Source organism: Nocardioides sp. cx-173, from assembly GCF_021117365.1.
In the GTDB taxonomy this organism is placed as follows: Bacteria; Actinomycetota; Actinomycetes; order Propionibacteriales; family Nocardioidaceae; genus Nocardioides.
Genome location: NZ_CP088262.1, coordinates 1,461,793 through 1,574,339 on the forward strand (window position 1 = coordinate 1,461,793; position 112,547 = coordinate 1,574,339).

The 112,547-nt window shown below is 72.3% G+C and carries 113 protein-coding genes (2 of these 113 only partly in view); 68 read left to right on the forward strand and 45 right to left on the reverse strand.

What is annotated here, in order from left to right:
* A protein-coding gene (ffh, locus tag LQ940_RS07055) for a signal recognition particle protein (RefSeq protein WP_231242286.1) crosses the window boundary here: on the forward strand, positions 1–717 show its 3' portion. Its footprint begins 876 nt before the window's first position; the window shows 717 of its 1,593 coding nt (coding positions 877–1,593); the start codon falls outside the window, past its left edge; it ends in the stop codon at positions 715–717.
* A 255-nt stretch (positions 718–972) separates the two neighbouring features.
* A complete protein-coding gene (locus tag LQ940_RS07060; RefSeq protein WP_231242287.1) occupies positions 973–1,341 on the forward strand; it encodes an NYN domain-containing protein in 369 nt (122 codons plus the stop codon).
* 8 nt (positions 1,342–1,349) lie between these two features.
* Here LQ940_RS07060 and LQ940_RS07065 read toward each other — a convergent pair whose 3' ends face one another.
* Positions 1,350–2,519 carry an ROK family transcriptional regulator gene (locus LQ940_RS07065; protein ID WP_231242288.1) on the reverse strand — a complete coding sequence of 390 codons (1,170 nt, stop codon included), beginning with the start codon at positions 2,517–2,519 and terminating at the stop codon, positions 1,350–1,352.
* A gap of 134 nt (positions 2,520–2,653) precedes the next feature.
* Between LQ940_RS07065 and LQ940_RS07070 the strand changes: the two genes are divergently transcribed.
* Positions 2,654–3,724, forward strand: coding sequence for an amidohydrolase family protein (locus tag LQ940_RS07070; protein WP_231242289.1), 1,071 nt, complete (start codon positions 2,654–2,656; stop codon positions 3,722–3,724).
* A gap of 34 nt (positions 3,725–3,758) precedes the next feature.
* Here LQ940_RS07070 and LQ940_RS07075 read toward each other — a convergent pair whose 3' ends face one another.
* Complete coding sequence (locus LQ940_RS07075) at positions 3,759–4,367, reverse strand: hypothetical protein (RefSeq protein ID WP_231242290.1); 609 nt, start codon at positions 4,365–4,367, stop codon at positions 3,759–3,761.
* A gap of 180 nt (positions 4,368–4,547) precedes the next feature.
* Between LQ940_RS07075 and rpsP the strand changes: the two genes are divergently transcribed.
* The 7 genes from rpsP (at position 4,548) to LQ940_RS07110 (ending at position 9,252) form a co-directional block, all read left to right on the forward strand.
* A complete protein-coding gene (gene rpsP / locus LQ940_RS07080; protein ID WP_231242291.1) occupies positions 4,548–5,051 on the forward strand; it encodes a 30S ribosomal protein S16 in 504 nt (167 codons plus the stop codon).
* A gap of 5 nt (positions 5,052–5,056) precedes the next feature.
* Positions 5,057–5,299, forward strand: a complete 243-nt coding sequence (locus tag LQ940_RS07085) for an RNA-binding protein (RefSeq protein ID WP_134738606.1) — start codon at positions 5,057–5,059, stop codon at positions 5,297–5,299.
* Positions 5,300–5,369: 70 nt separating this feature from the next.
* Positions 5,370–5,918, forward strand: a complete 549-nt coding sequence (gene rimM / locus LQ940_RS07090) for a ribosome maturation factor RimM (RefSeq protein WP_231242292.1) — start codon at positions 5,370–5,372, stop codon at positions 5,916–5,918.
* Entirely contained in the window at positions 5,915–7,075 is a 1,161-nt protein-coding gene (gene trmD, locus LQ940_RS07095) for a tRNA (guanosine(37)-N1)-methyltransferase TrmD (RefSeq protein WP_231242293.1), read from the forward strand. The genes rimM and trmD overlap by 4 nt, the downstream gene beginning before the upstream one ends.
* A gap of 218 nt (positions 7,076–7,293) precedes the next feature.
* Positions 7,294–7,644, forward strand: a complete 351-nt coding sequence (gene rplS, locus LQ940_RS07100; protein WP_231242294.1) for a 50S ribosomal protein L19 — start codon at positions 7,294–7,296, stop codon at positions 7,642–7,644.
* 38 nt (positions 7,645–7,682) lie between these two features.
* On the forward strand, positions 7,683–8,519 hold the full coding sequence (lepB, locus tag LQ940_RS07105) for a signal peptidase I (RefSeq protein WP_231242295.1): 837 nt from the start codon (positions 7,683–7,685) through the stop codon (positions 8,517–8,519).
* Positions 8,520–8,523: 4 nt separating this feature from the next.
* Positions 8,524–9,252 (forward strand): ribonuclease HII, encoded by a 729-nt coding sequence (locus LQ940_RS07110; protein ID WP_231242296.1) that lies wholly within the window; start codon positions 8,524–8,526, stop codon positions 9,250–9,252.
* On the opposite strand, the gene LQ940_RS07115 is transcribed toward LQ940_RS07110, so the two are convergent.
* A complete protein-coding gene (locus LQ940_RS07115; RefSeq protein ID WP_231242297.1) occupies positions 9,184–9,963 on the reverse strand; it encodes a YqjF family protein in 780 nt (259 codons plus the stop codon). The genes LQ940_RS07110 and LQ940_RS07115 overlap by 69 nt on opposite strands.
* A 69-nt stretch (positions 9,964–10,032) precedes the next feature.
* On the opposite strand from LQ940_RS07115, the gene LQ940_RS07120 reads away from it, so the two are divergent.
* The 4 genes from LQ940_RS07120 (at position 10,033) to dprA (ending at position 13,588) form a co-directional block, all read left to right on the forward strand.
* On the forward strand, positions 10,033–10,341 hold the full coding sequence (locus LQ940_RS07120; RefSeq protein ID WP_134738610.1) for a DUF2469 domain-containing protein: 309 nt from the start codon (positions 10,033–10,035) through the stop codon (positions 10,339–10,341).
* 147 nt (positions 10,342–10,488) lie between these two features.
* Positions 10,489–10,857: a YraN family protein gene (locus tag LQ940_RS07125; protein WP_231242298.1), complete on the forward strand. Its 369-nt coding sequence runs from the start codon at positions 10,489–10,491 to the stop codon at positions 10,855–10,857.
* The gene (locus tag LQ940_RS07130) at positions 10,857–12,461 is read left to right on the forward strand and encodes a YifB family Mg chelatase-like AAA ATPase (RefSeq protein WP_231242299.1); all 1,605 of its coding nucleotides are present in this window, start codon (positions 10,857–10,859) and stop codon (positions 12,459–12,461) included. The genes LQ940_RS07125 and LQ940_RS07130 overlap by 1 nt, the downstream gene beginning before the upstream one ends.
* A complete protein-coding gene (gene dprA / locus LQ940_RS07135; protein ID WP_231242300.1) occupies positions 12,458–13,588 on the forward strand; it encodes a DNA-processing protein DprA in 1,131 nt (376 codons plus the stop codon). Before LQ940_RS07130 ends, dprA begins: the two co-directional genes overlap by 4 nt.
* A 24-nt stretch (positions 13,589–13,612) precedes the next feature.
* Here dprA and LQ940_RS07140 read toward each other — a convergent pair whose 3' ends face one another.
* Entirely contained in the window at positions 13,613–14,851 is a 1,239-nt protein-coding gene (locus LQ940_RS07140) for a D-arabinono-1,4-lactone oxidase (protein WP_231242301.1), read from the reverse strand.
* A gap of 173 nt (positions 14,852–15,024) precedes the next feature.
* Between LQ940_RS07140 and LQ940_RS07145 the strand changes: the two genes are divergently transcribed.
* Positions 15,025–15,924 (forward strand): tyrosine recombinase XerC, encoded by a 900-nt coding sequence (locus tag LQ940_RS07145; RefSeq protein ID WP_231242349.1) that lies wholly within the window; start codon positions 15,025–15,027, stop codon positions 15,922–15,924.
* A 2-nt stretch (positions 15,925–15,926) separates the two neighbouring features.
* Here LQ940_RS07145 and LQ940_RS07150 read toward each other — a convergent pair whose 3' ends face one another.
* The 7 genes from LQ940_RS07150 to LQ940_RS07180 form a co-directional block, all read right to left on the reverse strand.
* On the reverse strand, positions 15,927–16,559 hold the full coding sequence (locus LQ940_RS07150) for a M23 family metallopeptidase (protein WP_231242302.1): 633 nt from the start codon (positions 16,557–16,559) through the stop codon (positions 15,927–15,929).
* 110 nt (positions 16,560–16,669) lie between these two features.
* Positions 16,670–17,035, reverse strand: coding sequence for a monovalent cation/H(+) antiporter subunit G (gene mnhG / locus LQ940_RS07155; RefSeq protein ID WP_231242303.1), 366 nt, complete (start codon positions 17,033–17,035; stop codon positions 16,670–16,672).
* Positions 17,032–17,322, reverse strand: coding sequence for a monovalent cation/H+ antiporter complex subunit F (locus LQ940_RS07160; RefSeq protein WP_231242304.1), 291 nt, complete (start codon positions 17,320–17,322; stop codon positions 17,032–17,034). The genes mnhG and LQ940_RS07160 overlap by 4 nt, the downstream gene beginning before the upstream one ends.
* Positions 17,319–17,879 (reverse strand): Na+/H+ antiporter subunit E, encoded by a 561-nt coding sequence (locus LQ940_RS07165; protein ID WP_231242305.1) that lies wholly within the window; start codon positions 17,877–17,879, stop codon positions 17,319–17,321. Before LQ940_RS07165 ends, LQ940_RS07160 begins: the two co-directional genes overlap by 4 nt.
* Positions 17,876–19,567 (reverse strand): Na+/H+ antiporter subunit D, encoded by a 1,692-nt coding sequence (locus LQ940_RS07170; protein ID WP_231242306.1) that lies wholly within the window; start codon positions 19,565–19,567, stop codon positions 17,876–17,878. The genes LQ940_RS07165 and LQ940_RS07170 overlap by 4 nt, the downstream gene beginning before the upstream one ends.
* Positions 19,564–20,058 carry a Na(+)/H(+) antiporter subunit C gene (locus tag LQ940_RS07175; protein WP_231242307.1) on the reverse strand — a complete coding sequence of 165 codons (495 nt, stop codon included), beginning with the start codon at positions 20,056–20,058 and terminating at the stop codon, positions 19,564–19,566. Before LQ940_RS07175 ends, LQ940_RS07170 begins: the two co-directional genes overlap by 4 nt.
* On the reverse strand, positions 20,055–22,943 hold the full coding sequence (locus LQ940_RS07180) for a Na+/H+ antiporter subunit A (RefSeq protein WP_231242308.1): 2,889 nt from the start codon (positions 22,941–22,943) through the stop codon (positions 20,055–20,057). The genes LQ940_RS07175 and LQ940_RS07180 overlap by 4 nt, the downstream gene beginning before the upstream one ends.
* Before the next feature lie 147 nt (positions 22,944–23,090).
* Here LQ940_RS07180 and LQ940_RS07185 point away from each other — a divergent pair, with 147 nt between their 5' ends.
* From LQ940_RS07185 to LQ940_RS07255, 15 genes are all read left to right on the forward strand, one after another.
* Positions 23,091–23,261 (forward strand): hypothetical protein, encoded by a 171-nt coding sequence (locus LQ940_RS07185; RefSeq protein ID WP_231242309.1) that lies wholly within the window; start codon positions 23,091–23,093, stop codon positions 23,259–23,261.
* A gap of 272 nt (positions 23,262–23,533) precedes the next feature.
* The gene (gene rpsB / locus LQ940_RS07190; RefSeq protein ID WP_231242310.1) at positions 23,534–24,580 is read left to right on the forward strand and encodes a 30S ribosomal protein S2; all 1,047 of its coding nucleotides are present in this window, start codon (positions 23,534–23,536) and stop codon (positions 24,578–24,580) included.
* 99 nt (positions 24,581–24,679) lie between these two features.
* The gene (gene tsf / locus LQ940_RS07195) at positions 24,680–25,492 is read left to right on the forward strand and encodes a translation elongation factor Ts (RefSeq protein WP_231242311.1); all 813 of its coding nucleotides are present in this window, start codon (positions 24,680–24,682) and stop codon (positions 25,490–25,492) included.
* Positions 25,493–25,612: 120 nt separating this feature from the next.
* Positions 25,613–26,326 (forward strand): UMP kinase, encoded by a 714-nt coding sequence (gene pyrH / locus LQ940_RS07200; protein ID WP_231242312.1) that lies wholly within the window; start codon positions 25,613–25,615, stop codon positions 26,324–26,326.
* A gap of 49 nt (positions 26,327–26,375) precedes the next feature.
* Positions 26,376–26,930, forward strand: coding sequence for a ribosome recycling factor (gene frr, locus LQ940_RS07205; RefSeq protein WP_231242350.1), 555 nt, complete (start codon positions 26,376–26,378; stop codon positions 26,928–26,930).
* Positions 26,931–26,968: 38 nt separating this feature from the next.
* Positions 26,969–27,826: a phosphatidate cytidylyltransferase gene (locus LQ940_RS07210; RefSeq protein WP_231242313.1), complete on the forward strand. Its 858-nt coding sequence runs from the start codon at positions 26,969–26,971 to the stop codon at positions 27,824–27,826.
* On the forward strand, positions 27,823–28,341 hold the full coding sequence (locus tag LQ940_RS07215) for a histidine phosphatase family protein (protein WP_231242314.1): 519 nt from the start codon (positions 27,823–27,825) through the stop codon (positions 28,339–28,341). Before LQ940_RS07210 ends, LQ940_RS07215 begins: the two co-directional genes overlap by 4 nt.
* A 116-nt stretch (positions 28,342–28,457) precedes the next feature.
* A complete protein-coding gene (locus LQ940_RS07220; RefSeq protein WP_231242315.1) occupies positions 28,458–28,766 on the forward strand; it encodes a hypothetical protein in 309 nt (102 codons plus the stop codon).
* A gap of 2 nt (positions 28,767–28,768) precedes the next feature.
* A complete protein-coding gene (locus tag LQ940_RS07225; protein ID WP_231242316.1) occupies positions 28,769–29,554 on the forward strand; it encodes a prolipoprotein diacylglyceryl transferase in 786 nt (261 codons plus the stop codon).
* Complete coding sequence (locus tag LQ940_RS07230; RefSeq protein WP_231242317.1) at positions 29,551–31,128, forward strand: radical SAM protein; 1,578 nt, start codon at positions 29,551–29,553, stop codon at positions 31,126–31,128. The genes LQ940_RS07225 and LQ940_RS07230 overlap by 4 nt, the downstream gene beginning before the upstream one ends.
* A complete protein-coding gene (locus tag LQ940_RS07235) occupies positions 31,125–31,433 on the forward strand; it encodes a hypothetical protein (protein WP_231242318.1) in 309 nt (102 codons plus the stop codon). Before LQ940_RS07230 ends, LQ940_RS07235 begins: the two co-directional genes overlap by 4 nt.
* Positions 31,434–31,469: 36 nt before the next feature.
* Positions 31,470–31,871, forward strand: a complete 402-nt coding sequence (locus LQ940_RS07240) for a hypothetical protein (RefSeq protein WP_231242319.1) — start codon at positions 31,470–31,472, stop codon at positions 31,869–31,871.
* Positions 31,868–32,269 carry a hypothetical protein gene (locus tag LQ940_RS07245; RefSeq protein ID WP_231242320.1) on the forward strand — a complete coding sequence of 134 codons (402 nt, stop codon included), beginning with the start codon at positions 31,868–31,870 and terminating at the stop codon, positions 32,267–32,269. Before LQ940_RS07240 ends, LQ940_RS07245 begins: the two co-directional genes overlap by 4 nt.
* A gap of 40 nt (positions 32,270–32,309) precedes the next feature.
* Positions 32,310–33,437: a 23S rRNA (adenine(2503)-C(2))-methyltransferase RlmN gene (gene rlmN / locus LQ940_RS07250; RefSeq protein ID WP_231242321.1), complete on the forward strand. Its 1,128-nt coding sequence runs from the start codon at positions 32,310–32,312 to the stop codon at positions 33,435–33,437.
* Position 33,438: 1 nt separating this feature from the next.
* Entirely contained in the window at positions 33,439–34,218 is a 780-nt protein-coding gene (locus LQ940_RS07255; RefSeq protein WP_231242322.1) for a GNAT family N-acetyltransferase, read from the forward strand.
* Here the strand turns inward: LQ940_RS07255 and LQ940_RS07260 are convergent.
* On the reverse strand, positions 34,200–34,616 hold the full coding sequence (locus LQ940_RS07260) for a MarR family winged helix-turn-helix transcriptional regulator (protein WP_231242323.1): 417 nt from the start codon (positions 34,614–34,616) through the stop codon (positions 34,200–34,202). The genes LQ940_RS07255 and LQ940_RS07260 overlap by 19 nt on opposite strands.
* 169 nt (positions 34,617–34,785) lie before the next feature.
* Between LQ940_RS07260 and LQ940_RS07265 the strand changes: the two genes are divergently transcribed.
* Positions 34,786–35,859, forward strand: a complete 1,074-nt coding sequence (locus LQ940_RS07265; RefSeq protein ID WP_231242324.1) for a substrate-binding domain-containing protein — start codon at positions 34,786–34,788, stop codon at positions 35,857–35,859.
* A gap of 29 nt (positions 35,860–35,888) precedes the next feature.
* On the opposite strand, the gene LQ940_RS07270 is transcribed toward LQ940_RS07265, so the two are convergent.
* The 15 genes from LQ940_RS07270 to LQ940_RS07340 all read right to left on the reverse strand — a co-directional run bounded on the left by LQ940_RS07270 (position 35,889) and on the right by LQ940_RS07340 (position 49,662).
* Positions 35,889–36,641: an urease accessory protein UreD gene (locus LQ940_RS07270; RefSeq protein ID WP_231242325.1), complete on the reverse strand. Its 753-nt coding sequence runs from the start codon at positions 36,639–36,641 to the stop codon at positions 35,889–35,891.
* Positions 36,625–37,314: an urease accessory protein UreG gene (ureG, locus tag LQ940_RS07275; RefSeq protein ID WP_231242326.1), complete on the reverse strand. Its 690-nt coding sequence runs from the start codon at positions 37,312–37,314 to the stop codon at positions 36,625–36,627. The genes LQ940_RS07270 and ureG overlap by 17 nt, the downstream gene beginning before the upstream one ends.
* Positions 37,307–37,969, reverse strand: coding sequence for an urease accessory protein UreF (locus LQ940_RS07280; protein ID WP_231242327.1), 663 nt, complete (start codon positions 37,967–37,969; stop codon positions 37,307–37,309). Before LQ940_RS07280 ends, ureG begins: the two co-directional genes overlap by 8 nt.
* 5 nt (positions 37,970–37,974) lie before the next feature.
* Positions 37,975–39,681 carry an urease subunit alpha gene (locus LQ940_RS07285; RefSeq protein ID WP_231242328.1) on the reverse strand — a complete coding sequence of 569 codons (1,707 nt, stop codon included), beginning with the start codon at positions 39,679–39,681 and terminating at the stop codon, positions 37,975–37,977.
* Positions 39,674–40,000, reverse strand: coding sequence for an urease subunit beta (ureB, locus tag LQ940_RS07290; protein ID WP_231242329.1), 327 nt, complete (start codon positions 39,998–40,000; stop codon positions 39,674–39,676). The genes LQ940_RS07285 and ureB overlap by 8 nt, the downstream gene beginning before the upstream one ends.
* A 25-nt stretch (positions 40,001–40,025) precedes the next feature.
* Entirely contained in the window at positions 40,026–40,328 is a 303-nt protein-coding gene (locus LQ940_RS07295; RefSeq protein WP_231242330.1) for an urease subunit gamma, read from the reverse strand.
* A gap of 1 nt (position 40,329) precedes the next feature.
* Positions 40,330–41,010 carry an ATP-binding cassette domain-containing protein gene (locus tag LQ940_RS07300; RefSeq protein WP_231242331.1) on the reverse strand — a complete coding sequence of 227 codons (681 nt, stop codon included), beginning with the start codon at positions 41,008–41,010 and terminating at the stop codon, positions 40,330–40,332.
* Positions 41,003–41,785 (reverse strand): urea ABC transporter ATP-binding protein UrtD, encoded by a 783-nt coding sequence (gene urtD, locus LQ940_RS07305; RefSeq protein WP_231242332.1) that lies wholly within the window; start codon positions 41,783–41,785, stop codon positions 41,003–41,005. The genes LQ940_RS07300 and urtD overlap by 8 nt, the downstream gene beginning before the upstream one ends.
* The gene (urtC, locus tag LQ940_RS07310) at positions 41,782–42,843 is read right to left on the reverse strand and encodes an urea ABC transporter permease subunit UrtC (protein WP_231242333.1); all 1,062 of its coding nucleotides are present in this window, start codon (positions 42,841–42,843) and stop codon (positions 41,782–41,784) included. The genes urtD and urtC overlap by 4 nt, the downstream gene beginning before the upstream one ends.
* The gene (gene urtB, locus LQ940_RS07315) at positions 42,840–43,724 is read right to left on the reverse strand and encodes an urea ABC transporter permease subunit UrtB (RefSeq protein ID WP_231242334.1); all 885 of its coding nucleotides are present in this window, start codon (positions 43,722–43,724) and stop codon (positions 42,840–42,842) included. Before urtB ends, urtC begins: the two co-directional genes overlap by 4 nt.
* A gap of 84 nt (positions 43,725–43,808) precedes the next feature.
* Positions 43,809–45,068 (reverse strand): urea ABC transporter substrate-binding protein, encoded by a 1,260-nt coding sequence (gene urtA / locus LQ940_RS07320; protein ID WP_231242335.1) that lies wholly within the window; start codon positions 45,066–45,068, stop codon positions 43,809–43,811.
* Between the two features lie 125 nt (positions 45,069–45,193).
* On the reverse strand, positions 45,194–46,798 hold the full coding sequence (locus LQ940_RS07325) for a TIGR03767 family metallophosphoesterase (RefSeq protein ID WP_231242336.1): 1,605 nt from the start codon (positions 46,796–46,798) through the stop codon (positions 45,194–45,196).
* A 27-nt stretch (positions 46,799–46,825) separates the two neighbouring features.
* Positions 46,826–47,470 (reverse strand): fasciclin domain-containing protein, encoded by a 645-nt coding sequence (locus tag LQ940_RS07330; protein ID WP_231242337.1) that lies wholly within the window; start codon positions 47,468–47,470, stop codon positions 46,826–46,828.
* 202 nt (positions 47,471–47,672) lie between these two features.
* Entirely contained in the window at positions 47,673–48,755 is a 1,083-nt protein-coding gene (locus LQ940_RS07335; RefSeq protein WP_231242338.1) for an LOG family protein, read from the reverse strand.
* 28 nt (positions 48,756–48,783) lie between these two features.
* Positions 48,784–49,662, reverse strand: a complete 879-nt coding sequence (locus LQ940_RS07340) for a serine protein kinase RIO (protein ID WP_231242339.1) — start codon at positions 49,660–49,662, stop codon at positions 48,784–48,786.
* A gap of 174 nt (positions 49,663–49,836) precedes the next feature.
* Here LQ940_RS07340 and LQ940_RS07345 point away from each other — a divergent pair, with 174 nt between their 5' ends.
* Positions 49,837–51,273 (forward strand): M1 family metallopeptidase, encoded by a 1,437-nt coding sequence (locus LQ940_RS07345; protein ID WP_231242340.1) that lies wholly within the window; start codon positions 49,837–49,839, stop codon positions 51,271–51,273.
* Between the two features lie 78 nt (positions 51,274–51,351).
* On the opposite strand, the gene LQ940_RS07350 is transcribed toward LQ940_RS07345, so the two are convergent.
* Positions 51,352–51,825, reverse strand: coding sequence for an Lrp/AsnC family transcriptional regulator (locus LQ940_RS07350; RefSeq protein ID WP_231242341.1), 474 nt, complete (start codon positions 51,823–51,825; stop codon positions 51,352–51,354).
* 246 nt (positions 51,826–52,071) lie between these two features.
* Between LQ940_RS07350 and LQ940_RS07355 the strand changes: the two genes are divergently transcribed.
* The 6 genes from LQ940_RS07355 to LQ940_RS07380 are packed head-to-tail and all read left to right on the forward strand — an operon-like array spanning position 52,072 to position 58,902.
* Positions 52,072–53,181: a polyamine ABC transporter substrate-binding protein gene (locus LQ940_RS07355; RefSeq protein WP_231242342.1), complete on the forward strand. Its 1,110-nt coding sequence runs from the start codon at positions 52,072–52,074 to the stop codon at positions 53,179–53,181.
* The gene (locus LQ940_RS07360) at positions 53,165–54,352 is read left to right on the forward strand and encodes an ABC transporter ATP-binding protein (RefSeq protein ID WP_231242343.1); all 1,188 of its coding nucleotides are present in this window, start codon (positions 53,165–53,167) and stop codon (positions 54,350–54,352) included. The genes LQ940_RS07355 and LQ940_RS07360 overlap by 17 nt, the downstream gene beginning before the upstream one ends.
* Entirely contained in the window at positions 54,349–55,209 is an 861-nt protein-coding gene (locus tag LQ940_RS07365) for an ABC transporter permease (protein WP_231242344.1), read from the forward strand. The genes LQ940_RS07360 and LQ940_RS07365 overlap by 4 nt, the downstream gene beginning before the upstream one ends.
* Complete coding sequence (locus LQ940_RS07370) at positions 55,209–56,000, forward strand: ABC transporter permease (protein ID WP_231242345.1); 792 nt, start codon at positions 55,209–55,211, stop codon at positions 55,998–56,000. Before LQ940_RS07365 ends, LQ940_RS07370 begins: the two co-directional genes overlap by 1 nt.
* On the forward strand, positions 55,997–57,394 hold the full coding sequence (locus LQ940_RS07375) for an NAD(P)/FAD-dependent oxidoreductase (RefSeq protein ID WP_231242346.1): 1,398 nt from the start codon (positions 55,997–55,999) through the stop codon (positions 57,392–57,394). Before LQ940_RS07370 ends, LQ940_RS07375 begins: the two co-directional genes overlap by 4 nt.
* A complete protein-coding gene (locus LQ940_RS07380) occupies positions 57,391–58,902 on the forward strand; it encodes a CoA-acylating methylmalonate-semialdehyde dehydrogenase (RefSeq protein ID WP_269214523.1) in 1,512 nt (503 codons plus the stop codon). The genes LQ940_RS07375 and LQ940_RS07380 overlap by 4 nt, the downstream gene beginning before the upstream one ends.
* 132 nt (positions 58,903–59,034) lie before the next feature.
* On the opposite strand, the gene LQ940_RS07385 is transcribed toward LQ940_RS07380, so the two are convergent.
* A complete protein-coding gene (locus LQ940_RS07385) occupies positions 59,035–60,423 on the reverse strand; it encodes an aspartate aminotransferase family protein (RefSeq protein ID WP_231242352.1) in 1,389 nt (462 codons plus the stop codon).
* A 121-nt stretch (positions 60,424–60,544) separates the two neighbouring features.
* On the opposite strand from LQ940_RS07385, the gene LQ940_RS07390 reads away from it, so the two are divergent.
* Both LQ940_RS07390 and LQ940_RS07395 read left to right on the forward strand, forming a co-directional pair.
* The gene (locus LQ940_RS07390) at positions 60,545–61,981 is read left to right on the forward strand and encodes a gamma-aminobutyraldehyde dehydrogenase (RefSeq protein WP_231242353.1); all 1,437 of its coding nucleotides are present in this window, start codon (positions 60,545–60,547) and stop codon (positions 61,979–61,981) included.
* Position 61,982: 1 nt separating this feature from the next.
* A complete protein-coding gene (locus LQ940_RS07395; RefSeq protein ID WP_231242354.1) occupies positions 61,983–63,203 on the forward strand; it encodes a saccharopine dehydrogenase family protein in 1,221 nt (406 codons plus the stop codon).
* Between the two features lies 1 nt (position 63,204).
* Here LQ940_RS07395 and LQ940_RS07400 read toward each other — a convergent pair whose 3' ends face one another.
* Positions 63,205–63,936 (reverse strand): GH25 family lysozyme, encoded by a 732-nt coding sequence (locus tag LQ940_RS07400; RefSeq protein WP_231242355.1) that lies wholly within the window; start codon positions 63,934–63,936, stop codon positions 63,205–63,207.
* 103 nt (positions 63,937–64,039) lie between these two features.
* Here LQ940_RS07400 and LQ940_RS07405 point away from each other — a divergent pair, with 103 nt between their 5' ends.
* The 3 genes from LQ940_RS07405 (at position 64,040) to LQ940_RS07415 (ending at position 69,913) form a co-directional block, all read left to right on the forward strand.
* Entirely contained in the window at positions 64,040–65,509 is a 1,470-nt protein-coding gene (locus LQ940_RS07405; RefSeq protein ID WP_231242356.1) for an amidohydrolase family protein, read from the forward strand.
* Positions 65,510–65,572: 63 nt separating this feature from the next.
* Positions 65,573–69,073, forward strand: coding sequence for an ATP-binding cassette domain-containing protein (locus tag LQ940_RS07410; protein ID WP_231242357.1), 3,501 nt, complete (start codon positions 65,573–65,575; stop codon positions 69,071–69,073).
* 36 nt (positions 69,074–69,109) lie between these two features.
* Positions 69,110–69,913, forward strand: a complete 804-nt coding sequence (locus tag LQ940_RS07415) for a CPBP family glutamic-type intramembrane protease (RefSeq protein ID WP_231242358.1) — start codon at positions 69,110–69,112, stop codon at positions 69,911–69,913.
* 4 nt (positions 69,914–69,917) lie between these two features.
* On the opposite strand, the gene LQ940_RS07420 is transcribed toward LQ940_RS07415, so the two are convergent.
* From LQ940_RS07420 to LQ940_RS07430, 3 genes are all read right to left on the reverse strand, one after another.
* Complete coding sequence (locus LQ940_RS07420) at positions 69,918–72,140, reverse strand: amidase (RefSeq protein WP_231242359.1); 2,223 nt, start codon at positions 72,138–72,140, stop codon at positions 69,918–69,920.
* A 137-nt stretch (positions 72,141–72,277) separates the two neighbouring features.
* Positions 72,278–73,063 (reverse strand): SDR family NAD(P)-dependent oxidoreductase, encoded by a 786-nt coding sequence (locus tag LQ940_RS07425; protein WP_231242360.1) that lies wholly within the window; start codon positions 73,061–73,063, stop codon positions 72,278–72,280.
* 4 nt (positions 73,064–73,067) lie between these two features.
* Positions 73,068–73,865, reverse strand: coding sequence for an alpha/beta hydrolase (locus tag LQ940_RS07430; protein WP_231242361.1), 798 nt, complete (start codon positions 73,863–73,865; stop codon positions 73,068–73,070).
* Positions 73,866–73,982: 117 nt separating this feature from the next.
* On the opposite strand from LQ940_RS07430, the gene LQ940_RS07435 reads away from it, so the two are divergent.
* From LQ940_RS07435 to LQ940_RS07450, 4 genes are all read left to right on the forward strand, one after another.
* The gene (locus LQ940_RS07435; protein WP_231242362.1) at positions 73,983–74,639 is read left to right on the forward strand and encodes a TetR/AcrR family transcriptional regulator; all 657 of its coding nucleotides are present in this window, start codon (positions 73,983–73,985) and stop codon (positions 74,637–74,639) included.
* Positions 74,640–74,660: 21 nt separating this feature from the next.
* Positions 74,661–75,251 carry a DUF6518 family protein gene (locus tag LQ940_RS07440; protein ID WP_231242363.1) on the forward strand — a complete coding sequence of 197 codons (591 nt, stop codon included), beginning with the start codon at positions 74,661–74,663 and terminating at the stop codon, positions 75,249–75,251.
* Between the two features lie 259 nt (positions 75,252–75,510).
* Positions 75,511–76,812, forward strand: coding sequence for an HNH endonuclease (locus LQ940_RS07445; RefSeq protein WP_231242364.1), 1,302 nt, complete (start codon positions 75,511–75,513; stop codon positions 76,810–76,812).
* Positions 76,813–76,935: 123 nt separating this feature from the next.
* Positions 76,936–77,838, forward strand: a complete 903-nt coding sequence (locus LQ940_RS07450; protein ID WP_269214563.1) for a class II glutamine amidotransferase — start codon at positions 76,936–76,938, stop codon at positions 77,836–77,838.
* A 637-nt stretch (positions 77,839–78,475) separates the two neighbouring features.
* On the opposite strand, the gene LQ940_RS07455 is transcribed toward LQ940_RS07450, so the two are convergent.
* A complete protein-coding gene (locus tag LQ940_RS07455; protein WP_231242365.1) occupies positions 78,476–79,192 on the reverse strand; it encodes a hypothetical protein in 717 nt (238 codons plus the stop codon).
* A gap of 116 nt (positions 79,193–79,308) precedes the next feature.
* Between LQ940_RS07455 and LQ940_RS07460 the strand changes: the two genes are divergently transcribed.
* The 4 genes from LQ940_RS07460 (at position 79,309) to LQ940_RS07475 (ending at position 83,313) form a co-directional block, all read left to right on the forward strand.
* Positions 79,309–79,830, forward strand: a complete 522-nt coding sequence (locus tag LQ940_RS07460) for a Dps family protein (protein WP_231242366.1) — start codon at positions 79,309–79,311, stop codon at positions 79,828–79,830.
* A gap of 73 nt (positions 79,831–79,903) precedes the next feature.
* Complete coding sequence (locus tag LQ940_RS07465; protein WP_231242367.1) at positions 79,904–80,464, forward strand: cyclodeaminase/cyclohydrolase family protein; 561 nt, start codon at positions 79,904–79,906, stop codon at positions 80,462–80,464.
* Complete coding sequence (locus LQ940_RS07470) at positions 80,465–82,144, forward strand: formate--tetrahydrofolate ligase (protein ID WP_231242368.1); 1,680 nt, start codon at positions 80,465–80,467, stop codon at positions 82,142–82,144.
* Positions 82,145–82,149: 5 nt separating this feature from the next.
* A complete protein-coding gene (locus LQ940_RS07475) occupies positions 82,150–83,313 on the forward strand; it encodes a hypothetical protein (protein WP_231242369.1) in 1,164 nt (387 codons plus the stop codon).
* Between the two features lie 10 nt (positions 83,314–83,323).
* Here LQ940_RS07475 and LQ940_RS07480 read toward each other — a convergent pair whose 3' ends face one another.
* From LQ940_RS07480 to LQ940_RS07490, 3 genes are all read right to left on the reverse strand, one after another.
* The gene (locus tag LQ940_RS07480; protein ID WP_231242370.1) at positions 83,324–84,967 is read right to left on the reverse strand and encodes a family 16 glycosylhydrolase; all 1,644 of its coding nucleotides are present in this window, start codon (positions 84,965–84,967) and stop codon (positions 83,324–83,326) included.
* Positions 84,968–85,065: 98 nt separating this feature from the next.
* Positions 85,066–85,644 (reverse strand): M15 family metallopeptidase, encoded by a 579-nt coding sequence (locus LQ940_RS07485; RefSeq protein ID WP_231242371.1) that lies wholly within the window; start codon positions 85,642–85,644, stop codon positions 85,066–85,068.
* Positions 85,645–85,747: 103 nt separating this feature from the next.
* Complete coding sequence (locus LQ940_RS07490; RefSeq protein WP_231242372.1) at positions 85,748–87,145, reverse strand: serine hydrolase domain-containing protein; 1,398 nt, start codon at positions 87,143–87,145, stop codon at positions 85,748–85,750.
* An 86-nt stretch (positions 87,146–87,231) separates the two neighbouring features.
* Between LQ940_RS07490 and LQ940_RS07495 the strand changes: the two genes are divergently transcribed.
* Positions 87,232–87,846 (forward strand): TetR/AcrR family transcriptional regulator C-terminal domain-containing protein, encoded by a 615-nt coding sequence (locus tag LQ940_RS07495; protein ID WP_231242373.1) that lies wholly within the window; start codon positions 87,232–87,234, stop codon positions 87,844–87,846.
* A 22-nt stretch (positions 87,847–87,868) separates the two neighbouring features.
* Here the strand turns inward: LQ940_RS07495 and LQ940_RS07500 are convergent, their stop codons facing one another.
* Complete coding sequence (locus tag LQ940_RS07500; protein ID WP_231242374.1) at positions 87,869–88,828, reverse strand: helix-turn-helix domain-containing protein; 960 nt, start codon at positions 88,826–88,828, stop codon at positions 87,869–87,871.
* 217 nt (positions 88,829–89,045) lie between these two features.
* Between LQ940_RS07500 and LQ940_RS07505 the strand changes: the two genes are divergently transcribed.
* On the forward strand, positions 89,046–89,903 hold the full coding sequence (locus tag LQ940_RS07505; protein WP_231242375.1) for an alpha/beta hydrolase: 858 nt from the start codon (positions 89,046–89,048) through the stop codon (positions 89,901–89,903).
* 31 nt (positions 89,904–89,934) lie between these two features.
* On the opposite strand, the gene LQ940_RS07510 is transcribed toward LQ940_RS07505, so the two are convergent.
* From LQ940_RS07510 to LQ940_RS07520, 3 genes are read right to left on the reverse strand one after another with little or no spacing between them, the layout of a single operon-like run.
* Entirely contained in the window at positions 89,935–90,714 is a 780-nt protein-coding gene (locus LQ940_RS07510; RefSeq protein ID WP_231242376.1) for an SRPBCC family protein, read from the reverse strand.
* The gene (locus LQ940_RS07515; protein WP_231242377.1) at positions 90,711–91,289 is read right to left on the reverse strand and encodes a winged helix-turn-helix domain-containing protein; all 579 of its coding nucleotides are present in this window, start codon (positions 91,287–91,289) and stop codon (positions 90,711–90,713) included. Before LQ940_RS07515 ends, LQ940_RS07510 begins: the two co-directional genes overlap by 4 nt.
* A 38-nt stretch (positions 91,290–91,327) precedes the next feature.
* Positions 91,328–93,133: an N-acyl-D-amino-acid deacylase family protein gene (locus tag LQ940_RS07520; protein WP_231242378.1), complete on the reverse strand. Its 1,806-nt coding sequence runs from the start codon at positions 93,131–93,133 to the stop codon at positions 91,328–91,330.
* 69 nt (positions 93,134–93,202) lie between these two features.
* Between LQ940_RS07520 and LQ940_RS07525 the strand changes: the two genes are divergently transcribed.
* Complete coding sequence (locus LQ940_RS07525; RefSeq protein ID WP_231242379.1) at positions 93,203–93,475, forward strand: DUF3311 domain-containing protein; 273 nt, start codon at positions 93,203–93,205, stop codon at positions 93,473–93,475.
* The gene (mctP, locus tag LQ940_RS07530) at positions 93,472–95,160 is read left to right on the forward strand and encodes a monocarboxylate uptake permease MctP (protein ID WP_269217236.1); all 1,689 of its coding nucleotides are present in this window, start codon (positions 93,472–93,474) and stop codon (positions 95,158–95,160) included. Before LQ940_RS07525 ends, mctP begins: the two co-directional genes overlap by 4 nt.
* Before the next feature lie 10 nt (positions 95,161–95,170).
* On the opposite strand, the gene gabT is transcribed toward mctP, so the two are convergent.
* Complete coding sequence (gabT, locus tag LQ940_RS07535) at positions 95,171–96,490, reverse strand: 4-aminobutyrate--2-oxoglutarate transaminase (RefSeq protein WP_231242380.1); 1,320 nt, start codon at positions 96,488–96,490, stop codon at positions 95,171–95,173.
* 12 nt (positions 96,491–96,502) lie between these two features.
* On the opposite strand from gabT, the gene LQ940_RS07540 reads away from it, so the two are divergent.
* From LQ940_RS07540 to LQ940_RS07560, 5 genes are all read left to right on the forward strand, one after another.
* Positions 96,503–97,612, forward strand: coding sequence for a 1-deoxy-D-xylulose-5-phosphate reductoisomerase (locus LQ940_RS07540; protein ID WP_231242381.1), 1,110 nt, complete (start codon positions 96,503–96,505; stop codon positions 97,610–97,612).
* The gene (locus LQ940_RS07545) at positions 97,609–98,958 is read left to right on the forward strand and encodes a M50 family metallopeptidase (RefSeq protein WP_231242382.1); all 1,350 of its coding nucleotides are present in this window, start codon (positions 97,609–97,611) and stop codon (positions 98,956–98,958) included. Before LQ940_RS07540 ends, LQ940_RS07545 begins: the two co-directional genes overlap by 4 nt.
* An 85-nt stretch (positions 98,959–99,043) precedes the next feature.
* Positions 99,044–100,195 carry a flavodoxin-dependent (E)-4-hydroxy-3-methylbut-2-enyl-diphosphate synthase gene (gene ispG, locus LQ940_RS07550; protein ID WP_231242383.1) on the forward strand — a complete coding sequence of 384 codons (1,152 nt, stop codon included), beginning with the start codon at positions 99,044–99,046 and terminating at the stop codon, positions 100,193–100,195.
* A 44-nt stretch (positions 100,196–100,239) separates the two neighbouring features.
* On the forward strand, positions 100,240–101,088 hold the full coding sequence (locus tag LQ940_RS07555) for a GNAT family N-acetyltransferase (protein WP_231242384.1): 849 nt from the start codon (positions 100,240–100,242) through the stop codon (positions 101,086–101,088).
* A 63-nt stretch (positions 101,089–101,151) separates the two neighbouring features.
* The gene (locus LQ940_RS07560) at positions 101,152–102,924 is read left to right on the forward strand and encodes a proline--tRNA ligase (RefSeq protein WP_231242385.1); all 1,773 of its coding nucleotides are present in this window, start codon (positions 101,152–101,154) and stop codon (positions 102,922–102,924) included.
* Positions 102,925–103,020: 96 nt separating this feature from the next.
* On the opposite strand, the gene LQ940_RS07565 is transcribed toward LQ940_RS07560, so the two are convergent.
* Positions 103,021–103,707: a hypothetical protein gene (locus LQ940_RS07565; protein WP_231242386.1), complete on the reverse strand. Its 687-nt coding sequence runs from the start codon at positions 103,705–103,707 to the stop codon at positions 103,021–103,023.
* A gap of 43 nt (positions 103,708–103,750) precedes the next feature.
* On the opposite strand from LQ940_RS07565, the gene LQ940_RS07570 reads away from it, so the two are divergent.
* Positions 103,751–104,461, forward strand: coding sequence for an HAD family hydrolase (locus LQ940_RS07570; protein WP_231242387.1), 711 nt, complete (start codon positions 103,751–103,753; stop codon positions 104,459–104,461).
* Positions 104,462–104,727: 266 nt separating this feature from the next.
* On the opposite strand, the gene LQ940_RS07575 is transcribed toward LQ940_RS07570, so the two are convergent.
* Together LQ940_RS07575 and LQ940_RS07580 are read right to left on the reverse strand one after the other, a co-directional pair.
* On the reverse strand, positions 104,728–105,153 hold the full coding sequence (locus LQ940_RS07575) for a ferritin-like domain-containing protein (protein ID WP_231242388.1): 426 nt from the start codon (positions 105,151–105,153) through the stop codon (positions 104,728–104,730).
* On the reverse strand, positions 105,150–105,644 hold the full coding sequence (locus LQ940_RS07580; protein WP_231242389.1) for a hypothetical protein: 495 nt from the start codon (positions 105,642–105,644) through the stop codon (positions 105,150–105,152). Before LQ940_RS07580 ends, LQ940_RS07575 begins: the two co-directional genes overlap by 4 nt.
* 94 nt (positions 105,645–105,738) lie before the next feature.
* Between LQ940_RS07580 and rimP the strand changes: the two genes are divergently transcribed.
* From rimP to LQ940_RS07615, 7 genes are all read left to right on the forward strand, one after another.
* Complete coding sequence (gene rimP / locus LQ940_RS07585; protein ID WP_231242390.1) at positions 105,739–106,245, forward strand: ribosome maturation factor RimP; 507 nt, start codon at positions 105,739–105,741, stop codon at positions 106,243–106,245.
* Entirely contained in the window at positions 106,245–107,225 is a 981-nt protein-coding gene (nusA, locus tag LQ940_RS07590) for a transcription termination factor NusA (RefSeq protein WP_231242391.1), read from the forward strand. The genes rimP and nusA overlap by 1 nt, the downstream gene beginning before the upstream one ends.
* A 111-nt stretch (positions 107,226–107,336) precedes the next feature.
* Positions 107,337–107,591, forward strand: a complete 255-nt coding sequence (locus tag LQ940_RS07595; RefSeq protein ID WP_269217246.1) for a YlxR family protein — start codon at positions 107,337–107,339, stop codon at positions 107,589–107,591.
* 124 nt (positions 107,592–107,715) lie between these two features.
* Entirely contained in the window at positions 107,716–110,535 is a 2,820-nt protein-coding gene (gene infB, locus LQ940_RS07600) for a translation initiation factor IF-2 (RefSeq protein WP_231242393.1), read from the forward strand.
* 84 nt (positions 110,536–110,619) lie between these two features.
* Positions 110,620–111,111, forward strand: coding sequence for a 30S ribosome-binding factor RbfA (gene rbfA / locus LQ940_RS07605; RefSeq protein WP_231242396.1), 492 nt, complete (start codon positions 110,620–110,622; stop codon positions 111,109–111,111).
* Positions 111,108–111,974 (forward strand): tRNA pseudouridine(55) synthase TruB, encoded by an 867-nt coding sequence (gene truB, locus LQ940_RS07610; protein ID WP_231242397.1) that lies wholly within the window; start codon positions 111,108–111,110, stop codon positions 111,972–111,974. Before rbfA ends, truB begins: the two co-directional genes overlap by 4 nt.
* A 30-nt stretch (positions 111,975–112,004) precedes the next feature.
* Positions 112,005–112,547 carry the 5' portion of a bifunctional riboflavin kinase/FAD synthetase gene (locus LQ940_RS07615; RefSeq protein WP_231242398.1) on the forward strand. Its footprint extends 393 nt past the window's final position, so the window shows 543 of its 936 coding nt (coding positions 1–543); it begins with the start codon at positions 112,005–112,007; the stop codon falls past the right edge of the window.

The following is a 112,547-nucleotide window of genomic DNA, read 5'->3' on the forward strand; positions in this document are numbered from 1 at the left end:
CACCCCGACCGCATGGCCTCGCGCATCCTCGACATGGGCGACATGCTCACCCTGATCGAGCAGGCCGAGAAGAGCTTCGACTCCGAGCAGGCCATGAAGGCCGCCGCCAAGCTGAGCGGTCAGGGCGGCGAGTTCACCCTCGACGACTTCCTCGAGCAGATGCAGCAGGTCCGCAAGCTGGGCTCGATGTCGAAGATCATGGGGATGCTGCCCGGCATGGGGCAGTTCCGCGAGCAGCTCGAGAACTTCGACGAGCGCGAGATCGACCGGATCCAGGCCATCATCCAGTCGATGACGCCGGCCGAGCGGGCCAACCCGAAGATCATCGACGGGTCGCGCCGCGCCCGGATCGCCAAGGGCTCGGGCCGCATGGTCTCCGACGTCAACCAGCTCGTCGACCGCTTCTTCGAGGCGCGCAAGATGATGATGCAGATGGCCAAGGGCGGCGGGATGCCCGGCATGCCCGGGATGCCTGGCATGCCCGGCCTGCCCGGGGCCGGCAAGCGCGGCAAGCAGAAGGCGCAGCCCAAGAAGGGCAAGGGCGCCAAGCGCTCCGGCAACCCGGCCAAGGCGGCTCAGGAGGCCGCCGCCGCCAAGGAGCGTGCGGCCGCCGCAGCCGCCAACCCGTTCGGCAACCCCGACGCCGAGCCGGTCGACTACGAAGCCGCCGCCGCCAACCTGAACCTGCCCAAGGACTTCTCCAAGTTCCTGAAGTGACCGGGCGCCCCGAGATTCACCGGGTGCCCGGTGAAACTCTCGCCTCCCGCATGAAGCTTCATACCGGATGCGCGAGTTTCCGATGGGCCGTGATGCTGACGCGACTAGGAGACTCGTGATGGCCGGTGCTGACAGGGGAGATTGGCGCCGCCGTGCCCGGGGCCGCAAGATTCACCGGGCACCCGGTGAAACTCACGCCTCCCGCACGAAGCTTCATACCGGACGCGTGAGTTTCCGACGCCCTGTGGTGCGGAAGTGACCACGACTCTCGTCGTCGACGGCGCCAACGTGGTGGGGGCGCGACCCGACGGCTGGTGGAAGGACCGGGCGGGTGCGGCGGCCCGGCTGCATGCCCAGCTGATGGTGGCCGACGTACCGCAGGAGCGGGTGGTGCTGGTGCTGGAGGGCGCGGCCAAGGGCGGCGTCCGCGCCGGGCGCGACGCCCACGTCACGACCGTGCACGCGAAGGGCAACGGCGACGACACGATCGTGGCCGAGGCCAAGAAGGCCGCCGAGCGCGGCGAGCGGGTCAGCGTGGTCACCGCCGACCGGATCCTCATGGGCCGCGTCGAGCACCACGGGGCCCTGGTCCTCAGTCCGACCTGGCTGCTCGACCACCTCTGAGCCCCCGCTCAGCCCGAGGCGACCCGGGCGATCGCGAGCGAGACGGCGCCCACGATCTCGGCGCGGTCGCCGAGGCGGCCGGGGGCGACCCGGACGGCGGCGGCGGTGTCGGGCTGCGCGTAGCGGTCGACCGAGGCGCGGATGCCGACGGCGAGCGCCGACGACGTGCCGAGCGAGCCCCCCAGGAGCACCAGCTCGGGGTTGAGGGCGTTGCAGAGGTCGGCGAGCGCGCGCCCGATCGTGCGGCCGGCGTCGCTGAGCACCCGGCGCACCCCGGCGTCGCCGTCCGCGTCGAGCTCCAGGACGCGCTTCACGTCGAGGGGCTCGTCGTACGCCGGCTGCAGCACGTCCAGCAGCCGAGGGGCGGACACCATGGTCTCCAGGCAGCCGCGGTTGCCGCAGCGGCACACGGGCCCGTCCTCCCCGACCTGGACGTGCCCGAGCTCGCCCGCGATGCCGGACGTCCCCCGATGCAGCCGGCCGCCGAGGACGATCCCGGCGCCGACGCCGCTGGCCACCTTGACGTACAGCACGTCGCTCACGCCGCGGGCCGCCCCCCGCTCGACCTCGGCCAGCGCCCCGAGGTTGGCGTCGTTGTCGACGAACACCGGTATCCCGAGGCGACGTTGCAGCTCCTCGCCGGGGGAGAGCTCGCGCCAACCGGGCATGATGCCGGTGCTGACCCGGGCCGAGCGGCGGTCCAGCGGGGCCGGCACGCACATCGCGGCGGCGTGCACCTCGTCGCGCTCGAGACCGGCGGCATGCAGCGTTGTGCGCACCATGACCGCCGTGCGGTCCAGGGTGTCGGCGCCGTGGGTGTCGACGTCCACGGCGGCGCAGTCCTCCGCGAGGACCTGGCCGGTGCGGTCGGCGACCGCCACCCGGACGTGCCGGTGGCCCACGTCGACCCCGACGACGCCGCCCGAGGGTGCGCTGAGCGTGACCAGGACGGGCGGGCGGCCGCTGCCGCCCTTGTGCGGACGGCCGCGATCGGTGGTCTCGCTGACCAGGCCCCCGTCGATGAGCTCGGCGATCAGGCTGGACACGGTGGTGCGGGACAACCCGGTGCCGCGCGCCAGGTCGGCCCGGCTCATCGGGCCGCCGGACAGCAGCGAGGTGACCGCGCGGCGGTTGGCGACGCGGAGCCGTTCGAGGGACCCGGAGCTGAGTGCGGCCATGATCCGAGCCTAAGGAAGATTCGTCCGGGAGGCGCACTAAAAAGTCGTCGTTGCCCGATCTTTATGCATTGACGCGTCCAATTGGGGCTTCCTGCGCCGCGAGGTCTGAGCACGCGGCGGTAGCGTCCGGGGGCATGACGGTCATCAGGTTCCGAGGTCCGGTGCTGCCCGACGGCGAGGCCCGCGACGTGTACGTCGTGGACGGCCGCGTCACCTACGAGGCGACGTCCGGCGCGGACCTCGTCGCCGAGGGCTGGATCGTCCCGGGCCTGGTCGACGCCCACTGCCACCTGGGCCTCGACGACCACGGCGCGGTCGACGAGGCCACCATCGAGGAGCAGGCGGTGGCCGATCGCGACGCAGGTGCGCTGCTCATCCGCGACTGCGGCTCCGCGGCCGACACCGCGTGGATCCACGAGCGCGAGGACCTGCCGCGGCTGATCCGGGCGGGCCGGCACATCGGACGCACCAAGCGCTACATCCGCAACTACGCCCACGAGGTCGAGCCCGAGGACCTGACGGCGTACGTCGTGCAGGAGGCGCAGCGCGGCGACGGGTGGGTCAAGCTGGTCGGTGACTGGATCTCGCGGGAGGAGGGCGACCTCGCGCCGTCGTTCCCCGCCGAGGCGTTCGCCGCCGCGATCGCCGCCGCCCACGAGCACGGCGCCAAGGTGACGGCGCACTGCTTCGGCGAGGGCGTGCTGCCCGGTCTCATCGAGGCCGGCATCGACTGCATCGAGCACGGCACCGGCCTCACCACGGACCTGGTGGAGGCGATGGCCGGCCGCCGCATCGCGCTGGTGCCGACGGTGATGCAGCTCGACAAGTTCCCGAGCTACGCCGAGGCCGGCGCCGAGAAGTTCCCCGCCTACGCCGCGACGATGACCGACCTGTACACCCGTCGCCGCGACACGATCATGGCCGCCTACGAGGCCGGTGTCGCCCTGTACGCCGGCTCCGACGGCGGCGGGGTCAGCCGTCACGGCAACCTGGCCGGCGAGGTCGTTGCGATGGGCGAGCTGGGTCTCCCGGCCGACTACGCGCTGGGCGCCGCGTCCTGGCGCGGGCGCGAGTGGCTCGGCTTCGACTGCCTCGAGGAGGGCTCCTCCGCCGACTTCGTGGTCTACGACCGCGACCCCCTCGCCGACCTCACCGCGCTCTTCGAGCCCCGCTGCGTCGTCCTCCGCGGCCGCGTCGTCGCCTGACTCCCCGCTGACCCGTCAGAAAGTTTCTGACGGGTCAGCGGGAAATGCGCTCAGTTGGTGACGGGTCGGCGGGGGTGGGGGTGCGCGGGCGGCCGATGGCGAAGAGGACGCCGGTGACGATGAGGACCACCAGGCCGGCGCCGCCGAGGAGCAGGGGGACGAAGACGGTGGCGAGGAGACCGAAGACGAAGCTGTCGACGGCGGGGGCCGGGCCGATCTCGACGACGGCGCCCTCGTGTGCTCCCTGGCAGGTGACCTCGAGGTCGCCGCTGCCCGGATCGACGAGGTGGACGCCGAGCCAGTCCGCGGAGCCGACCTCGCGGCGGAAGTCGCCGGACACCGACCGGAGCGGGATCTCCTCCTCGGTGCGGGCGTCGACCACCCGGCAGTCGGGGTAGGTGACGGTGTCGTCGAACCACAGCATCCGGTCCTGGTCGGTCGGCACCGAGATCCGGTGCGGCTGCCCGTCGGCGCGGACCGTGGCGTCGGTCTCGAGGAAGCCGCTGAGCGTCCACACGAACAAGGCGGTCCCGGCGCCGACGGCCGCGAGCACGAGCGCGCCGCCGACCGCGAACCACCACGCGCTCGGACGCGTCCGCGGCGCGGCCGGGGGAGCGCCGTACGGCGTGAGATGCTGGGTCATCGCCTCAGCCTGCCCGATTTCATCTGTCCCGCGCATCTCTGGCAGAATCACCCGCTGAGTCCTGTGCGCCCGGTCCCTCTCACCCGGACGCGACGAGGCCCATCGAAGGACCGGCGCCGTGTGTTCCCCACCCGGCTTCGCGACTTCACCCACCACGAACCTCAAGGAGACACCACAACCGTGGCCGTCAAGATCCGTTTGAAGCGCCTGGGCAAGGTCCGGGTGCCGCAGTACCGCATCGTCGTCGTCGACTCGCGCAAGAAGCGCGACGGCAAGGTGATCGAGGAGATCGGCAAGTACCACCCCAAGGAGGACCCGAGCTACATCAGCGTCGTGTCCGACCGGGCGGCGTACTGGCTCGGTGTCGGCGCGCAGCCGACCGAGGCCGTGGCCAAGATCCTCAAGATCACCGGCGACTGGCAGTCCTTCAAGGGCATCTCCGGCACCGAGGGCACCCTCAAGGTCGCCGAGCCCAAGCGGGACAAGCAGGAGATCTTCAACGAGGCGCTGAAGGAGTCGGCGAACGAGCCCAAGGGCGACGCCGTCACCAAGAAGAAGGCCGAGAAGAAGACCGAGAAGAAGGCCGAGGAGGCGCCCGCCGCCGAGGCCGCTCCCGCCGACGAGACCCCGGAGGGCGCGGCCGCTGAGGCCGAGGCCACCGAGGCGACCGAGCCGAAGGCCTGATCGCCATGCTCGCCGACGCGCTCGAGCACCTCGTCCGGGGTGTCGTCGACAACCCCGACGACGTGTCCGTGAGCGACAAGCAGCTGCGTCGTGGCTCGATCCTGGAGGTCCGGGTCCACCCCGACGACCTCGGGAAGGTCATCGGTCGTGGCGGCCGTACGGCGTCCGCGTTCCGCACCGTCGTGTCCGCCCTGGCGGGCAAGGCCGGCGCGCGGATCGACTTCGTGGACGTCGACCGCCGCCGCTGACGTACAAGAACCGCTTGAATGGGTGCCGTCCTCCCGGGACGGCACCCGTTCTGCGTCTAGAAGGAGAACCGTGAGCACCATCGAGGTCGTCGTCGCCCGCATCGGCAAGCCGCACGGCATCCGCGGCGAGGTGACCCTCGAGCTGCGCACCGACGAGCCGGACCGGCGCTTCGCAGCCGGCACCACGCTGGCCCTCCAGAAGCCGGCCGGGTCGGCGTTCGGCCACCGCACGCTCACCGTCGCCCGTACCCGCTGGCACCAGACCACGCTGCTCGCGACCTTCGAGGAGCTGGCCAGCCGCAACGACGCCGAGGCCGCCCGCGGCGTCCTGCTGGTCGCCACCGTCGACCCGCACGAGACCCCGGAGGACCCCGACGAGTTCTACGACCACCAGCTCGTCGGCCTGGCGGCGTACGACGTCGACGGGCGCGCGCTCGGCACCGTCACCGCCATCGCCCACGGCGGCGCGCAGGACCTGCTGACGGTCACGACGCCCGAGGGTCGCGAAGGGCTGGTGCCGTTCGTGAAGGAGCTCGTGCCGGAGGTCGACGTGCCCGGTGGGCGGCTGGTCGTCGCCGACCGCCCGGGCCTGGTGACGCCGCTGGAGGACGACGCGTGAGGCTGGACTACCTCACCATCTTCCCCGACTACCTGGCGCCGCTGTCGCTGTCGCTGCCCGGCAAGGCGCGCGACCGCGGGCTGATCGAGGTCCACGTCCACGACCTGCGCCGGTGGGCCCACGACCGGCACCACACCGTCGACGACACCCCCTACGGCGGGGGCGCGGGCATGGTGATGAAGCCGGAGCCGTGGGGTGAGGCCTTCGACGAGCTGGGCCTCGACGGCTCGCCCGGGGCGACGCTCGTCGTCCCCACCCCGTCGGGGGTGCCGTTCACGCAGGCGCTCGCCCGCGACCTCGCCACCCGCGAGCGGCTGGTGTTCGCCTGCGGTCGCTACGAGGGCATCGACCAGCGGGTCCTCGACCACGCCGCGACCCGGGCCGAGGTGGTCGAGGTGTCTCTCGGCGACTACGTGCTCAACGGGGGAGAGGTGGCCGCGCTCGCGGTCACCGAGGCCGTCGTCCGGCTGCTGCCGGGCTTCATGGGCAACGCCGAGTCGCTCACGGAGGAGTCCCACGAGGACGGGCTGCTGGAGTACCCCGTCTACACCAAGCCCGCCTCCTGGCGCGGCCTGGACGTGCCCGACGTCCTGCTGTCGGGCGACCACGCGCGCATCGCCCGGTGGCGCCGCGACCAGGCCGAGCGCCGTACGGCGGCGCGGCGCCCGGACCTGCTCAGCCCCAGCACCGTCGTCGGCGAGTGGGAGATCGTCCCGGCGACCCGCGGCGACGCCGGGGAGCTGCTGACGCTCCAGCGCGCCTGCTGGCTCCAGGAGGCCGTGGCCAACGACAGCGTGAGCGGCATCCCCGCGCTGCAGGAGTCCTACGACGACGTCGTGGCCTGGCTGCCGGAGTGGGCGACGTACGTGGTGCGGGCCGACGGGCGCCTCGTCGGCGCCGTCCGCGGCCGGCTGGAGGGCACGGCGTGGGACATCGGCCGGGTCATGGTCGCCCCGGACCTCCAGGGACGCGGACTGGGCCGGGTGCTGCTGGAGCACATCCAGGCGGTGGCGCCGGCCGAGGCGACGTCGTACGTGCTCTTCACCGGCGCGCAGAGCGCGGACAACCTGAGGATGTACCGCAAGGCCGGTTTCCGGCTGCGCCGCGACCTCCCGGCGCCGCCGCTCGCGGTGGTCCTGACCAAGGCCCGTCGCTAGCCCGGCGCCGGCCCGGCCGATTTCTGGCGGCGGCGCCGACTGTGGCAGACTCGTAGGTCGGTCCAGTCGGCCGAAGGTCCGCTCCGAAGCACGCCCGGAGGGTCCGCGCCGGGCTCCTGCCACAGGGGGAGCCTTGCGCCGCCGGCCAGCACGGTTGGACCGACCCAGCTGAACACATCCGATACCGCGGCTGACCTGTGGCACTCGCGAGGAGAACCATGACCAACGTCATTACCGAGCTGACCAACGCCAACAAGCGCGCGGACGTCCCCGCCTTCCGCGCCGGCGACACGATCAAGGTCCACGTCAAGGTCGTCGAGGGCAGCCGCTCGCGTGTCCAGGTGTTCCAGGGCGTCGTGATCCGCGTCCAGGGCTCGGGCATCGGCCGCACCTTCACCGTCCGCAAGGTCTCCTTCGGCGTCGGCGTCGAGCGCACCTTCCCGCTGCACTCCCCGATCTTCGAGGAGATCGAGATCGTCACCCGCGGTGACGTCCGCCGCGCGAAGCTCTACTACCTGCGCAACCTGCGCGGCAAGGCCGCCAAGATCAAGGAGCGCCGCGAGCTCTGAGAAGCCTCCCTCTCGGGACGCCTCTCTAGACTTTGCGCGTGAGCCACCACCCCGACGAGCCCCTCGACGACGTCGACGGGCCCGCCCACCGGGTCGACGCCGTGGCGGTGCGCGAGGACGACCCCTCCGGGTCCGGCCTCGCGCCCGCCGACGAGCCGGCCCGGCGCCGTCGCCTGCCCATCTGGCAGGAGAGCGCGCTGCTGCTGGCCGTCGCGGTGGTGCTCGCCGTCGTCATCAAGGCGCTGTTCGTCCAGGCCTTCTACATCCCCTCGGAGTCCATGGAGCCCGGGCTCGTGGAGAACGACCGGATCCTGGTCCAGAAGGTCTCCTACTGGTTCGACGGCTCCCCCTCGCGTGGCGACGTCGTGGTCTTCGAGGACCCCGGCGGCTGGCTCGACCCGGCCGAGAGCGCAGGCCCCACCAACGGGGTCGGCAAGTTGATGGCCAAGGTCGGTCTCTACCCGTCGGGCGGGCACCTGGTGAAGCGGGTGATCGGCGTCGAGGGAGACGTCATCGAGTGCTGCGACGACCAGGGCCGGCTGCTTCTCAACGGCGAGCCGCTCGACGAGGACGACTACGTCCAGGCCGAGGCCGGCGTCGAGTGCCGTGGCCCGATGCCGGGCTGTGACTGGAAGGTCGGGCCCATCCCCGAGGGTCAGCTCTTCGTGATGGGCGACAACCGCAACCACTCCAGCGACTCCTCGGCCCACCTGTGCACCGCCGACGAGACCGAGTGTCATCGCAACCCGTACGTCGACACCGAGCTCGTGGTGGGCAAGGTGTTCCTGCTGGCCTGGCCGCGGGACCGCTTCGACTGGCTCGACCGGCCCGACTCGTTCGCCGACGTAGCCGAAGCTCCAGCCGCGGGGGAGTGACGCGGTGAGCCAGCTGCCCCGCGGTCTCACCGTCCGGCGCGACGCCGGGCTCTACGGCTACGAGCGCGCCCTGCGCCGCCACGGCATCGAGCCGATCGCCGGCGTGGACGAGGCCGGCCGGGGCGCCTGCGCCGGGCCGCTGGTCGCCGGGGCCGCCATCCTGCCCGCCGGCAAGGCCGGCATCGTCCCGGGCCTGGCCGACTCCAAGCTCCTCACCGAGAGGGCGCGCGAACGCTGCTACGACCAGGTCGTACGCCGCGCGCTGGCCTGGTCGGTGGTCGTGGTCAGCCACGAGGAGTGCGACCGGCTCGGCATGCACGTCGCCAACGTCGAGGCCCTGCGCCGCGCGGTGGCGCTGCTCGACCTGCCGCCGGCGTACGTGCTCACCGACGGCTTCCCGGTCGACGGCCTGGGGGTGCCGGGGCTCGCCGTCTGGAAGGGCGACCGGGTCGCCGCGTGCATCGCGGCCGCCTCCGTGCTGGCCAAGGTGACCCGCGACCGCCTGATGACCGACCTCGACCGCGACTGGCCGGCCTACGACTTCAAGACCCACAAGGGCTACATCACCGAGGCCCACTCCGCGGCGCTCGACGAGCACGGCCCCTCGCCGATCCACCGCATGCGCTTCGTCAACGTCCGCCGCGCCGCCGGGCTGGAGCCCGTCTCAGACCCGCTCGGGGCGCCCGAAGAGGACGTGCACGCCGGAGGAGAAGAGCACCGAGTCGGGGGCTGAGCCGCTCAGCCCAGGGAGCCCGGCGGCCGCCACCAGCTCGTCGTCGACGACTCGGGCCCGGGCCCGCCGCAGCGGCCAGGGCGCGTGCGTGACCGGCACCCACCAGGTGCGGCCCCACGCGTGCGTGTGGGCGCCGAAGCGGGCGGTGAGGAAGTGGTCGAGCTCGGAGGGGCGCCCGATCGGCTCGCCCACCTCCACCTCCAGGTGGGTGCGTGCGCGTCCGGGGGCGCGGCGCACGGAGGTGTAGACGAGCCGCTCTCCGGACGGGTCGAGACCCGGCGCCGGGTGCGCGCACGACATCCGCGCCCAGCGGTAGGGGATGCGGAGTGCGGCGTTGACGCCGGCGACCACCAGGAGCCGCTGGGCGTCGAGTGAGAGGAAGACGATGCCGCGCCGGCCGCGCTCGTCCACGGAGTAGAGCCGCACGTTGTACTCGAGGAAGTCGCCCGCCCACGGCACCGACCACCGGCCGCCGGGGCCGGCGGCCGACATCCGGAACGGGATCAGGCCCACCCAGGTGCTGCCGTCGATGACGTCGGGCCGCACCCCCGGGGGCAGCAGGTCGGCGACCCGCGACGCGTCGACCCGCCAGTGCAGGAAGCTGACGTCGCGCCACCACTGGTGCGCGAGCGTGGGGGAGCGCAGGGGTGGCGCGACGGGGTCGATCGCGTCGGGCTCGACCCACGGTTGCTCGCGGCTGCTCGGGTCCACACGTCTACGATGCCAGTAACGAGGTCGCGTCCGGCCCGTGAGCGACCATCCAGGACCGGCAGGAGGGCCATGAGCGCCGAGGAGCTCGAGAAGTACGAGACCGAGCAGGAGCTCACCCTCTACCGCGAGTACCGCGACGTCGTCGGCATCTTCAAGTACGTCGTCGAGACCGATCGGCGCTTCTACCTGTGCAACCAGGTCGACGTGAAGGCCCGCACCGAGGCCGGTGACGTGTTCTTCGAGGTGTCGATGACCGACGCCTGGGTGTGGGACATGTACCGCCCGGCGCGCTTCGCCAAGAACGTCAAGGTGCTGACGTTCAAGGACGTCAACGTCGAGGAGCTCAACACCTCGGAGATCGACCCGCCCAAGGGCTAGCCGGCCGGCCCTCGGTGTACCGAGCGCCCCACGAGAGGCCGTCCTCCCTCCACAGCCGGGGTCCGCGACGGTGCTCGTCCCCAGGGCGGTGCCGGGCCCCGCTCGGCTGTCCCTGCTCCTGAGGAGGCTGTCGTCAGGAGGTCGGAGATGACGACGACAGCAGCGAGCAAGCAGGCGTTGGGCGCGTACGGCGAGGCGGTGGCGGCGCGGCACCTGGTGGCGGCGGGCCTGGTCCTGCTCGACCGCAACTGGAGGTGCGAGGAGGGCGAGATCGACCTGGTCCTGCGCGACGGGTCGGTGCTGGTGGTGGGCGAGGTCAAGACGCGCACCAGCGAGGTGTGCGGCTCTGCCCACGAGGCGGTCTCGCAGGCCAAGCTGGACCGGCTGCGGCGCCTCGGGCTCCGCTGGGCCGAGGACCACGGAGTGCACCCGCCCGAGACCCGGGTCGACCTGGTCGCCGTCCTGCGGCCACCGCGCGGTGCGGCCGTCGTGGACCACGTGCGGGGGATCGGCTGATGCCGTTCGCGACCGCCCACACGGTGTCGCTGCACGGCGCCACCGGTCACCTCGTCGACGTCCAGGCCGACGTCTCGCCGGGACAGGTCGGCACGACGCTGGTCGGGCGCCCCGACGCCTCCCTGAGCGAGGCCCAGCACCGGTGCCGGATGGCGGTGATCAACTCCGAGCTCGGGTGGCCGAGCACCAAGCGGATCACGATCCTGCTCTCGCCCGCCGACCTGCTCAAGCGGGGCAGCCACTTCGACCTGGCGATCGCGGTGGCGGTCGTCGCGGCCGACGGGCGGCTGCCGGTGGCCCAGCTGCAGGCGACCGCCTTCATCGGCGAGCTGACCCTCGACGGCGGGCTGCGCTGCGTGCCCGGGGTGCTGCCGATGGTGCTCGCCGCGGCCGAGCGGGGGATCGCCCGGGTGTTCGTGCCCGAGCCGCTGGCGCGCGAGGCGTCCATGGTCCCGGGCATGGACGTGTTCGGGATGCGCTCGCTGGCCCAGGTCGTGGCCGAGCTGCAGGGCGAGGATGTCCCGGAGGCGCCGCCGGTGCCGCCGATGTCCGGCAGCCGGCTGCTGGCCTGGCGCGGGGCCGAGCGGCTCGAGGAGGTCGACCTGGCCGACCTGCGCGGCCTCGCCGACGCCAAGTACGCCGTGGAGGTCGCGGCCGCGGGCGGGCACCACCTGCTGCTGTCCGGGCCCAAGGGCAGCGGCAAGACCAGCATCGCGGAGCGGATCCCGACGATCCTGCCGCCGCTGAGCACCGAGGAGGCCCTGGAGCTCACCGCGATCCACTCCCTGGCCGGGACGCTCGACCCGGGCCAGGGCCTGCTGACCCAGGCGCCCTACGCCGCGCCGCACCACGACGCCAGCAAGGCCGCCCTGATCGGCGGCGGCAGCGGCTACATCCGCCCCGGCGAGATCAGCCGGGCTCACTGCGGGGTCTTGTTCCTGGACGAGTTCCCGCTCTTCCGCGGCGACGTCATCGAGGCGCTGCGCCAGCCGCTGGAGAGCGGCGAGGTCACGATCGCGCGGCGCGAGGAGCTGGTCACCCTCCCTGCCCGCGGGATGCTGGTGCTGGCGAGCAACCCGTGCCCCTGCGGGGAGTACCACGCCAAGGCCAGCCACAACCGCTGCACCTGCGCGGAGCGGGTGCGTCGCGACTACCGGGCCAAGATCACCGGCCCGCTCGCCGACCGGATCGACATCGTGCGCCACGTGGAGCCGGTCGCGCCGCACGAGCAGGCCGACCGGTTCGCGGTCGTCGAGCCCTCGTCGGTGGTGCGCGACCGGGTGGCGGCGGCGCGGCGACGGCAGGCGGAGCGCTATGCCGAGCGCAGCTGGCGGCTCAACGCCCACGCCCCCGGACCGGTGCTCCGCGAGGCGTGGCCGCTCGAGCCCGAGGGGCAGCGCCGGCTCGACGACGAGCTCTTCTCCGGGCGGCTCAGCAGCCGCGGCGCGGTCCGCGTGCACCGGGTCGCGTGGACGGTCGCCGACCTGACCGCCGTACGCAGCGGGCGGGACGTGGCGCCCGGCCCGGCGGAGGTGGAGACGGCGCTGCGGCTGCGGACCGCCGAGCCGCTGCCGCAGCGCCAGGTGGAGGTGAGGTCCGCGTGAGCCACGCCGACCGCCTGGCGCGGGCGGCGCTCAGCCGCCTCGCCGAGCCCGGCGACCCCCGCCTGACCGCGCTGGTCGCCGAGCTCGGCGCCGAGGAGCTGCACCGGATGCTGGTGGAGCAGCGCGACCCCGAGGGCATCCGCACCGACCTCGCGGCCCGCCTCGCCTCGTCTGACCCCGAGCGCGAGCTCGACCAGGCCGCGCGGCTGGGGCTGCGCTTCGTGATCCCCTCCGACGCCGAGTGGCCCGCGCAGGTCGGCGACCTGGTCCGGGCCGGCCAGCTGCACGAGCGGGGCGGACCGCCCATCGGTCTGTGGGTCCGCGGCCCGGTGCGACTGGACTCGCTGGCGGGGTCGGTGGCCATCGTCGGGGCCCGCTCCGCGACCAGCTACGGCGCCCAGGTCGCCGGCGAGCTGGCCGCGGTGGCGGCCCGCGCGGGCTTCCCGGTCGTCTCCGGGGCGGCGTTCGGCATCGACCAGGCCGCCCACCGGGGCGCCGTGGCCGTGGACGCGCCCACGGTGGCGGTGCTCGCGTGCGGCGCCGACCGGGTCTACCCGGCCGCCCACCAGCAGCTGATCGACCACATCGCCGCCACCGGCGCCGTCGTGTCGGAGGCGGCGCCGGGCTGCGCCCCCACCCGGATCCGGTTCCTGGCCCGCAACCGGCTGATCGCCGCGCTCGCGCGCGGCACCGTCGTGGTGGAGGCGGCGGCGCGCAGCGGGGCGCTCAACACCGCCAACTGGGCCGCCCGTCTCAACCGGGTGGTCCTGGGGGTGCCCGGCCCGGTCACCAGCGCCCAGTCCCAGGGCGTCCACCAGCTCCTGCGGCAGGGGGCGGCCACCGTCGTGACCAGCGGCCAGGAGCTGCTGGAGCTCGTCGGTGACGCGGGCGCCCACCTGGCCGACGAGCCGCGAGGCCCGGTCCATCCCCGCGACCGGCTGACCTCGCGGCACCGGCAGGTCCTCGACGCGGTGCCGGTGTCCCACGGCGCCGGCACCGACTCGGTGGCCCGCGCCGCCGGGCTGGGGGTGGTCGAGGTGCGCTCGGCGCTCACCTACCTGCTGGGGGCCGGCCTGGTGGTCCAGGACGGGGCGGGCTGGCGTCTCGCCGCGCTGGCGCACACGTGAGGGGTGGATTCAGTTCAGTGCAGTTCAGGACAGGTCGAGCGTGCGGGCGAGGAAGTCGCTGCGGAAGACCCCGTCCGGGTCCGAGCGGAGGGCGAGCTCGCGGAAGTCGTCGAAGCGCGGGTAGAGCGGGCGCAGCTCGGAGGCGGTGGCGGCGAAGCACTTGCCCCAGTGCGGCCGCGCACCCAGCGGCAGCAGGGCGGCCTCGATGCCGGGCAGCACGTCGTACACCGCCGCGACGTCGCGGACCCACGTGAAGTGCAGTGCCACCACGTCGGTCCCGTAGGTGCCGCTGAGCCAGAGCTCGTCCGCCGCGACGGTGCGGACCTCGCTGACCTGGAGGAGAGGTGCGAAGGTGCCGGCGAGCGAGCGGAGGGCCTCGAACGCCGCGGCCGCGTGGGCTCGCGGCACCAGGTACTCGCTCTGCAGCTCCTCGCCCCGGCTCGGCGTGAACTCCATGCGGAAGTGCGGCAGTCGCTCATGCCACGGTCCCGGCCGGCCGCCCTGCTCGGTGACGGCGGCGGCGTCGGCCCCGGCCAGCATGTGCAGCGTGCTCGTCGCGGCGGGTGCGCCGAACAGGTCGGGCGGAGGCGTGGTGTCGCGGCTCTTCAGCCAGACCTGCCCGACGGTGCCGCTGACCCAGTCGGTGAACAGGCTGACGCTGCTGGCGCTCGCCGTCAGTGCGTCGAGGTGCTCGGTCGCGACGTCCCACGGCAGGCCGGTGAAGAGGTCCTGACGGACCTCGTAGGTCGGCTCGATGTCCAGCGTGACGTGGGTGGTCACGCCCAGCGCGCCCAGGGCGACCACCTGCCCGTCCGCGTCGGGGTCGCCGCGTCGCACGCGCCGCAGGCTCCCGTCCGCCGCGACCAGGTCGAGCCCGGCGACGGCCGCTGCCAGCGAGCCGTTGCGGTCGCCGGAGCCGTGGGTGCCCGTGGCGACCGCGCCCGCCACCGAGATGTGCGGGAGCGAGGCCATGCTCGCCAGGGCCCAGCCCTCGGCCTGCAGCTCGGCCGCGAGCCGTCCGTACGTGGCCCCACCGGAGGCCCGCACCTGGCGGCGGTGGGCGTCGATCTCGACCTCCACCGGCAGGCCGGCGGTGCTGATCAGGTCGCCGGGGGTGTCCGCGACGTCGGTGAACGAGTGCCGCGACCCGAGGGCGTGGACCCGGTCGGCCCCCGCGACGATCGTCTGCAGCTCCTCGACGGTCGCCGGACGGTGCCGGCGGGCAGCCGCGTAGCGGTGGTTTCCGGACCAGTTCGTCAGCACCCCTGCATCATCGCCTGTGGACGGACGTGCCCCCCGTCTGGCGCTCCGGGGCGCCCCGGCGTGGGCAGCCGGCCCCATGGTCCGCGCCTCCCTACGCTGGTGGGGTGACCTCCGAGCCCGACCCGACCGAGTCCGCCCCGCTGGACGTGCTGCCGGACGTGCTGCCGGAGCCGATGGCTCGCGTGCTGGGGGAGTACGAGCGGCACCTGGTCTCCGAGCGCGACCTCACCCGGCACACGGTGCGGGCCTACGTCGCCGACATCGCCGGCCTGCTGGACCACGCGGCCCGGCTCGGCTGCACCGGTGTCGACGAGCTGGACCTGCGCACCCTGCGCAGCTGGTTGGCCAAGCAGCAGACGATGGGCCTGTCGCGCACGACCCTGGCCCGGCGAGCCACGGCCGCGCGGGTCTTCACGGCCTGGCTCGCGCGCACGGGGCGCGCCCCCGCCGACGCGGGCGCGTCGCTGGGCTCGCCGAAGCCGCACAAGTCGCTGCCGCCGGTGCTGCGCACCGACGAGGCCGGCGACCTCATCGCCGCGGCCGCCGAGGTCGCCGACGACGGCAGCCCGGTCGGCCTGCGAGACGTGGCCATGCTGGAGCTGCTCTACGCCACCGGCATCCGGGTCGGTGAGTTGGTCGGCCTCGACCTGGACGACGTGGACCGCGACCGCAATGTCGTACGGGTCTTCGGCAAGGGCCGCAAGGAGCGATCGGTGCCGTTCGGGCGGCCGGCGGCGCGCGCGCTGGAGCTCTGGCTGCGCCAGGGCCGGCCCTCGCTGCTGGTGGACGGCTCGGGACCGGCGCTCTTCCTGGGGGCCCGTGGCCGGCGGATCGACCCCCGGGCGGTGCGCACGCTGGTGCACCAGCGCATCGCGGCGGTGCCGGGCGCGCCGGACATCGGCCCGCACGGGCTGCGCCACACCGCGGCGACCCATCTGCTCGAGGGCGGCGCCGACCTGCGCTCGGTGCAGGAGCTGCTCGGCCACGCCTCCTTGGCGACCACGCAGCTCTACACCCACGTGACCACCGACCGGCTGCGCCGGGCCTACCAGCAGGCGCACCCGCGCGCCTGACGTCATGGCGGCGGGTGGGCGGTGATCGCGTCGCCGCCCAGGCCGGCCGCGCGCCCCAGCGAGGTGAGCCAGGCGACCCAGAGCGGCAGCCCGGCGTACGGCAGTGCCGCCGCCGCGCGCACCGGCGCGGGGGAGAGGCTCCACAGCGGGAGCAGCCGCACCGGGCCGGCACCGACCAGGCGCAGCGGGTCGAGGTAGGTCTCGCCCTGGATCCAGCCCCAGTGCAGGCAGGCGCGGGGGAAGCAGTGGGAGCCGGCGAGCTCCAGCGCGCCGAGCACCTCGCCCGCGGCCACCGTCCGGCCGACCTCGACCCGGGACGTGACCGGCTCGTAGGTGGTGCGGGTCGCGCCGTGGCGGACGACCACGACGCCGCGACCGGCGAGCCGCCCGGCATAGCGGACCGTGCCGGGCAGCGCAGAGCGCACCGGCTGCCCCACCGCGCCAGCGAGGTCCACGCCGCGGTGGCCGGCGCCGTAGGGCGTCTCGGGCGGGTCGAAGCGCTGGACCACCTCGGGGGTGGGACGCAGCGGCCAGGAGCCGCGCGGCTCCTCGTCGGCGGCGGCGCTGGACGGGGCGCCGCAGAGCAGGCCCAGGCTCAGGGCGACGGAGGGGGCGAGGGACGCGAGACGACGCATGCCGCCCAGGGTGCGCGCGCAATGAGACCTCGGGTGCCGTCCAGGTGTCGCCCTGGGGACAGCGACGGCGCGGAGCGCCCCTGTGGACGACTCGAGGCCTGTTCCGTGCCTCAGGGGGCGCCGCGCGGCTCCTGGTGCTCGAGGTCCCCGCTGAGCTCGTCGACGACCAGGAGGTCGTAGCGGACCTGCCCGGCGCGGAACGAGGCGCGGCCGAGCATGTGGCTGGACACGACGCTGCTGGCCATCTGCAGGAGCACGACCAGGCCGAGCAGCCCGAGGACCGCGGGCTCCCTCAGGCGGAGGGCGACGCCGGCCATCACGAGCATGGTGCCGAGCACCTGCGGCTTGGTCGCGGCGTGCATGCGGCTGAGCAGGTCGGGCATCCGCAGCACGCCGATGGCGGCGACCAGCGCGAGCAGGGCGCCGAGGAGCAGGCACGCCGCGGCCGCGATGTCGGCGAGGTCGGTCCAGCTCATGGGGCCCCCTCCCGGTCGCCGCGCCGGTGGTCGTTGCTGCGGCCGGTGTAGCGGGCGACGCTCACCGCACCCACGAAGCCGCAGCCCGCGAGGACCACGACCACCGCAAGCCCGTAGGTGACGCCCGTGTGGGCGGTGTACAGGCCGACCGCGCTGACGGTGACCGCGACGAGCACGTCGAGGGCCACGCTGCGGTCGAGGATCGTGGGGCCGATCGTCAGCCGGACCAGGAGCAGGAGGGACGCGACGAACAGCAGCCCGCCCGCCACCACGAGGACGGTGGTCATCCGGTGACCTCCTCGACCGGGCGGGGCGGCAGGGCTCGCAGCAGCCGCTGCTCGAGCGCCAGGGCGGTCCGACGGAACTCCTCGGCCGACGCCGCGTCGGGCACGTCGAGGACGTGCAGGTACAGCGTGTGGGTGGAGCGACGGGCCTCCACGACCACCGAGCCCGGGATCAGGGAGAGCATCGCCGCCACCAGCGTCATCGTGAAGTCCGAGGCGCTCTGCAGGTCCACGGCGACGACGGCGTTGCGCACGGGGCGGCGACGCACGACGACGCCGGCGACCTGGGCGCTGGCCCGCACGACCTCGAACAGGAACCGGGCGGTCAACGCGAGCAGGAGCAGCGGCCGCACCCGGGAGACCAGGTCGACCGGGGGCAGCGGGAAGACGACGCACACCAGCACCGCCACCACCACCCCGCCCACCAGGAGCAGCGGCGTCACCTCTCCCCACATCGCCAGCCACACCAGCACGAGCCAGAGGACCGCGAGCGGCTGCACCGCCCGGTGCCGGGCGGGTCGCGTCGTGCCGTCGCGCGTCGTGCGCGTCACCGGGCTCATCGCCGCTCCTCGGTCAGCACGGAGGAGAGGTACGGGTCGCGATCATGGAGGTCGTCGGCGGCCCGGTCGCAGAGCGCGTAGAGCGGGCCGGCGACCACGGTGAGCACCACACTCATCGCGACCAGCCCCGCGGCGGGGAGCAGCATGCCCCACGGGGAGTGGCGGCTGTCCTCGCCAGCCTCGATGAGCGTGTGGAAGTCCCGGTCGGGCAGGTCGTCGTCGCCGAGCCGTCGGGCCTCCTCGATGTCCTGCTTGGAGACGGTGCCGGCGGCGGTGTGGACGTGGCCGCGGTGCTCGTGCACGGCGCCGGTGTCGTGCCCCGGGACCGGCTCGCCGTCCCCGCCGATGGCCGCCAGCGCCTCGTGGGCCTCCAGCGGGGTCCGCCAGAAGGCGACGGCCCACGTCTTGGCCACGGCGTACAGCGTCAGCAGGCTGGTCAGCGCGCCGCCGGCCACCAGCGTCCAGGCCAGCCAGCCGGCGTCCTGCTGCGCGGCCTGGAACAGCCCGACCTTGCCGATGAAGCCCGAGAACGGCGGGATGCCCGCCAGGTTCATCGCGGGGACGAAGAACAGGACGGCGAGCAGGGGCGCGATGCGCGCCAGGCCGCCGATCCGCATCAGCGCGGTGCTGCCGGCGCGGCGCTCGACCAGGCCGAGGACGAGGAACAGGGCGGTCTGGATGGTGATGTGGTGCACCACGTAGAAGATCGTGCCGGAGGTGCCCAGGCGGCTGGCGAGCGCGATCCCCAGCACGAGGTAGCCGATGTGGCTGACGAGCGTGAAGGACAGCATGCGCTTGATGTCGGACTGGGCGACGGCACCCAGGATCCCGACCAGCATCGTGAGCAGGGCCGCCCACAGGAGCAGGTCGGACAGCGGGCTGTCGGGGAAGAGCAGGGTCTGCACCCGCAGGATCGCGTAGATGCCGACCTTGGTCAGCAGTCCGGCGAAGACCGCCGTGACCGGCGCCGGCGCCGTCGGGTAGCTGTCGGGGAGCCAGAAGGACAGCGGGAAGATGGCGGCCTTGATGGCGAAGGTCGTGATCAGCAGCAGCTGGATCATGAGCGAGACGTGGTCGGGCAGCTCGGCCAGCCGCTCGGCGAGGTGCGCCAGCGTCAGCGTGCCGGTGGCGGCGTAGGTCACCGCCAGGGTGATCAGGAACAGCGTCGAGGACAGCAGGTTGACGAGCACGTAGATGGTGCCCGCGCGGATGCGTGCCGCCGTGCCGCCGAGCGTCAGCAGGACGTAGCTGGCGAACAGCAGCATCTCGAAGCTGACGAAGAGGTTGAACAGGTCGCCGGCGAGGAAGGCGTTGGCCACACCGGCGACGAGCACGAGGAACGTCGGATGGTAGACCGAGATCGGCGCCCCCTCCTCGTCCTCGGTCATGCCCTGGCCCACGGAGTACGCCAACACGGCCAGGGTCACCAGGGCGCTGACGAGCAGCATCAGCGCCGCCAGCCGGTCGGCCACCAGGACGATCCCGAGGGTCTCCGGCCAGGCGCCGATCCACATCGTCTGGGGGCCGTGGCGGTCGGCCTGGACGAGCAGCACGGCGGCGGTCGCTACGACGCCCCCCAGCACCAGGAGGGTGAGCCGGCGCTGCAGGCGCGGGTGGTGGAGCAGCGCCAGGGACGCACCGGCACCCAGGATCGGGAGCAGCACGGGAAGCGGGACCAGGGCGTTCACGTCGCCCTCCTGATCTCGGCCGCGTCCGCCTCGAGCGGGTCGTCCAGGGGGCCCTGCCCGGGGTCGCCGCTGGAGTCGTCGCCGGGGAAGTCCGACGTGGTCGCGTCATAGGCCTCGGAGGTGACGTCGCCGGCGGCCAGTCTTCGGATCGTGGCGTCCTCGACGTCGTCCTGCACGTCGTCGTGGCCGTTGAGCTGCCAGCTGCGGTAGGCCATCGCCAGCACGAACGCCGTGGTCGCCAGCGTGATGACGATCGCGGTCAGCACCATCGCCTGGGGCAGTGGGTCGGACAGGCCGCTCAGGTCACCGTCCTTCGCGACGATCGGGGCGCGGCCGGCCGGCCCGCCGGCGACCAGGAACGCCACGCTGACGCCGTTGCCGATCATGACCAGCCCCACCAGCACCCGCGAGAGGCTGCGCTCGAGCAGGAGGTAGACACCGCAGCCCAGGAGGGCGGCGGCGATGAGGACCAGGGTGAGGTTGACGTTCATGCGGCGGCCTGCGCCTTCTGCTGGCGCCGGGCGCGTCGGATGTCACGGTCGATGTGCGAGCCCAGGGCACGCAGGAGATCGAGCACCAGGCCGACCACGACGAGGTAGACACCGACGTCGAACAGCACCGAGGTGACCAGGTGCAGCTCCCCCAGGAACAGCAGCGGCACGTCGACCACGGCCGACTGCAGCACCTCGCCGCCGACGGCCAGCGGGAGCAGCGCCGCGAGTGCGGCGATCGCGAGACCGGACCCGATCAGCCGCCCGGCGTCCACGGGGGCCGCCTCGTCGAGCTCGTAACGACCGCCGGCCAGGTAGCGCACGACCAGCGCCAGGCCGGTGGTCATGCCGGCCGCGAAGCCGCCGCCGGGTGCGTTGTGTCCGGCGAGGAGCAGGTAGATCGAGATGACGACCAGCGTGTGGAAGATCAGCCGGACGATCACCTCGAAGATGATCGAGCGCTTCTCCGGCGCCAGCGTGCGCGACCCGGGCAGCCAGGCCCGGCGACCGGGCCCGGTCGCGATCTTCTGGACGCCGGCCGGGTAGGCGATGTCCTGGACGCGTCGGATGTCGGCCCCGCGCGCGTTGACGAAGACCAGGCTGGCGACGCCCGTGGCGGCGGCCACGAGGACCGCGATCTCGCCCAGGGTGTCCCAGGCCCGGGTGTCGACGAGGATGACGTTGACGATGTTGCTCCCGCCGCCGTAGTCGAGGGCCTCCTGAGGGAGTGCGGCCGAGACCGGGTCGGCGGTGCGGGCCGCCCCGGCCATGAGGAGGAAACCGGCGGTGACGACGCCCACCGCGAGGCCGAGGGCGGCGCGGAAGTAGCGCTGGCGGCTCAGGGGGCGGTCGGTGAAGTACTCCGGCAGGCGGCGCAGGGCCAGCACGAAGACGACCACGGTGAGGGTCTCGACCAGCACCTGGGTCAGCGCGAGGTCCGGCGCCCCGTGGAGGACGAAGAGCAGCGCGGTGCCGTAGCCGGTGACGCTGACGAGCAGGACCGCCCGGAGGCGGCGGCGCGAGCGTGTGGTCATCACCGCGGCGGCGACGATCACGACGCCGACGACCGCCTGGACCGGCGTGTCCCACGCCCGGACCCGCAGATCGCCGAGGCCGTCCAGCAGCGTCGAGCCGGGCAGCACCACCACGACCAGCAGGATGACGGCGAGGTAGGCGGCCGCCGAGCCGCGCTGCAGGACACCGGTGATCTCCACCGCGGAGCGGTCCAGCAGGCGCATGCCGGCGCGGTAGCTGCGCTCCAGGCTCCAGTCGTGGGCCAGGCGCGCCTGGAGGCGCGACACCGGCTCGCGGAGCACGAAGAGCAGCGCGCCGAGCGTGAGGCTCGCGGCGGTGAGCAGCAGGGGCAGACCGACGCCGTGCCAGAGGGTGAGCTTCGGCTCGTGGGCGCCGGGGGGCAGCAGGTCGGCCTGGCCGTCGAGCACCGCCGTCAGTGGTCCACCGAGCAGGCCGAGGACCAGCGACAGCGCGGCCAGGACGACCGGCGCCGCGACGAAGCCAGGGGCCACGGCAGGGACGGCCCGGGCTGTCGGGGCCGCCTCGACCTCGCGGCGGGCGAAGGCGCCCCAGACGAACCGGGCGGAGTACGCCGCCGTGAGGGCCGACCCGAGGACGACCGCGGACACGAGGAGCCAGCCGCTGAGGTGGCTCAGGCCGGAGCCGTCCCCGTCGTGGGCCACGTCGAGCAGGGCGGTGAGCACGCTCTCCTTCGCGACGTAGCCCAGCAGCGGCGGCAGGCCGGCCATCGACGCGGCGGCCGCGGTGGCGGCCACCGCGAGGACCGGCAGGCGGCGGCCGAGCCCCGTCAGCCGGCGCAGGTCGCGGGTGCCGGTGCTGTGGTCGATCACCCCGACGGTGAGGAACAGCGTCGCCTTGAACAGTGCGTGCGCCACCAGCAGGGCGAGGCCGGCGAGCATCGTGCTGCGGGTGCCCACGCCGAGCACCAGGACGAGGAGCCCGAGCTGGCTCACGGTGCCGTAGGCCAGGAGCAGCTTGAGGTCGTGCTGGCGCAGCGCTCGGACGCCGCCGAGCAGCATCGTCGCGACGCCCAGGACCAGCAGCACCGCCCGCCACCCGGGCACTCCCGCGAACGCGGGCGCCAGCAGCGCGACGAGGTAGACACCGGCCTTCACCATCGAGGCCGCGTGCAGGTAGGCGCTGACCGGCGTGGGCGCCGCCATGGCCGACGGCAGCCAGAAGTGGAAGGGGAGCAGGGCCGACTTGCTGATCGCACCGACGAGCATCAGGTGGACGCCGACGGTCACCGCCGTCCCGGTCGGCGGGTCGGCCAGGATCTCGGAGATGCGGAAGGTGCCGGCCTGCCCGCCGACGATCAGCGCTCCGACGAGGAGGACCAGGCCGCCGAGCGTGGTGACCATGAGCGCCTGGATCGCCGCGCGCCGGCTGCTGCGCCGACCGGGGTCGTGGCCGATGAGGAGGAAGGAGAAGACCGTGGTCAGCTCCCAGAAGACGTAGAGCAGGAGCAAGTCGTCGGCCAGCACCAGGCCCAGCATCGCGCCGACGAAGGCGACCAGGACGCCGGCGAAACGGGGGACGCCGGGGTCGGAGTCCCCGAAGTACCACGCGCAGTAGCCCAGGACGAGGGCGCCGATGCCCAGGACGATCAGCGCCATGACCCATTGCAGCGGGCCCAGCGTGAGGGCAAGGTCGATGCCGATGCTGCCCACCCAGGGGTGAGCCTCCATGAGCGCGACGCCGTCGACGATGCTGGGGCCCTGGGCGGCCACCCAGGCGGCTCCGGCCAGCGGGACGAGGGCGATGAGCAGGAAGCCACGGGGACCCGCGCGGAGCACCAGCCACGGCGACAGCGCCGCCGCCGTGAACACGGCGGCGATCAGCACCAGCACAGGCGAAGGTCCTTGCTGTCGAACGTCGGGGGATCACCGTGATTCTACAAGGCGAGAGCTCGTCACCGGCGCCCAGGAGAGCTCTCGACGCGAAGATGGGTGGTAGACCCCATGGGGCGCCGCCACCCGCGCCCGTTCGATGGAGGCATGGGCGAACCAGCCGGCATCGTGCTGACCGTGATCGCGTGGGCGCTGATCGCTCTCCAGGTGTGGCAGACCCGCCACGACCGCGCCCGGATCAGACGGGTGCGGGAGGCGCGGGCCGCCTCGTGCGCGCGGGGCCGGGTGGATTCGCGGGGAGAGCCCGCGCTCGACTAGGCTGGGTACATCGGCGTGCGGTCTCGATCGCGCTCCGAAATTCGCACGCTCGCCGACCACGACGGGGCCCCCGGGCTCCGACCACCCGTGGGCGACGGCCCTCAGTCCCGTGAGACCACCAGGTCGAGCAGGTCGGGCCGCGCGCGGGCGTCAGGCACGAGCGGCACCCGCCGGTCGTGGACGAACTGAAAACGACCCGGAGCCAGCCCCGGCTCGCCCTGACTCAAGGGTGTGCGTACGGCGCTGCTCCGAATCAGGAGATACGAACCATCATGGCAGTTGTCACCATGCGCCAGCTCCTCGAGAGCGGCGTCCACTTCGGGCACCAGACCCGTCGCTGGAACCCCAAGATGAAGCGCTTCATCATGACCGAGCGCAACGGCATCTACATCATCGACCTGCAGCAGTCGCTGGCCTACATCGACCGCTCGTACGCGTTCGTCAAGGAGACCGTCGCCCGCGGCGGCACCGTGATGTTCGTGGGCACCAAGAAGCAGGCGCAGGAGGCCATCGCCGAGCAGGCGACGCGCGTCGGCATGCCCTACGTCAACCAGCGTTGGCTCGGCGGCATGCTCACCAACTTCCAGACCGTGCACCAGCGGATCAACCGTCTCAAGGAGCTCGACGAGGTCGACTTCGACGACGTCGCCGGCAGCAGCCGCACCAAGAAGGAGCTGCTGCAGATGCGTCGCGAGCGCGACAAGCTGAACAAGTCGCTCGGCGGCATCCGCGAGATGAGCCGGACCCCCAACGCGGTCTGGATCGTCGACACCAACAAGGAGCACCTCGCCGTCGAGGAGGCCCGCAAGCTGCGGATCCCGATCATCGGCATCCTGGACTCCAACTGCGACCCCGACCTGGTCGACTTCCCGATCCCGGGCAACGACGACGCCATCCGCGCGGTCGGCCTGCTGACCCGCGTGGTCGCCGACGCCGTGGCCGAGGGCCTCATCGCCCGCTCCGGCGCCAAGTCCGAGAGCACCGCTCCCGGCGCGGCCGAGCCGCTGGCCGACTGGGAGCGCGAGCTCCTCGAGGGTGACGCCGAGAAGGCCGCCGAGAAGGCCACCGCCGCCGACGCCGAGGCCCCGGCCTCCGAGGCGACGGGTGCGTCCACCGAGGGCGCCGCCGCCGCCGAGGTCGCCGACGCCGCGACCGAGGCGCCCGCCGACGAGACGCCCGCCCCCGCGGCCGGCGACGCGGAGGCGACGACCGAGCAGGTCGCCGCCGACGTGGACGCCGCTGCCACGGAGGCTGCGTCGGTCGACACCGCCGCCGCCGAGAAGGACGCCGAGCCGGCGACCGACGAGGCCTCGGCCTGACCGTCTCCGGACCGCGGTGGCGCGTACGACGTACGCGCCACCGCGCCGGTTGATGGCACCACCACCCCACACTTCCGATCCAGAACCCTGGAGACACCCATGGCGAACATCTCCGCCGCCGACGTCAAGAAGCTCCGCGAGCTCACCGGCGCCGGCATGATGGACTGCAAGAAGGCCCTCACCGAGGCCGACGGCGACTTCGACAAGGCCGCCGAGATCCTCCGGATCAAGGGCGGCAAGAAGATGGCCGAGCGCGCCGCCGAGCGCGAGGCGTCTGCCGGCCTGGTCGCCACCTCCGGTGGTGCCCTCGTCGAGCTCAACTGCGAGACCGACTTCGTGGCGAAGGGCGAGCAGTTCATCAAGGCCGCCCAGCAGATCGCCGAGGCCGCCGACGCCGCCAAGGCCGGCGACGCCGAGACCCTCAAGGCCGTGAAGCTCGGGGACAAGACCATCGGCGAGGTGGTCGAGGACCTCGCGGTCTCCATCGGCGAGAAGATCGAGCTCGGCCGGGTCGCCTACTTCGAGGGCCCGACCGTCGTCTACATGCACAAGCGCGCCGCCGACCTGCCGCCCGCCGTCGGCGTGCTGGTCGAGTACGACGGTGACGCCGACGCCGCGCGGGCCGCCGCGATGCAGGTCGCCGCGATGCGCCCGAAGTACCTCACGCGCGACGAGGTCCCCGCGGACGTCGTCGCCAAGGAGCGCGAGATCGCCGAGGCGACCTCCCGCGAGGAGGGCAAGCCCGAGCAGGCGATCGCCAAGATCACCGAGGGCCGGCTGAACGGCTTCTTCAAGGACGTCGTCCTGCTGGAGCAGCCCTCGGTGACGGAGAACAAGAAGAACGTCAAGACCGTGCTCGACGAGGCCGGCACCACCCTGAAGCGGTTCGCCCGTTTCGAGGTCGGCGCCTGACCCAGTAGGTTCGCACCAGACGTTGGACGACGAGGAGGCCGGTTCGATGACCCAGACATGGAGCATCGAACCGGTCTCCTCGCACGTCCCGACCACCACCCACGTACGAAGGGAACTCGTGTGACCGCCTACAAGCGCGTCCTCCTCAAGCTCTCCGGGGAGGTGTTCGGCGGCGGACAGGTCGGCCTCGACCTCGACGTCATCAACACCATCGCCAAGGAGATCGCCGACGTGGCGCGCTCGGGGGTCCAGGTCGCCATCGTCGTCGGCGGGGGCAACTTCTTCCGCGGCGCCGAGCTCCAGCAGCGCGGCATGGAACGTGCCCGCGCCGACTACATGGGCATGCTGGGCACCGTCATGAACTGCCTGGCGCTGCAGGACCTCGTCGAGCAGCACGGCGTCGAGACCCGCGTGCAGACCGCCATCACCATGGGCCAGGTCGCCGAGCCGTACATCCCGCGCCGCGCGATCCGCCACCTGGAGAAGGGGCGCGTGGTCATCTTCGGCGCCGGCGCCGGCATGCCGTTCTTCTCCACCGACACCGTGGCGGCCCAGCGCGCGCTCGAGACCCGTTGCGAGGTCATCTTGATGGGCAAGCGGGGCGTCGACGGCGTCTACGACTCCGACCCCCACCAGAACGCCGAGGCCGTGAAGTTCGACGCCCTCACCTACGACGAGTTCCTCGGGCGCGGCCTGAAGGTGGCCGACGCCACGTCGGTGAGCCTGGCCCGCGACAACAACCTCGACATGGTCTTCTTCAACCTCTCGACCCCCGGCACCATCCGCCGGGCGGTCAGCGGTGAGAAGATCGGCACCACGGTCTCGCGCGACTGAGTCGCCGGATCGGCGCAGCACCCTCCCGACCAGCTAGGAGCACCACGTGATCAACGACATCCTCACCGAGGCAGACTCGAAGATGGACAAGTCCGTCGAGGCCACCCGCGAGGAGTTCGCCGCGATCCGGGCCGGACGGGCGCAGCCCAGCATGTTCAGCAAGATCACCGTCGACTACTACGGCACCCAGACCCCGCTGCAGCAGCTGGCGTCGTTCACGGCCCCCGAGGCACGCATCATCCTGATCCAGCCGTTCGACATCGGGGCGATGCCCGCCATCGAGCGCGCGATCCGCGACTCCGACCTGGGCGTCAACCCGTCCAACGACGGGAAGATGCTGCGCTGCGTCTTCCCCGAGCTGACCGAGGAGCGCCGCAAGGAGTACATCAAGATCGCGAAGGCGAAGGCCGAGGACGGCCGGGTCGCGATCCGCAACCTGCGCCGCACCGCCAAGCAGAACCTCGAGAAGCTCGAGAAGGACGGCGAGGTCGGCAAGGACGACGTGACCGGCGCCGAGAAGCGTCTGGACGGGGCCACCAAGAAGCACACCGACGCCATCGACGAGATGCTCAAGAACAAGGAAGCCGAGCTGCTCGAGGTCTGAGGACCCGCCGCCCCCACTCCATGACCGACACCTCGCCCATGCCTGCGCCGCAGAAGGACCACGGCCGCGCCGGGCGCGACCTCAGGGCTGCCGTGGGCTCCGCGGTCGTGCTGCTCGCGGCGATCGCGCTGTCGCTGCTGTTCTGGAAGCCGGCGTTCATGGCGATCGTCGTGATCGCCGTGGTCGTGGCGATCTGGGAGCTGCGCCGGGGGCTCTCGGCCAAGGGCATTGACATCCCCGAGGAGCCGCTCATGGTGGGCGGCGCGGTCATGGTCGTGGTCGCCTACCTGTACGGCGCCCCGGCGCTGGTCACCGCCACCGCGGTCACCGCCCTCGGCACGATGCTGTGGCTGCTGCGCCGCGGGATCGACGGCTACGTCAAGAACGCGACGGCCTCGGTCTTCACGCTCGTCTACGTGCCGTTCCTCGGCTCCTTCGTGGCGCTGCTGCTGGCCGAGGGCGGGCTGGGCGGCGGGGGGCTGGACGACGACGGCGTCGCCGGCATCCTGGTGTTCATCCTGGTCACGATCTGCTCCGACACCGGCGGCTACATCGCCGGCGTGCTGTTCGGCAAGCACCCGATGGCGCCGGTGATCTCTCCCAAGAAGTCGTGGGAGGGCTTCGCCGGCTCGATGGCCGCCACGGTCGGAGCCGGCATCCTGCTGGTCGTCCACCTCCTCGACGGCGACTGGTGGGTCGGCGCCTGCCTGGGCGTCATCGTCGCCGTGATGGCCACGCTGGGCGACCTGTGCGAGTCGGTCATCAAGCGCGACCTCGGCCTCAAGGACATGAGCCAGGTCGTCCCGGGCCACGGCGGCCTGATGGACCGCCTGGACTCGCTGCTCGCGACGGTCGCACCGGTGTGGCTGCTGCTGCACTACCTCGTCTTCACGTGACCCTGCACCTGGTCCGCCACGGCCGGCCCCTGGTCGACCGCACCCGGCCCGCGGCCGAGTGGGAGCTGGACCCCGCGGGCTTCGACGACGTCTGGGCGCTGCGCGAGTCCGGCCGGCTCCCCGAGGACGCGGCGTGGTTCTGCTCCCCGGAGCCGAAGGCCGTCGCCACCGCCCAGCTCCTGACCGAGGGCGACGTCGGCATCGTCGAGGACCTCCGCGAGCAGGTCCGCGACAGCACCGACTGGCTCGACGACCACGACGCCGTGGTCCGTCTGGCCTTCGCCCAGCCCGACCGGCCCGCGCACCCGGGCTGGGAGCCGCTCGCCACCTGCCGCGACCGGACCCTGACCGCCGTACGGCGGATCCTGGACGTGCACGCGGGCGAGGACGTCGTGCTCGTCGGCCACGGCACCGCCTGGACCCTCGTCGTCGCCGGGCTGACGGGCGCCCCGCCGGACCTGGTGCGCTGGGCCGCGTTGGCGATGCCGGACGTGCTCGTGGTGCCCCCGGCATAGTGGCGCCCGCCCGGCCTTCCCGACCGCCCCGACACCGCCCCCGCATGGCGCAACACCTGAGCCGGTCCGCGGCCGGCTGCCGCCCGCCGGGCGGGAGCGATGACATGCTGACGCCCATGACCGCGCCCACCAGCCAGATCCGTGCCCTGCCGATCATCGGCGGCCTGGCGCTGGGCATGGTGGCCTGCTGGCTCTGGATCGCGGTGGCGCTCATCGTGGGCTTCGGCGCCGCCTACGGCAGCGACTCCGAGGCGCCTGCGATCCTCGCGCTGGCGGTAGCCGCGGTGCCGGTCGTCGTCGGCATCGTGCTGCTCCTGCGTCCCCGCACCCGTCAGCTGGGCGCCGGCTTCCTCATGGGCATCTCGATCGGCTTCATCGCCGGCGCCGGCGTGTGCGCCTCGATGTTCTTCCCCGGGACGTTCTGAGCATGCACGAGACCCTGGGCCCGATCCCCGCCCACGAGCTCTTCGTGCTGCTCGGCGTGCTCGCCGCGGGCGCGGTGTTCGCGCTGGAGGCGCGACGCCGCGGCCAGACCGACGAGCGGCTGGCCTACGTCATCCTCGGCGCGGTCGTCGGTGGGGCGGTCTTCATGCGCCTGGGCACCTGGATGCAGCACGTCGACCTGCGCGCCAACGCCTCGCTCGCCGAGCAGTGGCTCTACGGCAACCGCTCGATCCTCGGCGGCCTGGTGGGCGCCTGGCTGGGCGTCCACGTCGCCAAGCGGGCGGTCGGCTACCGGGCGCGCACCGGCGACCTGTTCGCCCCCGCCGTCGCCCTCGGCATGGCCGTCGGGCGCATCGGCTGCCTGCTCACCGAGGCCCCGGGCACCCCGACCGCCGGCGGCTGGGGGATCACCCTGGACGCGGCGGCCGCCGAGCGCACCGGCGCCCCGGCCGGCGTGGGACTGCACCCCTCGTTCGTCTACGAGATCGTCTTCCACCTGGTCGCGTTCGGGGTGCTGTGGCTCTGGCTGCGCCACCGCGCGCTGCCGCCGGGGGAGTCGTTCGTCTGGTACGTCGCGTCGTACGGCGTCTTCCGCTTCCTCGTCGAGCTCGTCCGCGGAAACGAGGTCGCCTGGGCGGGGCTCACCCGCCCCCAGCTGTTCCTGATGGCGACGGTGCCGCTCGTGCTGCTCCGCATCGCCTACCAGGCGCGCCGCGGTGCCTACCGCGGTGCGCTCCAACCCGCACCACGAGAGCAGGTCGACGCGTGAGCACGCAGGTCACCAGAGGACCCGGGATGCCGCTGCGCGGCGACCGGATCCACCGCTACGTCAACGCCTTCTGCCCGCTGTGCCACGAGGAGCGCCCCGACCGGCCGCTCGCCGAGGTGCGGAGGCTGTCCGGCTGGCTGGTCGAGCGGGACGACCGGATCTGGCTCGAGCGGGGCTGCCCCGACCACGGGCTGGTCCGCACGATGTACGACGAGTCGCCCGAGATCCTGCGCTACCTCGAGGAGTGGACCGCGCCGACCAAGGTCCACGAGCCCGACCTGCGCGGCAACTTCAAGCCGGTGCCGTCGGCCTACGAGGACGGGCTGCCGGAGATGCAGACCCAGCACACCTGCATCCTGCTCGAGGACCTGCTCGACCACTGCAACCTCAAGTGCCCGACCTGCTTCGCGGAGTCCTCGCCGGCGCTCGCGTCGGTCGCCCCGCTCGAGCAGGTGCTGGCCTCGATCGACGCGCGCCTGTCCCGCGAGAACGGCCGCATCGACGTGCTCATGCTCTCGGGCGGCGAGCCGACGCTCTACCCCCAGCTCGCCGAGCTGCTCGACGCGGTGGCCGCGCGCCCCGTCGTACGCGTCCTGGTCAACACCAACGGCCTGCGGGTGGCCCAGGACGACGAGCTGCTGGCGCTGCTGACCCGGCACCGGGAGCGGGTCGAGGTCTACCTGCAGTACGACGGCGGCTCGGCCGAGGCGTCGACGTACCACCGCGGCGCCGACATCCGCCGCTTCAAGGAGCGCGCAATCGAGCGGCTCTCGGCGGCCGGCGTCTTCACCACGCTGACCATGACCGCGGCGCTCGGGGTCAACGACGACGAGATCGGCCACGTCCTCAAGCGCGCCCTGGACACGCCGTACGTGGGCGGCGTGACCATCCAGCCGGTGTTCGGCAGCGGCCGCTCCGGGGCGATCGACCCGATGCAGCGGCTGACCCACACCGGTGTGCTGGCCCGGCTCGAGGAGCAGACGCAGGGGGTCGTGACCTGGCGCGACCTGACCGCGCTGCCGTGCTCGCACCCGCACTGCTGCTCCGTGGGCTATCTGCTGCGCGACGACAGCGGAACGTGGAGCTCGCTCACGAAGCTGATCGGGCACGACAAGCTCAAGCAGTGGCTCGACCTCGAGCCGGACCTGCTGGCCAACCGGATCGCCGACGACACCATCCCCGACACGATGCGCCAGGTCGTCAAGGGCTCGCTGCTCGACCTGCTCTCGGAGCAGTCGTCGCTCTCGCACCCGTCCATGAGCACCATCTGGCGCGACATCTGCCAGAACTGCGACCTCGGCATCGGCACCCTCACGGCGCTGGCCGCCAGTCGCCTGCCCGGACAGCACCAGCGGCTGCGCAAGATGCTGGGGGAGCGGGTGCTGCGGGTGACGGTCAAGCCGTTCATGGACATGGACACGATGATCGAGGAGCGGCTCACGCAGTGCTGCGTGCACGTCGCGACGGTCAACGAGGGGACCGGCGGGCATCAGTGCGCGCCGTTCTGCGCGGTCCAGGCCTGGGCGCCGCTGAGCCGCACCCGCATCTCCACCGCCACCGGCGGGCGCGCGTGAGCCGGGACCCGCGGCTCGTCGAGCCGCAGCGCGTCGGGCCGGACGGCCAGGGCGGCCCGTCCGGACCGCCGGACCCGCTGCGGCTGTGCACGTTCGCGACGGTCGCGCTCCTCGGCTGGCTGCTGGGACCCGTCGCGGTCGTGGTGTTCGCTGCGGTCGGCTTCGCCGGCTACTGGCAGGCCCGCCGCGCGGGGCTGCTGCGCTCGCGCTGCAAGCTCGGCGACACCCGCCTGGTCCTGGTCTACCTCGCCGCACTGGCCGCCGCCGGCGTCGTCGGGATCGTGCTCGGCTGGTGGGTGTGGTGACCCGGCTCCGGCCCCGCGGCGCCCTAGAGTGAGACGGTGAGCCAACACCCCCCGCCGCCGTACGGCGGCACACCTCCCGGGGGCTGGGGGCCACCGGGGCCACCGAGCTCGTGGGGACCACCGCAGCCGAGGCCGCCGGGTGGGCTGCCGGTCTGGGGTCAGGTGCTGGCGGGGGCCGGCATCGGCCTGTTCGCCGGGGTCTTGCTGCTGGTCGTGGTGCTCGCGGTGGTGGCCACCCAGGCCGGCTCCGCCGAGATCTCGGGCCAGACCCTCTTCTGGCTGGTGGTGCTGGTCCCGATCCTGTGCCCCGTCCCGATGCTGCTCTTCCGCCCGACGCGCATGTGGGGCGTCGGCCTGATCATCGGCATCGCGGTGTCGACCATCTCGCTCGCGGGGGTCTGCGCCGCGATCATCACCGGTCTGGACGGTTCCGCATGAGCACCCAACACCCCCTCGACAACCCCCGTGAGCCCACACCGGTCGATGCGGACGGGCACCAGGAGGAGCGTCACGAGCCGCAGGGCGACCCGCCGAGCTGGTGGCACCGCGACCACCCGACGTTCACCTCGCTCATGGGCTTCTTCACGGGCCTGGCGTTCATCATCGTGGTGCCCGGCACGTTCGCCGCCCTCCTCAGCGCGTTCTTCGACACCGGCACCGCGGAGGACCTGTTCCCCTTCGTGGTGCTCACCCTGGCCGTGCCGATCGGCCTGGTGGTGGCGCCGCGCACCCGGCTCTTCGGGCGCTACATGCTGGTCGGGATGGTGACGACGCTGCTCGTGGTGGGCGGGGTCGCCGCGCTGGTGCTCTGGCTGCTCATCAGCCGCGAGGGCTGACGTTTTCGCCCCCTCCCGCGCCGGTGGGAGACTGGGCCCGATGTCCGAGCCGATCAAGACCCTTCCCCTCGTGTTCGACGAGCCCCGTGGGCGCAAGAAGCCGCCGCGGCACCTCGCCGACCTCACGGCCTCCGAGCGCAAGGCGCTCCTGGAGGAGAAGGGGCTGCCCGGCTTCCGCGCCAAGCAGCTCTCGACGCACTACTTCTCCCGCCTGGTCGACGATCCCGAGCAGATGACCGACCTCCCCGCCGGCCAGCGCGCCGAGCTGGTCGAGGCGCTGCTGCCGACGCTGATGACGCCGCTGCGCACCATGGAGGCAGACAAGGGGACCACCCGCAAGACCCTGTGGCGGCTCTTCGACGGCGCCCTCGTCGAGTCGGTCCTGATGCGTTACCCCGGCCGGGTCACCATGTGCGTGTCCAGCCAGGCCGGCTGCGGCATGGCCTGCCCGTTCTGCGCCACCGGTCAGGGCGGCCTGCAGCGCAACATGTCGACCGCCGAGATCGTCGAGCAGGTCGTCGCCGGCGCCCGCGCGCTCGCACGCGGCGAGGTGCCCGGCGGGCCCGGCCGTGTCTCCAACGTGGTGTTCATGGGCATGGGCGAGCCCCTGGCCAACTACAAGGCCGTGATCGGCGCCGTACGCCGCCTCGTCGACCCCTCGCCCGACGGCCTGGGCATGTCCGCGCGCGGCATCACGGTCTCGACGGTCGGCCTGGTGCCGCGGATCCGGCAGCTGACCGAGGAGGGCATCCCGGTCACGCTGGCGCTGAGCCTGCACGCCCCCGACGACGAGCTGCGCAACGAGCTGGTGCCGATCAACACCCGCTTCTCGGTCGCCGAGACCGTGGAGGCCGCCTGGGACTACGCCCGGGTGACCAAGCGCCGGGTGTCGATCGAGTACGCCATGATGCGCGGCATCAACGACCAGGCCCACCGCGCCGACCTGCTCGCCGACGTCCTCAACTCCTACGGCGACTGGGGCTGGGTGCACGTGAACCTGATCCCGCTCAACCCGACGCCCGGCTCGAAGTGGACCGCCTCCGACCCCGCCGACGAGCGCGAGTTCGTACGCCGGCTCGAGGCGAAGGGCATCCCCACCACGGTCCGCGACACCCGGGGCAGCGAGATCGACGGAGCCTGCGGGCAGCTGGCCGCCGTCGAGGTCTGACATGACCCTGAGCCCGGACCGGGTCGCCGCGGCGAGCAGCGACTGGGTGTGGGTCCCCGACTCGGCGAGCGCCGTCGAGACCGCCGACTACCTGCTGGTCCGCTTCCCGGACTGGTTCGAGCATCCCGCGTCGCTGGTCCGCTTCGAGCCCACCGGTGATCCGGCGGCCGCGCTCGACGAGGCGGCGGCGAAGGCCCGCGAGCTCGGCGCCGACCGGCTGGTCGTGTGGGTCAGGGCCGGGGCGGAGCCCGGGCTCGAGAGCCTGCTCGTGGCCCGCCGCGGCGTGGTCGACGAGGTCCTCGACATCCTCGCCCTCGACCTCGCCTCGGCCACCCCCGAACTCGGCGCGCCCGAGCACCTCGGCCTTCGCTGGACCACCGAGGCCGAGGTGGTCCGTGCCGCGGAGGAGGTCTCGGTCCAGGTGTTCGGCGGCGCCGTGCCGCCCGAGGACGAGCTGGCCGCCATGCTCGAGCGGGACCGCAGGACGGTGGCGACCGGTGGTGGCGGCATCGTCGTGGCCTACGCCGACGACCGTCCGCTCGGCTTCGGCGGCGTCGGCGTCGTCGACGACGTGGCCCGGCTGTGGGGCGGCGCCGTGCTCGAGGAGGCCCGCGGCCGCGGCGTCTACCGTGCCGTCCTCGCGGAGCGGCTTCGCTACGCCCTCGCTCAGGGCGCGGCGATGGCGCTCGTCAAGGGCCGGGTCGCCACCTCCGGCCCGATCCTGCGCCGGGCCGGCTTCGCGCCCTACGGGCAGGAGCGCTCCTACCTGCTGCCGCTCTGAGGCGCCGCGGCCACGGCGGCCGGATGAGGCCCCTCGGGCAGCACGACGGCGCCCTCGGCGCGACGCAGCCGCCCGGCGAGCCTCTGACCCCGGGCCGAGAGCGCCACGACCGCGCGCCGGCGGTCGGCGGGATCGACGCGGCGTACGACGAGCCCGTGCTCCACCAGCTTGTCCATGTGGCGGGTCATGCTGGCCGCGGGGACGACGGCCTCGGCGCCGACGTCGCTCATGCCCAGGCCCGGCGTGTCCTCGACGACGGCCAGGATCCGCCAGTGCTCCAGGCTCAGCCCGTGCTCGTCGAGGACCGGCTGGAGCCGCTCGCGCACGGCCGCCTCGGCCCGCCGCAGCTGCACGGCGATGCTGCCGGTCTGAGCAGCGGTGGCGAGGCCTTCGGTCACGGCCTGCTCCTTCGGGCTGGGGGCGACGACGAGACGCGCGTGGCTACCTGGTGAACGGCGCCGCACCGTGGTCGTATCACCCCTATCCTAGGCAGAGCCACTGCGATTTCCGTTGGAACGTGCGCCCGCAACGACGCCGGCCCGCCCAGCCCAGGCACCCGGAGGTCTCGTGCCCGCCCGCTCTGCCGAGATGCTCTCGGTCGCCCTCGTCGTCCCGCTGCAGGGGCCCACGGGGCTCTACGGCCCGTCCTGCCTGGCCTGCGCCGAGCTCGCCGCCGAGCAGCTCAACGAGCGCGACGGCATCGCGGGACGCCAGGTGGAGCTGGTGGTGGTCGACGCCGGGCGCGAGCCCCGGGTGGTCGCCGACGAGGTCGGCAGGCTGGTGGACGAGGGGCGGGTCCAGGCGGTCGCGGGGTGGCACATCTCCGCGGTACGACAGGCGATCACGCGGCGCGTCGGCGGCCGGGTCGTCTACGCGTTCGCCGCGATGCACGAGGGTGGAGACGCCACCCCGGGCGTCTACATGATCGGTGAGCGCCCCATCAACCAGCTGCTGCCGGCGGCACACTGGATGCGCGAGGAGCTCGCGGTGGGCCGGTGGGCGATCGTGGGCAACGACTACGTCTTCCCGCGGGTCACCGGCGCCACGGCCAGGCTCGCGCTGGCCGACACCACCTCCGAGGTCGTCAGCGAGACCTACGTGCCGCTCGGGACCAGCGACTTCGGGGCGGTGATCGAGAGTCTGTCCCGCCAGCCGGTCGACGGGGTGATGATGCTGCTGATGGGGCAGGACGCCGTCCACTTCAACCGCCAGTTCGCGCGCGCCGGGCTCTCGGCGCTGCTCCCGCGGCTCAGCCCGGCCGTCGAGGAGAACACGCTGCTGGCAGGCGGCGCCGGCGCCCACGAGGGCCTGTACGCGGCCGCGGCCTACTTCGACGCGCTCGGCACCGCCGAGAGCACCGAGCTGGCGCGCGCCTACTACGCCCGCTGGGGGCGCTGGGCGCCCACCCTCAACGCTGTGGGGGAGTCCTGCTACGAGGCGCTGTACTTCCTTGCCCGCGTCGGAGAGGTCTGCGGCTCCGTCGAGGTGGCGGCGGTCGCGGCGATGCCGTCCGGCCACTTCTACTCCAGCCCCCGGGGGCTGATGCGGCTCGACGGCAACCTCCTGGACCAGGACGTCTACGTCGCCGCTGCCGACGGCATGGAGTTCCGCATCGAGCAGCAGATCGCCCGGGCTCACTGACGCACTCACTGACGCACTTACTGGCGGGCTCACTGGCCCACCGCGCTCGCGTGCGCCGCGGCCCAGGCCGCCCCCAGCTCCGCCTCGTGGGCCTGCGCACCCAGCCGCCGCCACAGGGTGCCGCCGGCGTCCAGGTCGAAGCGGTACTCCGTCACACCGGCGACGGCCGGTGGCGGCCCCACCGACAGCACCGAGGAGACGACCCGGCGCCCGCCCAGCAGCCCCGCCGCCGCGGCCGGGTTCAGCGGCAGGTCCTCCACGAGGACCGGCCGGCCGGCCACCGTGACGTCGGTCCGCTGCCGGATAGAGCCGGGCGCCTCGCGGTGGCGGCCGAGCACCAGGGTCTCCCGCAGGGCCAGTCGGGCGCCGTCGGCCAGGCGCAGGACCGTCGTCCGGTCCACGTCGGCGCCGGCGGCCACGACGAACGGCTCCCCGGCCCAGGTCAGCACCGCCCCCGGTCCCAGCGTCACCAGCACCGACCAGGAGGCGCTGCCGCCGCGCATGTCGAAGGCCACCGTCCCGCCGGGCTCGACCAGGTCCAGCCGGGCGCCCGCGTCGACGCTGACCTCGAGCGAGATCGCGTCGCCGGCGAGGAGCAGGGCGCCCTCCGGCACCAGCGAGACCAGCGCCTGCCGGGCGTCGTGGTGCACGAGCACCGGGCGCAGCGAGGTCGCGCTGGGGTCCGAGAGGGTCACCTCCGTGCGCACCCGGCAGCGCGCGCCGTCGGGGGACGGGCTGACCCGCACCCGGGTGCGGGCGCCGCGCTCAGTGCTCGTGAGCATGCACGTGCCGCGCCATCGGTCCGGGGTCGCTCGGCACCAGCACTCCCGACGTGTGGCGCTCGCGCACCCGGTCCAGCCACGCCACCAGGGACTCGACGCTGGCCGGGTCGGTCCGCGAGAGGCCGATGACCGGGCGACCGCTCCGGGCCGCCGCGGCCTCGGTGAGCATCCGGGCTACGTCCACCCCGACGTACGGCGCCAGGTCGGTCTTGTTGACCACGAGCAGGTCGGCCCGCTCGATGCCGGGGCCGCCCTTGCGGGCCACGTCGCCGCCGCCGGCCACGTCGAGCACGAACACCTGGGCATCGACCAGGGCGGGGGAGAAGGTCGCGGTGAGGTTGTCGCCACCCGACTCCAGGAGCACGACGTCGAGGTCGGGGTAGGTCTGCTCGAGCTCCTCGACCATCATCAGGTTGGCACTGATGTCGTCCCGGATCGCCGTGTGCGGGCAGGCTCCGGTCTCGACGGCGCGGATCCGGTCGGCCGCCAGCACCCCGGCCGAGCGCAGGAAGCGGGCGTCCTCGTCGGTGTAGATGTCGTTGGTGACGACGGCGAGGCTGAGCCGGTCCGACAGCTCTCGGCACAGCAGCGCGATCAGGGAGCTCTTGCCGGTGCCGACGGGTCCGCAGACCCCCAGGCGCAGCGGACGGCTCGGGTGGGTGTGCTCAGGCACGGAACAGCCTCCTCGTGGTGCGGGCGTGGGCCTCTGCCCACTCCTCGATCTGGGGCGCGGTGACGGCGGGGATGTCGGCCGGGTCCTGCACCTCGGCCACCTCCAGCGCCACGACCGCGACGTCGGTCAGCGCGTCGGCGACCCAGCCGGCGACCGTGACCGGGTCCAGGGGCACCAGCTTGAGCGCCGCGGCGCACACGGTCTGCACGTCGTCGTAGGCCACCAGGTGCGCCAGCGCGGCGGCGCCGAGCCCGAGGTGCGCGGCGATGCACCCGAGCACGGTGGCTCGTGCGGGACGCTCGACGTGCGCGAGCGGGAGCAGGGCGTCCGGCCAGAGCCGGCCGGCGAGCCGCAGGAGGGCCTGCCCCTGGTCCCGCGAGGCCGTGCGCAGCGCCGGGGAGACGGTGCGCGCGGCCCATGCCCGCTCGACGTCGACCAGGCCAGGGCCGCCGGCCAGGACGGCGTGACGCGCGGCCACGGCGGTGCCGGCCTCCACGCGGGTCACCCCTCGGAGCCGGGTGCGGACGTAGCCGGGCACCTGGTCCTCGGCGAGACCGTGGCGCAGCGCGCCCTCGAGGGTGGCCGACTGCGTGTGTCCGGCGACGGGTAGGCGCGCGTCGGCCAGCAGCAGGAGGACGAGGTCGGGGTGGGTCATGGCGCTCAGAACATCGAGTAGAGCTGGGCCAGCGGCAGCTCCTGGGCCGGCGAGGGCACGACCCGCTCGCCGTCCACGTCGATCGCGAAGGTCTCGGGGTCGATGTCGATCCGGGGCAGGGCGGAGTTGTTGACCATCGAGGCCTTGGTGACCTCCCGCGTCGGGCGTACGGCGACCAGACGCCGCCGCAGCCCGAGCCGGTCGGCCAGCCCGTCCTCCAACGCCGCCGGGGCCACGAAGGTCACCGCGTGCGGGCTGCCGTCGTCGACGAGGGTCGGGCGCATCAGCACCGGCTGCGGCGTGGGGATCGACGCGTTCGGGTCACCGAGGGCCCCCCACACCAGGGCTCCGGACTTCATCACGACGTCGGGGCGGATCCCGAAGAACCGCGGGTCCCACAGCACCAGGTCGGCCATCTTGCCCGGCTCCACCGAGCCGACCTCGTGGTCGATGCCATGGGCGATCGCGGGGTTGATCGTGTACTTGGCGACGTACCGCTTGGCGCGGGCGTTGTCCGCGGGGCCGGCTCCGAGATCGGCGTGGTCGCCGTAGCGGTGCTTCATCACGTGGGCGACCTGCCACGTGCGGCAGACGACCTCGCCGATGCGCCCCATGGCCTGCGCGTCGGACGACGTGATCGAGAGCGCGCCGATGTCGTGCAGCAGGTCCTCGGCGGCGATGGTGGTCGCGCGGATCCGGGACTCGGCGAAGGCGAGGTCCTCGGGCACCTGCGGGTTCAGGTGGTGGCAGACCATGAGCATGTCGAGGTGCTCGGCAACGGTGTTGACCGTGTGCGGCAGCGTCGGGTTGGTCGATCCCGGGATCACGTGCGGCAGCCCCGCGACCGTGAGGATGTCGGGTGCGTGCCCACCGCCCGCCCCCTCGGCATGGAAGGCATGGATGCCACGACCGGCGATGGCGCGGATGGTCGAGTCGACGTAGCCGGCCTCGTTGAGGCTGTCGGAGTGCAGCGCGACCTGGAGCCCGAACTCGTCGGCTGCCCGCAGGGCCGCGTCGATCGCGGCAGGGGTGGACCCCCAGTCCTCGTGCACCTTGTAGCCGGCCGCCCCCGCCAGCGCCTGCTCCTTCAGGCTCTCCGCGCTGACGGTGTTGCCCTTGCCGAGCAGCAGCACGTTGAGCGGCACCGTGTCGAGGGCCCGGTGGACGGTGGCGAGATGCCAGGCCCCGGGCGTCACGGTGGTGGCCTTGGACCCCTCCGAGGGGCCGGTGCCGCCGCCACCCACCGTGGTGATGCCGGTGGCGAGCGCCTCGACCAGCTGGGAGCGGGAGAGCAGGTGCACATGGGAGTCGATGGCACCGGCAGTGAGGATCCGGCCCTCGCCCGACACGACGTCGGTGCCCGGGCCGATCACCAGGTCCGGGTGCACGCCGTCGGCGATGTCGGGGTTGCCGGACCTGCCGAGGGCGACGATCCGCCCGGCGCGGATGCCGACGTCGGCGCGCACGACGCCCCAGTGGTCGAGGACGAGCGCGTTGGTGATGACCGTGTCGAGGGCGCCCTGTGCCGACGTGGCCGTCGACTGCGCCATCGACTCCCGGATCGACTTGCCACCGCCGAACACGGCCTCCTCGCCGCCGACCACGAGGTCCCGCTCGACCTCGACCCAGAGGTCGGTGTCGCCCAGGCGGACCTGGTCCCCGGTGGTGGGACCGTAGAGGGCGGCGTACGCGGCCCGGCTGATCTCAACCATCCGACGAGCCGATCTGGATGCCGGGCACCAGCCGGCGTCCGCGCAGCGCGACGATCGCGACCTCCTGGGAGGCCCCGGGCTCGAACCGTCGCGAGGTGCCCGAGGGGATGTCGAGGCGGAAGCCGGCCGCCCGCTCACGGTCGAGGTCGAGGGCGGAGTTCACCTGGGCCAGGTGCACGTGCGAGCCGATCTGCACCGGCCGGTCACCGGTGTTGGTCACGACCAGCCTGCGCCGCTCCTCGGGGGTGCGGTCGCCGTTCAGCACGACCGTGCCCGGTCCGGTCCTGGTCGCTCCGGGGCCGTCGGTCACGAGTCCCACGGGTTCCTCCTGTGTCGTTGCCGGTTCATGCGATGGGGTGGTGCAGCGTGACGAGCTTGCGGCCGTCGGGGAACGTCGCCTCGACTTGGACGTCGACGACCATCTCGGGCACACCGGGCATCACCCGGTCCCGAGTGAGGACGTCGCGGCCGCGCTCCATCAGCTCTGCGACGCCGGCTCCCGCCCGGGCCTCCTCGATCACCCAGCACGCGAGCAGGGCCACGGACTCGGGGTAGTTGAGCAGGACGCCGCGAGACAGCCGGTCACGGGCGACCATGCCGGCCACGCTGAGCAGCAGCTTCTCGGTGTCGGCGGGGGTCAGGTGCATCTCAGACCGCCATCGCGGAGCGGACGGCGTCGAGGGCACCCTCGCCACCGTCACCGGTGGACGTGACCCGGCCGGACTCCAGGACGTAGTACTGGTCGGTGCTGCGCAGGGCGAAGCCGACGTGCTGCTCGACGAGCAGCACCGACAGGTCGCCCCGCGCGGTGAGCGCCGCGATCACGCCCTCGATCTCCTGGACGACGTTGGGCTGGATGCCCTCGGTCGGCTCGTCGAGGATCAGCAGGCGCGGCTTGGTCAGCAGCGTGCGGGCGATCGCCAGCTGCTGGCGCTGGCCTCCGGAGAGGAGCCCGGCCCGGCGTGACAGCAGGGAGGAGAGGGCCGGGAACGTGTCCAGCACACCGGCGATCTCCGACCTCGCGGTCGTGACCAGCTGGAGGTTCTCCAGCGTGGTCATCTGCGGGAAGGACTGCTGGCCCTGCGGCACGTAGCCCAGCCCGCGGCGCACCCGGGCGCTCGGGCGGGTGCCGGTCACGTCCTCGCCGTCGAGCAGGACCGAGCCGGACCGCACCGGCAGCAGGCCCACGGCCACCCGCAGGAGCGTGGTCTTGCCGGCGCCGTTGTGGCCCATGATCGCCACCGCGCCGCCCGCAGGGACCTCGATCGTCACGTCGTTCAGCACCATGCTGCGGCCGTAGCCGGCGGTGATGCCCTTCAGCTCAAGCATGCTCGCCGCCCTCCGCGGTCCGGCCCAGGTAGACCTCCTGGACCCTCGGGTTCGCCTGGATCTCCGCGACCGTGCCCTCCGCGAGCACCTTCCCGGCGTGCATCACCGTCACGATGTCGGCGAAGGTGCGCACGAAGTCCATGTCGTGCTCGATGACGACGATGGTGCGCTCCGTGCCGATGCGGTGCAGAAGCTCTCCGGTCTGCTCGCGCTCCTCGGCGCTCATGCCCGCCACGGGCTCGTCGAGGAGCATCACCTTGGCGTCCTGGACCAGCAGCATCCCGATCTCCAGCCACTGCTTCTGGCCGTGCGCGAGGACGCCGGCGGGCCGGTCGCGCAGGTCGCCGAGCCCGATCGTGTCGAGCGCGTCGGCGACGTACGACGGCACGCCGCGCCGCGCCCGCACCATGCCCCACGCCGAGCGGTGCACCCCGCCGGCGATGTCGAGGTTCTGGAGCACGCTGAGCTCGTCGAAGACCGTGGCGGTCTGGAAGGTGCGGCCGATGCCGGCGCGCACGATGCGGTGCGACCGCATCGCCAGCAGGTCCTTGTTGCGGTAGCGGGCCAGCCCGGTCCCGCGCACAAGACCGGTGACCGCATCCACCAGGGTCGTCTTCCCCGCGCCGTTGGGCCCGATCAGGAAGTGGACCTGCCCCTGGAGCAGGGTGAGGTCGACGCCGTCGACCGCCTTGAACCCGTCGAAGTCGACGGTGAGGCCACGGATCTCGAGGTAGTCGACGCCGAGGGCGTCGGGGCGCAGGGTCGCGGTGCTCATGCGGCGACCTCCTTCCGGCGGTTGCTGAGGGCCGCCCACCAGCGAGGGAACAGCGAGGCGAGCCCCGCGGGGACGAACAGGATGACGACGATGAACAGCGCGCCGAGGAAGTAGGTCCACTGCTCCGGGAACGACTCCGACATGTAGGTGCGGCCGAAGCCGACGGCGAGGGCGCCGATGGCCGGCCCGAGGAGCGAGGCGCGACCGCCCAGTGCGACGCCGGCGATGAGCATGATCGACGCCAGGGCGCTCACCTCGCGGGGGTTGATGAGCCCGGCCAGCGGGACGAACATGGCGCCGCCGATGCTGGCCATCACCGCGGCCACGACAAAGGCGACCACCTTGATGTTGGCCGGGTCGTGCCCGAGGAACCGCACCCGCTCCTCGGCGTCGCGCGTCGCGAGCAGCAGCTCGCCGAAGCGGCTGCGGTACAGCTGGAAGGTCACGAGCAGCATGGCGATCAGCAGGACCGCGGTGATGGTGTAGATCAGCCGCTTGTTGATCGGGTCGTAGAGGTTGTAGCCGAAGAACGAGTACAGCGAGTTGAGGCCGGTCTGGCCCCCGGTGTACTTGATCTGCGAGACCAGCAGCGCGGCGAACGCCACCGTCAGGGCCTGCGACAGGATCGCGAAGTAGGCGCCCTTGATCCGCCGCTTGAAGACCGCCAGGCCCAGCAGCGCCGCGACCAGCGCCGGGAGGACCACGATCGCGGCCACGGTGAACGCCCCGCTGCGGAACGGCTCCCACCACGCGGGCAGGGTGCCGGAGCCGAAGTTCATCATGAAGTCGGGCACGGCGTCCGGGCCGGCCGCCTCGAGCTTGAGATGCATCCCCATGGCGTAGGCGCCGATGCCGAAGAAGAGCCCCTGGCCCAGGACGAGCATGCCGCCGCGACCCCAGGCGATGCCGATGCCGACGGCCGCGAGGGCGTAGCAGCAGTACTTGCCGAGGTTGTTGAGCCGGAAGTCGCTCAGCAGGGCCGGTGCCAGCACGAGCAGGAACACGGCGAGGACCGCGATCCCCAGCAGCGGGAGGAACGGTCGGAGACGGGCGCTCATACGAGGCTCCTCGTGCGTACGGCGAACAGGCCCTGTGGTCGCAGCTGCAGGAAGACGACCACGATGAGGAAGGTCAGGACGACGGCCATGCTGCCGTCGGTGAAGTAGGTCAGGAACGAGCGGGTGATCCCGATGGCGAACGCCGCGATGACCGCGCCCTTGATCTGGCCGATACCCCCGGCGACCACGACGAGGAACGCCCAGATGATGTACTCCGACCCCATCGTGGACTCGGTGGCCGTGATCCTGGTGACGGCCACACCGGCGATGCCGGCGAGCCCGGAGCCGAGGAAGAAGGTCAGTCGGTCGATACGGCGGGTGGAGACCCCCACGGTCTCGGCCAGGTCGCGGCTCTGGACCGTCGCCCGGATCTGGCGCCCCAGCCTCGTGTACCTCAGCAGCGCGGCGACCCCGACCAGGCAGGCGACGGCGAGCACCAGGATGAACAGCTGGCTGAGGGGGTAGCGGTAGCCGAGGATCGGGATCTGGCCGTGCAGCCAGCTGGGCGCCTCGACCGCCACGGCCTGCGCTCCGAAGATGTCCTTGGCGAGCTGCTGGAGCACGAGGCTGACGCCGAACGTGACCAGCAGGGTGTCGAGCGGGCGGTGGTACATCCACTGGATGACCGAGGCCTCGAGCAGCACGCCGAGGAGGCCGGCGACCACGAAGGCCGCCGGGATGGCCAGCAGCAGCGAGATGTCGGCGTTGGGGACGACCTGCTGGGTGAGGTAGGCGGTGTAGGCCCCGGCCATGAGGAACTCGCCGTGGGCCATGTTGATCACGCCCATCTGCCCGAACGTGAGCGACAGCCCGAGCGCGATGAGGAGCAGGGCGGCGCCCGTCGAGGCGCCGGTGAAGAGCTGGGAGATGACGACATCCATGTGTTGCTTGCCTTCCTGGAGGGGCGACCGGGCGGCGTCCCCGCCCCGGGCGGGGCGGGGACGCCGGTGCGACTCAGGCCGCGGTCACTCCTTCGAGGGGTCCCACCAGTCGTAGCCCTCGAGGTACGGGTCCGGCTCGACGGGCTCACCGGAGGACCAGATGGTCTTGATGAGCTTGTCGGCCTGCACCTCGCCGATCAGCGCCGTCTTGGCGATGTGGTGGTTCTCGCCGTCGATGGTGACGGTGCCCTCGGGGGCGGCGAACGAGACGCCGTCCGCCGCCTCGATCACGTCGTCGACGTCGAAGGTCTCGGCCTTCTCGACCATGGCCTTGTAGAGGTACAGCGAGGTGTAGGCCGCCTCCATGGGGTCGGAGGTCACCGACTTCTCGCCGTACTTGGCCTTGAACGCCTCGACGAACGTCTTGTTCTCGGGGGAGTCGACGGTCTGGTAGTAGTTCCACGACGTCATCTGGCCGGTGAGGTCGACCGGGATGGCGGCCGCCTCCTCCTCCGCGATCGAGACCGAGACGATCGGGGCGTTCGACGCGTCGAGACCCTTCTCGTCGTAGGCCTGGAGGAAGGCGACGTTGGAGTCGCCGTTGATGGTGTTGAAGACGACGTCGGGCTTGGTCGCCACGATCTTGTCGACCGCGGTGCCCCACGCGCCCTGGTCGAGCGGCTGGTACTCCTCGCCCACGACCTCGATGCCGTACTCGGCGGCGTACTGCTTGATGATCTTGTTGGCGGTGCGGGGGAAGACGTAGTCCGAGCCGGCCAGGAAGATCGACTCGATCTTCTTCTCCTCGCGCAGGAAGTCCAGCGCCGGGATGATCTGCTGGTTGGTGGTCGCGCCGGTGTAGAAGATGTTGCGGTCGGACTCGAGACCCTCGTACTGCACGGGGTAGAAGAGGATCGAGTTCAGGCTCTCGAAGGCGGGCCGCATGGCCACCCGCGACGAGGACGTCCAGCCGCCGAAGACCGCGGCGACGCAGTCCTGCTGGATGAGCTTGGTCGCCTTCTCGGCGAAGACGGTCGGCTCCGAGGCGCCGTCCTCCTGCACGATCTCGATCTGCTTGCCGAGGATGCCGCCGTCGGCGTTGATCTCCTCGGCCGCCATGGTCAGCGACTTGGAGACGGTGGTCTCGCTGATCGACATCGCGCCGGAGAGCGAGTTGAGGAACCCGAGCTTGACCGTGTCACCGGAGGTGTCGACGCAGCTGTCGATGCCGCCGCCGTCCTCTCCGGCGTCTCCGGTCTTGGAGCCGCCGCACGCCGAGACGGCGAGGGCGGTGGTGATGGCTACCAGGGTGCCGGCCAGCCATCGGGGGTGGGAAATGAGCACGTGGAACAGCCCTCTCGGTCATCGACCTGCGACGCGGCGTCGTAGGCACTGGGCCAAGGGCACGGCGGCGGGCCCTGGTGCGAGAAACCTAGGGACGCCAGATTTCAAATCGCTACCAGATGGAATTAACTGCGTGTTACGGCGACGACCAGCTCGGTGTTGCGGTCGGCGGGTGCGCCCAGGCCGACGTCCGAGCGGCCGTGCCAGTCGTTGGCGGCGAGCTCGCGAGCGAGGCCGGCGAGCTGGACGGGGTCGTCCAGGTGGCCGTCGTACGCCGCCGGGCCGGCGTGGTCGAGCATCGTCGTGAAGATCGACAGGGTGCCGTCGAGGTTGTCGGCGAGCTCGAGCAGTCGTGACTGCTGGGGCCAGTCGATGTGGGAGGCGGTGGTGATCTCCCACAGCCCACCGCCCCCGGACCGGTGGCGCGCAGCGATGCGGTTGCGGTGGGTGTGGCCGTTGACCCAGGCGACGACCCGGCCGTGCGCCAGCAGCAGGTCAAGGACCTCCTCGCCGAGCACCCGCCGCTCCGCCTCCGGGTCGGCGCCGGGAGTCACGAAGGCGTTGTCCATCCGATCGGAGGGGTGGTGGCTGAAGGCGACGACCAGCCGGTCGGCGCAGCGCGCGAGCACCTCGCGCAGCCAGGCGAGCTGCGTCAGGTCGAGGGAGCCGTCCTCGAAGCCGTGCGGGTTGACGGTGTCCAGCACGACCAGGACCACCGGCCCCTGGTCCAGGACGTAGTAGGCGGTGTCCTGGCGCCGGTTGTCCTCGGTGAAGCCGTGGCCCACCGGGGTCCCGGTCGTGTGGAAGTGCTCCTCGACGATGTCGCCGCGCGCCAGCACCCGGCGGTCGGGGTCCGGCGTGACCGTGCGCGCACCGGCGGAGCGGGTGAGCGCCGTGATGAAGCCGGTGTAGTCCCCGGTCATCGCGGCCAGCGTGTCCTCCTCGCTCACGCCGGGCGGCGGGGAGACCAGCTTGCGCGAGCCGACCGCGACCGCGCCGACCGGCGCCGTGCGCGGGAAGTTGCCCTGCACCAGACCGTCGTGGTTGCCCAGGGCGGCGTACCACGGGATCGTCAGTCCCTCGGCCTGGAACGGGCGGCGCGCGGCGTCCAGCAGCCCCGGCACCCGGGGGAAGCCGTACCTGGCATGGGCAACATCGTCGGTGGGATGGCCGGTGGTGGAGCCGTCCGGATGCCAGTAGTGCGGGTCATGGTGGTCCGGGTCGCCGTCGGCGACGCCCTCGTAGCGGGTGAGGTCACCGGAGTCGAGGCGGACCGGCCCACCGTCGAGGAGGTCGATGTTCCAGCGGACCTCGTTGTGCTGGGAGCTGTCGGAGTTGTCGCCGGTCTGGATCGCGAGCGACAGCGGCAGCCCGGTGACCGGGCCGCGGGCGACCCGGTTGACCGCGCGCACCATGGCGTCGGCCACGTGACCGGAGAGCATCTCCTGTGGACGGTGGGCCGAGGCGAAGACCGGGTCGTCGAAGCGGTCGGCCCACTCGACGCGCAGCGGGGACTGGGCGTCCACGACGTGCACGTCGCTCAGCTGCACGAGCGCCAGCAGGGGACGTCGCCGGGCGGCCCGGCCGCGGCCGGCCTCTGCGAGGTCGGTGCGCACGAGATGGGGCTCGCCGTCGCGGCGCACGACGCCGACGTACCCGCCGGGGCCGGGCTCACCACGCCGGAGCACCGAGGCCGCGGTGGCGGCCTCGGTGCTCCGGGGAGGGGTCATGCGTGAAGCGTAGGTGCGTACGTGGCCTCAGAGGTCGGCCGGGCGGAGCACCTTGTTGATGCCGTGCGCGATCTGCTTGTTGCCGGCGTTGATGTTGAGCAGGTCCCCGATGGCGCGGGCGTTGTTGTCGTTGTAGTCGCGGTCCACGATGACGACCTCGCCGTCGCGCAGGTCGACCTTGAAGCCGATGCCGGCCGCGGTCTGGACCCGCGCGCCGGCCTTGGCGGCGGCGATGACCTTCTGGGAGTTCAGGGTCGCGCCGGGGACCACGTGGTAGAGCAGCACCGTCTCGACGGTGTCGATGCCCAGGCCGGCCACGGCCTTGAAGGCGGCCTTCTCGGTGTGCGGCCGCTTGCCGGTCAGGTCGTGGACCATGTTGCGGAAGGCGGCGTCGGTGGGGACGAACGCCGTGGCCCGCTGGCGGCCCTTGGTCAGCAGCGAAACCGCGCTGTCGGGCTTGGCCTTCAGCACCGCGAGCACGGCCGCCTCGGTGACGTCGAAGTCGCCCCAGTTGCGGTCGAACCTGGTCCCGTCCGCGGCCAGCACCTTGGCCAGGCTGCGGTTGCCCTGGGCGGCCGGAGCGGCCTCGGCAGGGACGAGCATCGCGCTGCTGGTGGCCATCGCGGCGACGGTGGCGACGAGACCGGCGGCGACTCGATTGAGCTTCCTCATGGTGTGGCTCCCTATCTGGCTGTCTGGATGTGGGAAGGGGCATCCGCCCCGAGGCGAGTACGGCGTCCACCGCACCCTCACCACGTCCTTCGTCGCCGCGCACCGACCGGATTGGCAGCTTCCCCACCAATTTCCCGCCCCCCGCTGACCCGTCAGAAACTTTCTGACGGGTCAGCGGGGATTCGCGCGAGTTGCTGACGGGTCAGCGCTGGACGAGGGCGATCGCCTCGTCGACGGTGTCGACCAGGTGCACGTGTCCGTCCATGGCGCGGCCGTGGGCCAGGCGCGACAGGAGGGGCCAGGCGGGAACGGTCTGCGTCCAGTGGCGCACCCCCACCAGGACCATGGGCGCGACGGAGGTCTCGTCGGCGTAGTAGTTCTCGCAGGCGTCCTGGAAGACCTCCTGCACGGTGCCGGCCGCACCCGGCAGGAAGACGATGCCGGCATCGCAGATCTCCAGCAGGATCGCCTCGCGGGTGGAGTTGCGGAAGTACTTCGCGATCGCCGTGGCGAACAGGTTCGCCGGCTCGTGCCCGTAGTGCCAGGTCGGGATGCTGAGGCTGTCGGTGGGCTCGCCGAAGGCGTCGCGCACCTCGCGCGCCGTCGCCACCCAGGCATCGACCGACGGGTGGTAGGACGGCACCCGGGCCAGGATCTCCAGGGCCCGCACCAGGTCGTCGGGGGAGCGGTGCGCCAGCCGAGCGCCCAGGTTGGCCGCCTCCATCGCCCCGGGGCCGCCGCCGGTCGCGACCACGTGGCGACCGCCCAGCCCGGCGCCCAGCCGGGCGGCGTCGGCGTACGTCGCCTCGCCCCGCACCAGCGCGTGTCCGCCCATGACGCCCACCAGCGAGCGCCCGTCGGTCCACTCCAGCAGCGCCCGGTCGACCGCGTGGTCGTGCAGCGCCCGCGCCAGCGTGCTGTCGGCGCCGGCGTCCTCCTGCGACCAGGCGTAGGCCCGGGCGTCGGTGCTGGCGGCGTACTCGGCGGCGTCGTACAGCTCGTCGGCGTCGTACAGGCCGGCCCGGTAGACGTCGACGGGGACGTCGCCGATCGCGGGGAGCACCAGCGCGCCGGCGGCCTCCACCCGACCCGCGTCACCCGGCGCGAACGTGCAGCCGAGGAACGTCGCGCCCGAGAGCCGGCAGCCAAGGAGCGCCTGGCCGTGCCCGGTGAGGTCGAGCCCGTGCAACCGCCAGCCCGAGAGCCGCCGCGCGCCCCGGTCCAGGCGCCGGTCGAGGTCCTCGAGCGAGTCGATGCGGACGCCGCGGCCCCTGGTGCGCTTCACGCGGCGAACCTACCCGGCGGCTCGACCCTCAGAACGCGTGCGCCATGAGCTCGCCGAACAGCTCCTGCTCGTCGACGGCCAGCCCCCGGGAGCGGAACCAGCCGCACACGTTCGTGCAGTCGCGCAGGAGGAAGTCCATTCCGGCGGGGTTGGCGACGAGGTCGACCACCTGCGGCAGGTCGATGACGACCAGCCGCTCACCCGCCGCCAGGATGTTGTACGGCGAGAGGTCGCCGTGCACCACGCCCTGCTGCACCAGGAGCACGAGTGTGTCGCGGAGCTGGTCGTAGTAGGACGCGAGCAGCTCCGGGTCGGGCCGGGTCTGGGCCAGCCGGGGCGCGGTCTCACCGTCGACGGTGACCCACTCCATGAGGATCTCCGTGCCGTCGATCTGCACCGGGTAGGGGACCGGCGCGCCCAGGCGGTGCAGGCGGACCAGCGCCTGCCACTCCGCCCACGCCCACTGCCCGGCGGCGACGGAGCGCCCGAAGGCGCTCTTGCGGGAGAGCGCGCGGGCGTCGCGGGTGTTGCGCATCCGGCGGCCCTCGGTGTAGGCCGTCGAGCGGTGGAACGAGCGGTGCTCCTCGCCCCGGTAGCGCTTGGCGGCCATGACCACCGCGTGCTCCGGCTCGTGCGGGTCGGCGCGCTCCAGCAGGAACACGTCGGCCTCCTTGCCGGTCTTGAGGACGCCGAGGTCGGTGTCGATGGCGCCCTGCGAGGTCACCAGCCAGTCGGGCCGGGGCTCCGGCCCGCGGCACAGCGGCTCGACCGAGAGCCAGGTGGACCAGCGCTGGTGGGGATCCGCGAGGTCGTCGTACGCGGCGAAGTCGAAGACGAACGACGGGTCGAGCCCGTCGGTGGTTCCGGGGTCGTGCTGCTCAGGGGTGAAGCCGTCCTGGGTGGACATCGGTGGTGCTCCGATACGTCGAGAGGGGGTGGTCTGCGGACAGGCCGAGGACAGTCATGGGCATGTCAGCTCCTCTCGACGGGCGCCGGCCGACGCCGGCGGTGCGCGACCAGCCTGACGCGCGGCGGTGCGGGCGGGCAACCGGTTAAACGACGGATCCACTAGGTTGAGCCGGTGCCGCACCCCCCGGGCCTCCGGCGGCGACCGCCCTCGGCCCTGGTCGCCGCGCTGCCCCTTCTGCTCCTGCTGCTGGTGGTCGTCCCGGTGTCGGCGGACGAGCCCGCGCCGGTGCTGGGCGCCCCGGGCATCGGCGACCCCTACTTCCCGCTCGACGGCAACGGCGGCATCGACGTGCAGTCCTACGAGGTGCACGACCGCTATGCGTTCCGCACCGAGCGGCTCTCGGGCTGGACCGTCGTCCGGCTCACCGCCACCCAGGCGCTGCGCCGCTTCAACCTGGATCTGCTGCTCACCGCGAGATCCGTCACCGTCGACGGGGTGCCGGCCGCCTTCGCCCAGCGCGACGGCCACGAGCTCGAGATCACCCCGACCGTGCCGCTCGCCGCGGGACAGGCGGTGGAGGTGCTGGTGCGCTACGCCGGCTCGCCCGCCGAGCTCACGTGGCGCGGCGAGTCGAACTGGCTGGCCAGCGACCGCGAGGTGCTCGCCGTCCACCAGCCACACATGGCCGCGTGGTGGTTCCCCGCGAACGACCACCCGAGCGACAAGGCGCTGGTCGACGTCTCCATCACGGCACCCACGCGCAAGGTCGTCATCTCCAACGGCGAGCGGGTGGGGCGGGTCGTACGCGGTGGGCTCGCGACCACCCGCTGGCGCTCGGCCCAGCCGATGGCGCCGTACCTCGCCTTCTTCGCCATCGGGCCGTTCCGCGTCGAGCGCGGCACGCTCGCCGGCCGCCCGTGGCTGGTCGCGGTGTCCAAGGCCATGCCACGCCAGCACCTGCGCCGCTCGCTGCGGCTCATGCGGCGCTCGGCCGGCGTGACCCGGTGGCTGGAGCGGCAGCTGGGCCCCTACCCGTTCGGCTCGACCGGTGGCGTGACCACCAGCCTCAACCCCGGCTTCGCTCTCGAGACCCAGGGTCGCCCGGTCTACCCGATCCTCGCCCAGGGCGGACACTCGCTGCTGGTCCACGAGCTCGCGCACCAGTGGTTTGGCAACTCCGTGGCGCTGGAGCGGTGGGGCGACATCTGGCTCAACGAGGGGGCCGCGACCTTCCTGGAGGTGCGCTGGGCCGAGTCCCGCGGGGGAATGGACGGGCAGCGGTGGCTGGAGCAGGCCTACGCCCGCTACCCACGCGGCGCGCCGTTCTGGCGGGTACGCCTCGGCGACCCGGGCCCGCACCGGCTCTTCCACGAGGCGGTCTACCTGCGCGGCGCCATGACCTTCCAGGCGCTGCGCGTCCGCCTCGGCGAGGACGCCTTCTGGCGGCTGCTGCGTACCTGGGTGGCCGACCACCGCGACGGCAACGCCACGTCCGCGCAGTTCGAGGCCCTCGCCGAGCAGGTCAGCGGCCAGAACCTCGGCGCGTTCTTCGATGCCTGGCTGCGCGCGCCGGTCCGGCCGGCGCGGGCGGCCGCGCACGGCTTGTAACTCAGCGTTACGACCTCTACCGCACCGTTGTAACGGCATGTAAGACGCAGTAACGGTGAGTTACAAGCACGCCGACCCTCAGCGCACCCCCCACGAGTAGGTCTGCTTGCGGAGCTTGAGATACATGAAGGTCTCGGTGGTGACGACGCCGTCGAGCGAGCGGATCTTGGCGGAGATCAGCTCGAGCAGGTGCTCGTCGGTCTCGCAGACGACCTCGACGAGCAGGTCGTAGCGGCCGGCGGTCACGACGACGTAGTCCACCTCGTCGAGCTCGGCGAGGGCATCGGCGACCGACTCGAGCGGGCCGTGGACGCTGACCCCGACCATGGCCTGGCGAGCGAAGCCGAGCTGGAGCGGGTCGGTCACCGCGACCACCTGCATCACGCCGCCCTCGACCAGGCGCTGCACGCGCTGGCGGACGGCGGCCTCGGACAGGCCGACCACCTTGCCGATCGCGGCGTACGACCGGCGGCCGTCCTGCTGGAGCTGCTCGACGATGGCCTTGGAGACCTCGTCGAGGACGATCCCGGGGCGGTCCTGCTTGCGCGTCATGGCGGCAACGTACCCGGGGAGCGCTGCCCCGGCACGTTTCCGGCCCGCGTCCGCGACGAGCGAATTCGTTGCCAGAAGGTTTCCGATCGACGGTTTCGCTTGTCGGCCCCCCCGGCCCGTGGCACGATCCGATCGTTGGTCTCGCCAGGTCGAGGGAGTCGCATGTCGCCAGACGTTCCCGCTCGCAGGTCGACACTGTCGCGTCGCGGGGTGCTGAGGGGCGGGGGAGCCGTCGCCTTCGCGGGCGTGAGCGTCGCCGCGCTGAAGCTGCCGTTCTTCTCGGTGCCGGGCGCCCAGCAGGACCCGGCATCGTGCCGGGCCGCCGACGTCTCCGACGCCGAGAAGGCCCTCGTCATCTCCAACTGGACCGGCTACATCGACCCGCGCAAGGACCCCGAGTCCACGTGGGCGGGCTTCCGGGACTCGACCGGGATCAAGGTCGACTACAACGTGGACATCAACGACAACGCCGAGTTCTACGCCAAGGTGAAGAACCAGCTCGGCTCCTGCGACCCCATCGACCGGGACCTGATCATGATGACCGACTGGATGGCCGCGCGGATGATCGGTCTCGGCTGGATCCAGCCGCTCGAGAAGCGAAACGTGCCGAACCTGCACGCCAACATCATCGACTCCCTGCGCCAGAAGCCCTGGGACCCGGACCTGGAGTACCACGCGCCCTGGCAGAGCGGCCTGACCGGCATCGCCTACAACGCGGCCGAGACCGGCGAGATCAAGAGCTTCGAGGAGCTCATCACCCGCACGGACCTCAAGGGCAAGGTCACCCTGCTCTCGGAGATGCGCGACACGATGGGCTTCCTGCTCAAGGTGGCCGGCGCCGACCCCGCCGACTTCACCGAGGACCAGTGGCACGACGCGCTCGACCTGCTCCGCAAGGCGATCGCCGACGAGCAGCTGCGCAGCTTCGCCGGCAACAACTACCTCCAGGAGCTCTCCGGCGGCAACGTCGTGGCCTGCGAGGCCTGGTCCGGCGATGTCATCCAGGCGCAGTTCGAGAATCCCGACATCAAGTTCGTCGTGCCGGAGGAGGGGCTGTCGCTGTGGAGCGACAACATGATGGTCCCCAACCTGGCCACCCACCAGGGCAACGCCGAGAAGTGGATCGACTACTACTACGACCCGGCCGTCGCGGCGAAGCTGGCCGCCTGGGTCAACTACATCTGCCCGGTCGCCGGTGCCCGCGAGGAGATGGAGAAGCTCGACGCCTCCCTCGTCGACAACCCGCTGATCTTCCCCGACGCCGACCTGCTCGCCAACACGTTCGACTTCATGGATCTCGACGACCGGCAGAACGCGCAGTACGAGAAGGAGTGGGCCGATGTCACAGCTGGCTGAGGATGCCCCGGCGAGCGAGCCGGCCGAGCCCAGCGGGTCCGGCGGCGCGGCGTACGACGGGCTGCGGCTGCAGCGCCTGACGAAGTCGTTCGGCGGCGGGTTCACGGCCGTCGACCGCCTCGACCTGGACGTGCCGCGCGGCTCGTTCTTCGCGCTGCTCGGCCCGTCGGGGTGCGGCAAGACCACGACGCTGCGGATGGTCGCCGGGCTGGAGACGCCGACGTCCGGCTCGATCGTGCTGTCCGGCCAGGACATCACCGTCGCCAAGCCCTACCGGCGCCCGGTCAACACGGTCTTCCAGAGCTACGCGCTCTTCCCGCACCTCGACATCTTCGAGAACGTCGCCTTCGGGCTGCGCCGGCGCAGGTCCGCGCAGGTGAAGGAGAAGGTCGGCGCGATGCTCGAGCTGGTGGAGCTGACCAGCCAGGCGCGCAAGAAGCCGGCCCAGCTCTCCGGCGGCCAGCAGCAGCGGGTCGCGCTCGCCCGGGCGCTGATCAACGAGCCCGAGGTGCTGCTGCTCGACGAGCCGCTGGGAGCGCTGGACCTCAAGCTGCGCCGGGCGATGCAGATCGAGATCAAGCGGATCCAGACCGAGGTGCAGCAGACCTTCATCCACGTGACCCACGACCAGGAGGAGGCCATGACGATGGCCGACACGGTCGCGGTGATGAACGCCGGCGTCATCGAGCAGATGGGCGCGCCGGCCGAGCTCTACGAGAACCCGCGCAGCACGTTCGTCGCCAACTTCCTCGGCCAGTCGAACCTCATCTCCGGCACGGTGCGCTCGCGCAGCGCCGACGTCACGTCGGTCGACATGCACGGCATCCAGGTGTCGGTGCCGACCCGGCGCACGCACGTCGACGGCGACCAGAGCTGGGTGGGGATCCGCCCGGAGAAGGTGCTGATCGGCGAGGAGGGGGCCGAGCTGGACGCGCCGGGCAACACCATCCCCGGCGGCGTCATCAGCGACGTGAGCTTCGTCGGGGTGAGCACGCAGTACCTCGTGCGGATGCCATGGGGCCAGGAGTTGCAGGTGTTCTCGCAGAACACCGGCCGCACGCGGATCTTCCGCGCCGGGGAGCGGGTCGAGCTGTCCTGGCGGCCCGAGTACGCGTTCCTGCTCGACCAGTCCCAGGACGCGACGGCCGGGTCCCAGCGGGACGACGGGTGAGCGACACGGTGCGGCGCCGGGGGCGGGTCGGCTACCTGCTCCTGCTCCCGGCCGCCCTGTGGCTGCTGGTGTTCTTCGTGGTGCCGCTCTACTCGCTGGTCGCGACCAGCCTCTTCGACCCGGCCGGATCGGACTTCCGCGGCTACGAGATGAGCTACGCGTTCGGCAACTACGGCGACGTCGTGCGCGACTACGCCGGCCCGTTCGGGCGCTCGCTCATGTACGGCGCGCTGGCCACGCTGTTCTGCCTGGTGCTCGGCTACGTGCTCGCCTACGCGATCGCGTTCAAGGCCGGCCGCTGGAAGAACCTGATGCTGGTGCTGGTGATCGCGCCGTTCTTCACCAGCTTCCTGGTGCGGACGCTGTCCTGGAAGCTGATCCTCGCCGACGACGGCTTCGTCGTGAACACCCTGCAGACCCTGCAGGTCCTCGGTGACGACGGCCGGCTGCTGGCGACGCCGATCGCGGTCGTGGCGGGACTGACGTACAACTTCCTGCCGTTCATGGTGCTGCCGCTGTACGCCAGCCTGGACAAGATCGACCCTCGGCTCATCGAGGCCTCCGGCGACCTGTACGCCCACCCGGTCGTCGGGTTCTTCAAGGTGACCTGGCCGCTGTCGCTGCCGGGCGTCGTGTCCGGCACGCTGCTGACGTTCATCCCGTCGGTCGGCGACTACATCAACGCGCAGTTCCTCGGCAGCACCAACGAGCGGGTGATCGGCAACGTCATCCAGGCGCAGTTCACCGACGCCAACAACTACCCGGTCGCCTCGGCGCTGTCGGTGCTGCTGATGGTGATCATCCTGGCGATGGTGCTGGTCTACGTGCGGCGGGCCGGCACGGAGGAGCTGCTCTGATGCGCTGGGTCAAGGAGCGGCTGGTCCTCGCCCTCGGGCTGCTGGTGCTCGTCTACACCTTCGTGCCGATCTTCATCGTGGTCGCGATGAGCTTCAACAACCCCGGCGGGCGCAACGTCTACCAGTTCGGGAGCTTCACCTGGGACAACTGGAAGGACCCCTGCGGCCCCGACGACCTGTGCAGCACCCTGCTGACCAGCATCCAGATCAGCCTGTTGGCGACGCTGGTCGCGACGCTGCTTGGCACGCTGGCGGCGTTCGCGCTGGTGCGCCACGACTTCACCGGCCGCTCGGCGTCCAACCTGCTGATCTTCCTGCCGATGGCGGCCCCCGAGATCGTGCTGGGCTCCTCGCTGCTGGCGCTGTTCGTGGCGTCCGGCTTCGCAGGCCAGCTGGGCTTCTGGACGATCTTCATCGCGCACGTGATGTTCTGCCTGTCCTTCGTGGTGGTCACGGTGCGTGCGCGGCTGGCCGGCATGGACGACGACCTCGAGCAGGCCGCGATGGATCTCTATGCCACGCCGGGGCAGACGTTCTGGCGGGTGACGTTCCCGCTGGTCCTGCCCGGCATCCTCGGTGCGGCGCTGCTGAGCTTCTCGTTGTCCTTCGACGACTTCATCGTCACGAACCTCAACTCCGGCAACACCACGACCTTCCCGATGTACGTCTACGGCCAGGAGCGGGTCGGGGTGCCGATGCAGGTCAACGTGGTCGGCACCTTGATGTTCCTGGTGTCCATCGCGATCGTCGTCGGCATGGAGCTGCGCAGCCGGCGCCGCGCCCCGGCGTGACCACGCCCGCCGCCGCGCTCGCCGCCGCCGCCCCGTCGGTCTTCTGGCTGGACGACGCCGCGCGTCCCGGAGCCCTGCCCCCGCTCGCCGGTCGGGTGGGCGCCGACCTGGTCGTGGTCGGCGGCGGGTACGCCGGACTGTGGACCGCCCTGCGCGCCGTCGAGCGCGACCCTGGCCGATCGGTGGTCGTGCTCGAGGCCGGCAGGTGCGGGCAGGAGGCCAGCGGCCGCAACGGGGGCTTCGCCTCCGCCAGCCTCACCCACGGGTTCGCCAACGGGCTGGCGCGCTGGCCCACCGAGCTGGCCACGCTCGACCGGCTGGGCGCCGACAACCTGCGCGCCATCGGCGACACCGTCGCGCGCCACGGCATCGACTGCCACTGGGAGGAGACCGGCGAGCTGTCGGTCGCCGCCGCCCCGCACCAGCTGGCCGAGCTCGAGGAGCTGGCGGCGGCGATGACGGCCGCGGGCCACGAGGTCGCCCTGCTGGACCGGACCGCCGTACGGCAGCGGCTGGACTCGCCGACGTACGTCGGCGGGCTGGCCGACCCGCACGGCACCGCGCTGGTCGAGCCGGCCCGGCTCGCATGGGGCCTGCGCCGGGCCTGCCTGGACCTGGGGGTGCGGATCTTCGAGGACACCCGGGCCACCGCACTCGGCGACGACGGCGCGGGGATCGTGGTCTCGACGACCGGCGGCTCGGCGCATGCCGGTCAGGTGGCGCTCGCCACGAACGCGTTCCCCTCGCTGCTGCGGCGGCTGCGGCTGCGGACGGTGCCGGTCTACGACCACGTGCTCATGACCGAGCCGCTGTCGGCGGCGCAGCTGGCGTCGATCGGCTGGGCAGGTCGCGAGGGCGTCGGTGACTCCGCGAACCTCTTCCACTACCTCCGCCTGACGCGAGACGACCGGATCCTGTGGGGCGGCTACGACGCGGTCTACCACTACGGCTCGCGCATCGCGCGCGACCTGGAGCAGAGCGACCGGACGCACGGGCTGCTGGCGGAGCACTTCTTCGCGACGTTCCCGCAGCTCGAGGGGCTGCGGTTCACCCACCGCTGGGGCGGGGTGATCGACACGTGCACGCGGTTCGCGGCGTTCTTCGGGACCGCTCGCGCCGGACGGGTCGGCTACGCGCTGGGCTACACCGGCCTCGGCGTGGCGGCGACGCGCTTCGGCGCCGACGTGGTGCTGGACCTGCTGGACGGCGAGGAGACCGAGCGGACGGCGCTGGAGATGGTGCGCCGGCGCCCGCCGCCGTTCCCGCCGGAGCCGGCGCGCTACGCCGGCATCCAGCTGACCCGGTGGTCGCTGGCGCGCGCCGACCGCCACGATGGACGACGCAACGTGTGGCTGCGCGCGCTGGACGCGGCGGGGCTGGGGTTCGACTCATGAGGGAGACGCAGATGGACGTGGTGACGCACTGGCGCGCCGGCGAGCGGTGGACCGGCTCGGGCGAGCGGCTCGGCGACGTCTACGACCCCGCGACCGGTCGGGTTGCGCGGCAGGTGGCGTTCGCGTCGCCCTCCGACGTGGAGGCTGTGGTGTCCGCGGCGGTCGAGGCAGGGCGCGAGTGGGCAGCGGCGTCGCTGTCACGCCGTACGGCGGTGCTCTTCGCGTTCCGCGAGGTGCTCGCGCGCCGCCGCTCGGAGGTGGCCGCGGCGATCACCGCCGAGCACGGCAAGGTGCTCGACGACGCGCTGGGCGAGGTGCAGCGCGGGCTGGAGGTCGTGGAGTTCGCCTGCGGGGCGCCGCACTTGCTCAAGGGCGGCTTCAGCGACGGGGTCTCCAGCGGCGTCGACGTCTACTCGATCCGCCAGCCGCTCGGCGTCGTCGGCGTCATCTCGCCGTTCAACTTCCCGGCGATGGTGCCGCTCTGGTTCGTCCCCGTCGCGATCGCCTGTGGCAACGCGGTCGTGCTCAAGCCGTCGGAGAAGGACCCGTCGGCCTCGATGCTGCTGGCCGAGCTGTGGGCCGAGGCGGGACTGCCGCCGGGCGTCTTCTCGGTCCTGCAGGGCGACAAGGTCGCGGTCGACGGCCTGCTCACGCACCCGGACGTCAAGGCGGTCTCGTTCGTCGGCTCGACGCCGGTGGCGCGCTACGTCTTCGAGACCGGCACGGCGCACGGCAAGCGGGTCCAGGCCCTCGGTGGCGCCAAGAACCACATGGTGGTGCTGCCCGACGCCGACCTCGAGGCCGCCGCCGACGCCGCCGTGTCCGCGGGCTTCGGCTCGGCCGGTGAGCGGTGCATGGCGATCTCGGCGCTGGTCTGCGTCGACCCGGTCGCCGACGAGCTGGTGCCGCTGATCGCCTCGCGGATGGCGGCGCTGGTGACCGGCGACGGCCGTCTCGGCTGCGACATGGGGCCGCTGGTGACGGGCGAGCACCGCGACAAGGTGGCGTCGTACGTCGAGGTCGGTGTCGCGGCGGGCGCGACATTGGTCGTGGACGGCCGGTCGGTGGTGCCGACGGGGGAGCCCGGCGGCTTCTGGCTGGGACCGACCCTCTTCGACCACGTGACGCCCGGGATGTCGATCTATGACGAGGAGATCTTCGGCCCGGTGCTGTCGGTCCTTCGGGTCCCCACCTACGACGACGCGCTGGCGCTGGTCAACGCCAACCCCTACGGCAACGGCACCGCGATCTTCACCCACGACGGCGGCGCGGCCCGGCGCTTCCAGCGCGAGGTGGAGGTCGGCATGGTGGGCATCAACGTCCCGATCCCGGTGCCGATGGCCTACTACTCCTTCGGCGGCTGGAAGTCCTCGCTCTTCGGCGACACCCACGCCCACGGCACCGAGGGCGTGCACTTCTACACCCGCGGCAAGGTCGTCACCTCCCGCTGGCCCGCCCCCGACTCGCCGCGTCCCGGTGTCGACCTGGGGTTCCCGCAGCACACGTGAGTCACCTCGACTGTCACAGGATTCACCGGGCACCCGGTGAATCTCCTGCCTCCGGTACGAAGCTTCGTCGGGGAGGCGCGAGTTTCACCGGGCACCCGGTGAAACTCGCGCGCGGCCCCAAGCCAGCCGCGATCACAGCAGCGAGTACGCCTTGTCCAGCACTACCCGCAGGATCTGCTCGATCTCGTCGAAGTGGCTCTGGTCGGCGATGAGGGGGGGAGCGAGCTGGACGACCGGGTCGCCGCGGTCGTCGGCGCGGCAGTAGAGGCCCTCGGCGTAGAGCTGCTTGGACACGAAGCCGAACAGCAGCCGCTCGCACTCCTCGGCGGTGAAGGTCTCCTTGGTGGCCTGGTCCTTGACGAGCTCGATGCCGTAGAAGTACCCGTCGCCCCGTACGTCGCCCACGATCGGCAGGTCCTTGAGCCGCTCGAGCGTCGCACGGAAGCCGGCCTCGTGGTCGCGCACGTGCTCGAGCACCTTCTCCTCCTCGAAGAGCTCGAGGTTGCGCAGGCCGACGGCGGTGGAGACGGGGTGGCCGCCGAAGGTGTAGCCGTGGGCGAACATCGCGCCCGGCTCCAGGAACGGCTCCATCAGACGGTCGGAGGCGATCATCGCGCCGAGCGGGGCGTAGCCCGAGGTGATGCCCTTCGCGCAGGTGATCATGTCGGGCTGGTAGCCGTAGCGCTCCGAGCCGAACATGTGGCCCAGCCGTCCGAACGCGCAGATGACCTCGTCGGAGACCAGCAGCACGTCGTACTCGTCGCAGATCTCGCGCACCCGCTGGAAGTAGCCCGGGGGCGGCGGGAAGCAGCCGCCGGCGTTCTGGACGGGCTCGAGGAAGACCGCGGCGACGGTGTCGGGGCCCTCGGCCTCGATCGCGACCGCGATCTGGTCGGCGGCCCAGCGCCCGAAGGCCTCGGGGTCGCTGCCGTCGAGGAAGCCGCCGGTGATCGCCTCGGCGCGGTAGGAGTTGGTGTTGGGCACCCGGAACGTCGAGGGCACCAGCGGCTCGAACTGCTGCTTGAGCAGTGGCAGCCCGGTGATCGACAGCGCCCCCTGCGTGGTGCCGTGGTAGGCGATGGAGCGGCTGACCACCTTGTGCTTCATCGGCCGTCCGGTGAGCTTGAAGTAGTTCTTCGCGAGCTTCCACGCGGTCTCGACCGCCTCGCCGCCGCCGCTGGTGAAGAAGACCCGGTTGAGGTCTCCGGGCGCGTACGACGCCACCTTGTCGGCGAGCTCGATGGCGCTGGGGTGGGCGTAGGACCACAGCGGCATGAAGGCCAGCTCCTGGGCCTGCTTCGCCGCGGCCTCGGCGAGCTCGGTGCGGCCGTGGCCGAGCTGGGAGACGAACAGCCCCGCGAGCGCGTCGAGGTAGCGCTTGCCGTTGCTGTCCCAGAGGTAGGCGCCCTCGCCGCGCACGATCACCGGCACGTCGGCGTCGGCGTAGGAGCCGTGCCGGGTGAAGTGCATCCACAGGTGGTCCTTGGCGGCGCGCTGCAGCTGCTCGTTGTCCATGCTCATGCGTCCATGGTGGGGGTCGCCCCGGGTGGTGGCAAGTGAATCAGGGGTGAAGCGGCCCGATTTCGACGGAATCCGTTGCGACTCCCCGCCGATGAGTCCGTGAATCCTCTAGGCTCGCGCCATGGCCGACCAGACCTTCCGCAACGTCATCAACGGCGAGCTCGTCGACAGCGCGTCGGGCGAGACCTACGACATCGTCGACCCGACCACCGGGGAGGTCTACGCGCAGGCGCCGAAGTCCGGCGCCGAGGACGTCGACCGCGCGTACGCCGCCGCGGCGGACGCGTTCCCCGGCTGGCGCGACGCCACCCCGCAGGACCGCTCCAACGCGCTGCTCAAGATCGCGACGGCGATCGAGGCGCGCGTGGAGGAGATCAACGCGGTCGAGTGCAAGGACACCGGCAAGCCGCTCGGGCTGACCATGGACGAGGAGATGCCCTACGCCTCGGACCACTTCAAGTTCTTCGCGGGCGCCGCTCGGGTCCTCGAGGGTCGCTCGGCCGGCGAGTACCTCGCCGACCACACGTCCTGGGTCCGCCGCGAGCCGGTCGGGGTCGTCGGGCAGGTGACGCCCTGGAACTACCCGCTCCTGATGATGATCTGGAAGATCGCCCCCGCGCTCGCCGGCGGCAACACCATCGTGCTCAAGCCCAGCGACACGACTCCCGCGAGCTCGACGCTGCTGGCCGAGCTCGCGCAGGAGTTCCTACCTCCCGGCGTCCTGAACGTGGTCTGCGGCGACCGCGACACCGGACGCGCGCTGGTCGAGCACCCGACCCCGCAGATGGTGGCCATCACCGGCTCGGTGCGTGCCGGCATGGAGGTCGCCGCGTCCGCGGCCACCGACCTCAAGCGGGTCCACCTCGAGCTCGGCGGCAAGGCACCCTGCATCGTCTTCGACGACGCCGACGTCGCGAAGGCCGCCGAGGGCATCGCGGGCGCCGGCCTCTTCAACGGCGGCCAGGACTGCACCGCCGCCACCCGGGTGCTGGTCGCGCCCGGCATCCACGACGAGTTCGTCGCCGCGCTGACCGAGGCGGCCAAGGGCATGCCGACCGGGATGCCCGACGCCGAGGACACCTACTACGGCCCGCTCAACAACGCCGACCAGCTCGCCCGCGTCACCGGCATGGTCGACCGCCTGCCCGACCACGCCACGCTCCAGACCGGCGGCGCCCGCCAGGGGAGCGCGGGCTACTTCTACGAGCCCACCGTCGTCTCCGGCCTGCGCCAGGACGACGAGCAGATCCAGTCCGAGATCTTCGGCCCGGTGATGACCGTCCAGAAGTTCGCCGACGAGGCCGAGGCGCTGCGCTGGGCCAACGGCGTCGAATACGGCCTCTCCTCCAGCGTCTGGACCCGTGACCACGCCCGCGCCATGCGGATGTCCAAGGGCCTGGACTTCGGCGTCGTCTGGATCAACACCCACATCCCCTTCATCTCCGAGATGCCCCACGGCGGCTTCAAGCACTCCGGCTACGGCAAGGACCTCTCGATGTACGGCCTCGAGGACTACACGCGCATCAAGCACGTGATGTCGTACATCGGTCAGGACTGACGTGCGGATCCTGCTGGTCGGCGCGGGCGGCGTCGGCGCGGCCTTCACGGCGATCGCCGCGCGGCGCGACTTCTTCGAAGCGATCGTGGTCGCCGACTACGACGAGGCCAAGGCGGCGAAGGCGGCCGCGATCGACCCTCGCTACGCCGCCGCCCGCATCGACGCCTCCGACGCGGGCTCGGTCACGGCGCTGTGCCGCGAGCACCGGATCACCCACGTGATGAACGCTGTCGACCCGGTCTTCGACATGCCGACCTTCCACGGCGCCTTCCAGGCCGGCGCCGACTACCTGGACATGGCGATGTCGCTGTCCAAGCCGCACCCCGAGTCGCCGTACGAGCGATGCGGCGTCAAACTCGGCGACGAGCAGTTCGCCGCCGCCGACACCTGGGCGCAGGCCGGGCGCCTGGCCCTGGTCGGGATGGGCGTCGAGCCCGGCCTCTCCGACGTGTTCGCGCGGTACGCCGCCGACCACCTCTTCAGCGAGATCGACGAGCTCGGCACCCGCGACGGCGCCAACCTGGTGGTCACCGACGACGACGGCAACGAGGTCTTCGCGCCGTCGTTCTCGATGTGGACCACGATCGAGGAGTGCCTCAACCCGCCCGTGGTCTGGGAGGACGGCGAGTGGCACACGACCGCGCCGTTCAGCGAGCCGGAGATCTTCGACTTCCCCGAGGGCATCGGGCCGGTCGAGTGCGTCAACGTGGAGCACGAGGAGGTGCTCCTGATGCCGCGCTGGGTCGACTGCAGGCGCGCGACCTTCAAGTACGGGCTGGGCGAGCCGTTCATCAACATCCTCAAGGTGCTGCACACCCTCGGCCTCGACAGCACCGAGAAGGTGCGCGTCAAGGCCGGCGACGGGCTCTGTGAGGTCAGCCCCCGCGACGTGGTGGCCGCCGTGCTGCCCGACCCCGCCACCGTCGGCCCGCGCATGAGGGGCAAGACCTGCGCCGGCCTGTGGGTGACCGGCAAGGACAAGCAGGGCCAGCCCCGCTCGACGTACCTGTATCACGTGGTCGACAACCAGGACACGATGCGCGACTACGGCCACCAGTGCGTGGTCTGGCAGACGGCGATCAACCCGGTCGTCGCCCTCGAGCTCCTCGCCCGCGGCACCTGGAGCGGCGCCGGAGTCCTCGGCCCGGAGGCCTTCGACGCGGTGCCGTTCCTCGACCTGCTCACCGAGTACGGCAGCCCGTGGGGGATCAAGGAGCTCTAGCTCAGCGCATCTGGTTCAGGTCGGCGGGCGAGGCGATCCCGTCGATCCGGGCGCTGTCGGACCTCTGCCAGATCCACCAGTCCCGAGAGGGGCGCGCGCCCAGGCTGCGTACCCACTGGCGGCGGTCGAGGTCGTCGGCGATCGCGTAGCGCTCCTCGAGGTCCGGGTGGAGGTAGACGACCATCCGCTTCCCGGTGCGCGCCTCGACGGTGTCGATGAACGAGCGCAGCTCGACGAGCAGCTCCTCGCGGGGCGGGCCCGGGTCGCAGTTGCCGATGAGCTCCACGTCGACGGCCGGCGGCATCGTCGTCCGATCGCCGATGACCGACAGGAAGTGCGCAGCCTGCGGGGCGCCCGGGGCGCAGAGCGTGAAGTAGTGGTAGCCGCCGGCTCGCAGGCCGGCGCGCAACGCCCGAGGCAGGCTCTCGGCGAAGCGCGGGTCGATGAAGCCGGTGCCCTCGGAGGCCTTGAGATAGGCGAAGGAGATCCCGTCGGCACGCACCCGCGGCCAATCGACGACCCCCTTGTGGTGGGAGACGTCCACCCCCAGCGTCGGACGTCGGGGGGACTCGGGGGTCGCCGTGGTCGGGGGCGGCGTGGTCGGGCTGGGCGGCGGCGGTGGCGTGGCCGACACGGTGGGCGACGGCGCCGTGCGCTCCTCGTCGGCCGGGGCGGGCCCGCCGCACCCCGCCACGAGCAGCAGGACGGCGATACCCACGAGCGACCTGCGCATGAGCCGCACCGTAGCCCGCGCTCGTCGCCTCCTCCGGATCCGGGTCCGTACCTTGGTCGCCTCCGCCAAAGCGACGCGCCGGTGGCTGCCCTACGTTGGTCCGGTGAGCTCTTCCGTACTCCTGACCGGTGGCACCGTCGTCGACCCGGAGAGCGGGTCGATGTCCGTGCAGGACGTGCTCGTCCGTGACGGCGTGGTGGCCGAGCTCGGCGACGTGACGGCGCCCGAGGGAGCAGACGTCCTCGACGTGTCCGGCCTCGTCGTCGGCCCGGGCTTCGTGGACCTGCACAGCCACGTGCACTCGGTCGCCGGCCAGCGGCTGCAGGCGTACGACGGCGTCACCACCGCCCTCGACCTGGAGGCTGGCCTGATCCCGGTCGAGCGCGGCTACGCGGAGGCCGCGGCCGCGGGACGCCCGCTGCACTACGGGTTCTCCGCGTCGTGGGGCGGGGCTCGGGCGAAGGTGCTGCTCGGTGTCGAGCCCGACGCCACGATGGCCACCGGCCTGTCGGTCCTCGGCAACCCGGGATGGCAGCGCTCGTCGACCCCGCGCGAGCTGGCCGACAGCCTGGCGCTGATGGAGCGCGAGCTCGGTGCGGGCGCGCTCGGCATCGGCATCCTCCTCGGCTACGCGCCGCGGCTCGACCCGGCCGAGTACCTCGCGGTCGCGCGCCTCGCGGCCGCCGCCGGCCGACCGACGTACACGCATGTCCGGGAGCTCGTCGAGGCCGACCCGAGCACCCCGATCGACGGCTCCGAGGAGGTCGTGCGCGCGGCCGCCGAGACCGGCGCCGCGATGCACCACTGCCACGTCAACAGCACCTCGCGCCGCCATGTCGACCGGGTGCTCGGGATGCTCGACAAGTCCCGCGCGGAGGGGTCGCGGGTCACCGTGGAGGCCTACCCGTACGGCGCCGGCTCGACGGCCATCGGCGCGGCGTTCCTCGAGCCGTCGCTGCTCGGTCGCTGGGACATCGGCCCGTCGAGCCTGGTCATGGTCGGCACCGGCGAGCGCATCCGGGACGAGCGGCGCCTGCGTGAGCTGCGCGCGGACTCGCCGGGGGAGACCTGCATCATCGAGTTCCTCGACGAGACCGACCCGGCGGACGCGGCGCTGCTCCGCCGCTCGCTCGAGCACCCCGACGCGATGGTCGCCAGCGACGCCATGCCGGTCACCTGGGACGACGGTTCCTACGACACCCGGGACTGGCCGCTGCCGCCGGGCGGCACGACGCACCCGCGCACGGCCGGAACGTTCCTGCGCGCGATCCGGATGATGGTGCGCGAGGAGGGCGCCTGGACCTGGCCGGAGGCGTTCCGCCGCTGCTCCTACCTCCCCGCCCAGGTCCTCGCCGAGACCACCGACGCCATGCACGGCAAGGGCCGCCTCGCCGTCGGCTCGGACGCCGACCTCGTCGTCCTCGACCCCGACGCCGTGACCGACCGGGCGACGTACACCGACCCCACCCGGCCCTCCGTGGGCGTCCGCCACCTGCTCGTCGCCGGCCGCCTGCTCATCCGTGACGGCGCCCTCGACACCCAGGCCTACCCCGGCCGCCCCATCCGCGCCTGAGGGCCGCGCGCCGGACGTAATCCACGCGACGGCTGTCGGTGCCGCCGCGTAGCGTCATCCCTGATGACCACGACTCTCGGCGACCGCCCCACCCTCACCCCGGCCGAGCGCCCCGCACCGGGGGTCACCGTCGACTGGCGCCGCCTGCGCGGACCGGTCGCCATCTGGGCGCTGTCGGCCTGCGCCGTGGCCGCCGTGGGCACCTCGCTGGGCTCGTTCGTCGCCGGCCTGCTCGCCGAGGACGCCTCCAGCCGGCTCATCGCCGTGCTCGCGCTCTGTGTGGTGGGTGCCGCGGTGCTCGACACGCTGGCACGCACGCTGTGGGCCGGCGTCGTCGACCGGGCCGAGGGGCGGCTGCGCGCCGACCTGCTCGACGCCGCGATGCACCAGCCGCTGTCGGCGCTGACCGAGCAGGCCGTGGGGGAGGTGCTCGACCGCGTCGACGACGACACCCACGAGGTCGGCACGCTGCTGCGCCAAGGCGCCTGGATGGCGATCCGTACGACGCTCGCCGCGGGCCCCCTGTGGATCGTGGCCGGCGTGACCTGGTGGCCGGCGTTCATCCTCTTCCCGATCACCGGGTGGGCGGCGCTGGCCGTGGTCCGCCCGATGCTGCCGGAGATCTCCCGGCGCAAGGTGATCGAGGAGGCCGCCTGGACCGACCACGCGGCCGCGCTCGAGGAGGGCATCGCCGGGCGCGACGACATGCGGGCCAGCGGCGGACAGGCCCACGTGCTGCGCCGCTGCACCGAGCTCGCCGCTCGCGTGCATGAGCTGTTCGACGCCGTGCTCCGGGTCGAGGCACGCGTGACGCGCCGCACCGGCACCATGCTCCACGCCGTCCTCGCCGCCACCGCGGTCCTCGGCGTCGCGCTGGTCACCACCGACCACCTCGACACCTCGTCGCTGGTCACGCTGTTCCTGGTGACGACGATGTTCGTCGGCCAGGTCGACCAGCTCGCCCGCCACCTGCCGGATCTTCAGGCCGGCTTCGGCGCCGTGCTCCGCCTGCGCGGGCTGCTCGGCTCCGAGCGCGAGCCCACCGACGGCGCGCCGGTCCCCACCGGGCGCCTCGACATCCACTTCTCCGACCTGCACTTCGCCTACGACGAGGGGCGGTTCGCGCTGCGCGGCGTCGAGCTCGCGGTCCCCGCCGGCACCACCTGCGCGCTCGTCGGGCGCACCGGCTCCGGCAAGTCGACGCTCGCCGCGCTGCTCTCGCGGGCGGTCGAGCCCGAGCGCGGCACGGTCCTGCTCGGCGGCGTCGACGTGCTCGACCTGGAGCTGCAGTCGCTGCGCTCCGCCGTCGGCGTCGTCACCCAGCGCACCGAGATCCTGGCCGGCACGCTCGCGGAGAACATCGCGCTCTTCGAGGACCTCCCGCGTCAGCGGATCACCGCCGCGGTGGTGGAGCTGGGTCTGGACGACTGGGTCGCCGGGCTCTCCGACGGCCTCGACACGCTGCTCGGCCCCGGCGGCACGACGCTGTCGGCGGGGGAGGAGCAGCTGGTCGCGTTCGCCCGGCTGCTCGTGCGCGACGTCAGCGTCGTCGTGCTCGACGAGGCTACGGCCCGGATGGACCCGGTCACCGAGGCCAACGTCGTCCGCGCCGCCGACCGCCTGCTCGCCGGCCGCACCGGCCTCCTGGTCGCCCACCGGCTCTCCACCACCGAGCGTGCGCAGCAGGTCGCGGTCCTCGACGGTGGCCGCGTGGTCCAGCGCGGCCCGCGCGCGCGGCTCGCCACGACGCCCGGCCCGTTCCGCTCGCTGCTGGAGGCCTCCGCCGAGGAGGACCGCGCCCTGCCGTTCGAGTCCGCCTCGAGCCAGGTCGGCACCGCGCGTCGGGTGGGGGAGCCGCCGGCGCAGCCGGTCATGGAGCCCGTCCCGAGCCTGGCCCGCGCCACCAGCTCCGCCCTGTGGATCGAGCCCCAGTGGGGCGCCCTGAGCATCGTGATCTTCCTGGCCTCCGCGCTGTGCGGCGCGTTCGGTGCCATCACCGGCTGGATCTGGGGACACCTCGTCGTCGCGCTGCAGCGCGGGGAGACCCCGACCATGCTCACGATGTACGTCGTGGTGTCGCTGATCGCCTCGCCCCTGCTGCTGGCCGAGGCCATCCGTCTCTACCCGCGCTGGTGGGTCGCGGTCATGCTCCGGGTGCGCATGGTCGTCCTCGCTGGCCAGACCGACCAGCGCCGCCTGCGCCGTACGCCGCCGGGCGAGGTCGTGGCCCGCACCATGGACGCCGACCGGCTGGCGCGCTACACCGACCGGTGGGTCGACTTCATCAACGGCCTCGCGATCGCCGCCGTGACCGCCATCCTCGCCCAGAGCTGGCTGGCCGGCGGGGTGCTGCTCGCCGTCATGGTCGCCTCCGCACTCGCCTCCTCGCTGGGCCGGCCGCTCGCCGGCCGCTCGGCCGCCGCGTCCGCCGCGGCGCGGGCGCAGTTCGGCCGCTCGCTGGTCTCGGCGCTCGACTCCGTACGCACCGTCAAGCTCGCAGCGTCCACCCCCAGCGTCCACTCCCACCTGCGCGAGGTCGACTCCGGCCGCGTCGACGCCGCCGTACGCGAGCACCGCGTCCAGGCCATGCTCGACGGGGTGCCGATCGTGATGGTCCAGTGTGGCGTCGTGGCCGCCTGGGGCGTCATGGTCGCCGGCGGCTGGGGCCTGGCCACGGCGCTGCTGGTGGCCGGCGCGGTCAACGGCTTCGACTGGTTCGGCCGGGTCGCCGGCGCGATCGTCACCGAGGCCCCCGGCACCCGCGCCTGGATGCAGACCACCAGCCGGCTCGGCGGCGGCGGCGACCTGATGCACCTGCCCGAGGGCATCGACCTGGTCCACGGCCACGCCCCGGCGCCCGTGCCCGGCCCCCGCGACCCGCTGCACACCCTCGAGCTGGTGGGCGTCTCCGCCATCCACGACGACGGCACCATCGGCGTCAGCGACGTCGACCTCACGGTCGGCTCCCGCGAGCTCGTCCTGCTGCTGGGCCAGGTCGGCTCCGGCAAGTCCAGCCTGCTCGCGACGCTGGCCGGGTTGGTCACCAGCACCGGCGAGATCCGCTGGAACGGCGTCCGCGTCGAGGACCCCGAGACCTTCCTGCGGCCCGGGCGGGTCGCCCACGTCGCCCAGGTCCCGCGGGTCCTGTCGGGCACCTTCACCGACAACGTCCGCCTCGACCACCCCGAGCGCGAGGTGCTGCCCGCCCTGGAGGCCGCTCGGATGCTGCCCGACGTCGAGGCCGCGGGGGGCCCCGACTCGCTCGTCGGTCACCGCGGCGTCCGGCTCTCCGGCGGTCAGGTCCAGCGCCTGGCCCTAGCGCGCGGCCTCGCCGCCGACACCGAACTCCTGCTCGCCGACGACGTCTCGTCCGCCCTCGACGCCGCCACCGAGATCGAGCTCTGGTCGGCCCTCCGGGCCCGTGGCGCCACGGTCATCGGCGCCACGAGCAAGCGCGCCGCGCTCGCCCAGGCCGACCGCGTCGTCGTCCTGGCCGAGGGCCGCGTCGCGGCCGTCGGGCCGTGGGCCGAGCTGGCGCCCACGTGGGGGCACCTGGCGGGGTGAGGCCGGCGCCGCCCTCCGGATACGGTGCCAGCCACCATGACCGGAGCGACGACGTACGAGGCGCCCATCGCTGTGCGTCGGGCGGTGGCATGGGAGCCCACTGGACGGACCTGGCTGGCGTTCGCCTCGGTCCCGTTGATGTGGGCCTGCTACTGGGGCGAGTCCGAGCTGGGTGATCGGGCCTTGTCGCTCGTGGTCTTCCTCGTGGGCGGCTGCCTGCTCGTGGCCACCGTCCTGCCGTTGCTGGCGACCCGCGCGGAAGGGCGCGGCCTCGCGGGCCTGGGGATCACCGGACACCGGTGGCGGTGGGCGCTGCTGGTCGCGCTCGTCTCCCTGGGCAGTCTGCCTGCTCTTCTCCAGCGCGCAGACACCGCGGGGCTCGACCCGTCCGTCCACCTGCTCTACAACCTCACGGTGCTGTGGGAGCCGCTGTTCCTCTTCGGCTGGCTGCAGCTCTCCTTCGAGCGGGCCTTCGGGTTCGCGGCCGCCCCGGTGCTCACCGCCGTCGCCTTCGGGGCCTACCACCTCGGCTCGGTGCCGGTGGGCACCGCCGCCGGGTTCGCCGCCTTCGGGCTGGCCCTGGGAGTGCTCTTCGCGCTCACGAACAACCTGCTGTCCATGTGGCCCCTGACGTGGGCGATCAGCTCCGGAATCGGCAGCATCGACGCCGGCCTGACGTTCGGCTGGGGCGCGGTGGCCGCCGGAGTCCTCGTGCTCCTCGTCCAACTGGTGTTGCTCGCGGTCTTTGCCGCGGCGTCGTCTGGCGGGGCAGGTGCCCGGTCCCGAACGCCGTACGGACGGCGGAGGAGACCCCACCGTCCGTACGACGTCACGCGCTGAGGCCTCAGCCCACCCGGACGGTCCGCACCTTCGACGTGCCGGCGGAGTGCAGTGCGGTCGGACTCAACACCACCTTGATCCGGTGGAGGCCAGTTGTGAGACCGCGGAGCCGGACGCGCACCACGTTGCCGTCACCGGCCGTCACGTAGCCGGTCGCGACGCGTCGCCCGTTGTCCCAGATGACGAGGCGACCGGTGGCCGGCGTCGTGCCCGCTCCGACCAGGCCGGTGCTGACGCGGAGGACGCGAGACCTCCCGCCTGTCGAGCGGAGCACCCGCAGTCCGACCGTCGCCTTGGCGCGGCGCACGAGGATCGTGTTGGACGCGGCCGACGGTGCGGAGGTGGTGCTCCCGGCGTACGTAACCCGGATGCGGTGGGCGCCGGGTCGCAGGGTGCGCGGGAGGGGGACCCTGGCAACGCCGTTTCGCAGCATCGCGGTGGTCGGCCGGCGAGTGCCGATCTCGACCTCGACCTCGCCGGAGGTCAGCCCGCTCACGCGGATCTTGGCCGAGGTCCTCTTGCCGTACGTCGTTGCGGCGGGCGCGGTCACGGTGGTGGTCGTCGCCTTCCGCAGCAGGGACGGCGTGGCGGCGGGCGCCGTGCGGTGACCGGTGGCGTGCTCGAAGTCGTAGGCGTAGGACAGCAGTCCGGCCTCCGAGTAGGGCATGCCCATCAGGCTCAGGCCGACGGGGAGCCCGTCTTCGTCGAAGCCGGCAGGGACGCTCACGATCGGGAAGCCGGAGAAGTTCGCCCAGGCACAGTGCGAGCCGAACTGCCGTGCGTCGGCCGAGCTCGGCGTCGGGTCGTCGGCGAGCGTGACGGGCGGGTAGGCCATCGTCGGGAAGGACAGGGCGTCGAGGTCGTTGGCCTCGTAGAGCGCCCGCATGCCGTCGGCGAAGTGCGTGCGGTTGTCCTTGGCGAGCTGGTTGCGCTCGGCGTCGGCCGGCACGTTGTCGCTGCCGGTGAGCGAGGAGACGTCCTCGGGGAGCATGCGGTCGCTCGCCGCGACCAGGTCGGCGTAGTTGATCCGGTCGGTCGGTGCCGTGCGCTCCGCGAGGCCGACGGGCCAGGTCGCCTCGGTGCGGTCGAAGTAGGCCTGGCGACCGCCGGAGCCCCACAGCCTCCGGCCGTCGTAGTACTCAGCCATCCACGCGTCGGTGATCTCGATCGGGACCACGGTCGCGCCCTGGGCCTCGAGGTCGGCCACCGCGGCGTCGGCGGTCGCGAGCACGGAGTCGCTCTCCTCGCCGATCTCGAAGTCGCCGGCGCCCAACGGGTGCACCATGTAGCCGATCCGGGCGCCCTCGAGCGAGGTGGTGCTCAGGTCGTCGACGTAGGAGGCGGGCATGCGCGCGTCGGCCCCTGCGGTCAGCTCGTCCCTGGGGTCGGTGCCGGCCAGGACGTCGAGCGTGCGGGCGGCGTCCTCGACGCTGAGGGCGAGGGGGCCGACCGAGTCGCCGATGAGGTTGTAGTCGACGCCGGTGCGGCTCACCATGCCCACGGTCGGCCGCACGCCGACCAGGTTGCTGAACGACGAGACGTCGGTGATCGACCCGCACGACTCGGTCCCGAGCCCCACGGCGCCCAGGCTGGCGGCGACCGCGGCCGCGGAGCCGCCGCTGGACCCGTTGACGTTGCGGGTCAGGTCGTAGGGGTTGTGCGAGCGCCCACGCACGGAGCTGTAGGTGTCCCACCAGGCGGCGAACTCGGCCATGTTGCTCTTGCCGAGGATGATCGCGCCGGCCTCCTCGAGTCGGCGCACCACCTCGGCGTCGTGGTGCGGCTGGTACGTCGCCAGCGCCTGGTTGCCGTGGGAGGTGGGCATGTCGGCGGTGTCGATGTTGTCCTTCACCACCACCGGCACGCCGTGCAGCGGCCCCCGGAGCGCGCCCGCCGCGCGCTCGCGGTCCAGCTCGGCCGCCTGCGCCACGGCGTCGTCGTTGAGGGTGACGAAGGCCCCCAGCCCGGCGCCGTAGGTCGTGCCGTCGTAGGCGGCGATCCGGCCGAGGTACTGCTCGACCAGCTGGACGCTGGTGATGTCACCGGCCTCCAGGGCCTCGAGGGCGCCGCTGACGCCGAGCTCCACGACGTCGACCTGCGCCGCCGGGGTGGGGTCGGCGGCTGCCGGAGCGAGCGCGGCAGTCGTGGCCAGGAGGGCGAGGGAAAGTGCGGCGACGCCGGTCGCCGCGCGGCGACGATCGGGGCGGCGTGGGGACAGGAAGGTCACGATGGGGTGGTCTCTTCTCTCTTCGTTCGGAGGGGGACGGGCCGAACGTAGAGCTGGCCGGTGCGCGCAACGTTGCCGGTGTGTTACGCCCGAGGCCACCCGAGGGCCCGGAAGTAAACAGCCGGTCCCGCGCGGTGTCAGAGCGTCGCGATGAGCCCGCCGTCGACTCGGAAGTCGCTGCCGGTGATGTTGGCGGAGCGCTCGCTGGCCAGGAAGAGGGCCAGGTCGGCCACCTCCTCCGGGAGCGTGAAGCGACCGGTGGGCGCCTGGGCCTCCTGGCGACGTACGACGTCGCTGGGCGCGTCCTGGGTGCCGGCACCCACCGTCGCAGCGACACCGTCGGCCCCCAGCCAGAGGTCGGTGCGCGCCGGGCCGGGGCTGATCGTGTTGACCCGGATCGCGGGTGCGAGCTCCTTCGACAGGGACTTGCAGAGGTTGGCGAGGGCGCCCTTCGCGGCGCTGTAGTCGATGACCCCGGGGTCGGGGAGGTAGGCGTTGACCGAGCCGATGGTGACGATGGTGGCTCCCGGACGGTCCACCATCAGGGGGATGGCGGCACGCATCGTGCGGACGGCGGCGAGGAGGTTGATGGTCAGCGTCCGGTCCCAGTCGTCGTCGGTGATGGCCAGGAAACCCTCGAGGCGCGGGCGAACGGCGCCGACGTTGTTGACCAGGATGTCGAGGCCGCCCCACTCCCTCGTGGCCGCGGCGACGAGGGCGCCGGGGCCGTCAGTGGTGGTGAGGTCGACGTTGAGCGTGCGGACGTCGGCGCGGGCCGCGAGATCGTCCAGCTCCGCGCTGCCGTTGCGGGCTCCGGCGATGACGGAGGCGCCCTGGTCGGCCAAGGCCCGGGTGATGGCCAGGCCGATGCCCTTGCTGGCTCCGGTGACGACCGCGGTGCGGCCGCGCAGGCGCAGGTCCACCGCGTCACAGTCCCTGCGTCTTGAGCCAGCTCAGGCACGAGTCGGCGACCTCGCGCCAGCCATGGTCGATGGTCAGCGAGTGGGCACGGTCGGGAAACTCGAGGATGTCGGTGACCGCGTCGCTGTGCCGGTACTGCTTGAGGGTCGCCTGGGTGACCGCCTTCGGGACGGTGTGGTCCTGGCCCCCCATGATCAGGAGCAGGGGGCCACGGCTCTGGTTGTCGGTGGCCACCTTGGCGGGGGAGTGGGGACTGAAGTTGGCGGCGGCGGCCTCGAACGGCGGTCGCCCCGGCGCCGGGATCGCCCACCTCTCGAAGAGGTCGTCGGACTCCTCGGCGGGGATGGCGTTGCCGAAGGCGAAGCGGAACTGCTCGGGGGTCAGCGAGACTGCTCGGTGCTTGTTGGCGGGGTTCTTGAAGACCGGCAAGGTCGCCTTGAGGGCAGACAGCGGCAGGGGGAGCACGCCCTTGATCTGGGCCGCGTCGATCGCGATCGCGCCGACCGCCAGGTCCTCGCCCAGAAGCCGCTGCGCGATCATCCCGCCGAAGGAGTGGCCGACCAGGATGGGCTTGGTCGGCAGGGCCTCGATGACCTTCACGTAGTGGGAGACCACGTCATCGATGCCGTGGTCGGCGATCTCCTCGGGCCGCTCTCGCGCCTCCCCGACAGTGTCCGGATCACCGGGCCATCCCGGCGCCGAGGCGTCGTACCCGGCTTGGGCGAAGCAGTCCACCCAGCCCTCCCACGAGCGCGCGTGCAGCCAAAGGCCGTGGATGAACAGGACAGGCGTGCTCGTGGACATGGCGGTTCCTCTCGAGGGCCATGGGTATACCGATCGGTCTACCCACCTCTCGTTAAGGTAGGACTGCCACCCGCACCTGGCAAGAGGCAGACCGAGTCCATTTGAGAGTCGAGACCCGTGACGACGACCCCACCAGCACCGCCAGCCAGTCCGGCCCCGCCGGCCCCTGCCGCACCCTCGGCAGGGACGCCGGCGCGCCCCTCGGCAGCCAGGGAGAGGATCCTGGTCGCCGCGGATCGGCTGTTCTACAACGAGGGCATCCATGCCGTCGGGATCCAGCGCATCATCGCGGAGTCTCGGGTCACGCGGGTCACCCTCTACCGCCACTTCCCGTCCAAGGACGACCTGATCTCGGCCTACCTCGAGCGTCGGGCGGCCTATGACCACGACCAGGTGAACGGCGTCATCGACGCCCACCCGGACGATCCCCGCCAAGCACTGGACGAGCTGGCCACCGCCCTGACCGGGGACGACTTCGGGGCGGTGCGGCGCGGATGCCCCTTCATCAACTCCTCCGCGGAGTTTCCGGCGACCCATCCCGTGCGGGTCCACGCGCTGGAGATTCGCCGCTGGGTCACCGAGCGCATCGAGGAGCTCCTGCGGCGCCTCGGGCGCCGCGACGCCCGCTCCACCGCCGAGCAGCTGATGATGGTGCGCACCGGCGCGGTCGTCTCGGCGTCACTGGACGGCAACGAGCACCTCAACCACGACTTCCTCGCCTGCTGGGGCAAGCTGATCGACGACGGCCTGCCCGGGGGGTCTCAGGCGGGGTAGGCGGCGCCCTACGCTTCCCGCGTGCCTCGCTCTACGTCGCCCGTCGTCCCCACGCTTGCCGCCCTCGCCCTGGGTCTGGCCGTGGGTGTCCTCACCTCGTTCCTCCAGGCGGTGCTGGACTTCCCCTGGCTGGCGCTGGTCAATGCCGCGAGCCCGTGGCTGACCACCGCCTTCGTGGCCGGCGCGCTTCAATCGCGGCTGCGAACGGCGTGCTGGCTCGGCATGGCGGCCACGCTGCTGCAGGTGGCCGGCTACTACGTCACCGCGGAGCTCCGTGGCTATGACGCCGGCTTCACCTACGTCGCCCTCTGGACGGTCTGCGCGGTGGTCGGCGGCCCGGTCTTCGGCGCCGCCGGCCGCGCCTGGCGCACGGCTGCCCCAGCCGGCCTCGGCATAGCCCTGCTGGTCGCCGCCTACGCCTCCGAGGCCCTCGTGGCCTACCAGCTCCGCCTCGACTACACCCCGACCGCGACCTTCTTCCTCGTCATCGCCGTCGTGCTCGCCGCGACGCTGCCACTGCACCGCCGGCAGTACGGCGGTCTGGTGCGCTGGTTGGGTCCGGCCTGCGCGGCAGGACTGGCCGGCCAGCTGGTGCTGGGACTTGTGGCCTGACCGACGTGTCTGGTCAAAGCCCCACCTGCGGAGTGTGAGCCCGCGAGGGCCTCCTGAGCATCGACCACATCGCGGTCCCCGCGACGTGGGAGGTTGGCGTCACCGAACGTCATCGAGCCTTCGTCGGCGAGACCCGCATCTCCGACCATGACGCCTATGTGGTCGAGGTGACCACAGCGCTGGAAGAACTTGCGATTCGATAGCCACTTACCGTCCACAGTTATGGGCCGTCAAGGGCGGTCGGTGTAAAATCGAACACATGTTCGACGACCTCATGCGGCAGATCGCCGAGACGCAACGCGCTCTCGCCGACTGCCCGCGCTCGCTCTCGGATGCGCAGCGAGTGCAGCTGCTCGGTGCCGCGGAGGGCCTCAAGTGCACCGCCACGGCGGCGCAGGCGACGACAACCGCGGATCTCGACGAGTCCCAGCGTGCGGCGCAGGTCGCGGCCGGGGTGCGTGCGGCGCGGGTGGGGGAGGGCATCGCCGAGCAGGTCGGCCTGGCGCGCCGGGAGTCCCCGACCAAGGGCGCGCGGCTGTTGGGTCTGGCCAAGGTGCTGCACCGCGAGATGCCCCACACCCTGGCGCTCATGCGGGCGGGCCGGCTCAACGAGTGGCGTGCCACGATCCTGGCCCGCGAGACCGCCTGCCTTTCCCTCGATGACCGGGCCGAGGTCGACCGCCGACTGTGCGGCACCGGTGCGGCCGCGACCATGAGCGACCTGCGCCTGACCCGCGCAGCGAAGAGGCTCGCGTGTGAGCTCGACCCCGCCTCGGTCGCCGAACGCGCCCGCCGCGCCGAGGCCGAGCGGCAGGTCACCATCCGCCCGGCCCCGGACACGATGTGCTGGGTCAGCGCCCTGCTCCCGGTCAAACAGGGCGTGAGCATCTACGCCACCCTCCTCGCCGCCGCGGCCGCGGCCCGCGCGAAGGGTGCTCAGCGGACGAAGGGGCAGGTCATGGCCGACACCCTCGTCGAGCGGGTCACCGGCGCCCCGGCCGATGAGCCGGTCAAGGTCGAGGTCAAGCTCGTCATGAGCGACCGCGCCCTCTTCGACGCCGCCGACGACGCCGCCCATCTGGAGGGCTACGGGCCGGTGCCGGCTCCCTGGGCTCGGGCGTTCGTCAAGGACGCGATGCGCGCCACCCGGGTCTGGATCCGACGCCTCTACACCAGCCCCTCCAGCGGCCAGCTCGTCTCGATGGACTCCCGCGCCCGTCTGGCCCCCGAGGCCCTGGCCGAGTTCGTCGCCACTCGCGACCAGGACCTGTGCCGCACCCCGTGGTGCGGAGCCCCGATCCGCCACATCGACCACATCCGGTCCTGGGAGCACGGCGGCGCCACCGCCGCGACCAACCTCCAAGGCCTCTGCGAACGCTGCAACCACGCCAAGCAGGCCCCCGGCTGGACCGCGACGCCACGCATCGCGCCCGACGGCACCCACACCGTCGAGACCACCACCCCCACCGGCCACCGACATCACTCCCGCGCACCCGACCCACCCGGCCCTGCCGATTACTTGATGCCCCTCGAGCGAGTGCCCACCAGCGTCATCGTCTGATGGCAGCAGTCCCTGGGGTCGCAGTCACGCGCGCGCGCCGATCCTGTGGATGCTGGCGGCACCTCCTCTGGGCGCCGGGGTGTTCACTGGAACCCACAGGGTCGATGAGGTCCGGGAGGGTCCATGTGCCGGTTGTTCGGGATGCATGCGGGGCGCACGCCACGACGAGCCACCTTCTGGTTGCTGAGCGCGCCGGACAGCTTGGCCGAGCAGAGCCATCGGATGCCCGACGGCACGGGACTGGGGGTTTTCGGGCTCGACGGTCGCCCCGTCCTGGACAAGCAGCCGCTGGCGGCGTACGACGACCCTGCGTTCGCAACGGAGGCCAAGGACCTCGCCAGCACCACCTTCGTGGCCCACGTGCGCTACGCGACCACCGGTCCGGTCGGGCCTGAGAACACCCATCCCTTCGAGCAGGACGGACGCCTGCTCGCCCACAACGGGGTGGTGGAGGACCTGGACCGGCTCGAGGACCGCCTGCGAGAGCTCGAGGCGATGAGCCTGGTCCAGGGGCAGACCGACAGCGAGCGGGTCTTCGCGCTGATCACCGCGGAGGCGCGGCGCAACGGCGGGGACGTCGGCGCGGCCATCACCGCTGCCCTGACCTGGATCGCGGACAACCTGACGCTGTACGCGGTCAACCTCATCCTGACCACCCCCACTGAGCTGTGGGCGGTGCGCTACCCCGACACCCATGAGCTCCATGTGCTGGAGCTCCCCGGCCGTGGCGGCCTCGACCCGCTCTCGCACGCCACCCATCGGATCAGCGCGCGCAGCGAGGAGCTCGGCGGGCAGCGCAGCGTCGTGGTCGCGAGTGAGCCCATGACCGACGACCCCGGCTGGCGGCTGATGGACTCTGGAGAGGTGCTCCACGTCGGCCCCGACCTGGACGTGCACAGCTCCCGCCCGCTGCCGGCGCACCCCGCCCACCTCGAGGCCGTCGGCGACCTCGACCGCGACACAGCGATCGCCCAGCATCCCGGCGGCCACGAGGGTCTGGCCGCAGCTCAGCCGGACCACGACTAGTTGTGATATCCAGCGTCCGGACTGTCCCGAGAGCGACCGTTCTCTGGCTGGTTACTCACAGCCAGCGTTGGGGTCTTCGGCGCTGAGCGGAGCGCGTCGGAAGGATGCACTCTGACCGCCATCGGCCTCGAAGGTCGCGCGTCCTGGACCCGTCTGGACGAAGACCCCCATTGTCTCGTTCTCATCCCAGCCCCGGGGCGGGTTGTGATCTCCGAGTGGTGGGTCAGCGAGCCACAGGCGACCCTTGACGGTGAGACCGAGGACCCCGCAGTGCGAGGGCACCGCTACGCGCACATCCTTCTCGGAAGGGCTAGTCGGCCGTGACTTCTCGGGTGACGCCGATGATGCTGGCGCGGAAGGGGACTCCTCCTCCAAAGCGCGACCGTCGGGGTCATTTCCGCATGCGGTCCCCACGGCGAACAACGCGACAACGACGCCCGCGCTTATGCAGCCTTCGACTGTCATGCCGCCTCCGTCCGTCACCATCACCGCGTGTCATGGAGACGCGTCCGGACGGGGACAAAGTTGCCTTCGCGCGGTGGTTGACGTCCCTACGGAGCGCTCGGCCGGCCGATCAGCGCTCAGCCGGCATCTTCTCGGAGCGATGAATCGACGTCACGCGATGCCCTCCATCCGCTCACTTGAAGTAGTAGTACCAGTTCGCTTCATACCCCTCCTCGAAGCTCTGCCTGCTGTCGACGGGGACGGTGATCTCGTCGCGCCGCAGGTAGTCGAACTCGTCGTGCGCCTTCACGTACGGCCAGTACAGGTCGGCCCAACGCCGAGCAACGGCAGGCGTGGCCAGCGCCTCCGCCTGCGCCCTGGTGTGGACGAAGACGATCGGCGGACCGGCGAAGCGGTTGGTGCACCAGAAGCGGTCGCCGAGGTCGAGGGCGGCGACGAAGTCGTCCAGCTCGGCGCCCTGCACCTGGGCGTGGGCGTCGAGCTTGGCGACGGTCTCGAAGTCGCGGAAGTACCCGAAGATCCCGTCGGGGCCGATCGGGCCTGCGGCCCCGCCCGGCAGCGCGAAGCGGGCGTGCAGGTCGACGTCGGCCATCGACTCGACGAAGATCCGCTTCACGGCGTCGTGCTTGTCGCGGTCGGGGGTGTCGAACTCGCCGGTGTGGAAGGCGTCGTGCTGCTCCTTCCGCTCCAGTACGACGAGCAGCCGCGGCCTGTGCCCCGTGCTGCGGGGGATGGCTAGCGCGTCCACCTTGACCGCGAGGGGGGTGACGCCGAACCGGTCGCGGAAGCGGGCGACGAAGGTGTCGAAGACCGGGTCGAGGCGCTCGTCGCCGCGACGCAGGCGTTTCACCCACTGGTAGTCGGCGTCGCGCGGCAGGTAGAAGCTCACGGCGGCAGCCTAGACAGGACGCGCGCTCAGGGCAGGCTCCCCTTACTGGAATGAATCCAGAAAAGAGGGAAGGATGCGGAGCACTGCACCACGTAGGTAGAGAAGAGAGGCGCACCATGACCCAGACCATGCACCCCCAGCACACCGCTCACCCGGCCTTCCAGGCCTCCACCCGGCTCGGCGCCCACCTTCAGCAGCTCCTCGTCGATCTCACCGACCTGCACCTGCAGGGCAAGCAGCTGCACTGGAACGTCGTCGGCAAGAACTTCCGCGACACCCACCTGGTCCTGGACGAGGTCGTCGACGCGGCCCGCGAGTTCTCGGACGTGGTCGCGGAGCGGATGCGCGCCATCTACATCACCCCCGACGCGCGCTCGAAGACCGTCGCCGCGACCACGAGCCTCCCCGACGTCTCGTCGGAGGAGATCGACACGGCCGACACCGTCGACGCGATCGTGGCCGCCCTCTACGCGACCGCAGGCACGGCCCGCCGGATCCACGACGACGTGGACGCGGAGGACCCGACCTCGGCCGACATCCTGCACACGATCCTCGAGCGGCTCGAGCAGCTCGCCTGGATGATCGACTCCGAGAACCGCGTCGCCAACGCCAGCATCCCCCGCTCGATGCACAAGTGACCCTGGCCTGAGTCCGGCCACCTGAGCACCGCCGCCCCTGGTCCGCCGAGGGCGGCGGCACTAGCGTGGCCACGTGGTGCACGACGCTCAGCCGGACACCGGGACGGTCACCGACCTCCTGGACCGCCTCGCCGCCCGGACCCCGACCCCGGCCGGGGGTTCGGTCGCGGCGCTGTGCACCGCCCAGGCCGCGGCGCTGGTGGCGATGGTGGCCCGCTACTGCGAGCTCCCGGACCTCGTCGAGCGGGCGGACCGGCTGGTCGTCCGTTCGCAGCAGCTGATGGTCGACGACGAGCGAGCCTTCGCCGCCGTGGCCGAGGCCTGGGCGCGCCCCCGCGGCGTTCCCAGCGAGGACGAGCAGCGGCGCGCCGTGGTGAGTACGGCGCTGCTGGGCGCGTCCGAGCCGCAGGCGCAGGTCGTGGAGACCGCGGTCGAGGTGCTGGTCCTGATCGACCGGCTGCGGCCCGCGGCCAAGGCCGGCCTGCTCGCCGATCTGGTCGCGGCGGGCGAGGTGGCCAGGGCCGGGTGCGCCATCGCGCGGATGAACGTCGGCTCCAACCTGCGCGGACTGCCGGAGTCCGACGACCGTTCGCGACTGCTGCGGCGCATGGGCGTCACCAAGGAGAGGGACTGAGTGCTGTCGGACATCGAGATCGCGAACGCCGCCGAGCTGCAGCCCATCGCCCAGGTTGCCCGAGAGCGGCTGGGGATCGACCCGGTCCACCTGGTGCCGTACGGACATCACAAGGCGAAGGTGGACCTGGGCTACCTGCGGTCCCTCGAGGAGCGCCCGGCCGGCAAGCTGATCCTGATGACGGCCCTGTCGCCGACGCCGGCGGGGGAGGGCAAGACGACCACCACGGTCGGGCTGGCCGATGCGCTGAGCGGGCTGGGGCTCAACGCGATGGCCTGCCTGCGCGAGCCGTCGATGGGCCCGGTCTTCGGCATGAAGGGCGGTGCCGCCGGCGGCGGCTGGGCCCAGGTGGTGCCGATGAGCGACATCAACCTGCACTTCACCGGTGACTTCGCCGCGATCGCGGCCGCCAACCACCTGCTGGCCGCGCTGATCGACAACCACCTCCACCACGGCAACGCGCTCGGCATCGACGTCCGGTCGGTGGACTGGAAGCGCGTGCTGGACCTCAACGACCGCGCGCTGCGCGAGGTCGTGGTCGGCCTCGGCGGTCCGGCCAACGGCTACCCGCGCGAGGACGGTTTCGACATCGTGGTGGCCTCCGAGCTGATGGCGATCTTCTGCCTCACCGAGTCGTGGGCCGACCTCAAGCGCCGGATCGGCGACATCGTGGTCGCCCACACCCGGGACAAGAGGCCGGTGACGGCGCGCGACCTCGATGCCCACGGGGCCATGGCGGTCCTGCTGCGCGACGCGCTCGCGCCCAACCTGGTGCAGACCCTCGAGCACACCCCGGCGTTCGTGCACGGCGGACCGTTCGCCAACATCGCGCACGGCTGCAGCTCGGTCGTCGCCACCCGCGCGGCGCTGCGGCTGGCCGACTACGTCGTCACGGAGGCCGGCTTCGGGGCCGACCTCGGTGCGGAGAAGTTCGTCGACATCAAGTGCCGCAAGTCCGGGCTCCGCCCCGACGCCGCGGTGGTCGTGGCTACCGTGCGCGCGCTGAAGTTCCACGGCGGCGTCGAGGTGGCCGACCTGGAGCGCGAGGACCTCAGCGCCGTCGAGCGCGGCATGGAGAATCTCGAGCGGCACCTGCGCAACGTGCGCGAGGTCTACGGGATCCCCTGCGTGGTCGCCCTCAACCGCTTCCCCTCCGACACCGACGCGGAGGTCGCCAGGGTCGTCGAGCTGGTCGACGCGGTGGGGGTCGCGGCCTACCCCGCCACCCACTTCGTCGACGGCGGCGCCGGGGCCACCGACCTGGCCAAGGGGGTGCTCGACCTGCTCGACGGCTCCGACCCGTCGACGTTCTCCTTCACCTATCCCGACGACCTCCCGCTGCGGGAGAAGGTGGAGACGCTCGCCCACCGGCTCTACGGCGCCTCGAGCGTGACCTGGGACGGCAAGGCCAAACGGCGCCTCGACCGGCTCCAGGCCGAGGGGTACGGCGGACTGCCGGTCTGCGTCGCCAAGACGCAGTACTCGTTCTCGACCGACCCGACCCTGCGTGGAGCGCCCACCGGTCACGACCTGCACGTGCGCGAGGTGCGGCTCTCGGCCGGCGCCGGCTTCGTGGTGCTCGTGTGCGGGGACGTGATGACGATGCCCGGCCTGCCGCCGACCCCCGCCGCCTCCCGGATCGACCTGCTCGACGACGGCACGATCGTGGGCCTGTCCTGACCCGGGTGAGGTACGTGGCGTTCTACCCGCCGACGGGATTCCGGGACCGTCGCTGGATCGCGGACGACGCCTGCGACGCGCTGGTGAGGAGTGGACGCCGCGTGGCCGAGGCCTACAGCGAGGCGGTGCTGGGCCTCTCGCTCACGGGCTATGCCTCGGAGGTGCGCGTGTTCGTGGGCTCGGCGCCCGAGGGTCAGCAGAGCGTGAGCGTCGAGGTCCACCTGGACTTCTCCGAGGGCTACGAGTCGGCGCGGGCCCTGGTGCCGGCCTCGCTCGCCACTCTCAGCGCCGAGAGTCGGGCCGAGGTGGCACTGCAGATCTTGCACGGCGTGATGGTGGCGTTCGCGCCCCACCGAGGTTGGTCACTCGACGACCTGGACCGGGCCGCCCAGCAGGTGCGGGAGTCCGGCCACGAGTTCCTCTGGCACAGCGCCTGGAAGGCCAGCCCTGACCGGCGCCGAGAGGCACGAGGGACGTTCTGGCTGCAGGACGACGCCTTCGGACGTGCGGTGATCGAGGTCCGAGAGCGGGGAGTGGAGGGGGCGAGCGTGCTGCGCTCGCCCGAGGCGCCGGCGTACTGCACCTCAGCGGGCTTCGTGCGCAGCACCAAGACGCTGCGCTGGGTGGGGCAGGAGCTCACCATGGTGCCCTCGATCGACAGCCTCGAAGGTCGCACCACCGAGCTGAGGTGGACGCCACGCACGGCGTCGTCGGACGCGCCGCTCGGCCGGACCCGGGCCGAAGGGGCGCCGCCGGAGTCGCTGCCGGCGGTCGAGATTACGGCAGAGGGGTGGGTGCCCGACCGCGCCGAGATCCGCTTCATCGGCGGAGGGCCTACCAACGACGTGCCGGGCCGCTACCTCAACAACCTCAGGCACCACCTCCACCGACTGGAGGAGGACGGCTTGGCGTGGTGGTCCCAGGCGAACCGCAACCTGCTCGAGATCACCTACTCCATCACCGACAGCGCCAGGGGCGTCCGGGTCCGTCGCCTCCACGACCGCACCACCGCGGTGATCCTCCGCCCGCTCGACTCGCTCGGGCAGCCCCACCCGGAGCGGCTCGCGCTCGAGGATGCCTGCGCTCTCGTCGCGGCGGTGTCGAAACGGATGGATCTGGAGGACCCGCCCGAGGTCGGGGCCACCTCGTGGAAGCCCGCCTGGGGCTAGGCGCCGCGGCTCAGCAGGTGGCGGAGTAGGCGCTCTTGCCCAGCACCTTCCCTGTCCTGGCCTGCCTGCCCGTCTTGAGCGACCAGGCACGCACCCAGTCGACGGAGAACTGGCTGCCGTTGTGCTCCGTGGCGTCGTCCGCGCCGACCAGGCTCATCCGGGGCACCAGTGCCTTGCCGGCGAGCGCGTTCCGCTTCACCGTCGCGAAGGCCTTGCCGTCGAAGAACCAGGTGATGTGGTCCTTGGCCACCTCGACCGCGAACGCGTGCACGCCGCTCGCGGCCGGCGTCGAGGTCTTCGTGTGCCTCCACTGCGCCTTGGCCCGCGCGGAGCGCACCCCCACGGAGTACGACCTGGAGCCGATCTCCATGTCGGCGACCTGGATCGCCTCGGGTGAGCACGCGACGGCCGCAGCGCCCTGGGGGACCAGCTCCAGCCGCATCCGGTAGTTGCGCGCCCCGTCCTCGAAGACGTTCTGCCAGGCGCTGAACTCCCAGCGGCCGTAGGTCTGGGCGTTGCCGCTCACCGTGGCCGACGTGGTGCCGCGGTCACCCTCGCCCTTGAGGATCAGCCGGCTCTGGAAGGCCAGCGCGCCGTTGAAGACGGAGGCCCGCCCGCTGCCGCTCGACGCATCCAGCCACCTCCCCTTGAGCACCTGGCCTCGGAAGGGCGCCGAGGTGAGCGACTCGCCGAACTCCCACGCCCAGTCGTAGCGCGGCGTGTGCCAGCCCCAGCTGGAGCTCGCGACGCCGTAGCGGCTCGAGTCGGGCGCGGTCGCGGCGCGGACGCGAGCCGCGCGGTCCGGACCGTCGTCCTCTCGGATGGGGAGGTCGGAGGAAGCGAACCGCACGTACGTCGGCCACGAGGGCGTCCAGCCGATCCTGTGCCCGCCCGCGGTGACGTCCTCGGCCCGGGCGCGCAGCACGCGCTCGCCGGCGGGTGCCGCGGTGAGGGGGAAGAGCGCGATGCCGGCAGCGTCGGCCTTGCGGGTGGCCACGGTGCGCCACTGGTTGCCGTTGACGCGCTCCTGCAGCGTGATGACCCGTCCGGCGAACGTCGGGGGCTCGAGGCGGCGAGCCGGGTAGAGGTCCGCGGCGGAGTCGACCTCCACGGTGTAGGGGAGGGCGGGCGGCACGGTCACGAACTGGTCCTTCTCGTCCTGCCCGTTGACCGACAGCGACACCGCCTGCGGCTTGGCGTAGAAGAGGTGCGGCGCGGTCACCATGCCGCCGCCCGCCACGCGGTACCTGATCTTGAACATCGACGGCGCCGGGAAGCGGAACTTGAAGGCCCCCGACGCGCTCGTCCTCGCCTTGCCGTTCTTGACGTCGGTCCACTTGTCGCCCGGCCGGTTCATGTGGAACTGCAGGCGGATCGCCCGCCGCCCGGGCTTGGGCAGCCTGCCCTGGAAGGTTACCGCCTGTCCGGCCACGTGCACCGCGGGGGAGACGGTGAGCGTGCCGACGGCGCGCTCGGACGTCGAGGCGGCGGGTGCGGCGGCGGGTGCGGGGGTCGCGGTCGCGCTGGAGGTGGCCGTGACCGTCGCGAGCGCGCAGACCGTCAGCGTCAGGGCGAGCCCGGCGGCCCGCGCGCGGCGCAGGCGACCGCCTAGCGGTGTCTGGCTCGACGGCGGGGTGGGTGGGTGTGTGGCCACGGTGCGCTCCGCGAGGTGGGTGTGGGGTGTGCCCTGCAGTACCACCATGATCACCCCGCGTCCCGGTCACGGGAGGGGTTTCAGGCAAACGCCGGCACCTAGCCCCGACTCCTGCCGTCGGCCAGCATCGGCGGGCACTCGCCGCCGGGGCTCGTGGAGAGCTCGTAGTGCCACATCTCGTTGGCGAAGGTCTGGCACAGGCCGTAGCGGGACCCGTGCTGGCTCAGCCAGCTGAGGGCGTCGGTCGGTCCGAGGTCGACGGCGTCGCCGGTGACGTGCGCCGACGTGTCCGGCGTGGCGACATAGCGTCGTGCCTCCTCGTCGCTGCCGTAGGTGGCGACGGCCTCGTCGTAGAGGCGCTGCTGGTGCTCACGGCTGCGCCAGCCGCTGGTGACGACCATCGGCACCCCCGCGCGGCGCGCGTCGCGCGCGGCCGTCACGACCGCCTCGCGCAGATCGGGGTCCAGACGCGCGACGCCGGCCCGGCTGGTGTCGAACGCGCCGGCCTCACCGTCCGTGGCGGGGAGGTCGCCGGCCGGCGCCGGGGGTACGTCGCTCGACCCGGACGGGGCGGACCGGTCGCCCGCCTCCCCGTCGCCGCCGCCACAGGCCAGCGTGACGACGGCGACGAGCAGCAGGACGCCGATGAGCAGGGAACGTGAGCGCTGGTAGGTCATGGCGTCGACGCTTCCAGCCGGGCCCGGCCCGGACCTCCCTCGCAGGTACCGCCGTGCCGCCCCGGAGGCCCTCCTGGCTCCTCCGGGCGGCTACCCCGACAGGTCAGACCCGCCGGTGCGCCCGGCCCCCGAAGTGCATGTACGTCGGCCGGCCACCGACCTCGTCGGGGTTGAAGAACGCCGCGAGCAGGTCGGCGTCGGCGATCGGCAGCTTGAGCAGGAACGAGTCGTCGCGGACGACCGGCACGAGGGGCAGGTCGATCATCGGCGGCCAGCCCTGGTCCTGCGCGACCCCGTGCGACGGCGTCACCGTGGCGAGCAGGTGTCCTTCGTCGCTCGCGCGGATCTCAAAGGTCAGGCCCTCGCGGTGGTAGCTGCCGGTGTAGCGGTCGGGGTCGGTCACCGCGACGTCCTCGAGCGCGGCCGGGTCGGGTCGCGGGCCGACGCCGAGGCGCCGGCCGTAGAGCCAGTCGGCCAGCTCGCGGTAGAGGTTCAGCGCGCTCTCCACGTTGGTCTGCAGGCAGAAGCCGAACCGCTCTTCGGGGTTCACGCGCATGAAGGCGTTCTGCCCGATGGAGTTGCCGTCGTGGCCGACCACGGAGACCTCGCCCCAGTGGTCGAGGATCCAGCCGAGCCCCCAGCCCTGCCCGAGCACGGTGTCGTCGACCAGGGCGACCTGCTGCTCGAGCATGCTGGCGGCCAGGCCGGCGTCCAGGAGCCGGGTGCCGTCGGGGGCGACGCCGCCGTCCAGGTGCAGCTGCGTGAACTTGAGTACGTCGCCCGCCGACGCCACCAACGCGCTGCCCATCGGGGCGAACGCCCGCCACAGGCCCCAGGTCGGGCTGACCACCAGCGTGGCCGGGTCCTCCGGGTCGGGGACGTGCCCCACCGAGACGGGATGCACGATCGCCTCGTCGGCGAAGCAGACGCTGTGCTGCAGTCCCAGGGGAGTGAAGATCCGCTCACGGAGCGCCTCCTCGAACGGCGTGCCCATGAGGACCTCGACCACGCGGCCGAGGATCGAGTAGCCGCTGTTGCTGTAGCTCCAGATCAGCCCCGGGGGAGCGATCTGCGGCAGGTCGGCGCAGCCGGCGACGTACTTCGCCAGCGCGTCGTCGCCGCGGCCGGTGTCGGTGAAGTGGTCCCCGTCGAAGCCGCTGGTGTGGGTCAGTAGGTCGCGCGCGGTGACGGTGTCGCGAGCGTGGTGGTCGGCGACCTCGAAGTCGGGCAGATAGGTCCGGATCGGGGTGTCCAGGTCGAGCTTGCCCTCGTCGACGAGCATCATCACCAGGGTCGCGGTGTAGAGCTTGCCGATCGAGCCGGGCAGGAAGAGGGCGTCGGTGGTGGTGGGTGCCCCCGTCCTCAGGCTGAGGACGCCGGCGGCGACCTCGGTGACGGCGTCGCCGTCGAGGACGGCCAGCTGGGCGCCCGGGACGTCGTGCTTGCGGATGAGCTCGCCGAGCTTCTGCTCGAGCTCCTGGTGCGTGAACGTGGCGGACATGGGGACTCCTCGGTGGGTTACCTACACTGTAGGTCTCACCATACCTACACTGTAGGTACTCCTGTCAATGGCGATATGCTCCCCCGGTGGCGGCGCTGACGCGAGAGCGGATCCTGGCCTGCGCGGTGTCCATGGCCGACCGCGACGGGCTCGACGCGGTGACCCTGCGCAAGATCGCGGGGGAGCTGGGCGTCCACGTCACCTCGCTCTACAACCACGTGGCCACCCGCGACGCCATCACCGACGGCATCGTCGACACCCTCCTGGACGAGGCGCACCTGCCCGTGACGCCCGTGGCGTGGGAGGAGTGGGCGCGCAGCTTCTTCGCCGCCATGAGCACCCTGGCCACCCAGCACCCGGGCGCCTTCACCGCGTTCTCCCGCCGCCCCGTCCAGGGCCCCCGCGCCGCCGCCTCCTTCGAGGTCGCGATGGCCGCGTTCAGCGAGGCCGGGCTGTCGACCGAGGACGCCTACAACGCCGTGAAGTCGGTCGCCTACATCGCGCTCATGGTCGGCGCCGAGCGCAGCATGGTGGCCCGCGGCGAGCTCCTGGAGACCGCCATGGAGGACCTTCCGGACGAGACGTTCCCGCAGTTCCACGCTCTCGAGGAGCACGATCCGACCACCGCGTGGGCGTTCAGCCTGGAGACGCTCGTCGCCGGGCTCCGGGCGCAGGTCGCTCGGCAGGCCGCGACCCGGTAGCTGCGCAGCCGGAGCGCCCGGCTCACCTCGCCTCGGCGACCGCCTGCGTGCGCCAGTCGCGAGGCAGCACGCCGTACGCCGCACGGAACCGGCGGCCGAAGTGGGTAGTGTCCTTGAAGCCCCACGACCGCGCCACCTGCGAGATGGGGCGGTGAGCGGGGGCGCTCGCCAGCTCGGCCCTCGCCCCGGCGAGCCGTTGGGCGATGACGTGCTGCTCGAGGCTGAACCCCGCCTCGGCGCACGCCCGGAAGAGCTGGCGCCGCGAGACCGCCAACGCCCCGGCGACCTGGTCGGCATCGAGACCCGGGTCGCGCAGGTGCTGGTGGACGTAGGCGCGGACCTGGGCGGCCAGCGTCTGGTCGAGGACGTCGGGGTCGCGGCCGCCGTCGGCGACGGCGCCGCTCAGCAGTGCGCGCACGAGCTGGATGCTCGCCTCGCCCAGCTGCGGCGCGGCGGCGGAGGCGCTGAGGCGCTCGGCGTCCTGGGTGAGCTCGACGAGGTACCGGCTGACGATCCCGTGCAGGGGACTGCACGGCAGCCGGGATGACGCCCGCTGGACGACCTCGAGCGGAAGCCCGAGCCGGGCGATCGGCACCTGTAGGGAGACCGAGGAGCCCCAGCCCGACCAGGCGAAGTCGAAGGGCCGGGTCACGTCGACCACCATCAGGTCGCCGGTGTGGACCAGTCGTCGACGCTCACCCGTCTGGAGCCGGCCGACACCGTCGCCGTGCACGGCGATGGCGACCGCCTCGGGGGAGGCGGCCCGGGCCGTGCGCTCGTCGCGGTGCATAGTGATGCCGGTGCTGCGAGCCGTGAAGACGCGGGTCTCGCCGAGCTCGGCGAGCTCCATGCGGCCGACCACGCCATGCGTGCCGGTCTCCAGCTCGATGCCCGTCGCGCCCGACGCCTCGGCCATCGCGGCGCGGAAGACCTCGTACCGATCGCGGCGATCGACGGCTGCGGTGTCGAGGAGGACGGCCATGCGTCCCTGCCTTCCACGGGGGTACGCGGCGCTTCGCCGTCCAATGTAGGCCGCCCCTCCGCCCCCGGGCAACGGTCCTCTCCTCGCTCCGGCGGCCGAGATCCGGCGCTCGAGGCCGACCGTCAGGCACGCAGGACCGTTCCGGTGCGGAGTGCGCTCGTGTGAGCGTGGCCCTGCTCGAGTTCATCTCCCACTGACCCACCCACCTGGAGGACCGATGAGCACCGACGAGACCACCCCCGCCACGCCCCCCGACGGCCCCGACACCATCGTGCTCGTCCACGGGCTCTGGGTCACCCCGCGCAGCTGGGAGCAGTGGGTGCCGCACTACGAGGCGCGCGGCTTCCGGGTCCTCACCCCGGCGTACCCGGGCTTCGAGATCGAGGTCGAGGCGCTGCGCGGGGACCCCAGCGTGATCGCGGACTGCTCGATCACCGACACCATCGAGCACCTCTCCGCCGTGGTCCGGTCCGTGGAGCGGCCACCGATCATCATGGGTCACTCCTTCGGCGGGGCGCTGACCCAGATGCTGCTCGCCCGCGGCCTGGGGGCGGCCGGCGTCGCCATCGACTCCGCGCCCACCGAGGGCGTGCGGCGCAACCCGCTGTCCCAGGTCAGGTCGCTCTTCCCGGCGCTGAACAACCCCGCGAAGCGGCACCAGGCGGTCGGCTTCACCCCCGAGCAGTTCCACTACGCCTTCACCAACACCCTTGACGAGGCCGCCGCCCGGGCCGCGTACGACCGGTACGCGATCGCGGCGCCCGGCCGGTGGGTCTGGGAGTACGGCCTCATCGCCAACTTCAAGCCCGGCCCTCAGGAGACGTGGGTCGACTACGCGAACGACGACCGCGCGCCGCTGCTGTTCCTCGCCGGCGGGGAGGACCACATCATGCCGCCGTCGGTGAACGAGTCGAACGCCCGCAAGTACCGCAGGTCGAGTGCGATCACCGAGTACCGGCTGCTCGACGGCCGGTCGCACTGGACCTGCGCCGAGCCCGGGTGGGAGGCCGTCGCCGACCAGGCGCTCGACTGGGCGCTCGCGCACGCGAGCGTCTCCCACCAGCCCGCTGGATGAGGCGGGGTCGTCCGTCGGTGGTCGAGGCGCGTCAGAGCTCCTCGAGCCAGGCGCGCCAGGCCGGCTCCTCACGCCGTACGTAGTCGGCGGCGTCGGCGGAGAACAGGTAGCCACGCACGCCCAGCGTCGCCTTGCCGTCGGCCTCGTCGAACACGAAGGCGCTGAGCATCCCGGGCACCGGCGCCGTGAGTCGCACCAGCGCCTGCCGTTCGCCGAGCCGCTCGACGGTGCCGGAGGTGTCGCGCACCTGGACCGCGGCGCCCTTTTCGACCGCCCCGAGCGCGTCGGAGAGGCTCTTCCAGAGCGTCGCGACGTCGCCGGGGCGGGAGGCGGTGGCCTCGAGCTGCGTGGCCTCCTGCCCCGGGAAGTGCGACAGGTAGAGCCGCAGGTTGTCGAAGAACGGCTTCCAGCTGGCGCCCATGTCCTCCCAGAACTCCGCCTCCCAGTCGGCGCCGGTCCCGAAGCCGCTGCTGGTCACGCGGACGACGCAGGTGCCGCCGGAGCGTGCCTCGACCAGGAACTCCGACGTCAGCGGGCTGAGCTCGTCGGGGCTCTTGCCCATCAGGGCGGCCCAGTCCTCCTCGTAGGCGAGGCGGCGTGGCGGGTCCCAGCCGGTGACCTGGCCGTCCGAGCCCATCTCGGGGCCCATGCTGAAGTGCAGGGAGCCGCCCTCGTGCTCCTCCAGCTCGGTCGGCAGGAACCACGCGCTCATGCCTCGGGCGGTGGCGATGGCCCGCCACACCTGCTCCGGTGTGCCGGGCACCTCGACGCTGAACTCCAGGCGGTACGGGACGTGCGGGGTGGTGCTCATGCGCTCTCCTCGGGGAGTGGGTGGGCGGCCACGAGCAGCCGGTGGGGTCGCCCGTCGTCGTGGTGGTAGCGAGCGGCCAGGTCGAGCACCGCGGCGGTCAGGTCGTCGGCGAAGGCGGCCCGGTCGGCGGCCGACCGGAAGCCGATCTCGGTGTCGATGGTCAGCGTCGGAAGCCGCTTGCCGGACGCACCGGCCCGTCGGGCCAGGGCGCCGACCTCGCGCACCAGCCGACCCGCCAGGGCGACCAGGTAGCCCGCGGACAGGTGGTCGGCGTTGGCGTCCGGGTCGGCCGCCGACGCGCTGACGGCCGCCGGCGACACGACGTACGACGCGGCCGAGGCCTGCAGCACCCGCTCGGTGATGCCGCCGTGCCGGCGCTCCTCGGCGAGCTCGACGAGCCCGTGCTGCTCGAGGGCCTTGAGGTGGTAGGTGACCTTCTGGCGGGCGATGCCGACCCGGGCCGCGAGGCCTGCGGCCGAGGTCGGCACGGAGAGCTCGCCGAGCAGCCGCGCCCGGATCGGGTCCAGCGCCACGGCCGCGGCCTGCGCGCTCTCGATGACCTCGACGTCCTTCATGACGCCACGGTGGCATTGACAACTTTTATTGTCAAGGGTCAGCGTGCCGGCGTGACCTCCGCGACGGTCGGGCGGGCGGGGGCCTTCTCGCCGGCCCTCAGGAAGCTGCCCGTCCGCTCCCTGCCGAGTACGTCGGTCGCCTCGCCGTCGCGCCAGACCACGCGCCCGCCGACCATGACCAGCGGGACGGTGGCGTCGTTGCGGTTGACCATGCGGGACAGGCCGTCGTACTGCGCGACGGGCGCCTCGGCGTACTCGTCCAGCGTGTCGTCGAGCCGGGTGGGATCGAGCAGGAACAGGTCGGCGCGGTCGCCGACGCGCAGGTGGCCCGCATCGAGGCCGTACCAGTCGGCCAGCTCGCCGGTGAGGCGGTGCACGGCCTGCTCCATGCGCAGGAACGGCCGGCCGGCGACCTCGGCGTCACGCACGTGACGCAGCAGCCGGAGACCGAAGTTGTAGAAGGCCATGTTGCGCAGGTGGGCGCCGGCGTCGGAGAAGCCCATCTGGACGCCCGGGCTCTGCGCCATCTTTTTCAGGATCTCGGGGCGGTGGTTGGAGATCGTGGTGCGCCAGCGCAGCGCGGTGCCGTGCTCGAGCACCAGGTCGAGGTAGGCGTCGACGGGGTGCAGGCCGCCGCGCTCGAGGCCGACCTTGCCGAAGGACTTGCCGACGACAAAGGCATCCGGGCACGCGAGGATCTCGGCGTCGAAGAAGTCGCGGTGCCACACGCGCGGGCCGTACTTGGAGTCGTAGTCCTTGCGGAAGCGGCGCCGGTAGCCCTCGTCGCGCATCAGCTCGTCGCGCGCCACCTTCTCCTTCAGGTGCAGGGCGGCGGCGCCGGAGCCGAACTCCTCGAAGATCACCAGGTCGATGCCGTCGGCGTAGACCTCGAAGGGCACCGGCAGGTGCTGCCACTTGAAGTCCGCGCCCAGCCGGTTGACGCCCGCGGCCAGCAGTCGCATCAGGTGGATGATGAACGGGATGGCCTTGATGTCGGCCGCCGAGAGCAGGCTGGTCTTGAGCGGCTTGGTCCGTCCCAGTCCGATGGAGCCCAGTCCGATCGAGCCCAGCGCCTGCGTGACGATCGTGTGCGGGTGGCTGGCGTCCGGCCCCGCCTGGAGGGCCCGCTCGCGCGAGCGCAGGATCCGGCGCAGGCCGCGCATCTCGCGCCACGTCGCGTACGTCGACGGCAGCGTGCGCGAGCGGCACGCGTCACCGTCGAGCTTGTCGAAGAGCAGCTGCTGCGCCGACATCCCGACGAAGCCCGCGTCGAGGGCCTCGGTGAGCATCGACTCCATCCGGGCCTGCTCGTGGCGCGAGGGGCGGACCTGCTTGCGGGTGGCCCGGTCCAGGCCCATGGTCGCGGTGCGCATGTCGGAGTGGCCGATGAACGCCGCCAGGTTGGGGCCGAGCGGCAGCGCCTCCAGCGCCGCGACGTACTCGTGCGCCGAGGACCAGGTCTTGGCCTCCTCGACCGAGGCGATCACGTGCTGGCGGGGGATCGCCTCCACCCGGCCGAACAGGTCACCCGCGTCGACGCTGCCGACGTGGACGGTCGAGAGCGAGCAGGAGCCGAGCAGGATCGTGGTCACGCCGTGGCGCAGCGACTCCAGCAGGTGCGGGTCCTTGAGCACCTCGATGTCGTAGTGGGTGTGGATGTCGACCATGCCCGGCAGCACCCACCGGCCGGTGGCGTCGACGACCTCGCGGCAGCCGGTCTCGTCCAGCGGCTCGGCCGAGACCGCGACCACGCGACCGTCGGTGATGCCGAGGTGGCGCTGCGCGGGCGGGGCGCCGGTCCCGTCGAACCAGGTGCCGCCCCGGATGATCGTGTCGAAGGCCATCCCGCGATCGAAGCGGAGTCGTTGACACGCGTCAAGAGGTGATGCGGATCACAGGTAATCTCCCCGCGCATGAGCCTCGGGAACGACACTCCTCCTGCCGGCACGCCCGACGTCCCGGTCACCGACAAGCGCAAGATGGCCGCAGCCGCGGTGCTGCTCGCCATCCCCGTCATCGCCCTCATGTGGGTCTCCTCCTACGCCCGCGAGGACCCGAAGCTGTTCGGCTTCCCGTTCTTCTTCTGGTACCAGTTCCTGTGGGTGTTCCTCTGCTCCGCCATGACCTGGGGCGCCTACCGGCTCACCCTGTCCGCCCGCGCCCCGCGAGGGGGTGAGGACCGGTGAGCGCCCCGACCGCGATGGTGACCGGCGGCGGGGTCAACACCGTCGCGCTGGTCGTGCTGATCGTGCTGTTCCTGGTGGTGACCGTGCTGGGCTTCATGGCCTCGCGCTTCCAGCGCGGCGAGAGCCTGAACTCGCTCGACGAGTGGGGCCTGGGCGGGCGCAAGTTCGGCACCTGGATCACCTGGTTCCTGCTGGGCGGCGACCTCTACACGGCGTACACGTTCGTCGCCGTGCCGGCCGCGATGTTCGCGACCGGAGCCGTCGCCGGCTTCTTCGCGGTGCCCTACACGATCGTGCTCTACCCGATCATCTTCGTCTTCATGGCGCGGCTGTGGTCGGTGAGCCACCGCCACGGCTACGTCACCACGGCCGACTTCGTCCGCGGGCGGTACGACGACCGCTCGCTGTCGCTGGCCGTCGCGGTCACCGGCTTCCTGGCGACGATGCCCTACATCGCCCTGCAGCTCGTCGGCATCCAGGCGGTGCTCGAGGTGGCCGGTGTCGGCGGCTCGGACAACATCATCGCCAAGGACGCGCCGCTGCTGGTGGCGTTCGCGGTCCTGGCCGCCTACACCTACTCCTCGGGCCTGCGCGCGCCCGCGGTGATCGCGTTCGTCAAGGACATCCTGATCTACGTCGTCATCATCGTCGCGATCGTCTACCTGCCCTCGCAGGTGGGCGGCTGGGACAGCATCTTCGGCGCGGCCGAGGAGAAGATGACGGCCACCAACGAGGTGACCCAGGCGCCCCAGGGCTCCTTCATCCCCGGCTCCGGGGCGATGTGGGCCTATGCGACGCTCGGCCTCGGGTCGGCGCTGGCGCTGTTCATGTACCCGCACTCGATCACCGCGAGCCTGTCGTCCGGCAGCCGCAACACCGTGCGACGCAACGCCGCCCTGCTGCCGGCGTACTCGTTCGTGCTGGGACTGCTGGCGCTGCTCGGCTGGGTCGCCATCGCCGCCGGCACCGACCCGACCGGCCTCGACGGCGAGGTCAACCCGCAGCTGGTCATCCCGCAGCTGTTCGAGGACTTCTTCCCGGGCTGGTTCGCCGGGGTCGCGTTCGCCGCGATCGCCATCGGCGCGCCGGTGCCGGCGGCGATCATGTCGATCGCGGCGGCCAACACCTTCTCCCGCAACATCTACAAGGAGTGGCTGAAGAAGGACGCGACGCCCGAGCAGGAGGCCAAGGTCTCCAAGCTGATGTCGCTGGTGGTCAAGGCGTTCGCGCTGGTCTTCGTGCTCACCCTCGACAAGCAGAACGCGATCAACTTCCAGCTCCTCGGCGGCATCTGGATCCTGCAGACCTTCCCCGCGATCGTCTTCAGCCTCTACACGAGGTGGTTCCACCGCACGGCGCTGCTGGTCGGCTGGGGTGCGGGCATGGTCTACGGCACGGTCAAGGCCTACCAGGTCATCAACCCGGTCACCGGCAAGCACTTCGGTGGCTCGCTCGGCGAGATCCCAGGGCTGGGGGAGATGGGCTACATCGCCATGACGGCGTTCGCGCTCAACCTGATCGTCACCGTTGTCCTCACCCTCGCGCTCAACGCGCTCAAGGTGTCCAACGGCCGCGACGCCACCTCGCCAGGCGACTACTTCGCCGACGCCGACGACCCGCGCGTCCAGGCCGACCTCGCGCACAAGGACGACGTCTTCCGCGGGGAGCCGGAGACGACGACCTGAGCGGCGGGCACTACGCGGTGGCGGCGAAGGCCTCCGCGATGACGGCGAACCCCTCGGCCAGCAGGGCGTCGGGGATGGAGAGGGGCGGCAGGAAGCGAAGGACGTTGCCGTAGGTGCCGCAGGTGAGGACCACCACGCCCTGGGCGTGGCAGTAGGCCGCAACGGCGGCCGTGCGGGCCGGGTCGGGCTCGGTGGTCCCGGGCGCGCACAGCTCGATGGCCATCATCGCGCCGCGGCCGCGCACGTCGCCGATGACCGCGTGGGTCTCCCGCAGGTCCGCGAGCCGGCTCGCCATCGTCGCGCCGATCGCGCGGGCGCGGGCGGTGAGATGGTGCTCGCGCATCTCCTCGATCGCCCCCAGCGCCGCCGCGCAGGCGACCGGGTTGCCGCCGTACGTGCCGCCGAGGCCGCCCACGTGGACCCGGTCCATGAGCTCGGCGCGGCCGGTCACGGCGGACAGCGGCAGGCCGCCGGCGATGCCCTTGGCGGTGGCCACGAGATCGGGGACGACCCCCTCGTGGTCGCTGGCGAACCAGTCGCCGGTGCGGCAGAAGCCGGACTGGATCTCGTCGGCGACGTAGACGACGTCGTGGGCGGCGGCCCACGCGGCGATCGCGGGCAGGAAGCCCGGCGCGGGCACGACGAAGCCGCCCTCGCCCTGGATCGGCTCGATCACCACACAGGCGAGGTTGGCTGCGCCGACCTGCTTCTCCAGCAGGTCGATGGCGCGCGCCGCGGCGTCCGGACCGGAGAGGCCGTCGCGGAAGGGGTAGGACATCGGCGCCCGGTAGACCTCGCCCGCGAACGGCCCGAAGCCGTTCTTGTACGGCATGTTCTTCGCCGTCATCGCCATCGTGAGATTGGTGCGTCCGTGGTAGGCGTGGTCGAACACCGCGACCGCGTCCCTGCCGGTGGCCACGCGCGCGATCTTGACGGCGTTCTCGACCGCCTCGGCGCCGGAGTTGAACAGCGCCGACTTCTTGGCGTGCCCGCCCGGCGTCAGCTCGCCGAGCTGCTCGCACACGTCGACGTAGCCGTCGTACGGCGTGATCATGAAGCAGGTGTGCGTGAACGCCGCCAGCTGCTCGCTCGCGCGGCGTACGACGTGCGGCGCGGCGTTGCCCACGGTGGTGACCGCGATGCCGGAGCCGAGATCGATCAGGTGGTTGCCGTCGACGTCGACGAGCACGCCGCCGCCCGCCTCGACGACGAAGACCGGCAGCGTCGTGCCCACGCCGTCGGCGACGTGTCGCCGCTTGCGCTCGAGCCGGAGCAGGGACCCGGGCCCGGGGACGGGAGTCACGAGGCGGCGTTCCTGCGCGATGCTCATCGACCCAGGCTAATGCGGGAGGATGGAGCCGTGAGAGACGTCGTGATCCTCGGCAGCACCGGCTCCATCGGCACCCAGGCCCTGGAGCTGGTCCGCGCCAACCCCGACCGCTTCCGTGTTGTCGGGCTGACGGCGGGCGGCTCGCAGCCGGAGCTGTTCGAGCAGCAGGTCGCCGAGCTCGGCCCGCGCTTCTCAGGTCTGGGGGAGGAGGCCTCCGTCGAGGCGGCCTCGATGTCGTGCGACGTCGTGCTCAACGGCATCACCGGGGCAGTGGGGCTGCGCCCGACGCTGGCCGCCCTCGACGCCGGGAACACGCTCGCGCTGGCCAACAAGGAGTCGCTGATCATGGGCGGGCCGCTGGTGCTGGAGCGGGCCAAGCCCGGCCAGATCGTGCCGGTCGACTCCGAGCACAGCGCGCTCGCGCAGTGCCTGCGGGGCGGTCGCCCCGACGAGGTGCGCCGCCTGGTGCTCACCGCGAGCGGGGGCCCCTTCCGCGGCCGCACCCGCGACGAGCTCGCGGGGGTCACGCCCGCACAGGCGATGGCGCACCCGACCTGGGCCATGGGCCCGGTCATCACGATCAACTCAGCGACCCTGGTCAACAAGGGCCTGGAGGTGATCGAGGCCCACCTGCTGTTCGGGATCCCGTTCGACCGGATCGAGGTGGTGGTGCACCCGACGAGCGTCGTGCACTCGATGGTGGAGTTCCTCGACGGCTCGACGCTGGTCCAGGCCAGCCCGCCGACCATGCTGATCCCGATCTCGCTGGGCCTCGCCTGGCCCGACCGGGTGCCGGACGCCGCCGCGCCGGTCGACTGGAGCCGTCCCGAGACCTGGGAGTTCTTCCCGCTCGACGACGAGGCGTTCCCGGCGGTGTCGCTCGCGCGGCAGGCGGGGGAGCGCGGAGGCACCGCGCCTGCGGTCTACAACGCGGCCAACGAGGTGTGCGTCGAGGAGTTCCGGGCGGGCCGGCTCGCGTTCACCGACATCGTTTCGAGCGTCGCCGCCGTCCTCGCGCGCCACGACGTACCCTCGGAGGAGGGCCTGACGATCGACGGCATCCTCGCCGCTGACGCCTGGGCCCGCACCGAGACCCGCACCTTGATAGGGAGACCTGAGTGACCGCTCTCTACTACCTGCTCGGCGTCGTCCTCTTCGTCGTCGCCATCCTCGCCTCGATCGGCCTGCACGAGCTCGGCCACATGATCCCGGCGAAGAGGTTCGGCGGGAAGGTCACGCAGTACTTCATCGGCTTCGGCCCCACGGTGTGGAGCCGCCAGGTCGGCGAGACCGAGTACGGCGTGAAGGCGATCCCCCTGGGTGGCTACGTCAAGATCGTCGGGATGCTGCCTCCCGGAGCCGACCAGCTCGCCGACGAGGTCACCGTCGACGCCGACGGCAACACCGTCACCCGGGTGCGCAAGTCCAACACCGGGATGTTCACCCAGCTGATCTCCGACGCCCGCGCCGCCGAGTGGGAGCTCGTGCAGCCCGAGGACTCCGAGCGGCTCTTCTACAAGCTCCCGTCGTGGAAGAAGGTCGTCGTGATGGCGGGCGGTCCGACCGTCAACATCGTGATCGCCTTCCTCATCTTCTGCGCGGTGTTCGCGACCTACGGCAACCCCAGCGACCCGCAGGTCGACCCGGTGGTGGCTCGGGTCGAGGCCTGCGTCGTGCCCGCCGCCGAGGCGGGGCGCGTCTGCACCGACGAGGACCCGGTGGCTCCGGCGTACGAGGCGGGCTTCCGCGAGGGCGACCGGTTCGTCTCCTTCAACGGCGAGGAGGTCACCGACTGGCGCCAGCTCCAGGGCCTGATCCGGGGCAACGACGACGGACGCGCCGAGATCGTCGTCGAGCGCGGCGGCGAGGAGCTCACGCTCACCACCAGCACCCTCGTCACCGCCCGCCCGACCTCGGCCACCGACGCCACCGAGGAGCAGGTCGGCTTCCTCGGCATCCAGCCCGCCACCCACCTCCAGACCGGCGGGGTGCCCTACACGCTGGAGCAGATGGGCGCCATGACCGTCGACACGGTCCAGGCCCTCGCCACGCTCCCGGTCAAGGTGTGGGACGTCGCCCAGGCCATCGTCGGCCTCGAGGAGCGCGACCCCGCGGGACCGGTCAGCATCGTCGGCGGCGGACGGCTCGCGGGCGAGACCGTCTCCCACGACGAGTTCCCGGTCGCCGACAAGGCCGTCTTCCTGTTGATGCTGATCGCGGGGTTCAACTTCTTCATCGGGATGTTCAACTTCCTCCCGCTGCTGCCCCTCGACGGCGGCCACATCGCCAGCGCGCTGTGGGAGGCCGTACGCCGCCGCCTCGCGCGCCTGCGCGGCCGCCCCGACCCCGGCTACGTCGACGCGGCCAAGCTGCTCCCCGTCGCCTACGTCGTCGCCTCCGCGATGCTCGTCATGGGCGTCGTGCTGATCGTCGGCGACCTGGTCGTGCCGCTGCACCTCGAGGGGTAGCCGCTCGCGGAGCGCTCGCCTCGACCACCGCAGGCGGCCCGGGCGAATGCGGAGCGCGCGGACACCGGCCAGTAACCTGGGGGCCATGACCGCCATCAGCCTCGGCATGCCGGAGGCGCCGCCTCCCGTGCTCGCCCCACGCCGCAAGACCCGCCAGATCCAGGTGGGCAGGGTCGGGGTCGGGAGCGACCACCCGGTGTCGGTGCAGTCGATGACGACGACGCTCACCTCCGACGTCAACGCGACCCTGCAGCAGATCGCCGAGCTGACCGCGACCGGGTGTGACATCGTGCGCATCGCCTGTCCGAGCCAGGACGACGCCGACGCGCTCGCCGAGATCGCGGAGCACTCCCAGATCCCGGTGATCGCCGACATCCACTTCCAGCCCAAGTACGTCTTCGCCGCGATCGACGCCGGCTGCGCCGCCGTGCGCGTCAACCCGGGCAACATCCGCAAGTTCGACGACCAGGTGAAGGAGATCGCGCGCGCCGCCCAGGACCGCGGTACCTCGATCCGCATCGGCGTCAACGCCGGGTCGCTGGACCCGCGCCTGCTGCAGAAGTACGGAAAGGCCACGCCCGAGGCGCTCGTGGAGTCGGCGAAGTGGGAGGCCGGGCTGTTCGAGGAGCACGGCTTCCGGGACTTCAAGATCTCGGTCAAGCACAACGACCCCGTGGTCATGGTGCGCGCCTACGAGCTGCTGGCCGCCGAGGGGGACTGGCCGCTGCACCTCGGCGTCACCGAGGCCGGGCCGGCGTTCCAGGGCACGATCAAGTCCGCGACCGCCTTCGGCGCACTGCTGAGCCAGGGCATCGGCGACACCATCCGCGTCTCCCTCTCGGCCCCGCCGGTCGAGGAGGTCAAGGTCGGCATCCAGATTCTGCAGTCGCTCAACCTGCGCCCGCGCAAGCTCGAGATCGTCAGCTGCCCGAGCTGCGGCCGCGCGCAGGTCGACGTCTACACCCTGGCCGAGCAGGTGACCGCCGGCCTCGAGGGCATGGAGGTCCCGCTGCGCGTCGCCGTCATGGGCTGCGTCGTCAACGGCCCGGGTGAGGCGCGTGAGGCCGACCTCGGCGTCGCCTCGGGCAACGGCAAGGGCCAGATCTTCGTCAAGGGCGAGGTCATCAAGACCGTCCCCGAGTCGCAGATCGTGGAGACGCTGATCGAGGAGGCCATGCGCATCGCCGAGGGCATGGAGGCCGTCGACGGCGCCGAGGCCCAGGTCACCGTCTCCTAGGCACGCCGGTCGCCCCCGGGCGGACTTCGGCCTAGAGTCTCCTCGTGCCGACGACCACCCGCCACGGCGTACGCCCCCTCGGCTCTGCCGACCTCGAGGCGTTCCTGGCGCTGGCCGAGCGGGACCCGGTGGTCAACGTGTTCGCGATCTACCGCGCCCGCACGACCAGCCTCGAGCCCCGGTGGCTCGGGGGAGAGGTGTGGGGCCGCTTCGCCAACGGTGAGCTGGTCGCCGCCTGCCACGTCGGTGCCAACCTGGTGCCGATCCAGGCCACGGCCGACGACGCGCGGGCGTTCGCCGAGCGAGCGCTGACCCGCAGCCGCAGCGTCTCCACGATCGTGGGGCCCCACGACGCCGTCCGGGTCTTCTGGGACAGCGTCGCCGACTCGTGGGGCAGTCCCCGCGAGTGCCGGTGGGAGCAGCCGCACCTGGTCATCGACACCCCACCGCTGGTCGAGGCGGACCATCGCGTGCGCCGTACGACGCGGCAGGACCTGCCGGAGCTCTACCCCGCCTGCGTGGCCATGTACACCGAGGAGGTCGGAGTGTCCCCGGAGGCCGGGGGCGGCGCCGATCTCTACCGCGCCCGGGTCAGCCAGCTCACCAGCCGGGGCTGGTCCTTCGCCCGCTTCGACGAGGGGCGCGTGGTGTTCAAGGCGGAGGTCGCCTGCGCCACCGAGGACGCCGCGCAGGTCCAGGGCGTCTGGGTGCCTCCGGACCGCCGAGGCGAGGGCCTGGCCACGGCAGGCATGGCCGCGGTCGTCGACTTCGTCCAGCACGAGATCGCGCCGGTCGTCTCGCTCTACGTCAACGAGTGGAACACGCCGGCACGTCGCGCCTACGAGGCCGTCGGCTTCCGGGAGACGATGCGCTTCTCGACCGTGATGTTCTGAGGCGGCGCGCTCCGCGCCGGAACTGGTGCGCGGAGCAAACACCTGCGGAAGTAGCCTGACCGCATGATGATGCGGATGTCGAGCCTGTTCCTGCGGACCCTGCGTGAGGACCCCGTGGACGCCGAGGTCCCGAGCCACCGGCTGCTGGTGCGCGCGGGCTACATTCGCCGCGCCGCCCCGGGGATCTACACCTGGCTGCCCCTCGGCCTGCGGGTGCTGCGCAGGATCGAGACGATCATCCGCGAGGAGATGGACGGGATCGGCGCGCAGGAGCTGTCGTTCCCCGCCCTGCTGCCCAAGGAGCCCTACGAGGCCACCGGTCGGTGGACCGACTACGGCGACGGCATCTTCCGGCTCCAGGACCGCAAGGGCAACGACTACCTGCTCGGGCCCACCCACGAGGAGATGTTCACCCTCGTGGTCAAGGACCTCTACAGCTCCTACAAGGACCTGCCGCTCTCGATCTACCAGATCCAGACGAAGTACCGCGACGAGGCCCGCCCCCGCGCCGGCCTGCTGCGCGGACGCGAGTTCATCATGAAGGACTCCTACTCCTTCGACGTCGACGACGCCGGGCTGGAGGCCAGCTACCAGCGCCACCGCGACGCCTACATCCGGATCTTCGACCGGCTCGGCTTCGAGTACGTCATCGTCAAGGCCACCGCCGGCGCCATGGGCGGCTCCAAGTCGGAGGAGTTCCTGGCCCGCGCCGCCGTGGGCGAGGACACCTACGTGCGGTGCTCGTCGTGTGACTACGCCGCCAACGTCGAGGCCGTCACGGTCCGTCCTCCCGCGCCCGTGCCCTACGACGACGCCCCCGCGGCGCACGCCGAGCAGACGCCCGCGACGCCCACGATCGAGACCCTGGTCGACCACCTCAACGCCACGTTCCCGCGCGCCGACCGTCCCTGGGAGGCCGCCGACACCCTCAAGAACGTGCTGGTCGTGCTCAAGCACCCCGACGGCACCCGCGAGCCGCTGGCCATCGGCCTGCCCGGTGACCGCGAGGTCGACCGCAAGCGCCTCGAGGGCCAACTGGAGCCGATCGAGGTCGAGCCCATGGACGAGGCCGAGCTGCGCAAGCACCCCGCGCTGGTCAAGGGCTACATCGGCCCCGGGGTGCTCGGCGAGAAGAGCGCCTCCGAGATCCGCTACCTGGTCGACCCCCGGGTCGTCGAGGGCACCCGCTGGGTCACCGGCGCCGACGTCGACGGCAGCCACGTGCTCGACCTGGTGGCCGGGCGCGACTTCACCCCCGACGGCACCATCGAGGCCGCCGACGTGCGCGACGGCGACGCCTGCCCCAACTGCGACGAGGGCACCCTGGAGTCCGCGCGCGGCATCGAGATGGGTCACATCTTCCAGCTGGGCCGCAAGTACGCCGAGGCGCTGGAGCTCAAGGTCCTCGACGAGAACGGCAAGCTGGTGACGGTCACCATGGGCTCCTACGGAATCGGCCCCTCGCGGGCCGTCGCCGCCATCGCGGAGGGCACGCTCGACGAGTCCGGTCTGTGCTGGCCGCGCAACGTGGCCCCCGCCGACGTCCACATCGTCGCGGCCGGCAAGGACGCCGACGTGTTCGCGGCCGCCGAGCGGATCGCCCACGAGCTCGACGCCTGCGGCGTCCAGGTCCTCTACGACGACCGGGCCGGCAAGATCAGCCCCGGCGTGAAGTTCAAGGACGCCGAGCTGATCGGAGTGCCCACGATCGTGGTCGTCGGCAAGACCCTCGCCGAGACCGGCGCGGTCGAGGTCCGCGACCGGCGTACCGGCGAGCGGGTCGGGGTCCCCGCCGACCGCGTCGTCGACCACCTGGTCGCCCTGGTGCGCGCCTGACCTGGGCGGCGTGAGTTTCACCGGGTGCCCGGTGAAACTCACGCACCCCGCACGAAGCTTCACACCGGAGGCGTGAGTTTCGCACCGGGCCTGGGGCTAATGGGACCGTCGGTGCAAGGGGGCCGGGCCGCGGCGGCCGGCGGGCTCGATCAGCTCCATGAGGCGCAGGCAGTAGGCGACGCGCTGAGCGAGGCCGGTCGGAGCCCCGATCAGGGCACCGAGCTCGGCGGTCGTGAACGGCTCGTCGGGTAGCTCGGCGCCCAGGAGCCCCAGCGCGTCGCCCGGCTCGCGCAGCTCGTGGCTGCCGACCACCTCGGCGAGGTGGCGCACTCCGGGGTCGCGGGTGCGCCGCCCGGACCGGCTGCGCGTGGGCGCCGGCGCCCGGACGTGGTCCTCGCGGCACAGCAGCACCTCGACGACCAGGTGCGGGTGGCCGATCAGGGAGGGGAAGGCGACCAGCTTGTCGAAGACCTCGAGCACGCCCGCCCGCTTGGGGGAGCGGCGCTCGGAGAGGATCACGCCGTCGACGTCGACCCGCACGATGCGGCGTACGGCGGGGACGGGGTGCACGACCCGCATCCGGTGCTGGTCCAGCAGGCCGTCGAGCTTGGGCCCGAGCGGCGCGAAGCCGCCGGTCTGGACCTCGACCAGCTCCCCGTCGGCGCGGACCAGGTCGACCACCCAGCGGCCGACCGGCACCTCGAACGCGTCGCCCGGGCGGCCCAGCCACTGCTTCACCGCCGCGTGGAGGGGGCCCTCCGCGAGCTCCCCGATCCCGGCCACCCCCCGAACCTACGGCGTCGGGGCCGCTGACTAGGGTGCCGCCATGCCCGAGAGCCCCGGAGTCGACGCCGTGATCTTCGACTGGGGCGGCACGCTCACCCGCTGGCACGACATCGACTTCCACGCCGAGTCGCTGGCGCTGGCCCAGGCGGTCGTCGGCCACGGCGACGTGGAGGCGTCGCGGGCCAGGCTCCACGAGGCCGGGAGCGTCATCTGGGGCCGCTCGCGCGACCACCAGCAGAGCGCGACGGTGGCCGACCTCTTCACCGAGGCCGGGCTGGACCATGACCCCGAGCTGCTCCGCCACTACTACGAGTTCTGGGAGCCGCACACCCTCACCGACCCGGCCGTCGGCCCCCTGTGGACGTCGCTGCGCGCCGACGGCCTGCGCATCGGAGTGCTGTCCAACACGATCTGGCCGCGCTCCTGGCACGAGCGGATCTTCGAGCGCGACGGGGTGCGCCACCTGATCGACGGTGACGTCTACACCAGCGAGATCCCGTGGACCAAGCCGTCACCGCGCGCGTTCGGCGCGGCGATGCAGGCGGTCGGCGCTCACGACCCGGCGCGCTGCGTCTACGTCGGCGACCGGCTCTTCGACGACATCTGGGGCGCCCAGCAGGCCGGCCTGCGCACGATCCACGTCCCGCACAGCGCGATCCCGGCCGAGCAGACGGGCCACACCGAAGGCGTGCCCGACGCCGTTGCCCACGACTTGGCCGACGTTGCCTCGATCGTCGCCGGCTGGCGCTGAGCGTCTACCGCGCCTGACCAGGCCGATTGCAAGTTTGTGCAATGCAGATTTGTGATGTTCGCAGGTCATACCGCGCGCGCGCTCCCTGCTGCATCATCGTGCAAGGAAGGGGCGTCTACCTACCCCACCTCGAGGTTGTCCCTTCCGTCCCCCACAAAAGGCCTCGTCCCAGGCCTCAGCGGTCCGCGTACTCGACTTCCCGGGGAGCATCTCGGGCGTTCCCCGGGAGCCGAGTTCGCGGACCGCTGGCATGTCCGCACCCAACCTCAGCCGTCGGTGCGCCCGGGGAAGTCCTGCGGTGAGCCCCCGAAGGCGAGCTCCCGCACGGCGGTGGCCTGCAGGGACCGCAGCGCCCAGGTGCGCAGCTCGTCGCTGGTGCTCGCGACCAGGTAGGCGTACGTCGCCGCGCAGTCGCGCTCGAGACGCAGCGCGCGCCGGGTGACCGCCTCGGGCGTGCCCAGGTCGCCCGGCACGGCGTAGGCGACCTCGGCCCCGACCGGGTCGCCGCCGAGGTCCTCGATGCTGCGCACCAGCTGGTCGCGGCGCCCCCGGTGTGCCACGTAGGCGTCGGTGACCGCCGCGAACAGCCGCGGACTGGCCGACTGCGACGTCTGCCCGCCCAGGACGCCCAGCACGTAGACGGCGGCGTGCTCCGCGGCCAGTGCCGTCTGCAGGGCCGAGAGCTCGCTCACCGCGGCACCGCCGTGGACACGCTCGCGAGCCGCTGTGCCACGGCGGCTGACATCGAGGCCAGCAGCGAGGCCAGCGCTCCGCTGCCGGCGGCCAGGCAGGCGTCGTCGAGGCGTCCCTGGTGGGCCCGCTCGAGGGTGCGCACCCGCCTCAGGGCGGGGGCGTAGGCGAGCCGCCGGCCACCGGTGCCCGGCGCCGGGGCAGGGTCATCGGTCAGCGCGGCGCGATGGGTGAGGTGGAGGGCGATGAGGGCGTCGGGGAGGTCGCCGAGGCTGCGGGCGTGCGGCAGGGCGGCGATGGTGGCGTCCAGGTCGGCGACGACCTCGGCGACCAGCGCCGTGTCCGCATCCACCGGCGGCGCGGTGGGGGAGCCGGCCGGAACGGGGCCGCCACGGGGGTCCAGGTCGTCCAGGTCACAGCCCGTGGCGACCAGCAGCGCACCGAGCGTCGCGCCGATCGCCGTACGGCGTGTGGCTGCGGGGCGGTGGGGCACCCGGCGACCCTATCGCCGGATGTCCAGACCACCGCCGGGAGCGGCTATCGTGGCAGCAGCAGCACCCACAACAGCACAGGGAGGTCGCGCCACCATGAGCGCCAAGCAGGCCGAGATCCAAGCCAAGATCGAGGCGGAGCTGAAGGACCCCCTGCGCGAGCTCGCCCTCGACATCGAGGCCGTCGAGATCACCCCCGCCGGCAAGCGCCGCGTGCTGCGGGTGGCCGTCGACAAGGACGGCGGGGTCACCCTCGACGAAGTCGCCGAGGCGACCCGTCGCATCGACTCCGTGCTCGAGGCCTCCGACGTGATGGGGGAGCACCCCTACACGCTCGAGGTGACCTCCCGCGGGGTCGACCGGCCGCTGACGCTGCCGCGCCACTGGCGCCGCAACGCCGACCGGCTGGTCAAGGTCACCCTCACCGACGGCTCCTCCTTCACCGGGCGGATCCTCGCCTCCGACGAGGAGCGCGCCACCGTCGACGTGGCGGGGACGTCTCGCGACGTGACCTACGCCCACGTGGACAAGGCGCTGGTGCAGATCGAGTTCAACCGCAAGAAGAGCACCGACACCGACGACGAGGACGAGGACGACGCCTGATGGACATCGACATGAGCATCCTGAGGATGCTGGAGCGCGAGAAGGAGATCTCCTTCTCGGTACTGGTCGAGGCGATCGAGCAGGCACTCCTCACGGCGTACCACAAGACGCCGGGAGCGCAGGAGAAGGCGAGGGTCACCCTCGACCGCAAGACCGGCCACGTGACCGTGCTGGCCGCCGAGCTCGACGACGAGGGCAACGTCGTCGGCGAGTTCGAGGACACGCCCGACGGGTTCGGCCGGATCGCCGCCACGACCGCCAAGCAGATCATGCTGCAGCGGCTGCGCGACGCCGAGGACGACGTGCGGTTCGGGGAGTTCTCCGGCAAGGAGGGCGACATCATCTCCGGCGTCATCCAGCAGGGTCGCAACCCCGCCGACGTCCTGGTCGACCTCGGCAAGCTCGAGGCGCTGCTGCCGGTGGGCGAGCGGGTCCCCGGCGAGGACTACCAGCACGGCACCCGCATCAAGTGCCTCGTGGTGTCGGTGCGCAAGGGCATGCGCGGACCGCAGATCACGCTCTCGCGCTCGCACCCCAACCTGGTCAAGAAGCTGTTCGCGCTGGAGGTCCCCGAGATCGCCAGCGGGGTCGTCGAGATCAAGGCGATCGCCCGCGAGGCCGGGCACCGGACCAAGATCGCGGTCAAGACCGACACCCCGGGGGTCAACCCCAAGGGCGCCTGCATCGGCCCGATGGGTCAGCGGGTGCGCAACGTGATGTCGGAGCTGCACGGCGAGAAGATCGACATCGTCGACTGGTCCGACGACCCGGCCACGCTCGTCGCCAGCGCGCTGTCGCCGGCGCGCGTCACCTCGGTCGAGATCGTCGACCTCGCCGAGCGCTCCGCCCGCGTCGTCGTCCCGGACTTCCAGCTCTCGCTGGCGATCGGCAAGGAGGGCCAGAACGCCCGCCTCGCCGCCCGCCTCACCGGCTGGCGCATCGACATCCACGGCGACGAGGAAGCCCCCGCGGGCACCTGAGCGGGCGTGGGGGTGCGCCGGTTCGGTGATGTGCCCCCGCGTTGGCTAGACTGGTGCACGGTGGTCCACCGAAGCGCTCCCCTCACGTCGACAGATCCTGTCCGCACGTGCGTGGGGTGCCGCCAGCGGGCCGCCAAGCGTGAGTTGATGCGGGTGACTGCCGGCTCGGACGCGCACGGCCAGCCGGCCGTCGTACCCGATCCGGACGCCACCGCACCCGGCCGGGGCGCACACCTGCACCCCACCGCCGAGTGTTACGACCTCGCCGTACGACGCAGAACGTTCGCCCGTGCCTTGCGGCACGAGGGGCCGCTTTCCGCCGCACCGGTGGAGGAGTTCCTCGCCTCGCGCGCAGACCCACAGTGACGACACCAACCAGAAACTGGAGCAGCAGCTCATGAGCACTCGATGAGTAACTCCCGATGAGTTTGCAACACCACTAACGGTCTCGCATCACCGCACGACGCGGGTCGAGGCCAGAAGGAGAAACGTGGCTAAGACCCGAGTACACGAGCTCGCAAAAGAGTTCGGCGTCGAGAGCAAGTTCGTTCTCGAGAAGTTCAAGGAGATGGGCGAGTTCGTCAAGTCGGCGAGCTCGACTGTCGAGCTCCCCGCGGAGATGCGCTTCCGCAAGGAGGTAGGCGAGTCGCTCAAGGCCGCCGCCGCCCCTGCCGCTCCTGCCGAGGAGAAGGCCGCCCCCAAGCCGACCCCGCGCAAGCCCGGCCCGGCCAAGAAGGCCGCCGAGCCCGAGGTGCAGGCTCCCGAGCCGGCCCCCGTCGTCGAGGCGGCCCCCGCCGCCCCCGCCGCACCGGCAGCGCCGGCAGCTCCTGCTGCCCCGGTCGCTCCGGCCCAGCCGGAGGCGCCCGCCGCCGCGGCCCCGTCCGCCCCGTCCGCACCGAGCGCGACCCCGTCCGCGCGTCCGAAGGCACCGACCCCGGCCCCGCGCCCGGTCGGCAAGCCCAGCGGCACGCCGCGTCCGGGCAACAACCCGTTCTCGTCCAGCCAGGGCATGGGCAAGCGCCCCGCGGCGCCGCCGCGTGAGCCGGCTGCCGACGAGGCTCCCGGCGACGCTCGTCCGCCGCGTCCGGCCGCCGCCCGCGAGGGTGGCGCCCCGGGTCGTCCGGGCATGCCTCGCCCCAACCCGGCGATGATGCCCAAGTCCCCGTCCGCCTTCGGTCCCGGCCCGGCCGGTCGCGGCGGCCCCGGTCGCGGCGGCCCCGGTGGGGCTCCCGGCCGCGGTGGCCCCGGTGGGGCTCCCGGTCGCGGTGCTCCGGGTCGCGGTGCCCCCGCGGGTGCCGGCGCCCCGGGCGGTCGCCCCGGTGGCTTCGGCCCGAGCGGCGGCGGTCGTCCCGGCGGCGGCAACCGCCCCGGCCAGCGCGGCCAGACCCAGGGTGCCTTCGGTCGCCCGGGTGGTCCCTCGCGTCGTGGGCGCAAGTCCAAGCGGGCGCGTCGCCAGGAGTTCGAGGCCATGGAGGCCCCGACCCTGGGCGGCATGCGGGTCCGCAAGGGCAACGGCGAGACCGTGCGTCTCGCTCGTGGCGCCTCGCTGACCGACTTCGCCGACAAGGTCGGCGTCGACGCCGCCCAGCTGGTGCAGATGCTCTTCCACCTCGGCGAGATGGTGACCGCGACCGAGTCGGTCAACGACGCGACGCTCGAGCTGCTCGGTGAGGAGCTCAACTACAACGTCGAGGTCGTCTCCCCCGAGGACGAGGACCGCGAGCTGCTGGAGTCGTTCGACATCGACTTCGGCACCGACGAGGGCGACGACAGCGACCTGGTGGTGCGTCCGCCGGTCGTGACCGTCATGGGTCACGTCGACCACGGAAAGACCAAGCTCCTCGACGCGCTGCGCAACGCCAACGTCGTCGACAAGGAGGCCGGTGGCATCACCCAGCACATCGGTGCCTACCAGGTCTCCACCGAGGTCGACGGCACCGAGCGTCGCATCACCCTGATCGACACCCCCGGTCACGAGGCGTTCACCGCCATGCGTGCCCGTGGTGCCCAGGCGACCGACATCGCGATCCTGGTGGTCGCGGCCGACGACGGCGTCATGCCCCAGACGGTGGAGGCGCTCAACCACGCCCGTGCCGCCGGCGTGCCGATCGTGGTCGCGGTCAACAAGATCGACAAGCCCGACGCGGACCCGACCAAGGTGCGCGGCCAGCTGACCGAGTACGGCCTGATCCCCGAGGAGTACGGCGGCGACGCGATGTTCGTCGACGTCTCGGCCAAGTCCGAGCTCAACCTGGACAAGCTGCTCGAGGCGGTCGTCCTGACGGCCGACGCGTCCTTGGACCTGCGGGCCAACCCCACGCAGGACGCCCAGGGCCTGGTCGTCGAGGCCCACCTCGACCGTGGCCGCGGCCCGGTCGCGACCGTCCTCGTCCAGCGCGGCACGCTGCGCGTCGGCGACTCGATCGTGGCGGGCGCCGGCTACGGCCGCGTGCGCGCCATGCTCGACGAGCACGGCGACAACATCGAGCAGGCAGACCCGTCGCGCCCCGCGATGGTCCTCGGTCTGACCGCGGTGCCTGGCGCAGGCCAGAACTTCATCGTGGTCGAGGACGACCGCATGGCGCGCCAGATCGCGGAGAAGCGTGAGGCGCGTGAGCGTGCGGCCATGCAGGCCAAGCGTCGCGTGCGTCGCACCCTCGAGGACTTCATGGCCTCCATGGAGAAGGGCGAGAGCCAGGAGCTCAACCTCATCCTCAAGGGCGACGTGTCCGGCTCGGTCGAGGCTCTCGAGGACGCCCTCGCGCAGATCGACGTCGGCGACGAGGTCAGCCTGCGGGTCATCGACCGCGGTGTCGGTGCGATCACCGAGACCAACGTCGACCTGGCCGCGGCCTCCGACGCCATCATCATCGGCTTCAACGTCCGGCCCCAGGGCAAGGCGAGCCAGATGGCGGACAAGGAAGGCGTGGAGATCCGGTACTACTCGGTCATCTACAACGCCATCGAGGAGATCGAGGCGGCTCTCAAGGGCATGCTCAAGCCGGTCTACGAGGAGTCGACCCTGGGCCAGGCGGAGATCCGTGCGATCTTCCGCTCGTCCAAGCTCGGCAACATCGCGGGCTGCATGGTCACCTCGGGTGTCATCCGCCGCAACGCCAAGGTGCGGGTGCTGCGTGACAACAAGGTGATCGCGGACAACCTCGACCTCAGCTCGCTCAAGCGCGAGAAGGACGACGCGTCCGAGGTCCGCGAGGGCTTCGAGTGCGGCCTGGTGCTCAAGAACTTCCAGGACATCAAGGAAGGCGATGTCGTGGAGGCGTTCGAGATGCGCGAGATCGCCCGCAGCTGATCCACCCGTCGACGAGTCGGCGCAGCTCCCCGCGGGGGGCTGCGCCGACTCGCACGTTCCCGGCAATTTGAGAGAGTAGGACCCATGACCAGCCCACGTGTGCGCAAGATCGCCGACCGGATCCAGGTGATCGTCGCGGAGATGCTCGAGCGCCGGATCAAGGACCCCCGGCTCGGCTTCGTGACGCTGACCGACGTACGCCTGACCGGCGACGGGCAGCAGGCCACGATCTTCTACACCGTCCTCGGCGGCGAGGAGGAGATGGCCGGCACCGCGGTGGCGCTGGAGTCCGCCAAGGGCGTCCTGCGCTCCGAGGTCGCCAAGCAGCTCGGCACCCGCACGGCGCCCACGCTGACGTTCGTCCACGACGCCCTGCCCGACGAGGCGCGCGCCCTCGAGGAGGTGCTCGCCCGTGCCAAGGCGCAGGACGAGGCCGTGGCCGCGGCGCGCGCCAACGCGGCGTACGCCGGCGGTGACGACCCGTACAAGAAGCCCCGCGAGATCGCCCAGGACGACGCCGAGGCCGACGCCGGGGACGAGACCGAGGACCACGCCGAGGACGACGAGAAGCTGTGACGACCGGGTCCGGCCTGGTCGTCGTCGACAAGCCCCAGGGGGTCACCTCCCACGACGTCGTCGCGCGGGTGCGCCGGGTGGCCGGGACCCGCAAGGTCGGCCACGCCGGCACGCTCGACCCGATGGCCACCGGGGTGCTGGTGCTCGGCGTGAACCGCGCGACCCGGCTGCTGGGCCACCTCATGCTCACCGAGAAGGCCTACGACGCCACCGTGCGCCTCGGTGCGGCCACGACCACCGACGACGCCGAGGGCGAGGTGGTCGCGACGGCGTCGACAGCCGCGCTGACCGAGAGCGCCGTGCGCGAGGCCCTGGCGGGCTTCGTCGGCGAGCTGCAGCAGGTGCCGACCGCGGTGTCCGCGATCAAGGTCGACGGCAAGCGGGCCTACCAGCGGGTCCGCGACGGCGAGCAGGTCGAGCTGAAGCCGCGGGCGGTCACCGTCCATGAGCTCGCCGTGGGGGAGGTGCGTCTGGGCCCCGACCACGTCGACGTGGACGTCTCCCTGCGCTGCTCCAGCGGCACCTACGTGCGCGCCATCGCCCGCGACGCCGGGCGGCTGCTCGGCGTCGGCGGCCACCTCACCGCGCTGCGGCGTACGGCGGTCGGCTCCTTCGGCCTCGCGACCGCGGCGACCCTCGACGAGCTGGCCGAGTCGTTCGCGATCGTGCCGATCGCACAGGCCGCTCGCGGCACCTTCCCCAGCCGTGAGCTGGACGAGAAGCAGGCCGCCGACGTGCGCGTGGGGCGCGCCCTCGACCTGCCCCTGGAGGGGCTCACCGCGGTGTTCGCACCCGACGGCGAGTTCCTCGCCCTCTACGAGCCGCGCGAGGGCGTCGCCCGCGCGGCGGCGGTCTTCGTCTGAGCGGCGAGGGTCGCCAGTAAGGTTCCTGACGTGCAGATCTGGCGTTCGCTCGACGACATCCCTCACGACCTCGGGCCCACCGCGGTCGTGATCGGCAACTTCGACGGCGTCCACCTCGGCCACCAGCAGGTGCTGGCCCGGGCCCGGGCCCTCGCCGACGAGCAGGGGCTGCCGGTCGTGGCGGTCACCTTCGAGCCGCACCCGATGGCCGTCCTGCGGCCCGAGCACGCGCCCACCATGCTGACCACGGTCGAGCGCCGCGCCGAGCTGCTGGTCGACGCCGGGGCGGACGTGGTGCTCGCGCTGCCCTTCGACCGCGACGTCGCCACCTGGTCGCCCGAGGAGTTCGTGCGCCGGGTGCTCGTCGACGGACTCCGCGCCGCGGTCGTCGTGGTCGGCGCCAACTTCAGGTTCGGCAACCGTGCGTCCGGGGACGTCGGGACCCTGGTCGAGGAGGGCCGGCGGCACGGCTTCGTCGCCGAGGGCATCGCCCTGGACGGCGGCCCGATGGTGTGGTCGTCGACCTACATCCGCACCTGCCTGGCCACCGGGGACGTCGCGGGCGCCGCCGAG

Coding starts and splice junctions, on each gene's coding strand:
- LQ940_RS07065 (WP_231242288.1), bottom strand. CDS start 2,519: ATGGCCGCACTCAGCTCCGGGTCCCTCGAACGGCTCCGCGTCGCCAAC.
- LQ940_RS07070 (WP_231242289.1), top strand. CDS start 2,654: ATGACGGTCATCAGGTTCCGAGGTCCGGTGCTGCCCGACGGCGAGGCC.
- LQ940_RS07075 (WP_231242290.1), bottom strand. CDS start 4,367: ATGACCCAGCATCTCACGCCGTACGGCGCTCCCCCGGCCGCGCCGCGG.
- LQ940_RS07085 (WP_134738606.1), top strand. CDS start 5,057: ATGCTCGCCGACGCGCTCGAGCACCTCGTCCGGGGTGTCGTCGACAAC.
- rplS (WP_231242294.1), top strand. CDS start 7,294: ATGACCAACGTCATTACCGAGCTGACCAACGCCAACAAGCGCGCGGAC.
- LQ940_RS07120 (WP_134738610.1), top strand. CDS start 10,033: ATGAGCGCCGAGGAGCTCGAGAAGTACGAGACCGAGCAGGAGCTCACC.
- LQ940_RS07125 (WP_231242298.1), top strand. CDS start 10,489: ATGACGACGACAGCAGCGAGCAAGCAGGCGTTGGGCGCGTACGGCGAG.
- LQ940_RS07130 (WP_231242299.1), top strand. CDS start 10,857: ATGCCGTTCGCGACCGCCCACACGGTGTCGCTGCACGGCGCCACCGGT.
- LQ940_RS07145 (WP_231242349.1), top strand. CDS start 15,025: ATGGCTCGCGTGCTGGGGGAGTACGAGCGGCACCTGGTCTCCGAGCGC.
- LQ940_RS07150 (WP_231242302.1), bottom strand. CDS start 16,559: ATGCGTCGTCTCGCGTCCCTCGCCCCCTCCGTCGCCCTGAGCCTGGGC.
- mnhG (WP_231242303.1), bottom strand. CDS start 17,035: ATGAGCTGGACCGACCTCGCCGACATCGCGGCCGCGGCGTGCCTGCTC.
- LQ940_RS07160 (WP_231242304.1), bottom strand. CDS start 17,322: ATGACCACCGTCCTCGTGGTGGCGGGCGGGCTGCTGTTCGTCGCGTCC.
- LQ940_RS07165 (WP_231242305.1), bottom strand. CDS start 17,879: ATGAGCCCGGTGACGCGCACGACGCGCGACGGCACGACGCGACCCGCC.
- LQ940_RS07175 (WP_231242307.1), bottom strand. CDS start 20,058: ATGAACGTCAACCTCACCCTGGTCCTCATCGCCGCCGCCCTCCTGGGC.
- LQ940_RS07185 (WP_231242309.1), top strand. CDS start 23,091: ATGGGCGAACCAGCCGGCATCGTGCTGACCGTGATCGCGTGGGCGCTG.
- rpsB (WP_231242310.1), top strand. CDS start 23,534: ATGGCAGTTGTCACCATGCGCCAGCTCCTCGAGAGCGGCGTCCACTTC.
- tsf (WP_231242311.1), top strand. CDS start 24,680: ATGGCGAACATCTCCGCCGCCGACGTCAAGAAGCTCCGCGAGCTCACC.
- LQ940_RS07210 (WP_231242313.1), top strand. CDS start 26,969: ATGCCTGCGCCGCAGAAGGACCACGGCCGCGCCGGGCGCGACCTCAGG.
- LQ940_RS07220 (WP_231242315.1), top strand. CDS start 28,458: ATGACCGCGCCCACCAGCCAGATCCGTGCCCTGCCGATCATCGGCGGC.
- LQ940_RS07225 (WP_231242316.1), top strand. CDS start 28,769: ATGCACGAGACCCTGGGCCCGATCCCCGCCCACGAGCTCTTCGTGCTG.
- LQ940_RS07245 (WP_231242320.1), top strand. CDS start 31,868: ATGAGCACCCAACACCCCCTCGACAACCCCCGTGAGCCCACACCGGTC.
- rlmN (WP_231242321.1), top strand. CDS start 32,310: ATGTCCGAGCCGATCAAGACCCTTCCCCTCGTGTTCGACGAGCCCCGT.
- LQ940_RS07255 (WP_231242322.1), top strand. CDS start 33,439: ATGACCCTGAGCCCGGACCGGGTCGCCGCGGCGAGCAGCGACTGGGTG.
- LQ940_RS07270 (WP_231242325.1), bottom strand. CDS start 36,641: ATGCTCACGAGCACTGAGCGCGGCGCCCGCACCCGGGTGCGGGTCAGC.
- LQ940_RS07280 (WP_231242327.1), bottom strand. CDS start 37,969: ATGACCCACCCCGACCTCGTCCTCCTGCTGCTGGCCGACGCGCGCCTA.
- LQ940_RS07285 (WP_231242328.1), bottom strand. CDS start 39,681: ATGGTTGAGATCAGCCGGGCCGCGTACGCCGCCCTCTACGGTCCCACC.
- LQ940_RS07295 (WP_231242330.1), bottom strand. CDS start 40,328: ATGCACCTGACCCCCGCCGACACCGAGAAGCTGCTGCTCAGCGTGGCC.
- LQ940_RS07300 (WP_231242331.1), bottom strand. CDS start 41,010: ATGCTTGAGCTGAAGGGCATCACCGCCGGCTACGGCCGCAGCATGGTG.
- urtD (WP_231242332.1), bottom strand. CDS start 41,785: ATGAGCACCGCGACCCTGCGCCCCGACGCCCTCGGCGTCGACTACCTC.
- urtC (WP_231242333.1), bottom strand. CDS start 42,843: ATGAGCGCCCGTCTCCGACCGTTCCTCCCGCTGCTGGGGATCGCGGTC.
- urtB (WP_231242334.1), bottom strand. CDS start 43,724: ATGGATGTCGTCATCTCCCAGCTCTTCACCGGCGCCTCGACGGGCGCC.
- LQ940_RS07325 (WP_231242336.1), bottom strand. CDS start 46,798: ATGACCCCTCCCCGGAGCACCGAGGCCGCCACCGCGGCCTCGGTGCTC.
- LQ940_RS07330 (WP_231242337.1), bottom strand. CDS start 47,470: ATGAGGAAGCTCAATCGAGTCGCCGCCGGTCTCGTCGCCACCGTCGCC.
- LQ940_RS07340 (WP_231242339.1), bottom strand. CDS start 49,662: ATGTCCACCCAGGACGGCTTCACCCCTGAGCAGCACGACCCCGGAACC.
- LQ940_RS07350 (WP_231242341.1), bottom strand. CDS start 51,825: ATGACGCGCAAGCAGGACCGCCCCGGGATCGTCCTCGACGAGGTCTCC.
- LQ940_RS07360 (WP_231242343.1), top strand. CDS start 53,165: ATGTCACAGCTGGCTGAGGATGCCCCGGCGAGCGAGCCGGCCGAGCCC.
- LQ940_RS07370 (WP_231242345.1), top strand. CDS start 55,209: ATGCGCTGGGTCAAGGAGCGGCTGGTCCTCGCCCTCGGGCTGCTGGTG.
- LQ940_RS07380 (WP_269214523.1), top strand. CDS start 57,391: ATGAGGGAGACGCAGATGGACGTGGTGACGCACTGGCGCGCCGGCGAG.
- LQ940_RS07385 (WP_231242352.1), bottom strand. CDS start 60,423: ATGAGCATGGACAACGAGCAGCTGCAGCGCGCCGCCAAGGACCACCTG.
- LQ940_RS07390 (WP_231242353.1), top strand. CDS start 60,545: ATGGCCGACCAGACCTTCCGCAACGTCATCAACGGCGAGCTCGTCGAC.
- LQ940_RS07400 (WP_231242355.1), bottom strand. CDS start 63,936: ATGCGCAGGTCGCTCGTGGGTATCGCCGTCCTGCTGCTCGTGGCGGGG.
- LQ940_RS07410 (WP_231242357.1), top strand. CDS start 65,573: ATGACCACGACTCTCGGCGACCGCCCCACCCTCACCCCGGCCGAGCGC.
- LQ940_RS07415 (WP_231242358.1), top strand. CDS start 69,110: ATGACCGGAGCGACGACGTACGAGGCGCCCATCGCTGTGCGTCGGGCG.
- LQ940_RS07430 (WP_231242361.1), bottom strand. CDS start 73,865: ATGTCCACGAGCACGCCTGTCCTGTTCATCCACGGCCTTTGGCTGCAC.
- LQ940_RS07445 (WP_231242364.1), top strand. CDS start 75,511: ATGTTCGACGACCTCATGCGGCAGATCGCCGAGACGCAACGCGCTCTC.
- LQ940_RS07450 (WP_269214563.1), top strand. CDS start 76,936: ATGTGCCGGTTGTTCGGGATGCATGCGGGGCGCACGCCACGACGAGCC.
- LQ940_RS07460 (WP_231242366.1), top strand. CDS start 79,309: ATGACCCAGACCATGCACCCCCAGCACACCGCTCACCCGGCCTTCCAG.
- LQ940_RS07485 (WP_231242371.1), bottom strand. CDS start 85,644: ATGACCTACCAGCGCTCACGTTCCCTGCTCATCGGCGTCCTGCTGCTC.
- LQ940_RS07490 (WP_231242372.1), bottom strand. CDS start 87,145: ATGTCCGCCACGTTCACGCACCAGGAGCTCGAGCAGAAGCTCGGCGAG.
- LQ940_RS07500 (WP_231242374.1), bottom strand. CDS start 88,828: ATGGCCGTCCTCCTCGACACCGCAGCCGTCGATCGCCGCGATCGGTAC.
- LQ940_RS07505 (WP_231242375.1), top strand. CDS start 89,046: ATGAGCACCGACGAGACCACCCCCGCCACGCCCCCCGACGGCCCCGAC.
- LQ940_RS07510 (WP_231242376.1), bottom strand. CDS start 90,714: ATGAGCACCACCCCGCACGTCCCGTACCGCCTGGAGTTCAGCGTCGAG.
- LQ940_RS07515 (WP_231242377.1), bottom strand. CDS start 91,289: ATGAAGGACGTCGAGGTCATCGAGAGCGCGCAGGCCGCGGCCGTGGCG.
- LQ940_RS07520 (WP_231242378.1), bottom strand. CDS start 93,133: ATGGCCTTCGACACGATCATCCGGGGCGGCACCTGGTTCGACGGGACC.
- LQ940_RS07525 (WP_231242379.1), top strand. CDS start 93,203: ATGAGCCTCGGGAACGACACTCCTCCTGCCGGCACGCCCGACGTCCCG.
- gabT (WP_231242380.1), bottom strand. CDS start 96,490: ATGAGCATCGCGCAGGAACGCCGCCTCGTGACTCCCGTCCCCGGGCCC.
- LQ940_RS07540 (WP_231242381.1), top strand. CDS start 96,503: ATGCGGGAGGATGGAGCCGTGAGAGACGTCGTGATCCTCGGCAGCACC.
- ispG (WP_231242383.1), top strand. CDS start 99,044: ATGACCGCCATCAGCCTCGGCATGCCGGAGGCGCCGCCTCCCGTGCTC.
- LQ940_RS07560 (WP_231242385.1), top strand. CDS start 101,152: ATGATGATGCGGATGTCGAGCCTGTTCCTGCGGACCCTGCGTGAGGAC.
- LQ940_RS07570 (WP_231242387.1), top strand. CDS start 103,751: ATGCCCGAGAGCCCCGGAGTCGACGCCGTGATCTTCGACTGGGGCGGC.
- rimP (WP_231242390.1), top strand. CDS start 105,739: ATGAGCGCCAAGCAGGCCGAGATCCAAGCCAAGATCGAGGCGGAGCTG.
- nusA (WP_231242391.1), top strand. CDS start 106,245: ATGGACATCGACATGAGCATCCTGAGGATGCTGGAGCGCGAGAAGGAG.
- rbfA (WP_231242396.1), top strand. CDS start 110,620: ATGACCAGCCCACGTGTGCGCAAGATCGCCGACCGGATCCAGGTGATC.